This window comes from Candidatus Nitronereus thalassa, assembly GCF_032191465.1.
GTDB classification, from domain to species: Bacteria; Nitrospirota; Nitrospiria; order Nitrospirales; family UBA8639; genus Nitronereus; species Nitronereus thalassa.
Genome location: NZ_JAQOUE010000001.1, coordinates 2,010,447 through 2,125,789 on the forward strand (window position 1 = coordinate 2,010,447; position 115,343 = coordinate 2,125,789).

The window sequence follows — 115,343 nt, forward strand, 5'->3', positions numbered from 1 at the left end:
CGAGCAATACCTTAACGTGGGATGAACCCATGTATGCCCTTTATGGAATCCAAGGCCACCATTTTGCAGGCACTTACGACGCGTGGATCCAGACCCTTCATGTCGCCGATCAGAGTCGTGTCCAGGAAGAGCTGCAAAAGACCTTGAACGGCCAGGAAGAATTTCATACAGAATTTCGCGTCGTTTGGCCTGATCACTCGATTCATTGGCTGGAAGGCCATGCCATGGTGGAGCGAAGTTCTACAGACGATGTCATTCGCATGATCGGCATCAATGTGGAGATCACCCGGCGCAAACGGGCCGAAAAGGAACTCCAAGAACGGAATGCCCTGGTGTCGTATGAAGCCAAGATCATTAAAATTTTGAATGAGATCCATAGTGTCCGACCCATGCTGCAAGCCTGTACTGACGTCATGGTTGAACATCTGCAAGTCGCCTTTGCCAGAATTTGGACACTCCAACCAAACGGACAGATCCTTGAGCTTCAGGCCAGCTCAGGATTATACACCCACCTCGATGGTGCCCATGGGAGTATCCGCATGGGCCAATTCAAAATTGGGAAGATCGCCTCTGAGCGAAAACCCCATCTCACAAACCAAGTCATCGGCGACCCGCAAGTCCCACAACAAGAATGGGCAAAGGAAAAGGGCATGGTGGCGTTTGCTGGGTATCCTCTTGTCATTGAAGATGAGGTCCTTGGGGTCATGGGCGCGTTTTCCCAACAGGCCCTCTCCCCCCAAATACTCCACATGATGGAGTTGGTTGCTGCCAGGATTGCCCAAAGTCTGGCACACAAAAGGCATGAAAAGGAAATTCATGAATTGGCAGCGCGTAATGCCTTACTCTTAACCTCAGCGGGGGAAGGCATTTACGGAGTCGATACCGAGGGGCTCACGACCTTTGTAAATCCTGCTGCTGCCAACATGCTTGGCTATCGAGCAGAGGAACTCATTGGTCAACCCATGCATAAGACTGTGCACCATTCCAAACCGGATGGGATACACTATCCCCAAGAAGAATGCCCCATGTACGCCGCATTCAATGACGGAAAAGTGCATATCGTCGACGACGAAGTGCTTTGGCGAAAAGATGGCACAAGCATTCCGGTCCATTATTCGAGCACACCCGTGCGAGATGCGGCAGGAAACATCATCGGGGCTGTGGTGACCTTTTCCGATATGACCGAACGGAAACAAGCCGAAGAGGCCCTCCTTCAATGGACTCAGGCCTTGGAACATAGCAATAAGGAGTTAGACGATTTTGCCTATATTGCTTCACACGATCTCAAGGAACCCCTGCGAGGCATTCACAACTATTCCCGGTTCCTGGTGGAAGACTATGCCGCATTGCTCGGTGAAGCGGGCAGTGAACAATGCCAAACCATCATGCGGTTGTCGCAACGCATGGAAGAACTCATTAATACCCTCCTGTACTATTCCCGTCTCGGGCGGACCGACCTCGCTATCCGCGAGGTGGATTTAGATCGCGTAGTCCTGGATGTTCTCGATACTCTCAAGCCTCGACTCGAAGAAGAGGGCATTACCATTCAGTATCCCAACCCCTTGCCGGTCCTGCGCTGCGATGAAGCCCGTGTTGGGGAAATCTTTCGCAACCTCCTGACCAATGCCATGAAATACAATGACAAGACGGACAAATGGATTGAAATCGGGTGCGTGAATACAGACCGCAGTAAAGCGCAAGAGAGGGGGAAGAACTCGGCTCTATCTTCAAACAAGATACGAGATGCAAAAGACGGAATACGGCAGTTTTACGTGCGCGACAATGGCATCGGCATTCCGGAAAAACACTTTGGGGACATGTTTCGAATTTTCAAGCGCCTCCAAGGGCGGGATAAGTTTGGTGGGGGCACTGGAGCGGGATTGACAATCACTCAAAAAATTGTCCACCGCCACGGAGGGAGGATCTGGGTGGAATCAACGGTAGGGGAAGGCACCACTTTTTGGTTTACCCTGGAGCCGCAATCTCAGCAGGAGAAGCGATTTCCCATTGAAGATAAGGGATCTTATGATATGAACAAGTAGGTCTCTGCTCTGAACAAGTCGTGATTGTTTAGTTTTAAAAAAATTTTACTAGGAATTATCCTAGGTGGTGGTCGACTAACCAGCAGGCCCCGAAAGCCATGGGGACCATAGGGTTTGGAGGTGCACTATGATTAATCAAATATACGGGTCGACGTCATTCGATCAATTCATGCCGCATGGTGGTTGCTATCTCTGGCAATCCGATCTGTTGTGGCTACATGTCGTTTTCGATGGAATCATAGGGTTGTCCTATTTTTCCATTCCCCTCACCTTGTACTATTTCGCGCGTAAAGGCGGAGCTCTCCCGTTTAAAAGTGCACTCTATTTGTTTGTCGCCTTTGTGTTTGCCTGTGGGCTGACCCATCTCATGAATATCTGGAACGTGTGGAACCCAGATTATTATATAGCAGGTTTCCTGAAAGCCATTACCGGAATAATTTCTTTGGCCACGGCGATCATTCTCTGGCCCCTAGCCTCCAAAGCCGTTCAACTTCCGAATCTGTTTAGTTTGCAAGAGGCCAATCAGGTCTTAACAAAAGAAATTTCCCGTCGAGAAGTGTTCGAACGGGAACTCCAAGCCAAGGCCCAATTGCTTTCAGAGTCTAATGCTCAACTCACTCAACTGAACAGGATGATGTTGGGAAGGGAAACGAAAATGATCCAACTAAAACAAGAAATCAATGAATTATCGGAATCCCTCGGACGCCCCTGTCCCTACTTGGTTGAAGGAAGGTAAATGATATTCACATTGGCTCGAAAATCCATGCAACGGGATTTAAAACTGTAAAGGCCGACTATGGAATCTTACAATCCCCAACTCAGACTCCCCATGTTGGTACGGTTCGGGATCATAGCGCTCATTGGGGGAGTTTTTCTCCTGGATATTTTCATCCCATTAGGAATGTCCCTCGGAACACTTTATCTCCTTGGAGTATTATTTACCCTTCCGCTAAAACAGCGTTCGTTTACGGTGACCGTGGCGGCCATCTCCGCTTTAGGTATTGTAATAGGGTGGGTGTTTTCGCCTCCTGGAATGGAATTTTTATCTCCCGCCATCAACCGGCTCATTTCTCTCGGGACCCTTGGCTTGGTCACATTTATGGTATTGCGGCAAATTAATACGACCGTTGAATTGCAAGATTTACAGGACTCACTTCAGGAAAAAATTCGAGATAAAACCTCCGATCTAGAGCAACAACGACTCGCCACAATGAATCTTTTGGAAGACATCGATCAGGCCAGATGGGAAGTCGAGCAGAAAGAAGAATTATTAACGAACCTTTTAAATCATGCCGAAGCGGCGATTTATGTTAAAAACCTCTCTCATCGTTACCTGTTAGTGAATTCAAATTTTGCCACACATTTTCACCTCTCCCCAGAATCGTTTATTGGAAAAACCGATGAGGAACTTTTTTCTACGTCGGTCGCCTCTCTCATTGGTCAAAGGGAAGGTGAGGTGCTGCAAGGCAAAAAACCCCTGAAATTTGAACAGCGTATTGTCTTCCCAGACGGTCTGAAAACGTGGCTCACGATTAAATTTCCCTTGCTAGACTCTTTCGATCAGCCCTATGCCCTTTGCAGTATGTCCACTGATGTCACCGACCTTGAACAGGCCCAGAAGCTCTTTCACAAAATTGTGGAAGCCGCCCCCACCGGCATGATTATGGTCAACCAGGAGGGTCGCATTGTGTTGGCCAATGCCCTCACCTGCTCGCAATTCGGATACACCCGAGAAGAATTATTACAACAACCTGTAGAGCTGCTGGTACCGCTCCGCTTCAGGGCCACTCACCCCGACAAACGCACGGGTTTTATGTCTCACCCCGAACCTCGGAGCATGGGAAGTGGACGTGACCTTTATGGCTTGCGGAAGGACGGGACAGAATTCCCCCTTGAAATTGGTCTCAATCCCCTTTCCACCCCCGAAGGTTCTTTTGTCCTCGCTTCCGTCGTGGACATCACGAAACGAATCGAAGGGGAAAAATCTTTTGCCCAATTGTACCGTCACCATCAATTGCTGTTGAACTCGGCCGGAGAAGGCATTTATGGCATCGATTGCAACGGCATCACGACCTTCATCAACCCCGCGGCCGCTAAAATGCTAGGGTACATTCCCGAAGAATTGATTGGAGTACCTATGCATTCCACGGCCCACCATACCAAGCCCGATGGATCGGCCTATCCTCGCACGGAATGTCCCATGTACCAAGCTTTTCAGGACGGAGCAGTCCATACCGTCGAGGATGAAGTTCTTTGGAGAAAAGACGGAAGCTGTTTTCCGGTTGAGTACACCACGACCCCGATCTCCGATGAAGAGGGGTGCTTCGTTGGCGCAGTGGTCACCTTTAAAGATATTACAGAGCGGAAACGCACAGAAGCCATGCTTCGGCAATGGACCCAGGCCTTGGAACACAGCAATAAGGAGTTAGACGATTTTGCCTATATTGCTGCGCACGATCTCAAGGAACCCCTGCGAGGCATTCACAACTATTCCCGGTTCCTGGTGGAAGACTATGCCGCATTGCTCGGTGAAGCGGGCAGTGAACAATGCCAAACCATCATGCGGTTGTCGCAACGCATGGAAGAACTCATTAATACCCTCCTGTACTATTCCCGCCTCGGGCGGACCGACCTCGCCATCCGCGAGGTGTATTTAGATCGCGTAGTCCTGGATGTTCTCGATACTCTCAAGCCTCGACTCAAAGAGGAGGGCATTACCATTCGGTATCCCAACCCCTTACCGGTCCTGCGCTGCGATGAAGCCCGCGTTGGGGAAATCTTTCGCAACCTCCTGACCAATGCCATGAAATACAATGACAAGACGGACAAATGGATTGAAATCGGGTGTGTGGCCGCAGAGACCGGGGAAGCGTTACCCGTGAAGCAAACACCGAAACAGCGCGCGCAGGGTTCGGTTCTTTCTTCAAACGAGATACGAGATACGAAAGACGAGATACGCCATTTTTATGTGCGCGACAATGGCATCGGCATTCCGGAAAAACACTTTGGGGACATATTTCGGATTTTTAAGCGTCTCCAAGGGCGGGATAAGTTTGGTGGGGGCACCGGTGCGGGTTTAACGATCATTGAGAAAATTGTCCACCGCCATGGCGGGAGGATCTGGGTGGAATCAATGGTAGGGGAAGGCACCACTTTCTGGTTTACCTTGGAATCCTCTTCCAAATCTTCCACTCACAATCAAATTTCTCCTTCGACCATGCCCAATTCCGTCCTATAACATGGAGTCTCGAGTCATGACTGTCCGAATTTTTACTGGCCTTTGTGCACTGACCATATTGTTCCCCATCTCCGTCATAATACGCCTAAATATTATTGACATCTTGGTGACAAAGGAATACACCCCTAGAGAATTCTTAACCTATCAGGAATGTTTTCATCTCAAGGCAGGCGTTAAACTATGAAAGTACTGTCTCAAACTTGCCCGATCCTCTTGGTGGATGACAATCCTCATGATTATGAAGCCACCAAACGTTGTTTCAAACAAATCGGAATAACAAATCCTTTGATGTATTGTGCGGATGGGGACGAAGCCCTTGACCTCCTCCAGGGACAATCAACACAAACTCAATACGCCCGCCCCCCTCGACCCAGCCTCATTCTTTTAGATTTAAACTTACCTGGAACCGACGGAAGGGAAGTCCTCAATCAACTGAAACAGAGTAAGCGTTTGAAATCAATTCCCGTGGTGGTACTGACAACGTCGTCCGACCCTAACGACATACACGCGTGTTATGACAAGGGGGCCAATAGCTACGTCGTCAAACCCGTGGATTATGATGGTTTACTGGAAGCCATGCGGTCTCTGTGTCAATTTTGGTTGGAGGTGGCAGAAGTGCCATCGATGGCCTAGATTCAATCTTTTCAGAGATCGAGGAACCTATAAACTCATGCCAATAATTTCTTAATTTCTTTTGCTTCTATCCCTAGAGGAAGGATGCAGAATCTTACGCCTCAACAGCGAATTCTTCTCGTCGAAGATAGTCCCGAAGATGTCGTGACGGCAAAACGAAATCTTCTACAGAGCAGATTGCGAAACCCGGTTGAGGTTTGCGAGACCGGCCAACTCGCGTTGGATTATATATTTCAGCGACAATCGTTTTCAGACCCTAGCCTTGCCCCCGTTCCCGGCGTGATCCTGCTGGACCTGAACTTACCCGATATGAGTGGCTTGGAAATTTTAACCATTCTAAAACAACACCCCGTTCACCAATTAATTCCCGTGATTGTCATGACCTCTTCCCTGGATGAACGTGATTTTGAAGAGAGTCGACAAGCTGGAGCGGCTACTTATCTCTCGAAGCCGGTGGATTTCCAGAATTTTTTTCAGGCCATCCAACAACTCCAGGGATTCTGTTTCGAGCTGATGATTTTTCCTGAGCCCTAAGAATTTAGGAAAAAGCTTTTTTCATGGACCGATTTCTAACTTCCTTGCCAGTTCTCATGACTTGGCAATTTTGGTAAAAGAATCGAATCTTGAGCGAGGAATTCCTATGACACCTATCACGGCTCAACAAACTATCCTGTTAGTGGATGACAGTAACGAAGACTTTGAAGTAACAAAACGGGCCTTCCTTCGCGCGCGGATGGCGAATCCTATTCACCGCTGTGTCGATGGAGAAGACGCCTTAGACTATTTACTCCGCCGAGGGGAGTATGCTGATCCCAGCTCCTCACCCCGTCCCGGAATTATCATGCTGGATTTGAATATGCCGGGGACCGATGGACGAGAAGTCCTTAAGGTAATAAAAACAGATATGCTCCTAAAAAAAATTCCCGTCATTGTCCTGACCACCTCTTCGGCGGATCGGGATATCGAGGAATGCTACAATGACGGCGCCAATAGTTACATTGTAAAACCCGTGGATATTGATGGGTTCATGGACGCGATTCGACGATTGCGTGACTATTGGTTTGAAGTCGTCGTGGTACCTGAGGTAAGTTCGTAGCCATCAAGCACGACTACTCTCTAAACATTCCAGTAACCTTCGTCCTCTGACTCTTAAACCGTTTTTCCAAAAGATCATAATTTCTTACCCCTCGAACCCATTTTGGAGTTATCGGAAACTCCTTCCTCGTTTATTGGTATTGATTTATCTTGGCAAGGTCCTTGGTGAACATCCGAGAATACCAATAACGTATCCTCATGGTTCATTTTCTCCGAGGTAACTGGACATGGCAAACGGGGAACACCTTTCTCTGTTAAAGCACGGCGTTTCTTCCTGGAATACCTGGCGAATTAATCACCCAGAGGAACCCGTTGACCTCAGTCATGCATCTCTGAAAGGAATGAGACTCGTCGGCATAAACCTTCAAGGAGCATCACTCCTTCAGGCTGACCTGCGGGGGGCCGACCTCAGTCACGCCAATTTGGCACAAGCCAACCTGACGAGAGTGAATTTCTCAGAAGCACAGTGCCGCGCGATCAACCTCGACCAGGCCATCCTTGTCGGGGCGAATCTTCGACATACCCATTTAGATGATGCCCAGCTCTGGCTTGGGCAATTGGCTTTTGCCAATTTACAAGAGGCGTCGCTCGTCGGAGCCAAAATGGCCAATGTCACTTTGGCGAAAGCCAACCTGACAAACGCAAGTCTCAATGCCGCTGATTTGAGTTTTGCCTTGCTAGGAGAAGCCATTCTGACTGACGCCAATTTAGCCCGCACCAATCTCTGGAAAGCCGATTTAAAAGGGGCACATTTAGAACGTGCCAATTTCCGTTGCGCCAATCTTGAAAAGGCCAATCTCTCACATTGCGTGTTACAAGGCACCAATCTCGCGCGAGCCAACCTGGCCCATGCAAGCTTCTTTCAAGCGTATTTGGTGGCGGCAGATGTGGCGAAAACCAATTTTCACCAAGCGATTCTCGTCGATACCGATTTACGAGGAGTCAATCTTCAAAAAGTGACGGGCGTAAGCGCCGAACAACTTCGGACCGCTCTCACCGATAAATCCACTCACCCACCAAGCCAATGGGCTATCACCGAAAAAGAATGGGACAGGGGGATTGAAGAATCAGCTTGGACGGTGCCCCAACCGATTGGATAAGGCTCACCACTCGTCTCATTCGGGCGGCACGCAATATTGTTTCCCTTTGGCCATGCAGAGGCGATACGCAAAACGCTCGGCCCAAAATTTGAAAGACGGTTCCACATCATCCCAGGAATTCAAAGAACCTTAAAGAGGTTTCCCACTAACGTTAAATTTTCATCCCCACCCTAGAATATAGACTCATTTCGCATCATGAAAGATGATTCCTAAAGCATACCGTTGACCGGAAGTCACAGGGCTCACGCCATGGCGCAGTGATGCACGAAGCATCCCGCGTTTGCCTTGAACCGGACGATCTGAGACGGGAAAGATAATGAGATCGCCAATATGAGGTTTGAGGACAGTTCCACGAGCTTGCTGCCGTGGCCGATTTTCGACGAGTAAAAATTCGCCTCCCTCAAACTCCTGACCGGGTTGACTCAACATCACCATCGCTTGCAAGGGAAACAACGTCGGTCCATAGATATCCCGATGCAGGCAATTAAATCCATTCATTTCATAACGAAGGAGCAATGGTGTTGGCTTCGTCTGCCCCTGACGATGGCATTCTTTTCGGAAGGCACCATGTGTGCGAGGATACCGTTGGGGCTGATTCATCAATTCCATCATGTGATTCGCAATTGGAGCCAGGCGGGTATATAAGTGAGTCCGAAGATGAGCCACGACCGACGGCAACGGATCGGCAAAATAGGCATAGGTCCCTTGGCCAAAGTGATAGCGTGCCATGTCAATTCGCGATCGAAAATATCGATCCTGATCGTACAATTTTGTCAGAGATTGGCAGACTGACGCATGAACAAGATGAGGCACCTGGGCCCACCCGTGAGTATAAAGCGATAGGGATATCGAGGACCAATCTAATCTGGAAAGATCCGGCATTTGATGATGAGTCATGGTCAATTCCGTAAAATCTTGGAGAATCTCCACTAGGGTCAACGAGTCGGTCCAATCTTCCGAGATAGTTGGGAGTCTATCTTCATGATCGATGTTTGCCCCCACTCCGTAACATTTCTGTGATTTTCGTGAACATGTCGTCTAAACCCATATGGCGCAAAGTGTTGTGGTGGTTGGGCATTGCCATATCATTTAACCTCGCCCTCTTTTTGTTCCTTCCCAAAATCGCCTCCTTTTTTGTGGAACGACAATTTGAAGCGTTCGGGCTTAAGAATGTCAACGTCGAGTTGGAATATCCAGGCGTGCGAGAAACGATGATTCCCTTGATCTCTTTCCAAAAGGATATGGGATCTGAAACCGCTTCACTCATAGTGCGCGACCTGACCCTGAAATATGATCTCAGGCAATTATTGCTGGGATTCATCAAGGAAGTTCGAATCGAAAAGCTACGTCTCGATATCACCGGAGTACCAACACAGCCCCCTGCAGCTCCCACAACAAAGAATTCCGTCCAATCAACGACTGCACCTTTGGCTTTATTGTCCACCCCCCTACCCAATCTGCCGTTCGAAATATTTTCCCTCAACCACGCGACCATCTTTCGCGAACAGGCTACTGGGCCGCTTAGGCGAGTCACAATATCCGGTCTTCTGCGGAACGACCAAGGCACCCTCCATGGCACCGTCACATTTCAAGGAACTCAAGGTGACGCCTATACTTTGCAAGCCCATATCAATCCCTTGGGCAAAATAAAGGTCGACCTAAGTACCGGACCGGATAACACGACTCCTCTCTTTGATATGGAATCGTTGATGAATGTACAGAATCCCTCCGGCCTCGAATGGCAAGGCCGAATGACGGCAAATCTGAAACGGGCCTCGCCGTTCCTTGCCCTCCTCATGCCAATAGGACCGGATCTCGAACGGGTCAATGGGTCGATAGAGGTTCAATGGGATGGCTCGACGAATCAGATGGCCTCATTACAGGAGATGCTGCATGACGCCTCCACACGACTTCACAGTACGATCCATGCCCACGTTGAATTACCCGCTTGGGGCACAGTGAGTGAGGATATTTTGCTGAATTTTTCTGGGGAGCTGCATGCCCAATCTACGGAAGTAACATTGGATATTGCCCCAACCTCTTTTATGAAGGCCTTCCTACATACGGATGGATTTCCCTGGCCAGATGCTCTTCCCATTGCCAATTTCAAGGACAGGGAGCCCATACGCCTTCAGTTCCTCGATATCGTTCACGCCCGAATGGTTCTGGATAAGGGAGAGTCCCGGTGGAGCATCGACGGCCCCCTTCAAATCCAATACGGCGGGGAGCCGGCCCCCATCGGGGGAGAAGTCATACTCACCAACGCTTCTGGTCTGTTGTTCGATCCCTTATCGACCGAAGCCAATGCGACCTTTTCACTGTGGGGTTCCCTTCCCAACCTGGAACATCAAACTTCACGAGTACGAGACATTAATTGGATGATGAAAGGACAAACGGCGTTCGCCAATCAGGAGATCCGTGTCACCATAGCCGAGGATTCGTTGGTGAATACAGGAGTGATTCACCTCGCTGAAGGACAAGCCGAGCGAATGGGGTTTCGCCTCGCTCAGCCGACACTCATTCACTATGATTGGCCTTTGCGGCAATGGAAGGTGGAACCCACAACAGCACAGATCATACTTCCTAAAATACAGTGGCGCGATCAATTGATTTCCATTGCCAAGATCTCCCTGGATCTGAAAGAAGCCATAGGAGAAGGCCAGACATGGAACACCACAGGGACGGCGAAACTTCTAGGCGTCAACACGAAGATGAAGAACTTCAGCCCTCCTTCCCTTAATCTCGCCATTGGGTTTGATAGCAGTCCTGAAGAACTCAACGCGGGGCTGGTCGCCGAAACCACGGATAAAACCCTTCGCGCGAAGGGACGCATCGAACACCATCTGCAAACCCACCAAGGCACACTTCAAGCCACGTTCACTCCTGAAACTTTTTCGCCCAACTCAACTACCTTGGCCCATTGGTTTCAACCTTGGCCTCATCCGTTTAATATCACTTCAGGGCAACTTGGCATCTCGATCGCCTGCGGATGGAAACCTTCTTCCCCCGGAGACATTCAAAGCCTAGGCATTACCCGAGGCGACGTGACCCTTGCCCTCAAACACATCGGGGGATTCTATGAAAAGATACTCATTGACAACGTCAACACCACCATCAAAATCATTGGCAACGACTTGAACAACTTCGCTACGCTTTCACCGGCGCATGTAACGATAGGAAGTGTCAATTCAGGGATTAAAGTCACCAACATGGATTTTGGCCTAAATCTCCGATTAGGACAGGGTGATACCGTGCCCATTATCGACGTTGAGAAATTTTCCGCTGAGGCCCTGGGTGGGTACTTATCCAGTACCAGCGTCTATATAGATTGGGCTAGAGGTCCGTCGCTCTTTACCCTCAAACTCGAGAGAATTCATGTGGATCGGCTCTTGCAACTCGAACAACAAAAGGGGCTGGAGGGGACGGGAATTCTTGACGGCGTGGTCCCCATCACCTTGGCTCCTGATTCCATTGAAATACACGACGGCCGAATTGAAGCCCGTGCGCCCGGCGGCGTCATTCACTTCCAACCTTTGGAAGACACGGCGCAGAGCCTCATCAACGCCACCCCGCAAATGGAGATTGTTTTGCAGTCTTTAAAGAATTTCCATTATGATGTTCTCAAGGCTAATGTGAACTATGAAGCTGACGGCACCCTGACTCTGGCCACCAAACTAGAGGGCCGGAATCCCGATCTCAAACAAGGACGACCTATTCATTTTAATTTGAATATCGAAGAAAATATTCCAGCGCTCCTGAAAAGCTTGCGAGTCCTTAAAGGGATTGAAGATAAGATCGAAAAACTTTTCCAAGGACCATTGTTTTAATGCCGACCTACCCTCTTTCGTCGACACAGATTCAAGAGGGAAACCATTCACCCATGAGGATACCCTGCCCATGCACTACATTCTGAGGATAAGCGCGCTGATGGCCTTCGCTATCGTTTGGGCCTGTACCCCACGAGTAGAAGTCGCGCCTCCTGAGAAACCCATCACGATCAACCTCAATGTCAAAATTGATCACGAGGTTCGAGTCAAGGTTGAAAAAGATTTACAGGCGGTGTTTTCGGAAGACAGCAAATTGTTCTAAAGATCAGGCCTAAGGGAGTGAAGTCATGTATCGAAATACCCAACAATGGACAATTCAATGCTTGCTGATCGTGTTCATGGTGATAGGTGCTGGAACAAACACTTGGGCTCTCTCCCTTGATGAGGCCAAAGACCAAGGATTGGTCGGCGAGCGGGCCAATGGTTACCTCGGAGCTGTCAAAAGCTCTCCATCTTCTGATGTTCAAGCTCTCATCAGGTCAATTAATAGCCAGCGCAAACAACGTTACCAAGAAATCGCCGCCAGCAATAACACCGACCTGGAAGCCGTAGAAATCCTCGCGGGCAAGACCGCTATCAATAAAACCAAACCTGGTCATTATATTCAATTACCTTCCGATGGATGGACGAAAAAATAGTTTGAGACGAGATAACACTTTTCAGCCTCTCTTCCATGTCCCTAACCCCTATCCTTTCGTCGTCGCTAATGGCCCCTGCGGCAGTTCCCCTAAAAGGTTTGCGCTTAGGAAAAAATGACTTACAATTGATGTAACTTGGCCGGGACAATGGCTCTGGTCCCGGCCTCGCACGGTGCTTACTTACTCAGAAAGAGGAATCCCCTTTACATGGAATCATTTCAAGCCTTCGGAGAAGAATTCGGTATCGTTTGGAATACGGGCGTGTTTGGAGTCAGTGTGGGAGAGGTGGTTACCGCTCTGCTCATATTCCTCTTGTTTTTAGCCATTCGTCGAGTATTTTTTCGATTGATTGTCACATCCCTCAAGGGGCTCACCCGTCGGACGAAAACCGACATAGACGATCAGCTCCTCGATGCCATCGAAAAACCCCTCGAGCTCGGATTCGTCATTGTCGGCCTGTATGTTGGCGGCCAAGTCTTACCACTATCCCCCGATGCCGAAAATATCTTTGAAAAATTGATTCGGTCGTTTATTGCCTTGACGTTGTTTTGGGGCATCTTTCGAGCAATCGATCCCCTCTCGTCACTCATGGATCGCGGCATTGAAATGATGGGCAGCCTCAGCATGCGTGATACGATGAAGGGCTTCTTTGTAAAACTCGCAAAGTTCATTGTTGTAGCCCTAGGGATCGCGGCCGTGTTCCAAGAATGGGGTTTCAATGTGGCGGCCGTCCTCGGCAGTTTAGGGTTGGTGGGTATGGCCGTAGCCCTTGGCGCCAAGGATTTTATCGCCAATCTATTTGCAGGACTCACCATTTTTCTCGATCGCATGTTTGAAAAAGGCAATTGGATTCAAACGCCGGATGTGGATGGCACGGTGGAAGACATCGGTTTCCGGGCCACCAAAATCCGCAGGTTCGACAAAGCGCTTGTCACCATTCCCAACGCGCGATTGGCTGGCGAGGCCCTCATCAATTTTTCACGCATGACCAATCGCCGAATCTATTGGAAAATCGGCGTCGAATACCGCACGACAAAAGAGCAGCTTCACCACATCATTCAAGATATCCTTGCCTATGTTAAATCCTGCGAAGATTTTGAAACCAATCCGGAACGAACCAAAACCTTCGTGTTCATGGATTCATTTGGCGCCTCAAGTATCGACATCATGCTCTATTGCTTTACCGTCACCACGGAATGGGGGGAATGGCTCGCCTGTAAGGAACGCCTGGCTTATAAAGTCAAAGACATTGTCGAAGGTCATGGCGCGGCGTTTGCGTTTCCTTCCACCTCATTGTATGTGGAAACGTTGCCCTTCGGCACACCGGAGCCGTTTCCGATCCCTGCACAACCGGCATCCCCTCGCTCCTCAGCCTCCTAAACATTCTCTCCGTTTCCAGCAGCTCCTTCGATCAACTTGGGATTTGCACCTGAGAATTTGTACAATATCAAAATCCCAAGAAGCCCATTGATGACTCGACTACTGGAAGGAGGCCCCTATGTCTGTGATGGAAATCGGGAAAGACATTGTCGCACTCTGTCAACAGGGCAAAAACCTCGAAGCCATTGAGAAACACTATAGCCCGAACATTGTCAGTGTCGAAGCCTTCGCCATGCCCGGGATGGACCAAACCCAACAAGGCATTGAATCCATCAAAGGGAAAAATAAATGGTGGAGCGAAAATCACGAAGTTCACGGTTGTGAGGTACGCGGACCATTCCCCCATGGCGACCGATTTGCCATTTTGTTCAAATACGAAGTGACTCCCAAACATACCGGCCGGCGGATGACTATGGAAGAAATCGGATTGTTTACTGTGGAAAATGGCAAAGTCGCGAAGGAAGAATTTTTCTACACCATGCCAGGGTCTTAACCCGATGATCTTGAGTGTCACAGAAACATGATAATTTCACGAAGGCCCAGTCTGTACCAAACAACTGCTCCCACTAAGACGGTGGGGGATTCCTCGATGTTTTCGCCAGCCAAACTCACCGCACTGGCAGCCATTGTCCGTGAAGCACAAGCCAAATGTCTCACACATAGTGTGGGCTGTAAGGCGGTCAAGCCGGTTGGATTGTCGGTGCTCTTTTCCGGCCTTAACAGTAAGGGCAAAATTCAGGCAGCCAAATGGTTGGCCAAAGAATTGCGCACGGCACTCCTCACGAAAAATCTCCGAACATTACAATCACGCTACATCGGAGAGACGGAAAAGAACTTGGCAAGAATATTCGATGCGGGAGCGAAAAATGGTTCGATCTTGTTCTTCGATGAAGCGGACGCTTTGTTTGGCAAACGTACGACAGTCAAAGACAGTCATGACCGTTATGCTAATCAGGAAGTGAGTTACTTACTTCAACGAATGAAGTCCTATAAGGGGTTGACCATTCTGAGTGTCAACAGTAGAAGTTCGTTGAGCGATGCCATCAAGCGTCGAATGAAACACAAGGTCCTATTTCCGAAACCCTCCTGACCAATCAGTAGAAATCTTCACCGTTTTCAAATGTTTGAGTAAGAGAATGGCCTGGGGGAAGCAGGTCATTTATTTTGAAGGAATCGTCTTGGCTGGAAGTGGGGTTTCGACATTTTCTTTTGGACATGGATACCGTTCGATAAGCCCAAGCAACCCTGAAACGGCAATCGTGAGATCCTCTTGCGGCCCTTGCAAATCCTCCGCTGCAAACTCCAATAAGTCTCGTCCAAGGATGACGACTTTTTCAGGAATACAATAGAGCGGTGACTGACCTTGGCGCTGAAGTTTGGCGTTCAGAATTTGAAAGCCGTCGGCTAACCCATCGAGATATACCCGCTGCTGTTCTTGAGTCATGCCTTGGATCGACAACGCAGGCTGCACTAATTCTTTAGCCTGAACCCAGCCCCCTATCCCCAATATTATTAGAAGAGTGAACCCCAAACTTTTCAATTCCTTGGTCCCAGAGAACAAGGAGCCCAGGAAGAGGGAGATTTCTTTTTTTAAAATGTTGAAATATGTCATATGTTTCGCTTTATCATTCTTCAATTTATTTGTCGATTGGATTAACGGCAGGCTCTGTAACAGGGGTAACTTCGTTTTCTGATGAACTACCCTCATCCACTTGTTGAGCGAATGACAAGGGTTCTGGGATGACCGGAGGCAGCAATCGATCCCGCTTTTTTTCAAAAATCATGACACCTTTCGTCTCTAATTCACGATGGGTACGGGGGGTGATCCGCCCAGAGGCCCACAACTCCACACGCCGAACAGGATGTCGATCTGAAGACCACGTGACCACCTGTTTAGACGCTTCGGCCAATTCTTGCGTCCATGCGATGTGGGACAGCGGCAACGCCACCATGAGGGCTTTGTCCGTGGTATAGCCCACCAGCAGGCGATCATCAATGAGAATAAACTCTCTTATCGGCACTACGGTTTGATGATAACTTGCAAACATTTCTACCAGACGTTGAACAAACAAGGCCTCTTCTTCCGACTCGGCCTTAATCGCCAATTGGAGCACGAGGCTACGGTCGCTCACCCCCTTCATTTCGTCGAGCGCTTGAACCAAAATGGTTTCATGCCTGGGGGAATACCATGGATGCGTCAGAAAGGTTTCACGAACCTCTTTTCGCACCCCGATACGTTCCAGCGTCTCGCGATTAATCCGGCGTAAATCCTCAGGAGCATGTTCTAGTAACATTTCATTCATGGCTCGACTGAATGAGGTTGTCGAGAGCGCCAGACCAAGAGGTCCAGCGACGGGAATCAATGCAATGCGAGAACCCACTCCACCGGAATACCCTGCGGCCGCAATACGATCAAGTTGGTCCTGCAACACGGTGTTGGAAGAATAGACATTCACACCTGCGGCTGCCGCGACAGTTCGCTTGACCCCTCCGAACCCCGCCAACTCTTGGCCCGCGCCATCTTCAAGTTTCCCACGCTTCCCTGTCACCATTTCGCTGATGCGCGAGCCCACGCGCTTCATGCCTTTGGGCACTCCAGTCAAGGTTTCTCTTGGGTCAGTCATCAGCCCCCACAGAAATTTAAAGGGACTCATGACGGTATCCAAGACGCCATAGCCAAAAGCCGCAGGTTGACTCATCTCTTGTTCCATTTTGGCCAATGCCTGCACTTCATGTACTCGAATGCGCAACATATCTTCACCCTTCGCCTCAAAGACGCCGAAGGGCGAGTTCACCGTATACCGATACCACCACCCATCAGGAACTGCCTCACTTCCAATTTCATGATGATCGCTTTTCAGAAGGTCAGCAGGCAAGAGATCAATGGTCGGTGCAGGCTCATGAGTCTCAAATTTTTCGTCGGCTTGAGGTTGGGAAGCACCTGCTGGAGGGGGCACCCCAACTTCGGACTTTGCATACACCGAAGAATGGCCTATTAAGAAGTATATGACCACAAGGCAGAGGAAACCAAAAAATCCTAGCCTCAGGCTCTCTTGCCTCGATCGGTTCATGATCTCCGTGCTTCACGCCATTGAGTGAATTTCACTTTTTTGAATACCCTACTCAGAATAGCCATTGGGTCAAGAGGTTCTTTGGGCTGGGCCATTCTTCTCTACCGAAGGGTCCCACTCAGGAACTTCACCTCTTCCAGGAAACAACACACTGGCACCCGACTGAGTGAGAGTCAAGAAGGAGGAGCACGGTTATTCGACTAACGAGCACTTGGTGATATGAGGGCCATCAATTCACGCCCCAAGGCCTCTTAGTGGACAGGGAAATCAAAATAATTTCGCTCACCGGATTCCTTGTTCCTGGTAGCATTCAAGCGCTTGCAGAAACCCACGGTTGGCCAGGTTCGAGGCTTTGGCCATGTAATAACGCTCCAGCGTCTCGCAATAGCCCCCGACCTCACCGCGCCGACAGGGGTTGAACGGCCCATCCGTGGTCTTCGTTATATCGCGAAGAATAAATTCCGCGCTTTTTTCCACACGAACCTGATGTTGGATTTCTTTTCGTAGAGATTCAATCTCGGCATTGAGGCCATCGATTTGACCGACAGCGTCTGGAATCGAAGCGGTTAACGCACGGCGAATAGTTTCTCGAAATTCACTGACATGAATGGATTTCAGGAGCACTTCCATTTCCTCTTGAAGATGGGACAAATCCTTAAAACATTCAGTGGCCGAACTCACTTGATTCGTCTTCAGCACGGGGCCAGAAGCCCCAGCCACTGGAACACTCAGCCAAACAATCAAAAAGAAAATGACCACCAGGGCCAATCGTTTTCTTTGTTTCATGTCCTACCCCCTGATACCTCTCATTTCTACACTCTAATTATGTTACTCTCTCGTTAAAGCATAAGATACCCGTAGCCAAGAAAATCATAATTAAGAATCAGAGGCACACGATGTCGAATATTCGGCTCAGTATTTCCACTATCTTCATGACCATGCTCATCCTCTTGTTCAGTCAGTCCACCCTTTTCGCCCAAAAGACCAGCCTCGTGAATCTTCTCACACAACAATTAGGAGTCACGGAAACACAAGCCCAAGGCGGAGCAGGATCGATCTTCAATCTCGCCAAAGAGAAACTCAGTCCCCAAGAGTTTTCACAAGTAGCGAACTCGGTCCCAAACATGAATGATTTAATCGATGCTGCACCCAAGAAGGAAAGCGGCATGGGCGGAATGTTTGGTGGTGCAACCTCGATGTTCGGAGACAGTGGCAGTAGTCTTGAAGGATTGGCTGGCCTGGCCGGTTCATTCTCCAAACTCGGGCTCTCACCCGACATGGTGAATCAATTCGTGCCTATTATTCTGAACTATGTGAAATCGAGCGGAGGCGAAACAGTCAGTAATCTCCTTGCCGCCGTATTACAATAAATATCCACGGGGACAGGCTCTTCAAAACCCCCACACTACCGACCAATCATGAAAGTCCAAGAGATTCCCTGCCGAACCATCCTCAATCCCACGGGCGGATTTCTCGGCAAAGGGTTCACCCATTCTATCAATCTGTACCGTGGATGTGCGCTCGGGAATACCCTGTGCGGAATGTATTGCTATGCGCAATGGAATTCCTTTCATCTACAAGGACGTCGGTGGGGAAGTTTTCTGGATGTGAAAGAAGGATTCCTCGACGCCTATCATTCGCAATACGATCGATTGAAACGGCCAAAATCTGGCGAAGCCAAACCCATTCACATTTTTATGTCGAGCGTCACGGAACCCTATCCGCCACAGGAACGGACTACGCGTCGCACGCGTCGCCTATTGGAAACCATGCTCACGCGGCCACCAGACTCGTTAGTCATTCAAACCCACACCCCACTGGTCGTCAACGACCTTCCGGTGCTACTGAAACTCCGTAAACTCTGCCGACTGCATATCAACATTACCGTGGAAACGGACTTTCCGGCCTTACCGAAACCCTTTCAACCGCATGCGCATTCCCCGGAGTCCCGGATCCAGGCTCTTCGAACCTTACGAGCCTCTGGACTACACACCGTCGCGACGGTAAGCCCTCTGCTGCCGCTGCGTGATCCCTGGCAATTTGCCAAAGATTTAGAATCCAGTTGCGACCGCGTCATCCTTGATCATTACCTCCTTGGCGATGGAAGCCCTGAAGGGGCACGCACCAAACAGACGGTGTTTCCACAACTATTAATAGATGCAGGCTTTGAAGAATGGACCACTTTGGACAAATTTCATGAGATCGTAGGTATCTTTAAAGAGGCATTTTGTGATGCCAATCGAGTCGGAGTCAGCCAAGAAGGATTTAATTCTGAGTGCTGAGCAAAAAGACCCGGGACACCCCATTGAAACCTTTCACACCCACTTCATTTTGAGCCCTATTGTTCCTCAATGTGTTTGTGATTTGAGCACATGAAGGCCACCGGATTTTCCGGAATATTCTCTGATTAATCTCAAGCCAACTTGTGTAGACATGCACTGATAGGATTTTGGTTGTACAACATAATATCTCGTCCCATAATGGGAACATTTTGAACATGTAGGTTACTTAAAGGACTCTGTCATTTCCCCCAAGGGGTATCACACCATGAATCCATTATCCAGGCTGGAAAAAGCATTTTCATTTACCATTGGGCAACGTCTTATCACCATGGTGGTGATATTCATTCTAGCTCTGGTATCCATACTCACCTTCACCCTAAACATTGTGAAAACTCTCGAGCTTGACGGGGTAATTGTGGATATCGCAGGACGCCAACGAATGATGATTCAACAGTATTTTAGTGAAATGATGTTGGCGTCTCATGGAAATCAGCCGGACCATCAAAAAACACAAGATATATTGTTGGGCTCTCTCGATGCTTTGAAAAATGGGGGAACCGTCATTGCGAACCTTTACACCGGCGAAAGGCTTTTGATCCCCCAGGCCCCAACAGACCAAATTCGCATTCTCTTGGATCAACAGCGCTCCCTTCTCGAAGATTATTTCACAAAAACCAAATCTTTGATTTTCCAAGCCCCAGGCCACTCTCCCAGGCCTGAATCATTTTTGTTACTCAATCGCATCCAGGGAAACCTCGAAAAGAATGCGGATGAGGTTGTCAAATTACTGAACGCTCACTCCAGAGAAAAAACACTGAATTTATTGAGAGTGGTTCCACTCATCGGACTTCTGGTCATTATCCTGAGTGCCATACTGGCTCGCCAAGTGGCATTCGCAAACCGTAGACTCGAAAAAGAAATTGAACAACGCCAAAAAGCCGAGGATGAACGCAATCGCTTCTTTGCGCTTTCGCCTGATTTGTTTTGCATTACGGGATTTGATGGAAAGTTCAAAGTGTTAAATCCCGCCTGGGAACATGAGCTTGGCTATTCCACTGAAGATCTTCTGGGAGAAACTTTTATGCAATTTGTTCATCCAGAAGATAAAATGTCTACTTTCGATGAGCTAGAGGGATTACGAAAAGGCAAACCAACCATTCAATTTGAGAATCGATACGTCAGCAAAGATGGTTCCCACAAATGGCTGCTGTGGAATGCGGCCCCAAGCTTAACCGATAACTCTATTTATGCCACAGCGAGAAATATTACCAACCGCAAATTGTATGAAACAGAGCTGGCACTTCGTGATCGTTCAATTAATTCTGCCACCAACGGAATTCTTATTGCCGATGCTCGCAAGCCAGATATGCCTACGATCTATTGTAATTCCGCTTTTGAAAAAATTACGGGGTTTACAAGAGAAGAGGTTATTGGCCAAAACTGTCGTTTTCTCCAGGGGAATGATCATGCTCAACCGGGACTAGACGCCATTCGTCAGGCTATACGCGAGGGCAAGGAAGGGAAAGCCGAGCTGAGAAATTATAAAAAGGATGGGACGTTATTTTGGAATGAATTTTATGTTGCCCCTGTGAGGGATACTTACGGAAATCTCACTCACTTCATTGGGGTACAAACAGACATCACTCAACGTAAACGACAAGAAGCCGAGCTGGCGAAAAAGACCGCGGACCTTGCTCGATCCAACGACGAGCTTCAACAATTTGCTTATGTGGCATCGCACGATCTTCAAGAGCCACTTCGCATGGTTGCCAGTTATACCCAGTTACTCAGAAAACGCTATAAGGGAAAGTTAGATGATGATGCCGATGAATTTATTGAGTTCGCGGTGGATGGCGCCAATAGAATGCAACATCTTATTCGTGATCTTCTGGAATACTCACGAGTAGGAGCTGAAACCAAACCCTTTGAAAAAACCGACTGCGAACTTGTGTTTCAAAACGTCATAAAAAATCTCACGGCTTCGGTACAAGAACATCATGCCGACATTACGCATGATGCGCTTCCGTGTATTCAAGCGAATCCAACGCTCTTGACTCAAGTCTTTCAAAACTTGATTGGAAATGCCCTAAAATTTAAAGGAAGCGCTGCACCCAAAATACACGTAGGAGCAAAGGCCCTTGTAGATGGCTGGGAATTTTCTGTCAGTGATAATGGGATAGGCATCCCCCAAGAGCAACTCGGTCGGATATTTTTAATTTTTCAACGACTCCATAGTCGAGAAGAATATCCCGGAACCGGAATTGGGTTGGCCACGTGCAAGAGAATCGTGGATAAACATGGTGGGACCATTTGGGTGGAATCGGAGCAAGGAAGAGGATCGACATTTTATTTCACGATCAAATCACCAGTTGCAGATTAATCGATTCCGGAGAAAACCTCTCTCTTATAAGAACTGCCATATGCTAAGATCCCTATGTAAAGAAGTAGGTAGAGCCCAACCTTCAACAAATTGGACTCCATGAAAATCCTTTTGCTCGAAGACAATCCCGGAGATGCCCGCCTGATTCGGGAGCTCTTTCGTGAAATACAAAACCATTCCGTGGAAATTATCAATGCGGAATCTCTGGGCCAAGCCTTTGACCACCTCAAAAAAAGCCCTTTTGATGTCGCACTGGTAGACCTCTCCTTACCCGATAGCCACGGGCTGGGGACCTTCCGAAAACTCGCCGAAGCCTATCCCTCGCTTCCACTCGTATTACTCACAGGCCTTAACGACCAAGAAATCGCAATACAGGCTGTTCGAGAAGGCGCGCAGGACTATCTCAATAAGGGAGAGGTGGATGGTCAAATCCTCGTTCGGTCCATTGACTATGCCATTGAAAGGAAACGCATCCAGGCTGAGTTGGAAAGGGTAAATGCCCAAGTCAAAAAAAACGCGGACGATCTCCATTCGATTTTAAATCAACTGCATATCGGCACGATTTTGACCAACCCCGAAGGCCGAATTCTCCACATGAGCATTTCCGCCCTCCGTTTATTGGGCAAAATGGATAACGGCCTCGAAGGTCAACTCTGGCAACATGCCTTGGGATTAACCGACGATGACATTCAGATCCTGGACCATCTCATGACTCAGCCGATCGAAGAACGAAAAAAAGTCCTAGTCCATTTCACGCCTCCAGGAAACTCCCCACATTGGCTTGAGATCGACATTCAAGATGACCCCCGTGATCCTCAAGCAAAAATGTTCTTTCTCTATGATGTCACCGAAGTGCACAAGCTTCGACAGCAGCTCGATGAAAAGTCCCAGTTTCACGATATGATCGGGAAGTGCAAACCCATGCAGGAAGTGTACCGGCAAATTCAAAACCTCTCCCAGGTTGAAACGACTGTGTTAATCGAAGGGGAAACGGGAACGGGGAAAGAACTGGTGGCGCGGGCTCTTCACTATTCAAGCCCCAGAAAGGATAAACCCTTCCTCGCGGTGAACTGTGCGGGGCTGACGGAATCGTTGCTAGGCAGCCAATTGTTTGGTCATAAAAAAGGCGCGTTCACCGGAGCAAGCACCGACCACCGGGGATTTTTTGAGTCGGCTCAGGGTGGAACTCTCTTTCTTGATGAAATCGGCGATATGCCTCCTTCGGTCCAAACAAATTTACTGCGAGTCCTCCAAGAAAAAGAAATCACTCGACTGGGGGAATCGCAACCGAGAAAAGTCGATGTTCGTATTATCTGTGCCACGCATCAAAACTTAAACGAACAAGTGGCAAACAATCAGTTTCGAGCCGATCTGTTATATCGGATTCGTGTCGGTCGAATTCGCCTGCCGGCGCTTCGGGAACGAAAAGAAGACATTCCGCTCTTAGTCTCGGCCACTCTGAGTCAATGCCGTCAAGCAATGGGTAAGTTAATTGTCCAAGATATCAGCCCCTCTGCCCTACATTTGCTTTCGGATTATGCATGGCCAGGTAATGTGCGAGAATTTAAAAGCGTTATTGAATATGCCGTTCTCCAATGCGAGGGCTCAACCATTTTACCCCAGCATTTTCCACCTGAGCTCCTTGAGCAACCCAACCACACAGCCCACCAAGAAAACCTGGAATTACCCACTGCTCTACCAGAGAAAAATAGAGAACAGATCCTGTCCGCGCTCCAACAAACCAAAGGCAATCGAGCTAAGGCCGCCAAACTTATGGGCATCAGCCGCGCTACTTTTTACCGGTGGCTGGATGATTTAAACATTTCCACACAAGACCTTTCTTAACTTTCCCCACCATGCGAGACACTATGAGACGAATATACGTCTCAAACATGTCTTACATTAAACCTCTCTCTTTTCTTGCAATTTACAACATGCTGTTTTTAAATAAAATTTCTCCTAAATCATGTTGGCACAAACATTGTATTGATTGGATATCATGATCGATAAATGGGCCGATGCTTTCTAGACATGTGCATTAGAAATTTAAAATCTTGGTTAAATAACAAACGGTGTGATTGGTGCAGGACAAACTTACAATTATCATTATAGAAGATAACCGAGCGGATGTACGGCTTCTCAAAGAAGCCTTAAGGGAATCTTTCCTTGATCCCACGTTATACATTTTAAATGATGGATCCTCAGCCATTCGCTTTTTTGACGAAATCAAACAGGGAAATTCCCAGGAGCTTCCCCATCTCATCTTGCTGGATCTCAACCTTCCTCAGATAAATGGCCTTGAGGTCCTTCAACACATTAAGGGTGATGACACTCTTAAGCGAATCCCCGTCATTGTTCTCAGCTCTTCCCAAAACCCAGATGATATTGCCAAAGCTTATGATCTACATGCGAATTGTTACCTCACCAAGCCTGTGGATCTTGAACCGTTTTTCGAAATTGTCAAAGCCGTGGAGTATTTCTGGTTCCAATTAGCCAGGCTTCCCTTTTCCTCCAAACGGTAGAATTACCACTCACTCATTTTTTACCCAATACCATCCTTACCTTCAGTACTTTTTTGAGTTTTGAAAATCATTTTTGGGGTTTCGTCTCCCTGCATATCCACCCATCCAACTCACCGAAGAATGTGTCTCATCACAATATGAGACATTTTAATAAGACATACCTCTGTCTCGTCTTTCAGAGCTTCTCAATAGAAATATTATTTATTTATTCATAACATATTGTTTTTAATATAATTTTATGTTTTTAAAATTTTGGCACGAGAATTGACATAAATAACCAACAAGAAGGAAATTAAAACTACAAACTGTCTCATTGAAAGAAAGGACAAAGTCATGGCGACCTACCAAGCAGGCAACATTTTTCCCATGGGGTCGGATGGGAAGAACCAATTGGAGCACACCTCGCACCCCTGCACGCGGTGCGGTGGCTTGTTCATCGGGGAAAGCCTTTTTGATCTCTACGACGAAACGGGGCAAATGCGACGGTGGGCGCTTCGGTGCGTGCAATGTGGGGACGTCGTGGATTCCCTCATTCTCAAGAATCGAACATGTTCAGAACTTCCAAATCCCATGCAACAGCACCGTCGACGGTGGGCAAGGATGCAATCAGTCAACAGTTAAAGATGTGAACAAGGAAAACCCAAACCAATTATTTTCAACAAGGAGACGAATCATGAACACACTCTTCACATCCACAAAAGCAATGGTATTAACGTTGTCATTAACAATGGCTCCCTGGGCCACAGCACTGGGTTCAGACACCACCGACATGGTCCTCATTTCCAAGGGAGAGTTCATCATGGGAAGCCAGGACCACAGCGACGAGACCCCGCACCAAGTCGTCCTTGACGGGTACTACATTGATAAGTACGAGGTTTCCAACGAGAAGTATAAAAAATTCATGAGGTCCACTCAGCACCCTGCTCCAGCCTATTGGGATGACCCTCGCTTGAATGGTGCAGATCAACCAGTGGTCGGTGTTAATTGGTATGACGCCAACGCCTTTTGCGAATGGGAAGGTAAGCGGCTCCCGACCGAGGCGGAATGGGAACGTGCGGCCAAAGGCCCTGATGGGCATCACTATCCATGGGGCCACAAGATTGATCCTACAAAGGCGAATTATGGACAAAATGTGGGAAAGACCAAGCCCGTAAATTCATATCCCGAAGGTATCAGTGGCTATGGCGTGTATAATATGGCTGGTAATGTCTTTGAGTGGGTCAGTGACTGGTATGATCCCAACTATTTCAAAGTAAGCGCCGCGCTTAACCCTCAAGGCCCGTCCGGTGGCTACAACTTTGCCAACCAAGGTCCGGTGAAAGTGCTGAAGGGTGGCTCATGGCTGGCCCCTCAGACGTCACTTCACACCAGCCATCGATTCTGGAATCAACCGGAGAATAATTCATATGGGGTGGGACTGGGTTTCCGCTGCGCGACATCTGCCGCTGACGACAGTATGGAGTCAGTACGGTATCACTTCATGCATTCCCTCATCAGCATGGGCAAAGAAAAATGGAGCGATGCCCTGACTTCGATAGACAAGGCTCTGAAGCAAGATCCAGAAAACCTTGAATACCAAGAAACTCGCAAAATGATTTTGAAAGAAATCAAAAACTAATGAGAATTGTATCCTGGGAGGATGAGACTCATCCTCCCAGGATTTCACTTCCTACATGCCTCAGAGAGGAATGGACATGACTGAGAATTACTTCCATAAAAATGTGATTTCAAAAACGTTGTGGGTTCTTATGATCACGGTGGGGCTTACATTCCATGCCATCGAACCAGCCTCTTCGAAATCTCTCAACGTGGTTCCGGAGGACATGGCTTACATTCCCTTCGGGCTGGCAATCATGGGAATCGATAAAGACATTAAACAAAGAACCTCCGTTCAAAGTGAGACTCCCTCCCTTTATGAACGTAGAATGTCGATGCCCTGGTCCAAAGCAGCGTTTCAGGATGAAGGGCCTGCCCATTGGGTCCTCCTCAGCTCCTATCTCATAGACAAGTTTGAGGTGTCGAATCAAAAGTATGGGAAATTCATGAAGGCGACGGGACATGCAGCTCCGGCGTATTGGGATGACCCTCGCTTAAACGGCGACACGCAGCCGGTAGTGGGCGTGAACTGGTTTGATGCGAAGGCCTTTTGTGAATGGGAAGGCAAACGCCTCCCCACGGAAGCCGAATGGGAGAACGCGGCCCGAGGCCCAGAAGGACTGATCTACCCCTGGGGAAACGCTTTTGACGCGGGCAAAGTCAACAATGGCAAACGAAATGCGTCTACGATGCCCATTGACTCTCTTGAAGAGTCTGTTAGCCCCTATGGGCTTTATCACATGGCGGGCAATGTCTTTGAATGGGTGAACGATTGGTACGATCCAAACTATTATTCCAAAGGCCCCTTTCAACCCAATCCAGCAGGACCACCCAAAGGGGTTTGGTTGGGTGGCACAGGAACGTATGTTGATCGGCTAACAGTCGGGGAGAAAAAAGTTATCCGAGGTGGATCCTGGATTGCCGGCAATCATACCGTGACAACCACTCATCGATTTTGGAATCACCCAATGAATAACAGCTATGGTGTGGGACTAGGATTCAGATGTGCACAGACAACCACCCAAGAAGTTGAAGATGCATTTCGAGTGTACGCCATCAAGGCAATGAAGGAAGTGGGAATGGAGCGGTACAAGCAAGCCGGAGATTATATTGAAGAAGCCCTTAAGGTTGATCCACGGAATGAAAGTTTGTTGCGACTTAGGGACATTGTCCAAAAGGGTCAGAATCAATCTTGAATTTTACATCGGCGAACAACAATTCACCTCGGTGAATTAAATAAAATGGGGTATGGCCAATAAACAGAGGTGAACCATGAAAAAACAAAATTTTATAAAACTCACCATGATCGCTTGGAGCATAACCTGGGGCATGGGGTTGGCATGGGCCGGCCCTGCCGGAAGTCAATTCATCCCGCAAAATCCCGTCCAAGAGTCGCTTTACCTCGCTGGAAAAAATGTAGAGGAAGCATGGGAAGCATTTCATCATGCCGCACTCGGAGGGACTCTGGCATCACCAGATATGCAGACAAAGATAGAAGAGGCTCTCCATACATCTCGCCTTCTACTAGTCGATGCTCGGAATGCTGCAAGGGACAACGACACCAAAACCGTGTTCAAAATAACCAATCGAATTGAAAAAATTTCTGATCAAATTAAGGAAGATAGTCAAAGGCCAAAACAATGAATACGAAATTGATCACCAGACTGCTCCTTGGCCTGATCTTTTGCCATCTCCCTGCATGGGCCAACCATCCGGAGGTAGAACGGGATGATGTATCCATGGTGAACATACCGGCAGGAAACTTTATCCGAGGGAGTAGCACGGGAATGGGTCGATCGGACGAAATGCCAAGAGAAAAAATATACATCGATGCTTTTTCCATTGATAAATTCGAAGTGACCAATAAACGGTATCTGGCCTTCATTGCGGCAACGGGCCATAAAGAGCCCTATAATGTTTATGAAGAAGGTTCATTATTTAAAGTGACAGACATTCATGATCTCCCGGTCGTCCAAGTCACATGGCATGATGCCGCGGATTACTGCCAGTGGGTGGGAAAACGTCTCCCCACGGAGGCCGAATGGGAAAAAGCGGCCAGAGGCACGGATGGGAGGATGTTTCCCTGGGGCGACGAGAAGCCATCGTCACTCCATGCCAATTACGATCGTGATTGGGCTGACAAGGCAACCCTCAAACCAGTGGGATCTTTGCCACAAGGCGCGTCCCCTTACGGGGTGCATGACATGTCTGGAAATGCCAGAGAATGGGTCCAGGATTGGTATGACAAGGATTATTATGCCCAGGCTCCCAAGCGCAATCCTAGGGGACCCGACAAGAGCCTTCTCAAGGTGATCCGAGGAGGGTCATGGCGTAGCTTCGACTCAGACATCAGAGCGGCGGCACGAGGCAAGGGGGGATTTGCCCTCAAAACTCACGGAACCGGGTTCCGGTGCGCTAGAGATATGTCGACAGAACACAAGATCAGGCTGCAAGGTCCAGAATGATGACAATACAAGAATCCAGGAATATGGAAGTTGTTCAGAAAAAGTCTCAAATAAATGGATCTATGACAAGTCTTGTACAATGAAGGAAACGGACAAATTATGAAAGTCGCCCGTCGATTTCAAATCCTATCAATCGCAGTAGCCATTGTCCTGATAGGATTCAATGTTTCCTGGCCTCATGAATATTCCGGAGACCTCAAGGGTATAGATCCCATGATCGTGGCGGAATACATCCATGCGGTGATCGAATCGGACCGAACTCTCTATGCGATTCATGTGGTCGAGAGAATGCAAGACACCGGCACTGCCATTGCTTCAGAGAGATGGGAGGCCATGAACGCCCTACCACTACCAGCCCAAATGCTTCTACTCTCCGGAAAGCGGGTTCAGAAAATGGGAGTGGGACTCCACTATAGATTGGCAAGTCTATGGCCAATTTACGCCAAAAACGGTCCTAAAACCGACTTCGAACAGCAAGGGCTTGAGGCGGTAGTGAAAGATGGAAGCCAGCCCTACACGGATATCATTGAAGAAGGTAACACCAAATTTTTTGTGGCGATTTATGCCGATCGTGCCGTCTCAAGTGCGTGCGTTAATTGTCACAACACTCACATCCTCAGTCCGAAACGAGATCAAAAATTAGGCGATGTGATGGGGGGACTGATCATTTCTTTCCCCGTTCAGTAGAACAAAATTTAGTTTTGTCATCAAATGCTATTCGATCTTTAAAATACGAGAACACATGTTGAAACTTTTCACCAAGGAAATCCAAATCAGATTAGGGATATTTCTTTTTCCCATGATCTTTACAACCATGGACTTGGTCACAGGCCCCTACCCAGCCCTCAGTTACGAAGAAAGGACAGATTTTCAGGGAGGGCGTTTGACTGGCACGGTCGTTCTGAATGGTACTTTGCCTCAACCCAAACGATACAATCTGGTCTTGTTCCCTGATCCTTACTACTGTGGCCGAATATCAGATGGGAAAGGGTGGCGCATGTCTCCATTCATGCAATTGAGATCAAGGGATACCATTCCTGGAGTTCTTGTGTTCCTCAACAATATCGAATGGGGAAAACCTCTTCGGCTGCAACGACCCGTCGTACAAGCCAAAAACTGTGAGTTTGCCCCTTATATTACAAAGATATCTCACGGGAATACGCTCGCTTTTGAAAACTTAGACCCCGTCCCTCACGACATTGAGGTCTTCGAATATTCAGAAAAGGGAGGGAAATTTATTTTTCGCGAGCCCCTTGTAAGGAATCCCCAACTTCAGAAAAGTGATTTCCTGACTGAAAACGGGCAAGCGAAACATCTGCCAGGTCCCAAAGTGACCCACCGGGCCTTCTCAAAAGGACCAATGGTTTTTCGATGCAGCTTTCATGAATACATGGAGGCATGGGGATTTGTCTTGAGTCATCCCTATTACTCTATCACGGGAACCTCGGGTGAATTTACGATCACTGATATTCCGCCTGGAAAGTATCAGCTTGTGGTTTGGCATCCTCTTGGCCGGCTGGAGCAGTATATCGAGATCACCGCCTCTCACACATTGAGTCTCGACCTCGAATTTAAACCGACCGCCCCCATCACATATGCGGAAGATAAACCTCAGCCCAACCCGTTTGGCATTGATCTGTTAGGCGATAGTCAAATCGTTCCCACGGTGGAACTGCAGAAATGGGAGGACTAGCCATTGCATCCCAACAAGACATTGGCCATCAGGGCAACAGCCATGAGCCAGAAATTCCTTGTTGCGAAGCAACTCTCAAGGAGGTATGACCCATGAACATTATCATTGCAGGAGGAACCGGGTTTATTGGGAAGCACCTTTGTCAAGAATTAAGTGAACGTGAACACAAGGTGACAGTTCTCACACGGAACGCCTCCAAAGCGCGAAATGTCCTTCCCACACAAATTCATCTCAGCGAGTGGGACTGTTTAAACTGGGGTTCTCTGGAAAGCACGCTCTCCGGGTCGGATGCCGTCATCAATCTGGCCGGGGAACCGATTGCTGAGGGCCGATGGACTCCATCGCGCAAAGAACAGCTTCGCTCCAGCCGGATCGATACGACTCGCATGATTGTGAACGCGATGTCCAATCTTCCTCTGACCGTTCGCCCCAGAGTGCTTATCAATGCTTCGGGCATCGGGTATTACGGTCTTGATGAAACTAAGACCGTCGATGAATTATCAAAAGCAGGAAATGGTTTTTTGGCCGCTTTGTGTGTGGAATGGGAAGCCGAAGCCTTGAGGGCCACTGACTATGGCCTTCGAACAGTATGCCTGAGAACCGGAATGGTCTTGGGCCAAGACGGAGGTGCTCTCCCTAAGATGCTCCTCCCTTTTCGCCTTTTTCTGGGAGGGCCAATTGGTGATGGCCAGCAACCAATTAGCTGGATTCACGTGAAAGATCACGTCCAACTCATTCAGGCTATTCTTGAACATGATTCCTATCGGGGCCCGATTAATGCTGTGTCCCCTCATCCAGTAACTATGAAAGAGTTTTGCATTCAATTAGGCAAGGTATTAGGGAGACCCTCTTGGCTTCCAGTCCCAAGATTTGCTCTGAAGCTTGGATTGGGTGAATTATCCACGCTCATGACACATGGACAACGGGTCGACCCTTTGATGGCACAAAAACTGGGGTTCACTTTTCAATACCCCAAGCTCCCGTCTGCACTTTCGGAAATACTAGAAAAATGATCGGAAGGACGGTGTTTCTGACATAGTTGAAAGGAAAATTTTATGATCACTCATTGTTCATTCAAAGGCCTATTGATAAAAACGTTCGGATCGAGCCTCATATGCCTCTATTCCCTCATGCTGTTCAGTGTTACTGGATGGTCCATGACGGTCAACATATCCCGAGGGCAGCCAATTCCCGACGCCACACTTCTTGGTGCAGACAATACCCGTATACAAATGAACGAACTCAAGGGTCGCGTAAAAATTTTGAGCGTGGTTCCACAACTCAATACTCCTGTCTGCGATGAACAGACGCATCGATTTAGTGAAAAGAATGAGGGGTTGGATCAACACCTTCAAATTGTCACGATCAGCACGAATACCTATGAGGATCAAGCGGTCTTCGCAGAAAAAGCCCGAATTGGAAATATCACCTTTCTCTCTGACTCTCCCGATTTTGATTTTGGCCGAAAGACAGGTTTCTTGCATCCCATGCATCAAATTTTGCAACGCGCAGTGATGGTGCTGGATGAGGAAAATGTCGTGCGGTATATTGAAATTGTACCCATGAGCCAGCTCCCTAATTTCCCGGCAGCATTAGAGGCGGCTCGGCGTGTGCTTGGTCCTCGTCCCTAAGAGGTGTCATGATGGTAGAAACTCTGGCCTATCTCCATATCCTCGCGATTGCCGTGCTCGTAGGAAAGGTCGTTTTTTTATCCTTCGTGACCGCCCCCGTGCTCGCACGAACTCTGGACCCTGATTCGTTTGCGAAGGTCGTGCGCCAACTCTTTCCCCAGTACTATGCGCTGGGAATGGTGGCGGCCACCATAGGATGGGCCACGATCACAAGCATCGGTCTTTTAAAAGGGTTCGGCCCCATTGATCTGATTTCTTCCACCCTGTGGCTTGGCATCTTGACCATTGAAAATTACTGTCGATCGCCTCTGACACCAAGAATTAATGCTTTGAGTGATCGATTGAAGGAGGCAGACCAACGAGGACTAAACATCCTTTCCGTTAAAAAAGATCGAGATGATCTCCATCGCCTGTCTGTACAACTCAATAGCCTGGTGCTGATCATTGGATTGTGCTTGATAGGATTGATCTAAGCCTACGACCCAACAAGGAGAATAAAATGAAAACATCGGCACAAACCTCATTTCTTCAGTATTCCCTTTATTCCGAGCGTTGGATTCTGCTGACTAGTTTCCTCGGAATCCTGCTCCTGTTCCCAATCAAGGGCCATAGTCAGGAGAGCTATCCAATCCAAAGCAACCCTCATGGGGACATGGAACAACCCATGCTGCCACCACCAGGAATTATCGGAGTGGCCTTGCATCTCACCGCAGAGCGTATCGGGGACCCTGCGGGATTATTTATCAGGGCCACTCATCCTGCGGGGCCAGGAGCCAGAGCAGGACTCGCCCATGGACAAGAAATCTTGGCCGTGGATGGTCAACCAGTCAAAGGCAAAACCTATCGTGAAGTCGTCGCGATTATACGGGGAGAAATCGGGAAATCCGTGACACTTACTGTGAGAACGTTTTCAAATGTTAAAGAAGTGAAAATAATTCGTGTGAGTGAAGACATGTTATCGGAAGAGAAACACACCTGATCAAGAGGTATGGATAACCAAGTCTCGTCTTCACGGACTTAAGACAATTATTATGAAAACCACCCCCTCCACCGCAAAACCGCATGAAGATAAAAAGGAACCCCTTCCTTCAACACTACGCATAGGGATCAGTCACTGCCTGCTAGGTGAAGAAGTGAGGTTTGATGGTGGGCATAAACGTGATGGTTTCTTAGCCGACACCTTTAGTCAATTTGTCGAATGGGTCCCCGTCTGCCCGGAATACGAGGCGGGGTTGGGCATTCCCCGTGAGGCCATGCGCTTGGTGGGAAATTCGGACAATCCGACCCTTATTACGATTAAAACAAAAAAAGACCACACAGCCCTTCTGAAAAATTATTCTCAGAAAAAGGTCAAAGAACTCGAAACCATGAATTTAGATGGCTTTGTCTTTAAGAAGGATTCCCCAAGCTGCGGAGTTCATCGGGTCCGAATTTATAATGACCATGGAATGCCCAACCCACATGGCAGAGGACTCTTTGCCCAAAGATATATTGAAAGCAATCCTCTGATTCCCGTGGAAGAAGAGGGGCGGCTCAATGATCCGGTATTAAGGGAAAACTTTGTCGAACGTGTGTTCTGCTACCAACGATGGCGGCTCCTGAATCGCGCTCGGGTCAACCGCAGGGCACTTGTCGAGTTTCATACAAAACACAAGTTTCTGTTGTTAGCCCATGGTCGGACCCATTATCAAAAACTTGGTCGCCTCGTGGCGGATAGTAAAAAGTATTCTCCAAGTGAATTGACGACCGAGTATGGAAATCTGTTCATGGAAGCCCTCAAAACGAAGGCAACTACGCGAAAACACATGGATGTACTCCAACATCTCGCCGGATTTCTTAAAAAACAATTGTCTCGTAATGAACGCCAGGAATTAGTCGAAGTCATAGAAGACTATCACCGTGGCTTGACCCCTCTCATCGTTCCTCTCACCTTGATTATTCATTACGTCAAGATCCATCAGATTAGTTATCTGCTCGATCAGGTCTATCTGACGCCTCATCCCAAAGAACTGATGTTACGCAACCATGTCTAAATTTCAGTGTAACCCATCAGGATTCGGCATCAAGCATCTGTCGGAGATCACAGGGTTAAGTGCCCATGTCATAAGAAAGTGGGACCAACGGTACAATTTCCTATCGCCTTATCGTGCTGAAAATGGTTACCGTCTGTTTACTCCGATAGATCTTCAATTATTGATCTTTATTAAATCTCAGGTCGCCCTGGGTAACACTATTGGACAACTCGCCCTTCGAGGCCGGGAGGCGCTCATCGCCGAAATGAATTCCGGTCCCCTAGACCTGAGTGTATTTCCCGTGGAAGTTCAATCCCAGGTTGCTGAGATACTGGACGCAGCAAGGAAGGGAAACCAGGCAGCCGTCGAATACACCCTATATCTTTTCGTTCAGCACTATGGCATTGACCGAGCGTTGATCGACATATTTTTTCCAATCCTTCGGACCATTGGCGATCTTTGGCATCAAGGGCGTATTGGCATTCCAGGAGAGCAATCAGTTTCTCAAACCATTCGTAGAGTGCTTGCTGAAGATATTTTACTTCAAAAGGGAGCAGAGAAGCCGCAGGCATTGATCGCCTGCATGCCCAATGATTACCATGAAATCGGCGCAATGGCAGCGTTGCGGCTTCTTCAAAAGTGCGGCTGGAAAGCCCTTTACCTTGGTGCGGATTCGAGTATTGAAATTGTTCGACTGGCTTGCACCCGGAGGCAGGCACAACTGGTTCTATTTTCCTGCGTCGTTGAGCGCTCCCCTGAAGAAATGAAAGCCCTCATTGACAATATCGTGAAACATTTACTGCCTATCACCAACGTAGTCATAGGAGGTCAAGGAGGTTTGTTATATATTGACTGGCTTGAACGAAAGGGTATCCGGTATATTGGAAAATTGGAAGCCGTAAAGGAACTCCATCCCCGATCATTGGAACATTCACGGATAGCCTAAAAAAGTTATTAGCAATGTGACGAATATGAAAAAGGAGTGGCAAACATGAGTGATGAAACAAAAGGGGTCATACTCGTTGGCCATGGCGGAATCCCCAAGGGATTTCCCGGTGACCTTGTGACAAAATTAAAACGACTCGAAGCCCAACGGAGGGCAGCGGGGAAACCCATGTCCGAAGAAGAATATGAACTTGACCAAAAAATTCGGCTCTGGCCACGAACGCCAGAAACTGATCCTTACCAAGCCGGGCTTGAACGGTTGGCCACACAATTAAAACCTCTCACCGATGGCGGGCATTTTTCAATCGCATATAACGAATTCTGCACCCCCACTTTGGAGGAGGCCATTGAAAAACAAATTGCTGAGGGGGCCAAGGACATCACGGTGGTATCTACCATGTTCACCCCTGGAGGCTCCCATTCGGAATATGAAATTCCTGAGGAAATGGCTGAGCTGCGAAAGAAGCATCCGGGAGTCACGCTGACTTACGCCTGGCCTTTTGATCTTGGCAAAGTTGCTGAAATGCTAGCGGAACATATCCAACGATTCCAAGCGCAACCCGCGGGAAAGAGTTGAGAAACGAATCCACGCCTGCCTTGCCCCTCCTAGTGTAGTGAGGGTGAAGTCAGAAACTACCAGGACTAATTTGTGCAAAATTTCTCCGCAAGCCAGCATCTTTGACACCAAACTAGAAAAATCGCCCATTGTGGACTGGTTCAGTTAATTAGGATTTCTAGCTTTCACTTTTTCGAATTCATTGAGTTAAACATACGACATCCCCCTCGCTCTCCCCGATTTTGTCTAAGGTTTTTACAGATTTTTTGGTAAGGCTATGTCTCCATCCCTTAACATAAGTTGTAGGGTTTCAAAAAAACCATAGGGGAGGAAAACGTATGTCCGAAAAGTTAAAGATTGGCAACAAACGAGCGATGTTCGCGGTTGTCTTCGCAATGGTTACAGGTTCCCTTCTGAGCTTAGGAAACATTCCTTTAGCCGTAAGTCAGCCAGTCACGATTCCGGTGACAAAGATTGCAGGTGACATTCCCATGGATGCCGCCGCCCCCATTTGGGAAACGGTGCCTGGCGTGATAGTACCCCTCAGCGGCCAAACCATCACCACGCCCATGCACCCCAATATTTCCGTCAAGACGGTGATGGTTAAAATGGCTACTAATGGACGCGACATTGGGGTGTGGGCGAATTGGGGAGATCAAACCCTCAATGAAACGGTGATCGGACCACAGGATTTCCGTGACCAGATGGCCGTTCAATTTCCAGTACAAACATCCGGGGCACCCCCCTTTCAATGCATGGGGCAATCGGGTGGCACCGTTAACATTTGGCGATGGAATGCTGAATGGCAAAAGGATCTCGGAACTGGTGTCGCAGGAATGTGGGACGTGGATCAGCAATATCCTTCCCTAGCCTGGGATTATTACTATGAAGAACCGGCAGGTGGAGTGACTTACATGGACCGCAACGGACGATCCTCTGGTCCATTCAATGAAGGGATCTGGTCCGGGAATATCCTGTCTGATCCCAACCTTCGAAAAAGTTCCGTGGAGGATTTAAATGCCAACGGGTTTAGTACGTTGACCACACAAACGAATCAAAATGTTCTCGGAAACGGATTATGGGAACCCTATGGCGCGCTCAAGGGCGGATGTTGTAACGGCCCCACATGGCGAGTGGTGATGAAGAGAACCCTCAAAACCGGCGATAAGAACGACGTACAATTTCTCTCAGGCATGACTGTCCCTGTGGCATTTGCAGTCTGGGATGGGTCAAACGTTGAACGCAATGGGATGAAAGGAATTTCCACCTGGTTCAGCGCAAAGATGCCAGACAATCTGTAGAGTTGGTGTCGATGAATCCTAAGGCCGAACCTTCTGGGAAATATTCCTGGATCCTCAACGTGTTGTTGGGTATGGTGCTCACAGCATTGGTATTGACCTTGGGAGTGATCATTTGGGCGAGCATTGCGATCCTTTTCTAGGGGAGCCGATTTCAAGGCTCCCCTTTCACTTCTCCAACAACCTCACGACCTTGCGCAAATGGCTAAATCAGCGTCATTGACTGACGAGAGACCACCAGCGCCTCATCGATCAAATTCTCTTCTGTCCCGTGGAACGGATATCAAAATTTTGGGAATTCTGTTTGTTCTCTCCGGGGGAATAGATTTTTTCTGGATTCTTTCTTACCCGGATTACGCATTGAAGGTCTTTGGCACCACGTTTGACGGATGGGCTGGTGCGCTGGTGAAATACCAACATCCCGTTATTCACTGGGTCATTGGTTATGGGTTTTGGAACCTCAGACGTTGGTCCTTTTGGGGGTATTTGGCATATCTCGGATTGGCCTGCGTAAGTGAAACGATCAATCAAGTCGTATTGGGATTCAATACGACACGGACCTCAATGATTATTATCAGCCTTCTTTTCGGCACCTACATCATGGCACGCCGACATGTCTTTCATGCCAAGTCCACAATCGAACAATCTTCCCCAATCGCATAAGCTCACGCTCACGTATCATTGTTCTTCCGTGCTTATTGCCGTCCTTTGTCTCGTGCTACTGAGCGGCTGCAGCATGCTCTCCCTGGCCTATGATTATGCCGATTGGATTTTGCTTTGGCGCATCGATCATTATTTCAACACCTCTCCTCAACAAGAGGAACGATTAGAACCACACGTCAAAGAACTTCATCGCTGGCATCGAATCCAGGAATTGCCCTTATATGCGCGGTTCCTTCGAGACGTCCAGGACCAGGTGAAAACAGGCTTGTCCTCTGAAAGCCTTGATAACCTATTGCTCAATTATCAAGAGCTTCGCGGTCACCTCGCCAGACAAATTGCCTTCCATGGCGCCTCGTTTTTGCTTAATCTCCAACCCGAGCAACAAACCTATTTCCAATCTGTCCTCAAACAAGAAAACCAAGAGCTTCAAGAGGACTTCGGAGAAACACCAGAAAAGCGTGTAGCCAAACGTATGGAATCCGTTTTGAGCATTTTGGAGTTCTGGGTTGGTCATGTCTCGCAGGAGCAGACGAAAACCATCCGCACATTCATTCAAGGTTTCCCAGACACGACGGAGGCATATCTCAACTATCGTGAATTCCGCCAGCGACAGCTGCTCGATGTGCTCATGGAATCAAGAGATGCGACCATCGTGGAGAACAGGGTCGCGGAATGGATTAATTCAAACGGGCAGGACGTCCCTCCAGAGTATTATTCTGGAGTGCAACAATGGCAGGAGGCTGTAAAAACAATCATATTGAACATAGATCAAATCCTATCGCCAACCCAGAGGCATCACATGATCTCAAAACTGCAAAAATTCATTGATGAGCTTGAAAGGCTTTCTCTGGCTTAGACATTCTGAAATTTGGCCGTGCCCGCTGAGCCAATAAATTTCTCTCACCTTGTCTCTGAAATCTCTCCATACTATTATGACCTCGTGCTGAAGTCCTTTCTCAGGTGAAAAGTTTGACTTCAGTATCACGTAGACTGAAAAAAGGATCAAACGCAAACGAGTTTCAAGATCACCCAGCTAAGGAAGTGGTAATGTCCAAACGTCATAAGCGTGAAAAAGCCTCTCGTGAAGCTTCAAAAGATTCCAGTCTCCCACCTGTCCAGGAATTCAAGCGTACGTCTCCAATTGATCTGGTTGTTCTCGTCCTGGCAATAGCGGGAATCCTAGTGACCGCATACCTCACGTTTACGGCCTCATTTGAAGAGCACCCGGCATTCTGTAGCGAAGGCTCGGGATGCGACATCGTGCAGAGTAGTCGTTGGGCGACATTCCTTGCCGTACCCATGGCTCTTTGGGGTTGCCTTACCTATATCGTCATAGCCGGACTTTCCTGGCGCGCGCGAACCAAGCTTGGAAGCTGGACACCGTTAATTTTCATGGCATTTTGTGGCTTTGCCATCAGTGCCTACCTGACCATCGTCTCCGTCGTAGAAATCGAAGCGACATGCCCGTATTGTCTCGCCTCATTCGCGATCATCACGACAATTATGATTCTGACCTTGGTGCGGCAACCGCCTGGATGGCTGACCTCGGTCAAGGAAGCCGCCGTGGTCGCGGTACTCATCGTGGGTGCGCTACACCTGCACTATAGTGGAGTCTTCGACGCCTCGGCCGGACCAGAAGACCCTCAACTTCAAGCACTCGCCACCCATCTAGAAAAAACTGGTGTCAAATTCTATGGAGCCTACTGGTGCCCTCGCTGCCAAGAACAGAAGGCTGTCTTTGGGTCATCGGCGAAACGACTCCCATATGTCGAATGTAGTTCAGGCGGACGTGGAAGTGCTCTCACTGCTCCATGCGTCAAGAACGACATCAAAAGTTACCCCACCTGGATCATCGGGGAACAGCGACTCACCGGCTTGGTCAAGCCTCGAGAACTAGCCAACGCCTCGGGTTTTGATTGGAAAGAGTAAAAACAATTCTTCCTAATGTCATCTGCTGCGTCTGCTCGTTCAACAACCCGAGCCGACACAGCCCGTTTTCTTCCACCCCACCTGTCCAATGAATACACCATCCCGCAAGCCCTCCTTTTCCCGTCGCATCGCTCTCCAATACTACCCAGACATGCATGACTCTTGGGGTTTCCTGGAAGCATAGAAAAAACCTTGGTCATATACGAAAGCTGTCGAGAAAGTTTACTGTGTACGATAAATTGCGTATGCGGCGATAGATATTGAGGATTCGGTCGTTTGTCTCATGTTGAGAGGTGAAAGGTGTCAGGTAAGTTGGCGGTTTTCGTCCTTCCGCTGACTCGCAAGTGCTCAGGGTTTCCCCGGTGGCAGTCCCACGATTCTACGTATATTAGACAAGCTGTATACATTCCTATTGGTTCCGTCATGTTGTTGGTCGAAATCTTTTTCTTGGCATGCTTCCTGCTAAGTAAGCTCCTTGAGTGTCGCGCCAGGCACTTAGAGGAACAGCACCATCACAACAACTAAGGAGGAATGCCATGAAAAGCTTTACATTTTCAAATCGATTCACAACAGCCTTATGGTCGTCATTGCTGTGTGCCAGTATTCTTTGCGGTAGTTCAGCGTTTGCGGCGAGTTTTGATTTCGCCTCACGGACCGACACGTTGCCGCCAGGTGGTACCGGAGAGTCGGCCTGGGATACCTTTACTCCCTATACATGGACGGTGGATGGTATTACCGTGACGGCCACCGCGCGCAATCTTGCAAATTCGCAAAGTCGTTTTGTCTATGCAGATGCCAACAATGCGGGGTTAGGAGTTTGTACCACTCTGAGTGGTGGAGCTTCCACCGGTGCGCGGTCCAGCTTTTCAAATATTTGCAATCCAAGTAATGACGACAATATCACCAAAAACGATGTCCTTGATTTGGTGTTTAGCGAAGTCGTCACGATTGACGTACTGACCTTAGTCAACGGCAGTCATGGCACCAGCTTTACCGGCGACTTTGGCGTGGCCGTGGATTTTCTTGGAACTCCAACGAGCATTCTGGATTACACCCACCTTCTGGCCCAACACAATGTGGTCAATCCCGGTCTGTTAACTGGCACAACCTTCAGCTTTATTGCCAACGCCACCATTTCTGGAACAGAAAGCAATAGCCGGCAATTGTACGTCAATGCGATTACGGCCAACGCTCCCGTCCCTGAGCCCAGCACGATGATACTACTCGGTTCTGGCTTAGTCGGCCTCATTGGCTACCGGATGAAAACAACCAAGGCGTAATCGGTTAGTCGATCATCTTGTCACACGATAAAGCCTCATCGTTTCGGCGGTGGGGCTTTTTCTATGAACATACAATCCTCAAGAATTTGGACTTCTGTATACCCCTCAACCAATCACCTCAATCAATGGGCTTTTGTCTTATGTTTTTGAAAAAAAATTTGCTCAAGAAGATTTATTCCAGTTCAATATAGGAAACGAAACTGCAAAGGATCTGTGAGATTTTTATGATGGAGGAAATTCCCGAATGGGTAAAAGCGGCGCAGGCCAAATGGAAATACCGAGGTCTCAGAAGGCCCTCCTTTGCCATAGAACCTCAATCGGGGCAAGAGTCGGTATGGGATTACCCGCGGCCTCCACGAATCGTCCGCGACCAACGGCATGTAATTGTCCGAGCCAATGGTCGAATCATCGCGGATTCGCAATCGACCTATCGAGTTCTGGAAACGGCAAGTCCCCCGACGTTCTACATTCCCCCAAGTGATGTTGGCAACAGTGTGTTGCTACCAAGAGCCAAATCTTCCTTGTGCGAATGGAAAGGCAGGGCTCAATACTGGAGCATGAAGATGGATGGGCTGGTCTTAGAGGATGTGGCTTGGTCGTACATGAATCCCTTTCCTGGGTTCGAGGTAATCGCCGGGTATATAGCCTTTTATCCCAATCGAGTGGACTGTTACGTCAATGAAGAACTTGCACAACCACAACCCGGAGGACTCTACGGAGGCTGGGTCACTCAGGATATCGTCGGTCCGTACAAAGGTGAGCCAGGCACAGGGAGTTGGTAAGGCCAAAGCTGGTTATCTTGATGCGAATTCTTCAGGAAGGATTTTCAGAACAGAGACTTTCAGCACCCTAGGAATAAAGAACCATCACTCCTTATCTTTGCTCCACCAGGGTTTCCCCAAGGTCCAGCCCAGTCCCGCCAAGATCAAGACGATGAGAACCACAAATACCATAGCAATAACAAAAATTAATTTTTGAATCATACCTTCATTTAACACCCCATCGAACCATCTTCCATAGTCCCCTACCCTTATTATATGCCGTTTTGATGGGTTTTTGTCTAAGGTTTCATTAGATCGTCATTGCCTAAGGCTCCCAGTGACTGCAGAATATGAATGAATGAGTCCATTACACGCGCGACGGACATGCGGGTGTTTCATTTGGAAGACATAGGACCGCATTACGTCACAACGTTGCGAGCCTGGCGGGACAATTTATTCAAAAACAAAAACAATATTCACGCGCTGGGATATTCTGAGGAATTTTTCCGCATGTGGGAATTCTATTTTTGTTATTGCGAAGGGGGATTTACCGAGCGAGCCATCAGTGACGTGCATATGTTGCTGACTAAACCTGAGAACCGACGGGACCCAATCATCAACAGTTGGGCAGCATGAAAGGAGAGTTAGGCGACTGGTTTACCAAAAACCGATAGTGGCTCACTGAAAAAACAAGGTAATTTTCCATCAACTTCTCTTAAACCAACTTCATCAAACGCGCCAGCCCCTTTCCCCCTCAACCTTCATTTTCCTCCTAGCTTCTCTTTTATGATATTGTTTTGGTGAGTTCGTTTTTTCCTGACCACCCATTCAAATGTCTTGGTGAATTAAAATTTCATGCCCAACATGCTCTCGGTTACATTTCCTCCTCAGGGAAAGGCCTTCTTTTCCTATGGTTTTCGTCCGTTCTTTCTTGGTGCCTCGCTGTTTGCCGGATTCGCTGTTCCGGTGTGGATTTTGGTTTTTGCCGGATTCGTTGAAATGGATTTTCCCTATCCTTCGCGTGAGTGGCATGTCCATGAAATGGTGTTTGGTTTTCTGCCTTGCGTGATTACGGGATTTATTCTGACAGCCATTCCCAACTGGACCGACCGCCCTCCTGTCAGTGGGTGGCCGTTAATGCTCTTGTTTATCTTATGGGTGGCCGGTCGTCTGAGTCTCGCTTGTCCATGGGTCCCTGGCGTCGCGGCGGCCATAATTGATAGTTCGTTTTTCCTCGCCGTCGCCGGGGTGGTTTGGAGGGAAATTATTGCAGGGCAAGTGTGGGATCGTTCGCCGATAGGAATCCTGATCAGTCTGTATGGCATCGCCAATATTCTGTTTCACGTCTTGGCTTTAGGCAATCAGGAAACAAATCTTGCCACGCGAATGGCGCTGGGATTGCTCATGGTCTTGCTGGCCCTCATTGGAGGACGCATTACACCAGGTTTTACCGAGGACTTTTTGGCGGAAGCCAATATCGCGAAACCGCCTGCGGCCTTTTCTCCTTTTGATGGAATCTCCATTCTTCTTATCGCCGCCGGAGCCGTAGCCTGGATCATTCAACCACAACATGTGGCGACAGGTTGGATCTTCATCGTGGCAGGGTTGGCAAACATAATCCGACTGAGTCGGTGGCATGGTTGGGTCACCTGGCGAGAGCCACTCGTGTTGATCCTTCATGTGGGGTATGGTTGGTTAGCGCTATCGTTGCTTATCCTGGGAGGATCGATACTTGGATTCGGGCTCCAACCGGAGGATGCTGTTCATGCACTCACTACCGGGGCCGTGGGATCGATGACGTTGGCCGTCATGACACGCGCGACGCTCGGCCATACAGGGCGACCGAAGAAGGCGAACCAGGTAACGATCGTGATGTATCTCTTGGTCACTCTCGGAACCCTACTCCGGGTATTTGGGCCACTGACCGAAATTTCAACCACACTCATTCTCAGCCTGGCTGGCATAGCATGGAGTGGTGCATATCTCTTGTTTGCCACAGTCTACGGCCCTTTCCTGCTTCAGCCGAGCCTCGACGACGAATAAGACATTTCTCACCAGCACACCTCCCGACATTCGTGGCCAGCCTTCCGACTCTGCTATAGTCCTCAGGAACGCCGTCTATTCATTCGAGTTCAAAGGATAGGTGAAAGTGAATACCCGACTCATCAATATCTGGTACGCGATTCGTTCCAGTTTATGGTTTCTCCCAGCCATACTGACCCTGCTTGCCGGGGCCTTGGCCATGGCGACCCTTATGGCTGATCAGACTTTCAGGGATACAATCACTCGAATCCTTGGACCCTTTGGGACCATGGGACCCGATGGCGCGCGGGCCTTGTTGAGTACCGTGGCTGGATCAGTCATCACCATTGCCGGTGTCGCCTTTTCCATTACGATCGTCGCACTCACCCTCGCGTCTTCACAATTTGGCCCTCGACTCCTGCGAACCTTCATGAAGGATAAAGGCAATCAACTCGTTCTCGGAATTTTTATCGCCACCTTTGTCTATTCACTGTTGGTGATGGGAGCCATTCGAGATGCGGAACACCAGTTGTTTGTTCCGATCATCTCAGTCTTTTCCAGCTTGATGTTTGCATTAGTCAGCCTGGGCGCCTTTATCTATTTCATTCATAATGTGTCCACATCCATTCATGCGGATAATGTGGTGTTTGCCATTAGTCAAGATCTCAATCGTGCGGTTGGCCGCATGGTCGCCAAGGGGGCCAATCGTCAAACTCATGAAGCAGAGTCTACGGCAAAGGCGTGGACACAAGAAAACGAGGAAAACTCAATCCTCATTGTGTCTTCCGAAAATGGATACCTCCAGGCCATCGATTTTCCCAACCTGGTCAAACTGGCTAAGGAACAAGACATCAGATTCAAGCTCCTCCATCGTCCGGGTGATTTCGTGATGAAGAGCCACAGCCTGGTTCGATTGTGGCCGAAAAAAGAAATCCCCGATGAAGTTCACCGGATCGTCAACCAAGCGTTTATTTTGGGATCACAACGAACAGACGAGCAGGATATTGAGTATGCCATTCATCAAATGGTGGAATTAGCGCTCCGGGCGCTTTCGCCAGGAATCAACGACCCATTCACCGCGATGAGCTGCATCGACTGGCTGGGAGCCGCCATCAACCAATTAGCGGAACAGGGACTTCCCACGCCGTATTACCACGATGACCAGGACGAACTTCGCGTCATCGCCGATGTGCCGGAAATGGCCGGGATCTTCGATGCGGCCTTCAGTCAGATCCGGCAGCATGGGTGTAACAATGTGGCGGTCACACTGCGCTTATTGGAAACGTTTAAGGGAATTGCCGTGTGTACTGAAAATCAAGAAGTCCGCACGGCCATCAGTCGGCATGCGGAAATGGTCCATGGAGCAAGCCAGCCCCATGTGGTGGCAAAGAGTGACAAGGACGACGTGGAGGACCGCTACAAAGCAGTATTCGAAACCCTGAACACCCCATGTCCGGAATCGCTTTCGAGTTGAGAAATACACGAACCTGGACAGGGGAAAAACCCCAAATCAATAAATGCTTCACCAGATGTATGAAAGTATGAGTCCCGTCGCCCGAAGGTGGGGTAAACCTTCGGACGACATAGCCAGTCACCTTCCTGGTGACTGACTATATCCTGTCGGAGGAGTGCAATGACAGGATAGTACCATTCTACTCCCTCAGCCATAGTTTGGGAAAATTCCTCAGTTTCAACCCCACCCACACCACCTTTGTCATTGAACTTTCTCTGAGTAATGTAACAACCAAAATTTTTCTGACCCACCGTAGCAACAGATCACGTGGTATAATAAAGAAAGGAAAAAAATGAAAAAGGGAGGAAATCATGGGAACTATCGAAATGTACGGAATTCTGTCGATCGTGTTGGGTGTGATCGGAATGATTGTAATGCTGAAGGGTAAACGACCCACCTACCCTTCTTCCAAAGAATTAGCCCATAACCAACCTCAGATATTAGGAAGCTAGACCTTTTAATATTTTCGCCACCGTAAGGTCGGGATGGGCAACCAGGGGGTACCCCAATGAAAAACAGCATCGTGTTTGTCATATTTCTGCACTGCTGGCTGCTCGTCACCCCCAGCCACCTGCCCGCCGACCAGGTCCACAAAAGTTCAGTCATTCTGAAGGAAGTGCGGGACATCAACAACGCAGAAGGCATCCTCATTGCCAAAGAATCAATCTACGGTGGCGGAATTAGTCAAAACCCATCGGCCCACACTCCACGTGATCAAAATCATGGTGTGGTGCTCAGAGAATTTCGTTCTCCCACAGAAAGGTTCACCGTCAAGAGTGGGGAAACGACCATCACGTCCCAAGTCATACCCCTGGTCACAGAAAACAACCAACCTGGACTGTGGAATCCGGCCAACGGCGAGTGGGTATTTAAAAATAGTGAGACCAATAGTTATGAAAGTGTGATTCACGTCAAAAAGGGCGGGGACTTGGATATTGTCTACCAAAGCACAGGAATGCGCCGGGGAGGCGAACGCCATGTCCTGCATTATGGCCTGAATGGAAATCCGCATGCCGTGAGTCTATCCAGGACACGCCTCAAAAAGGCCTTTGCCTCCCAGCCCTCTCCTTCCAACACCACACCTGTCCTGAACTACCAACCAGCGGATGACATCATTCTGGTGGAAATGGCATTTACGCAGGATGGCTTCGTGTTCCAGCCCATCTTTGATTACCAAGTCATAAAGCAGTAACCTATCACCAATAATAATTATATTGGGCAACCAGTTTTAACTTGTGCAATGGATAAAGAAGGAGCTTCTTCACTTCCCCTCCTTTGTAAGGAGGGGCCAGGGGAGGTAGAAACACAGAAATGGCTAGCACAAATATGACAAGACAGAATACATGACAACAAACAACTCCCCCATCGTCGTCTGGTTTCGTCAGGATTTGCGCATCAGGGACAACCCGGCACTATTTGCCGCGCATCAAACCGGACACCCAATTATTCCGGGATTTATTCTGGACGATGAATCGAGCGGAGAATGGAAGTTAGGCGCAGCCAGCCGCTGGTGGTTGCATGAAAGTCTTGCCGCGCTGAACGACTCCCTCAATAAAAAACTCTGCCTTCGGGCAGGGCCAGCCCAAAAGGTATTGAAAGACATCGTTAAAGAATCGAAAGCAGAATCGGTGTACTGGAATCGATGTTACGAGCCCTGGCGAATCAAACGAGATGCAAGCCTTCAAAAATCCTTGACCGAACAAGGGATTGAAGTTCACACCTTTAACGGCTCTCTTCTGTTTGAACCTCAGGCGACACACAAAAGCGACGGCACGCCGTATAAGGTATTTACACCCTTCTATAAAAATAAATTTCTGGGGAAGGAGAACGAACCCAGAAAACCACAGAAAGCGCCGAAAAATTTATCGCTAACGAAACACAAAGGTGTGTCGCTTAAGGATCTGGAACTCTTACCAACCATCCCCTGGCACAAGAAACTGGCGAAACATTGGCAACCCGGGGAAGATGGAGCACGGGCGCGGCTGAAGGCGTTTCTAAAAAACGGAATCAAAGGCTACAAGGAAGGCCGCAACTATCCGGACAGAAACAATGTCTCACGCCTCTCACCACATCTGCACTTTGGAGAAATTTCACCGAACGAAGTATGGCATGCGGCTAAACTCAAAATGAAACCGGGGGGCCTGAGGACAGACGGAGACACCTTTCTCAGTGAACTGGGCTGGCGGGAATTTTCCAATAATCTGCTGTTTCATTTTCCCGATCTGCCCCGCGTGAATCTTCAAAAGAAATTCAATGCCTTCCCCTGGCGAAAAGATGTCAACGCGCTCAAACGTTGGCAACAAGGTCAAACAGGGTATCCCATCGTCGATGCCGGCATGCGTGAGCTCTGGGAAACCGGTTACATGCACAACCGGGTGCGCATGATCGTCGGATCGTTTCTCGTCAAAAACCTGTTGTTGCACTGGCACCATGGAGAAGAATGGTTCTGGGATACGTTGGTCGATGCCGACCTCGCCAACAACAGCGCCAGCTGGCAATGGATCGCAGGGTGCGGCGCCGATGCCGCGCCCTACTTCAGAGTTTTCAACCCCGTGACCCAAGGCCAAAAGTTTGATCCAGAAGGGAACTATGTTCGACGATTCATCCCGGAGTTAAAAAAGATGCCTGTGAAATATCTACATAACCCCTGGGATGCACCAGAAAAAGTATTAGTGGAGTCAGGAGTAAAACTCGGAAAAGATTACCCTCGTCCAATCGTCAAACTCAGTGATTCCCGGGACCGAGCCCTGGAAGCATTTTCTGCACTTCGCTAGTTTCAAAATGGGAATGTTGCACGTTCAGCATAAGGTTGCGTGATCATTTATACTCAATTATTATCGATTTCATATATAAATATGTATAAATTGGTATAAATAGACTATGGACCCTATAAAAAACCCGTTTTCCCCCGGTGCGGGGTCTCCACCGCCGGAACTTGTGGGACGCGACCCAATTTTAGAGCAGGCCAGGATTCTTCTCGGACGGGTGCGGCAACGGCGTCCCGAAAAAAGCATGTTGCTCACGGGCCTTCGTGGAGTAGGCAAAACGGTTCTGCTCAATGAGATCAAACGAATGGCGGATGATGATGGCTACCGCACCATCTTTATCGAGGCCCATGAAGGCAAAGCCTTAGGTCCGTTGATTGCCCCCTACTTGCGGACCCTACTCTATGACCTAAATCGAATGGCGGGGACCGGAGACAAGGTCAAACGCGGATTGGCTGTTCTTCGGAGTTTTATCGGCGCTCTCAAACTTACGATGGGTGATATCACTATCGGATTGGATATCGAACCAGAAAAAGGTGCTGCAGATAGTGGTGACTTGGAAGTTGATCTGCCTAACCTCTTCATTGCCATAGGTGAAGCTGCCGAGGATCGAAAAATCCCCGTGGCCATCTTCATTGATGAAATTCAATATTTCAACAAAAAAGAATTGGGTGCATTGATAATGGGGATGCACAAAATTCAACAGCATCAACTCCCATTGGTGTTACTGGGGGCGGGCTTACCTATTCTTCCTGGATTGGCCGGTGAGTCGAAATCCTATGCCGAAAGGCTATTTAGCTTTCCCAATATTGGGGCATTATCGATAGACGATACGGCCAAGGCATTACAAGATCCTGCGCAAGAAGCCGGGATAGCCTTTGACCCTTCCGCGTTAACCGAGGTGTATCGCTTGACGAAGGGTTATCCGTATTTTCTTCAGGAATGGGGATATGTTGCTTGGAATATTGCAACTTCCAGCCCCATTACCTTGCAGGTGATTCAAGATGCCACATTAACGGTCATCCCACGCCTCGACGAAAATTTTTTTCGTGTTCGTTATGAGCGCCTCACCCCAAGTGAAAAAAACTTTCTGAGGGCCATGGCTGAACTTGGACAAGATGCCCATCGCACGGGAGATATCGCGGATATCTTGGGCGTAAAGGTTACCAGTCTCGGTCCCGTTCGAGCCAAACTGATTAATAAAGGAATGATCTATAGTCCTGCACATGGTGATCTGGCATTTACCGTGCCGCTATTTAGTGACTTCATGATTCGGACGATCCCTAAATTTCAAGGGTAGTGGGGAAGATGAACTTCCGGGCGAATCCTCCTAGCGGGTTACACCATTAAGAGAACGGAACATGGCAAAGAAACCATCCGTATCATCGGTACGAGGCAGACCAGCCGCAAAGAACGCGCGGCCTACTCCAGACCACAAGCTTGATTTTTCAGATATTCCGGAATCCACGGATGACGAACTCAAAAAAGCACGTCGTGTGGGACGACCCAAGAGTAAAACGGGGAAACAACTCATTGCCATTCGCTTGTCGCCAAAACTATTAGAGACTATCCGACGAATGGCGGCCAAGCAAAAGAAACCCTACCAGACGTTGATCCATGAATTATTGGGAAAGGCAGCCTCACGCGCTGCTTGAGGCTAAGGCCAAAAATTTGATGCGGACGGAGAATACGTTCGACGGTTTGTCCCCGAATTAAAAAAGATGCCCAAGAAATACCTGCACAACCCTTGGGAAGCGCCGGAAAAGGACTTAGCTGAAGCGGGTGTGAAACTGGGGAAAGATTATCCCCTACCAATCGTCAAACTCGGTGAATCGCGAGAACGAGCTTTAGAAGCCTTTGCTAGCCTTCGCTAGCACTAAAATAAATGTCGCTCGCTAAGTTGGCAGAGCAGCTAACTCTTCATCAGCGGGCCACAGGTTCGATCCCTGTACGACCCACCATCTTTTTCAAGCACTTACGCACACCATAGATTGACCCCACCAGAAGAAAAAACAGATTTAGACCTGTTTCTGGGATTTGGGCTTGCCTTTGTCCTATAAATTATCCTGAAATTAAGTTCCTATAAGCACCTCACAAGGTTAATAAATCGCTGCTCTTGTAAACTTGCCCTCATCTTAATCCGTTTCCTTCCCCTACTGTCCCTTCTGGCAATTCATCCCAGTTGAAAACTTGAGTTTTTTGCCGATAGGGTTACGATTCATCCACACCAGACGACAAGAAATTGTATGGTAAAGTCGTGAGATGAAAAATTAGGATTCGCAAGGTAAGGTAGTCACCCAACAACATGTTAAAACAAGCCCAGCTTTTCATTCGCCTTACCCCAGGAGTACTTCGACCTCAGTGGGGGCATGGTTATGTAAATGAGTTTCGCGGTGGTCCCGAAACCCTGTTGCGATGGCTCGAAACTCAGTTAGGGCTTCCGGTTCCCTCGGTTCATACTGCGGATCGGATTACCGAGTACGCCGCGGCGCTTGACACCGTCGTAGACTCGGTAATTACTGCCAGTATGAAGACAGATCGTTGGGGGACGGCTTCCGATCTGCTTTCTCGCCGAGATGAACTGCTGCTGGCTGGATGGAATGAGACCAACTCCGATGCCTTGCCCGACTTAGTTCGCGATCTTGCTCAGGCTGCAGAAGGCCGAACGTTTGTGTTTCTCAGCGAAGCGGCGCGCTTGCAACGGGTGCTTGATGCCCTGAGTGTAGGGCAAGTGCTGCCTCCTCATCGTTGTTTCCTGCATGATTCCCTGGATGTGTGGCCGGTAGTTTGGCGCACAGTACTTGGAAAGCTAGATGTTGTTAATCAGCCGGAACACGCGCCTCATGGTCCCCACGCTTCTGCCCTGTACACAGCACAAAACGTTGTACGTGGCGCCGACAGCACAAGTATCGAGCAGGACTCGACCTTTCGCTATGTTCACACACGCAGCGAGTCCGCTGCCCTTGAGTTGGTTGCCGCTATCTTGGCGGGTGTTCCGAACAAGTTGGCAAGCACCGTCATTTGTTGTGAAGACGACGACTTGGCACTGCGTCTTGATGCAAGCCTCAGCCGAATCGGTCTGCCGACTACTGGGGCGTCGGCCTGGTCGCGGGCACACCCGGTGCTACAAATTTTGCCGCTTAGCTTGGCCCTTTGTTGGGAACCGGTTGATCCGCAAGCACTGCTTGATTTTCTGACGCTACCCTTCCTGCCACTTCCCAGAAAGGCCGCATCCCGATTGGCCAATGCACTGGCCCAAGAACCCGGCTTGGGAAGCAGTCAGTGGGATGTAGCCGTAAATGAACTTTGCGGCGAAGAGCATGATCCTGGGGGCAAGGTTCGAGAACGACTCGATTCCTGGCTGCTCTGTGACCGAACCTCAAGAGGAAGCGAAATCTCATCACGCCTCATACGCTCACGCTGTGGAATGGTTGCCCAATGGGCTTCCGGGCAAGCGACATTGTTTGCAAAGGGTGATCAAGCAGATCCCAGATTGATAAACGCATTGCAGATTGCGGCCAGGCAAGCGTCATTGCTAGGTGAGTTGGCCGAAAACCAGGGGATGGCCTTGTCAGAGCCCCAATTGGCACGCTTGCTGGAAGAAGCTCTGGCAAACGGAGTGGAAACGACCTCGTGCATCGAAGCCGAGGATGGCCCCATCCGTGTGCGATCTCTCTCCGAGATTGACGGACCGTGTGATTGGCTCATTTGGCTCGGTCTAGGGACGGCAGATGCAGCCCGATGCCGTTGGTCCTCCGATCAGCTTCGTAAACTTCGTGAAGCAGGGATTGAGGTTGACGATGGAAGCAACAATCTTTCTTCGCTACGTTTCGCTGAAGCTCGCGGTTATGGCTTCGTCAAGGAAGCATTTCTCGCCGTGCTCCTGCCGCAGGATCTGGTGAAACGTTGGCACCCAATCTGGCTCGCGATTCGTGCATGGCTACGAGATAAAGACATTGAGCAGCCGCCCGTCTTTGAAGATCTGGTCGCGGCCGGTGAGGTGACCTCACTCTCCCCATTCATATTTGAGTGTCAGGACGCTGACATTGAGCCTTCCCAGAAACCACGCCCTCTTTGGGCCATCCCGGATAACCTGCTTTGTGATCGCGAAACGGTCTCAGCTACCGAGTTACAGGATCGACTCGGCTGTCCGTTGAAATGGACTTTCAACTACCAAGCGAAAATTCGTCCAAGCCCTAACGCCGAACTACCCAACGATTTCCAGCTCAAAGGAACGTTCTGTCACCGCATTCTTGAGCGCGTGTTCGGTGGGGGTGGTGACTTGCCGACAGTCGACGACGCGGTTGCCCGCGTTATCGCCACCTATGAAGAGCGACTTCCTCTTGATGCCGCTCCGCTTGCTCTACCCGACAAGTACTTCGAACGTCAACGACTTCGCAGTGAACTGGAAAATGCGACGCGTGTGCTCATCGGCACATTGGCCAGTGGCGGGTATCGAATTGTTGGAATCGAAGTAGAGCTCTCAGGAGAGGCATTTGGAAAGTCACTGAAGGGTTTGATTGATTGCGTTACAAAACGAGACAACGGCGATGAGGCGATCATCGATTTCAAGTATAGCGGCCGGTCTAAGTATCATTCACTCATCGAAGATGGGAAGGCGGTCCAGCTTGCCACATATGCCTATGGACGATCGATGGTACACGGCGCATTTCCTGCTGTTGCCTATCTGGTGCTCTCCGACGGTCTAATCTATTCACCATCGGAAAGCCCGCTTAACGGCGATGACAACCGGTCCCTTATCGACGGACCCGCGATTCAAACGGTATGGCAAAAGTTTTCCGCCGCCATCACCAGGGCCGATGACTGGTTGACGTCCGATGCTCCCGTTCCGGCTCGTCCGCTGCAAGATCCCACTCAGTGGCCTGAAGGCATAGACAAACTTGTGCTGGATCCGAGAATCAGGGCGAATACGATACAGGATGTCTGTAGGTACTGCCATTACAAGACTCTTTGCGGGATTCAGGAAACCTCATGATGCACACACTCGAACTGGTTCGCGCAGGTGCAGGATCAGGCAAGACGACAGATCTCTGCCAGACGGTCGTCCATGCTGTCGCAGGCGGATTGGATCCTGCACGTATCCTTGCCACGACCTTCACGAAAAAAGCTGCTGCTGAGCTCAAAGGCCGAATCCAAACACAATTGTTCGGTGCAACCGACGGAAGTGCAACGACACACCGTCATGCCGATCGGCTTGAGTTGGCGGCCATTGGTACCGTGCACAGTGTGGCGCACCAGGTCTTATCCCGCTATGCCATCGAAATGGGATTGTCACCACGTCTCGAAGTCGTCACGGAAACCGCAAGCGAACGAGCGCTTAGCTACCTGCTTGGTGCCATTCCCCTCTCAGCCTGGCAACCGCTTGCCGATTGTGGGGAACGACTGGGGATCAATGACTTGCATCGTCGCATCCTGGCCTTGCTCGCCGCCAAGCGAGGAAACCGCATCAACGACGCCGACTTTACCACCCAAATGGCTTCCAGTGCCGATCGCGTGTGTGAGCTGCTTTCCCCATCCGGTGTGGCCGCAGTCGAGACGCCGATCAGCCAGTTGTATGACCTCGCTGACGATGCACTAACGGACATTGATGCCTTGACCGACGATACACAACTCACAAACAAAGGACGACAAAAACTTCGCCAACTCAAGTCAAAGCAGATTTCGCTCTGGGGCAGCTATCTGCAGGCGATCAGAATAACGGCAGGCAAGAGGTCAGGTGCCGACGGAATGCTCAATGCATTGAGAACCCATGCCTCTCAGGTCCGTCAGAATCCTCGACTCCATGCTGATATTCGACAGTTTTCGTCCCTCTTGACTGCCGAGACGATTCGTCTCGATTCTCAATACAAAGCCTACAAAGCTGAACGTGGATTGGTGGACTTCACCGACCTGGAAATTCTCTTTCTCAAACTTCTTGAGGACGAAAGCCTTTCTGCTCGTTTAGGTGAAGATTTCGATCTTGTCCTGGTTGATGAATTTCAAGATACGAACCCGCTGCAACTCGCTATTTTCCGCAGACTGCAATGTGTCTCACTTCGCAGTCGTTGGGTCGGTGACCCGAAACAGGCCATTTACGGGTTCCGCGACACCGATCCGGCGCTCGTCAATGAAATTTGGCAAAATGCTTCTGAGGCTACCCGCACCGAACTTCCCAACAACCACAGAAGCCAACGCGGACTGGTCCAGTTTGTCGGCCATCTATTCGGTCCCATATTCGGAGATGATGCGAGGCAGACGCCGCAGAAAGCGGCCTTGCCGCGGGGAGTTGAACGATGGGTATTTGACACACAGAACCAAACGGACGATGCGATTGCGCTCGCCTGTGGAATAGCAAACCTGCATGCGGAAGGAATACGATTTGGCGATATCGTAATTCTAGAACGAACAAACCGACTACTCCCGCCCATCGCCACGGCTTTTGACACCTTGGGGATTCCCTATCTGCTCGAAAGTCCCGGTCTGCTGTCCACTCGCGAAGGGGCACTAATTCTGGCGGGTCTGCGGCTGGTTGCTGATCGAAGAGACTCCCTTGCTGCTGCAACGGTGCTTCACCTTCTGAGCGATCCTAAGCAAGACACCCCCGATTGGATCACAGAGCGTCTGCAAGCTCTTCGTGATACGAATGCCGGCGGCGGGTCGGAAACGCCACATGCTTTTCACCTTCCTTGGGAGGGTGACGCGCGTTTTTCACGCATTGAAAACATTAATCGCTTACTCCTGTCACCGACACTTGTTGTTCAACAGGTAATCGAGGCCTTGGATTTACCCACTTACGTTCAAAAATGGGGGGATCCCGCACAGCGTTGCTCGAATCTCGACTCCATTTTGCGACATGCTCGTGAATATGAGGAGATCGCATTCGACAGCGGCCAAGCAGCGACGCTTAGGGGTTTCATTCTCTACCTCGAAGAACTTGCAGGCGATAAGCTCGATCTTCGTTACCCCCCGCAAGGGCATGATGCCGTGACGTTGATGACATACCATTCATCCAAAGGGCTGGAATGGCCAGTCGTCGTGCTCAGCGGATTAAACTCCGACCGACCGCCCAACATGTGGTCACCGGTTGTCACCGGTGGTGGGCAAAGCGACGCAGATCCGCTAGAAGGACGAACCTTGGAATCATGGACATGGCCTTTTGGACAGACCGAGGGCCAATTCGGTGGATTGCGCACCGGCAGCGGTCTCGAAGACGATGCGCTCACCTCCCCCGAGGGACAAGCACGCACGTGTCGCGAAACCGAGGAAAATCTGCGATTGCTTTATGTGGGGTGTACGCGTGCCAAACACAAACTCGTGTTTGCGCATCGTGCGGGAACGTATGCGTGGCTAGCACAACTCTCCGCAGTAGATTCGTTGCTCGACTGCAACCTCGGAGAAGGTGAACACGAACTGAATGGAATTGATACGTCATTCGTTTTGCGCCACTTGAACACTAACAGGGTTGATGACTGCCGAATTCCGGCAAGACAAAAAGAACGGTGGCGCTCATTGACTGGAAACCCGAATCCGCCGGGCTTCTCTCCCCGTTTTCACGCTCCCAGTCAAACCTCTGCAGAGCCAGGCGACGTGGCGTTTCACAATGAGGAACTCCCAGGTCCGTCCTATTTCCCATCGGGAGCTGATGAAGATCACTACGCAACAATCGGAGAAGCGGTGCATAGTTATCTTGCAGCTCTTCCGTCGATGCAGTCGCTGAGCGATGTCGAGAAAGAAGGCGTGGCAGAGCGTTGCCTTGCTGCGTTTTCTGTAACCGGCATCCTTTCGCCGTCGATTCTTGTCTCTTCGGGTAACCGTTTCTCTGAATGGGTTGAATCGAAATATCCCGGTGCTCAATGGCTCACAGAGCTTTCTGTGACGGCTCCGCGATCAGCTGGGGGGCAATGGAATGGGGCACTAGATTTGTTACTTGAACTTACCGATGGGAAAGTCGTCATCATTGACCACAAGAGTGCACCGATTCGGCGAGAGCACTGCGCAGCAAAAGCCACAACTTTTTCGGGACAATTGTTGGCGTATAAGGAAATGATCAACAGTACAGAGCAAGTAGTTGATTCTTATTGGATTCATTTTCCTCTTGCGGGAGTCATGGTCAAACTTGTTTAGATCACCTTATACACATTCGTTGTACACTGTTATTTTGTTGTCGAAAGTCCACGAATACGAATTTTAAACGAGCATCTTAGCCAAATAGGGTATTATCCAAGAAGCTGTTCAAAAGCAGATAGTGCAAGCAATGGCCCACACGTGGGAGTTTTCCAAGTATGATACCGGCCTGAGTACTCCCTGTGCCAAGAATGTTGCGAAGGAGTGGTCTGCATTGTAGCGTGTCGGGGGGGAGTATTTGAAGAGAAGTAGAGCGACGTTTGAGGGGTAGCATCGGCGTTAATGGGCCGCCCTCCCAATATTATCCAAGGCTTGAGAAGGAAGGAGAAGGTCCATAAGGCAATTCAAAAAAATCGGATGCCATTCTTGGGCTGCCTCCAACCTCAGGACAGAATCATTTTTAAACCGAGTCTGGAAAATTATCTAAATTCTAATGTACCCCTACTTGTCACAATTTGATTGGTCCATTATTCATTGTTGGAATGATTTAGAGGACAAGATCCGAGTACTTTCAACCGTCCAAGCACGGGGGGAAGCCTTTGAGGAATTTTGTCACGCCTTTTTTACCCATCAAAAAGACTTTTACCAAGCGAGAAATATCTGGCGTTTCAAGGAAATACCTGAAAACATTTTAAACCAAATAGGGTTAAATACCTCTCAAGATCGTGGCATAGATGGGTTGCTACAGCAACATGATGGAACTTTTACAGCTTACCAAGCTAAATTTCGAAGTGATCGAGCAGACACCCCATCACAGCATGAGTTGTCAACATTTTATATGATAAGTGATAGGGTGAATTTCCGTCTTGTTGTCTCTAATGTCCAAAACTTACCTTCAATAGCCACCGAGAGAAAAGATCATGGCCATATTCTTGTAGATACACTGCTTGAACTTTCGCCAGACTTTTTTCAATGCCTCAAAGACCACGTTTGTTCCGATTATTTACACCATGAACCTCCGCCCGTTGCAAAACCTTTTCAAATTGAAGCCCTTGATGCAATTCTTCAGGGGTTTAGGGTGTCTTCCAGAGGCCAAGCGATTTTGGCTTGTGGAGCCGGAAAAACACTTCTTGGGAAATGGGTAGTTGACCGACTCGGCAGTAAACGAATTTTAGTAATGTTTCCGAGTTTGGCCCTAGTTCGTCAAACTATGGGGGAATGGTATAGAGCTCAATCCGGAACTTTTCGCTACATATGCATTTGCAGCGATCCAACAGTCGACGTTTATCGGGAGGAAGATGAGTGGGAAACACAACCCTCTGAACTCGATGTCAGGGTCTCCACCAATGCACAGGACCTTGTGGTTTTTTTTAGTAAAAATGAAACCGTACCTCAAGTGGTCTTTTCGACGTATCAGAGTGGTTCTGTCATTGTAGAAGCTCTAAAAAATCCTGCACTTGAAAATTTCCACTTTGACCTTGTGATTTGTGATGAGGCTCATCGGGTAGCTGGAACGGCTGGGCGAGCTTTTTCATCTGTACTTGATGACAATTTGGTGAGGGCAAAATACCGCCTTTTCATGACTGCTACTCCTAAGATTTTATCTCCACGGCTTTCAGAAAAAGATTCCACGGATAGTAACTTAATTTGTTCCATGGATGACCATGCCATGTTTGGCCCTGTCTTTTATCGGTTTCCCTTTAGCGAGGCAATACATCAAGGAGTTATTTGTGACTATAGGGTAGTGGTTATAGGTGTTAGTGAGGAAGAGATTCTAGATTTAATTCGTGAGGGAGGTACGATTCAGATAGAAGATTCTGAGACATGGAAAGCAGAAGTGTTGGCCCAAAGAATAGCTCTGTGCAAAGCCATTGCTAACTATGGAATTCAAAAAATATTCACTTTTCATAACCGAGTCTCTGCTGCAGCACATTTTGTGAATGTGAACACACCCGATAGTTTCCCTTCTGTGTTGAAAAAATTTAGCCCTAATCTCCAATATATGGCTAGCCACATAGAAGGCAAAATGTCAGCAGGAATACGAAATAATATTCTCCGAACGTTTTCTTTAAGTACGCGGGGTGTAGTTTCTAATGCACGGTGTCTTGGAGAAGGTGTAAATGTTCCCATAGTAGATGGAATATTTTTTGCGGAACCCAGAAAGTCAGTAATTGATATTGTTCAGGCAACGGGGCGTGCGCTTCGCAAGGTTCCTGGCAAGGATCGTGCCTATATCATTATTCCAGTTCTTGTTAAAAAAGGAGAAGAAGTCGACCAAATTTTGGAAGAAAGTAAGTTTGATACCGTCTGGCAAGTGCTTTCGGCTATGACAAGTCAAGATGAACGCTTAGATGCCACTATTAAAGAGGTTCGGATCAAACAAGGAGAAGGGGCCATTCCCAGATTAGGGGATTCAGGGGGATCTTTTCATTCGGAGTTTATTGATACCCAAACAATTCTCATGGGGTTTCCTAAGCATATCCCTTTTTCAGTATACCAAAAGGCTTTTAGCCTTGAAGCGATAGAGAAATTGGGAGAGAGATGGCACCTGCGTTTTGGCGCCCTTAAAGATTATGTGAAACATCATGGTAAAGAACCAAGCAAAGAGGATGAATTTGAAGGTTTTAAAATTGGAGCTTGGCTTCAAGCCCAGCGTACGGCATACAGGAAGAAAAAACTTCCCGAAGATCGGGCTAATCTCCTAAAGGAACTTGATATTGATTTGGCCGCCTCCTATGACCTCCAACAAAGCTGGGAAGAACATTTAGAGGGGTGCAAGAAGTTTTTAAAAGAAGAAGGGCGTCTGCCATCTCAAGGCGAGGAATTTTGGGTGAGTGAAGAAAGAACAGCATTAACAATTAAAGAAAAAATGAAAAACGAGTATTCATCATTGGGGCCAGGATTTTTACCTGGTCAGGTTTGGGAAGGAACAAAACTCCTTAAGGTAGGTAATTGGCTGGGGCATCAACGTCGTTTTTACAGACAAGGCAAGCTCTCCAATGAAAGAATTGAAAAAATGGAAAAGGAATTGAAGCTTGTCTGGGATCCTACGAGAGAAAAATGGGAAAGAAATTTTGCAGCATATAAAGCTTTCGTAGAAAAAACAGGGTTGCAACCAGATAGGCGGACTAAATTTCGAGGAGTTGCAATTGGCAACTGGACCAGTAATAACGTTCGAAAGGCTTACAAGGAAGGTAAATTATCTGACGAGCAAATCAAAAATTTTGAGTCTCTTGGAATGGTTTGGAGCCAAAAAAAGAGCACATCTCCAAAAACCAAAAAGCCAAGATTCCCAGGTCAACACTCTGAAGATATTTTAGACCAAGGGTACAGTTTTCTACAAGATACTAGTTTATGGATAGATCTCTATGCTAAATGCAAAGAATATATAAAAGAATTTAATTCCCCTCCACTGCCTGGCCGTATTTACTTTGGATTTCCAATAGGCTCTTGGTTAGAATCTCAATGTTATTTATATGAATTGGGAAAACTTCCCGATTACGAAAAGGAAAAAATTTCCCTTTTAAAAAATCTTATTAATCTGGAAAAAAGGTAAGCCTAAGAAATAAGCCAATACCCATAACCGACCACAAACTTATCAAATAAAAGAATCAGAAACTGTTGTATCTGAAACTCTGGGGAAAAGGCCAAATTTTCCGCGGTGATTTCACCTCGCTAGTGCAACCGTGGCTTGATTGTAGGTGAATTCAAAAAGAAAATGCGGTTAATTCTATTTATTAATGCATTATGTGACTTTATTCTCATTCCAAGAAATTGGGTTAGATCCTGCGGAACCATATTTTATTGACCACTAAATTAATCTCAACTAGCAACTCAGCAGAAACAGGTTCCGCGACAGGTTTCCTCAAGAACCCACAATCGCAACTCATTAGGAGTTTTGATTTCTTTCTTCGAACTCACTGATTCCGTATTAGCTGGTTTACTCAGCCAGGCTCCCTCTCAACAAATCAGTCACAGTCCCTGCCATAGGCCCCATCCACCGCGATCTGACTTTTTTTGTCTCATGAGACAGGAAAGTGTGTCACGGAATATCTTCTCGTGGGACAGATCCTTCAAAAATCCTTTGTTTTCGGCTCATTTTATTTTTGTTTTTCCCATAATAAAAATTTTTAAATTATAATATTATCAATAGCTTATATAGATATTGACTCGCCACATATTCGCTTTTCTCCTCTTGGCATTATCTATGCATTTATCTTTGGTTGAGGAAGATTTCGAAAAAATATGTCTCATTCTTCTTGATTTTTTAGGGCTGGAAAGGTGCAAACCGCCACTGGAGGAGGACCCGGCCATGGGAACCACTCACCATATCATCCGTACCACGCTCTTAGGAATCGCTCTGGCGATTCTGACCATTCCCTTGTTCCATGCCCCACTCACCATCCCGCACTTTCCGGAAAGTGAATCGTACGGTCCACTGGAGTTTTCCGACGTTCGGATCGTCACTCTGGATCTCTCGGTTCCGTATTCCGATCCCGACCTCATCCACCGGATGACCATCCACGCTGATGATTCTTTCATGTGGTGCTTTCAGGGATCATCGCAAGAACCTTTCTGCCAGGACGAACTCTGGGATGAGAGGCATGCCCAGCTATGGAAACATCTGATGACGCTCCAGGGCATCCCCTCGCTATGACGTGATGGGAGGCACGGTCAATTGATAGATCAATCTCTGGAAACTCAAGTGAAGCCCTTTCCGCTGACGGTGTATTTTGACGGCGAATGCCCCATTTGCCGTCGAGAGATCGATTTGATGAAAATTTTCAATCGACAGGGACGCCTACACTTCATTGATTTTTCGACCTCGTCCTACCGCCAAGACGATCATGGGCTCAGCCCCTGTGACTTGGGAAGTGTGATTCATGCCCGCTGGGCCAATGGAATCATCATCACCGGCGTGGATGTGTTCCGAGCAATGTGGGAGGCCATTGGTTTAGGATTTTTTTCCCGTCTGAGCCGCCGGCCCACGATCAACACTTTGTTGGTCAAGGCCTATCATTGGTTCGCTAAAAACCGATTGTGGCTCACCGGGAAAGCTCGTTAACTGTCAGTATTTTTTTTCTGGGCTTTACTTTATATGTTGACGATTATGAATGAACTAGCGACACATTCTATATTGCATGTTGCCTTTCGGGGGAAATCCATCCCCGTAAAATTTTTTGGTTCGCACGCCTTTTTTCGTGGACTGTTCCATGGAGGGAGAAGATGAGACATTTTTTCACGACATCTTTAAAGGTTTTCCGACATACCTTTTTGTTCACGATGGCCTGGCTGGGATTTCTCGTTCCACCTCTTCACGCCCAAGACAGACCCGTGAAAGAATTTTTTATGACCGTGCAAGAAACGACGATTACGTTGTTGGAGGATCCTAAGAAAGAAGTGACGGTTTGGGCCTATGCGTTGAAAGGTGAACAGCCGTCAGTGCCCGGTCCGGTGATCCGAGTGAACCAGGGGGATTTGGTGAAGGTGCATTTTACCAACACGCATTCCCTTCCCCACACCCTGCACTTTCATGGAGTCCATCCATTTGCCATGGATGGGAACGGGCAACGGTCTATGGGCCGCGAACAACTCCAGATGCCGGGAGAATCTTATACGTATGAATGGGTGGCCGAAGAGGCCGGGTTTTATTGGTATCATTGCCATTTCAATACGGCTCAGCATCTCGATCATGGAATGTATGGGCTGTTTATTGTCGAAGATCCCTACTGGCCCCCGGTCGATCGCGAAATCCTGACGGTGTGGGATGAATGGGACACCGATGGTGATGGACGGTACGACACGCACACGATCAATTCTCGTTCGGCTCCCGACTTTCTTCCGTTGCAGGCGACCACTGGTGAACGGGTACGAATCATTCTGGCGAACATCGGGTTCGAATTTCACACGCCCCACCTGCATGGTCAACGATGGGTGGAGATGAACCCGGGGACCCTGGCTCGGCCCGGGTGGGATAATCCCAATGGCGTGGTGTCCATCGGACCCGCGGAAATCAAAATCGTCGAGTTCGAGGTGAAGCATACGGGCACGTGGTTATTTCACTGTCATGTGGTTCCCCATGTGGCAGATGATGGCAAATACCCACGTGGGATGCTGACCATGTTGAAGGTCACCGATCAAGTCACAATGCTTCACAGTGCCCCCGTTCTGAAAGACAGTGCTGAACGCAGCGAGGCTGCGCCTTCCCCGGAATCTTCTGTGGCCACCATTCCGGACTTCCAGCCTTTCGATTATCCGACGGGGGTGGCGAATCGAGGCTATGACGTCTACAATACCCACTGCAAAGCCTGTCATGGAAATTTGGCCCAAGGTGAATATGGCCCAACACTCCGGCAAAATCAGATTCTTCACGACAACGACAAATTTTGGAAGACCGTGCTCAAAGGGAAAGGGAACATGCCGGCTTGGGAAAGCCGTCTGAGCAAGAATCATATCGCGGATGTCCAGGCTTACCTGAAAACACTTAAGCCTCCCCCACCGCCCTGACCTGTCGGCACAGGGAAGCAAGTGCGGGGACCTTCACTCACCACAGTAACCACTATTTAGAGACAATCACGCATGGAAAAATCCTCCAATACCTCGTTCGATTACGATCTCATTTGCATTGGAAGCGGCCCTGCCGGACAGCGTGCCGCCGTTCAGGCAGCCAAACTCGGGAAGAAGGCCGCCGTGATTGAGAAACGGCGAATGGTGGGAGGAGCTTGCCTTGATACCGGGACCATTCCCAGCAAAACCTTTCGTGAAGCCGTGTTGGCCTTTTCCCATTTGAAAAACAACTTTCATGAACATGGGCGGGGCGCCTCCGGCCGCCCGACCGCCAGCCAACTCCTTTCGGGTGTTCAAGAAGTCATTCGTACCGAGGGTGATGTTCTAGAGGATCAACTGTTCCGAAATGATGTGGCCATGATCAAGGGAGATGCCAGTTTTCAAGATCCTCACACTCTTCAGCTGGTCACGGAGGGGGACACTACGCGCATAAGAGCGGAGAATATTCTCGTGGCCGTCGGCACGATTCCTACCCCTCCCCCGGGAGTTCCGGCGGATGGGAAGATCGTCATCAATAGTGATGGCGTCTTGAGTCTCACCGATTTGCCAAGAACCATGGCCGTGGTCGGCGCGGGGGTAATCGGTCTTGAATATGCGTCGATGTTTGGAGATTTAGGCATTGAAGTCACGGTGGTCGATGGTCGACAGCGCCCGCTCGAATTTCTGGACAGCGAAATCGTGGATGAATTGATTCATCAGATGCGAAACAAGAATGTCTTGTTTCGTCTCAATGAAACCGTCGAGTCTCTTGAAATCTCTTCCGGTCCTCGCACGCGTGCTGTGTTGAATTTGGAATCAGGCAAACGGTTGGTGTCGGATTTGGTGCTCTATTCCGTCGGTCGGTTGGGAGCGACCGAAGCCCTCAATCTGAAAGCCGCGGGGCTGGAGGCGGATTCTCGTGGTCGTTTAACGGTCAATGATCATTTCCAAACGACCGTTCCGCATATTTATGCCGCCGGGGACGTGATCGGGTATCCCAGTCTGGCCGCGACCTCCTCGGAGCAAGGCCGACTCGCCGCCTGTTATGCCTTCAATATCCCCACCGAGCCCATGGTCGACCATTTCCCGATCGGCATTTATTCTATTCCGGAGATTTCTATGGTGGGCAAAACAGAACAAGATTTGACGCGTGAAAAGATTCCGTACGAGTCAGGCATCGCTCGATATAAGGAGATTGCCCGTGGCGGCATCATGGGAGACGATAGCGGATTTTTAAAAATGTTGTTTCATCGGCAGGATCGCCGTTTGTTGGGCGTGCATGCCATCGGCACGGGCGCAACGGAACTTATCCATGTGGGGCAGGCAGTGTTGGGTATGGGTGGTGGGTTGGATTATTTCATTAAGACCGTGTTCAATTATCCTACGCTGGCCGAGTGTTATAAAGTCGCCGCCCTCGATGCCTACAACAAACTCCACGAATGAACCGACAGGTCATAAAATTTTTACGGCCGCTTCCCAAACAGGTCAAAATTCAAAATACTGCAAGGCGATGGTTTCTCCTCACCCCATTCACTTCCACCATTGGCTCTGTGATAGGTCTCTCTTTCAAAACTAAATTTCCCGAAATCCTTTTCGGGGCCAAAAGTGTGGAGGTGAGATAGGTCCTATGGACTAGCCACCTTTAAAGTATTCTCTTTCGAGATGAGTGTTTAACGGAATACCTTCTGCCCCTCATTTTTTTTATTCATATTATGTTACACTTCTGTCTGGTTTTAAAAGACTACGTATAACCTTCCTAGTTTATGTCTGTTCAAAAAGGCACCAAAAACCATTTCTCCCTCGGATCTGGCCCCTTTGATATTCGGTACCCTGCGGCCAACAAGCGACTGAAATCCTGGACCGCGGTCAGGTTCCCGCGACGATTGCGCACATGGACCAGGTTGTCCCTCATGTTGTTTGTGGTGTTTGCCGGCCTCGTCGCTTTTGTTCCTTGGACACAGACCGTCACGGTCAAAGGCCAGCTGTCAGCCTATTCACCTGTTGAACGACCCCAAGAGATTCATGCACAAATTAATGGTGCCATTCGAACATGGCATGTCAATGAAGGGATGACGGTTCGCAAAGGAGACTTGGTGCTGGAGCTCGAGGATGTGAATCCAAAGTTCCTCGCCCCGGATCTCTTGGAGCGCTTGGATCAATCCCGCGAAGCCCTGGCCCAACAACGTCAAGCAGCATTGGATCGCGCGGAAATCCTGGCCAAACGAATTGACGAAATGACCGGCTTGACCCGCGCCGCCACCACCTCAGCCGAAGCCAGGGTGTCGGAAAGTAGCAATAAAGTCCAAAGTATGGAGCAACGTTTGGCCGTTGCAAAAGTCGCTGAAGAAACCGCCGCCTTAAATCTAGAACGTTCACGGGTTCTTGAGGCCGAAGGGTTACTCTCACGACGTGATTTGGAACTCGCCATTCAAGCCGCCACTGCCACACGCGCGGAATTAAAAGCTGCAGAGGCGGCCCTGCGGGAAGCGCAACAAGGCCGGCGGGCCCTAGCCTACAATCGTGAACAGATCGATGCGGAACTTAGTCAACGAGTGCTCGAAACCCGTTCACAACGGGCCTCCGCCCTTGCCGATGCCGCGAAAGCTGCGAAAGAATTAGCGGATTTGGAGTTAACCCGATCTACAGCACTGCAACGGCGTGTGGCTAGTCGCGTGACGGCCCCACTGGATGGCACCGTGGTTCGCTTGACCCGAATCGGACCAGGAGAAATCGTCAAACCCGGCGATCTGTTGTTCACGATCGTTCCAATAAGTGCCACACGCGCGGTGGAGATGTGGGCCGAGTCCATTGATGCACCGCTCCTCACGCCGGGCCGTCCCGTCCGATTGCTTTTGCATGGCGTTCCGGCAATTCCGCTACCCGCCTGGCCGGAGTTAATGGCGGGAACCTATGACGGATCCATTCAGGTGGTGGACCAATCGGCTTCGGCGAATGGTAAATTTCGTTTGTGGGTAGTCCCCGATACGACACGCCGACCGTGGCCCACCCAAGATCAGGTGCGGCAAGGCACGCAGGTGATGGGCTGGGTGATTTTGAATCGAGTACCCCTGTGGTATGAAATGTGGCGTCGGTTTAATTTATTTCCGCCAGATTACGAATCAGGAGAAATCAACTTGTATGATGTCTTTTTGCCGAAAGCCGGACGACCGGGGAAATAAATCACACACCATCGCACAAACCCAATGCCAATACTTGCACAAACTCATAATAGGAGAGGAATCATGTTGACCATAGTCCGAATAATAATTATCGGGTTGTTGATCGGATTGAGTGTCACACCAGTGCAGGCTGAAAATCCCACACGCGAACTTTCTGGGAAACAACCTTCATCCGTCCTCACCTTACAAGAGGTGTTGACGAAGGTTGAACAGGGACACCCGCTTCTCCAAAGTAGTCAAACGCAAAAAACTGTGGCGGCCGGAAAAGTGCTCAAAGCTCTCGGGGCCTTTGAACCGAACCTTGTGAACGATTGGGAATTAGAACGACTGGTGAAGGATGGAAAGACCGTCAGTGTCGGTTTTAATGATACGTTCGTTGAAATGCGGCACCCTTGGGGGATTAAAGGGTTTGCCGGATTTCGTGCGGGTATCGGCGATGTAGAAATCGCGGATTTGGGTATCGAAAACTCAAATCAGCCGCTGTTAGGAATTGTCTTTCCTATGCTTCGTGGATTGATGACGAACCCCGCCCGAGCCGAATTGCAGAAGTCCAACTTGGCCGATAAACAAGCCGACCTTGAGATTCAACAGGCGCGGCAAGACTTATATCTTGGTGCGGCCACACAATATTGGAATTGGGTCGCCGCTGGAAAGTTTGTCGAGGTTCAAGAAAAAGCCGTCTCGGTAGCAGACGCCCGTTCTGCACAAACCATGAAACAGGCGGATGCAGGGGCAAGGGCGCAATTCGATGGCATTGAAGCCAACCAGGAAGTACAACGACGGCGAGATCTGTTGATCAAGGCCAGGCGTAAACTCGAGGAAGAGCAATATCGACTCGCCTTATTTTTGTGGGAAGGCGACAATCCCGTGGTCCCGGCACAGATGATGGCCCCGGAGTTTCCACCTCTTGAGTCCACGCTAGATTCTGACCAATTTAAACACGATCGCCAACAAGCAGCCACCGCTCGGCCTGAAGTCCGACTCGTCAATCTCGAAGCTGAGTTCAACCACATTGATTTGGATGTTGCGGAGAACAATTTTCTTCCCGATTTGACTGCGGAAGCCCAACCCACCAGAAAGCCCGGTGAGTTTGTGTTGGGGTTGGGCTATCGGTTTGGGGTGCAATTAAGTTTTCCGTTTCTTCAGCGCGGAGCACGCGGAGACCAAATGCAAATGGAAGCGAAAGCCCAACGCTTGAAATTATTGCAGCGCTATCGCATGCAGCAAGTGGCACTGGATGTCGACAATGCACAATCCGCCATTTCCCGTGCGCAGGAGCGCATTCAAGTCTCACAACAGGCGTTGCAATTGGCGCAGGAATTGGAAAAAGGCGAACGCACTCGCTTCAAATTGGGAGCAACCAGTTTGGTGTTTGTCAATCTTCGTGAGCGGCATGTGGTCCAAGCGGCTGAAGAATTAATTACTGCCCTAGCGGATTACCAAAAGGCCCTTGCGTTATATCAATGGGCGATCGGCGGGTGGGCCAACGGGCCATTCGCCGCAGAGGTAAACGGATGAAGGGCATACCTTTCGTATGAGTCAACATCTTCCTCTCCTTCGGGAGAATCTCGACCGCCTCGGCCTGTTCCTGAAACAGGAACGCTCCGTGTTATTAGCCATTCTGTCCTATGCCGTGGTCGTCGGGGTCTTTTCTCTGATTATTCCGCTCACGGTCCAAGAATTGGTCAACACCTTCGCGTTTGCCGTTTCGCCCGTCATGGTGGTCACTCTGGTCGGCATCATGGCCGTGATTCTTCTTTTTGTCAGCGTCTTTCGTGTGTTGCAGTTTTACGCAACCGATATTCTCGAGCGTCGAGTCTTTGTTCGAGTCGCGTTGGCTCTCGCCCAAATCTTGCCACGTTTTAAAGAAGATTCCTTTCACACCGACTCCATCAGCCGTTTTTTTGAAACCATTTTTATGCAGCGGGCTCTTGCCAATCTCTTTGTCGATTTTACGAACGTCTTTATTGGTGGATTCATCGGCATGGTCTTGCTGGCCCTCTATCATCCGTATTTCCTCATATTCGATGTCATTTTAATCGGGGCAACGTTTCTCATTTTTGCGTTGGGAAAGGGAGGGCTTCGGACCACGCTGCACATGTCCGATGCGAAATATGATGCCTTCCATTGGTTTCAGGAAGTGGCCGACAATTTGTTGCATTTTAAAACTACTCGTTGTTTGGATTTGGTCGTTGAGAAAGCCGATAACTTAGCCACGGCCTATGTGCAGGCACGCAAAAGTCGATTTCGTGTGTTGCTCCGTCAATACATTGGATCTCTGTCGATTCAGGTCATCCTTCACACCGGGCTATTGGGAACGGCTGGTTGGCTTCTCAGCAAGGGCGAGTTAACGTTGGGACAATTGGTTGCAGCAGAGGTTATTGTGGCCAGTCTCTTGCTCAATCTCGAGTCCGTCGTGAAACGCCTCTATCTCGTGTATTATTTTTTTACAGCCCTCACGGAACTTGACCATTTGTTTTCCCTCCCTCAAGACCGTGCAACGACAGATTCCGCTGATTTTTCAATTCCCCAATCCGGCGCTCAAGGAGTGCATCTGGCGTGTAGTGGTATTCGTCTCACCAGTGCCTGGTGGTCGATCCCCAAGGATGTTAATTTTGAAGCGCTTCCTGGCGAAAAATGCGCGCTGATTTGTGGAACGGAATCAACGCGTCATGGCATATCCTTGGTAATCGCGGGATTACAGCCACCATCAACCGGAGTGGTTCGCTATAACGGCATTGATGTCCGAAATGTCTCTCTTGACGAGGTCAACGAACTTCGAGGTATCGTCTTCGGCCGGGATCTCAGATTGTTTGAAGGCACTATGGCTGACAATATCACCATGGGGCGAAGCGGCATCGAATCTGAAGATCTGTTGTGGGCATTAAACGTGGTGCAGCTGAATCAAGAAATTGATGAGCTACCCGATGGGCTGCAGACGAACATTAAGGAAGGTGGTCGGGATTTCACGCCCAGTCAACAATTGCGGATTTTATTAGCTCGGGCCATTATCACCCGTCCATCGCTTCTGATATTAGACGGCGCCTTGCATGAAATTCCTAGCCATATTCGAGAAACGATTTTTCGCCATCTTTGCTCCAGGGAAGTTCCGTGGACTCTGGTGGTCGTGACCACAGATTCGACCGTCCGCACACTTGTGCATAAGTGCTTTACCCTCTCGTAATTATTGATGTTGAGAAATACAACGGGGAAATGGATGTTGTTGGAGTCAAACAGCATAGGGGAACATGGGCTTTCCTGTCTCAGGTATTCGCATTATTTTTTCCTTTCGCAATCCTCTACGGTAAAATTATTATAATGAGTAATTTACTTGCCGCTCGATCCCTCATGGCCATGTCCCTGGGTTTCCATATTATATTCGCCATCATTGGAATGGCCATGCCACTCATGATGGTGATTGCTGAATGGCGCTGGCTGAAAACCGGGGACGAGGTATACCTCACCATTGCCAAACGTTGGGCCAAAGGCACTGCCATTTTCTTTGCAGTGGGCGCGGTAACGGGAACTGTGTTGTCATTTCAGCTTGGCTTACTATGGCCAAAATTTATGGAATTCGCGGGTCCAATTATTGGGCTCGCTTTTTCCATTGAAGGATTTGCGTTTTTCACAGAAGCCATCTTTCTCGGTATCTATCTTTACGGATGGAGAAAGGTCAGTCCGCATGCGCATCTTGCAGCTGGAGGAGTCGTCGCGCTGAGTGGCATTACATCCGGTGTTGTTGTGGTCCTGGCCAATGGCTGGATGAACACGCCGCGGGGTTTTACGATGATCAATGGCCTTCCCGCGAACATCGACCCCATTGCCGCATTGCTGAATCCTTCAGGGGGCCTTCAGGCCTTGCATATGATTACAGCGGCCTTCGCAGCCACGGGTTTTGCGGTCGCTGGCATTCATGCATTTCTGCTTCTTCGCCATCCTGGTAATGCCTTTCATCAAGGGGCTCTAAAAATCGCGTTGGCCGTGGGCTGTGTTAGCGCATTGTTTCAACCATTGAATGGTGACTTCCTGGCCAAACAAGTGGCTGAATATCAACCCCTAAAACTCGCAGCCTTTGAAGGCCAAGTACACACGCAAAAGGGTGCGCCATTTCGACTCGGCGGGATTTGGAATTCTGAAAAAGAAGCCTTCGACTATATTGTCGAAATTCCATATGCCTTGAGCCTGATGTTACACATGGACCCTCATGGCGAGGTGATAGGGATCAAGGAATTTGCCAAGGAAATCTGGCCTCCCATCGGGGTGGTGCGTACGGCCTTTCAAATTATGGTGGGCATTGGCTTTTTCATGATGGGGATGGCTGTGTGGGCGGCATGGTTGGCCTTCAAAACACGAACTCTATTCCAATCGAAATTATTTTTAAAGGCGTTGGTGTTGTCGATACCGCTTGGCTTTATTGCGACGGAAGTCGGTTGGGTGGCAACAGAGGTGGGACGGCAACCCTGGGTGGTGGTGGGGTATTTAAAGACTGCCCAAGCAGTGACTCCCATGCCAGGGATTTCCGTTTCGCTGATTTTCTTCGCGGGATTGTACGCTTTCCTCGCCGCTATCGTCATCTGGCTAATGTGGCGTCATGTTACGGCCACACCCACCCAATTTGAAATGCAAATGAAGGGAAGCGCGCATGATCGGATATGAAACGATCCTGGGGATCGTCCTACTTCTCGCGCTCACGTTTTATGCTCTCATGGGTGGTGCCGACTTCGGTGCCGGTGTGTGGCACCTCCTCGCGAGGGGAAAAACTCGACGGAATCAACACCAGTTAATCGGCGAGGCCATCGGCCCGATTTGGGAAGCCAATCACGTGTGGTTAATTTTGGTCGTCACGATTTTATTTACGGCCTTTCCCCCAGCCTATGCACAGGTGTCCATTACGCTTCACATCCCGCTGACCCTTCTGGTGATTGGGATTGTTCTTCGAGGGTCAGCCTATGCCTTTCGACATTACGACGTGAAAGATGATGACGTTCATTTACGGTGGGATCAAATTTTCGCGCTCTCCAGCCTGATTAGTCCTCTGCTGCTCGGCATTATTCTCGGCTCAGTGACGGCCGGCAATTTTCCTGTGAAGCCTGAGAGTTTTTTTGAAGGGTTCGTGGCTCCTTGGATCCAGCCGTTTCCACTGGTGATGGGTGTATTCACATTGGTGCTGTTTGCCTATTTGGCGGCCTCTTATCTTCTTTTGGAAACACAGGACCTGGAACTTCAGGAACTTTTTAGAAAACGGGCCATCGCCTCGGTGTTAATAGCCGGCGTCTTAGAAGAGCTGGTCATGCTACTCGGAAAAACTGGAGCCCCCCGTTTGTGGGGAGAATTGACGAACAGCCTATGGGGAGGTTTTCTTCAAATAGGCATGGGAAGTCTGACATTGGTAGCGATCGCGTTGTTAGTCACCCGACGATATTGGTGGGCAAGGACCTGCGCGATTGTTCAAGTTACGATTACAATTTTGGCGTGGGGCATTGCGCAATCTCCCTATTTAGTACCCCCTTATCTTACAATCTTCAATGCCTCATCACCGGAAGTTATGCTACGCCTTATTGTCATCGCGCTATTCACCGGCGCGCTGTTATTATTTCCATCACTGTTGTACCTATTCAAAATATTTAAAGGTGGAACGTTATTTGGAGTTCCGAAGAAATCGGATGGATAAGTGCCCACAAATTAACGCAACACCCCTTTTATTGTATTGATAATGTTGGGATTGACAGATAAATTACCCGTGCTCATATTTTGAGTGCCAAGAATTTGTTTTATAGAGAATGGGAAGTGTTTAATAGATTTCCGAAACTCCCCAAAATGCCAAATTTCGTCAAAAGACTTCTTAGTAAAGGCATTTCGCGAAAAACCAGGAAAACCCGGTCTGCCTTTCTTCAGATTGTTTTCGTCTTGTGTATTCTCCTATTGGCCTTCCCGGCCTTTGCCTCCCCTGCTTTAGAAAAATTGTTTGGTTTTGTCACCATGGCTGGCGAAGCGATGGGCTCCCTAGCGGATGGAATCGAAAAATCTTTTAACACCGGAACTCGCATTTATGACGATTTGTCAATCCGAGAAGAAAAAGAACGACTCTTGGACCTCAGCGCCAATCTGAGTCATTTAGGAATGATTCAGACTGAATTTGTGGGAACCTTAGAGGAATTTAATGCACGACCGGATGTGGAGAAGTGGGAGAAGCTGGCGGAAAACTCACGAATGATTTCGGAAGACGTTCGCAGCCTGATTGCCCATTTAAAAGCCGAACGCAGTCCCTTAGTCACGAAAGGAGAAGCCTATGATGCCCTTCTATTAACTCTGCAACACAGAGGGACCACGATTACCGAATTTCAAAAAATTCAGCTGCCTCTGACCGCTGACGATTTGGATACTTTGAAAAAAATTGAAGCCACCTACTCAGTCCTGCTAACCAATTTATACCGGGCCAAAGAATCCCTTAATACATATATTGAACAGCGGTTTGAAGATTTGAAACCTTAATCCCTTGCGCGTACCTCCCACGCTCGGCACCGCACTTCCCATACGGATTTTCTTTCTCCTTCATTTCTTCCCTACTTGATATAGCCAATATTTGTGATATAACCATGGCATTCAAATCCCATCACCATCTCTCTCCCATCTCAAACCCAAGAATTTTTCTTTTGCATGTTACCACCTAAGACACCTGATTCATAAGGAATCCTTGATGATTACACCGATTCATCAGCGCATTATTATTGGGGTCGAAATCGAAGCCTATAGCATCAACGCGGCAGATCACAAAATTGGTCGGCGATTGTCTAAACCCCGGCCTGGACTCTCGGAGTCCGGGGAAAAATTTTCCCGTGACGCCTCCATTGGCAGTGAATACAACAGTCGTCCGTTTACGACTGTCCGGGAATCGCTGTTTCTTCTCAAAGCTGGACTTCGCAAATATCTTCGAGGATTGTATCGCAGTCGGGAAGAAGACCAAGATTACCGTGTCCCCTTGCTGGTTGGCGGATGGACGAATCGATTTGCAGGAATGCATATGCACATTTCAGTTGCCAATCGGAAAATGACCAAGAAAGAAGCCTGCGCTTTGAGTTGGCACCTTCATGACCAACTGCCTTTTTTCATCGCGATTGGAGCCAATTCTCCTATCTGGAACAAAGTGATCACCGGGAAGGCTTCGAATAGGTTTCTCCGTGGAGATCAAGCCTATTTTACGGTCACCAAACGTGGGCACCTTACCTCGGTAAACACTCGAGAGATGGTGTACAGCCCCGGACGAAAAACCAAACCCCCGACATTGGAAATTCGAGTATTGGATTCAAATCTCCCGGAATTTGTCGTGGCGAACCTATGCCTCCTCAAAGCCGTGTGCCTACGGTGGTTAAAAGGAAAGCGGTCCGCCAACCGGATGAGTCATGCCGATTATTTAGAAGCTCGCCTCGAAGCTGCAACCAAAGGTATGCGTGGCAAACTCCCTTGGCGTAAGGATTGGATAAGTGTCCCCGACTATTTAGATCGATTTCTTTGGGAGCACCGCGAGGAATTCGAGGTCATGGATATTCCAGAAGACATCTTCGAAGTCTTTCGTCTACTCAAGCGTGGGTATAATGGCAGTCGGATTATTCACGATGCCGCGCTTCTCGCACAGCGAGAACATCCCCAAACGTGGCAGCGCCGCTTTGCGAAACGATATCGAACAGGCATGGTGGAATTGCTCAGTGGCAATACGCTCCACGATTTTGCGCGGGAAATTGGGATCTCCCTTCCCAATACAGACCGGGTATGGTTAGGACGAAAGCGAGGCTCCATCGATGAGTAAAAAATCACCAGCCCCCTTAATCGGGATCACCTGCGAGGCCATTTCCCATCGCAAGGATTTCGCGGATTATGATTTATTATGCGATCATCGCTATGCCACGGGAATTGCGGAGGCGGGAGGGCATCCGGTGTTATTGCCCATCGCCCACAATCGAGCGACCTTGGATCGTTACCTGGAGGGGATTGATGGCCTGGTCATCGTTGGTGGAGATGATCTTGATCCATCATGGTATGGAGAATCTCCCAAACGGCGAACCAAGGTCGCCTTTTCAAAACGATCCGAATTCGAGGCCTGGCTCTACAAAGCCGGGGCCCAACGGCGATTACCCATTTTGGGAATCTGCTACGGGATGCAACTCATCAATGTCATTGAGGGCGGCACCCTGTATCAACACATTAAAGCTCGCCCCAATGGCCCCAAGGTTGATCATCAGGGTAAAAAAAACGGAGTCCATCCGGTCAACATCCTTCCTCACACGAAATTGGGTAAAATTCTCGGACCTGGAAAAAAGAAAGTGGCGACGGAACATCACCAAGGAATCCGGAAACTCGCACCGAAATTTATTGCTTCCGCCAAGGCCGCCGACGGAATTATTGAAGCCATGGAACGCCCCAACCGACCGGAAATTTTTGCGGTGCAATGGCACCCGGAACGACGTCTTCAATTCGCCTCGACTCGACGACTATTCAAAGCGTTCGTCAAATCCTGTCGACGCTATCAGAAGAATAAAGACTAGTGACTGATGGGAGTTAACTATCTGCTTGATTACGTAAATTTTTTCCACCGACATTTCCCTTCATCCTTCGGTATTTCTATCCCTAAAGGTTCTCTAAATGCGGAGTTCGGACCTGCCACGCCCAATGCTCTGAAAAAACACGAGCATTTGGATTCCTTAACACTTAGCAAAAGATAGACCCCTTCCCCACGATTCCATAAAACAAACGAGCCCCACCACTAGCATGGTGGGGCTCGATGTTCGGGAATCCTTTTAGCGACTAAGTGCCTAGACCCAGGCTTTTTTGATCCGATAACCAATGAGGCCAACTAGGCCTGAACCAAGTAGCAACATTGTGCTTGGCTCGGGGACCTGTCCTCCGGTGCCAGGGGCAGTATAAATGGCGACATGTGAAAATGAACCCTGGTTGGGCCAGAGGTCTTCCAAATTAATTTGCATTTTTCCATCCCATCCAATGCCCGACACGCCCACATTGAATAATTGTTGTTGTGGGCTATGATTTCCATTCTTTGCAAGAATGACGCATTCCAAAACCGCGCATTCCAGAAAACCTGGACCATTCCAGGTAATTTGAGCATCTTCGGCTCCATTGGGGAAAGTAGTGGTGTAGTGACTCGCGGACGACCCTGATTCACTTCCACCTTGGTTTTGTTTATACACTTGGGTTAAGTTCAAAATACCGGTAATGCCAGAAATTTCTGCGTCCGTGTGGGTACTGGTTTGAGAGGAAGTCCAATCTACATCAGAAGTCCCCAAGTTTATTGGCGTCGCGTGAGCGGGATTCACAGAAGAGAATCCTACAAATGCCATCATCGTCAGCACGCTGAGGACAAAAAATGATCGAGATTTCATTCCGATAGAGTGATTCATGGCGAAAACCTCCTTTTAAAGACTATAGAAAATTGTTTATAGGTCAGAATTTTCTGAACTATCGGCGCAAGCATACCTTTCGCAAGCCCCATGCCATTTATTAAAAGAGCTCAAAAATATAAACAGACCGTTACCATCGACCAACATATTCTTGAAACATCTCCATTAATCTCTGGTAATGGTTTCGTTTCAAAAGCTATACGGAGTGGCTGCATACCTCCATTTTGTAAACGGAGCTGACGGCAAGATAAACCACTGAAGCCAGCATCCTCACAAACAATAATACTTTTCGGCACATACGCCATTTAGCGTAGTACGTAAACATTTTCGACAGGTTATGTGGGTTACAAAGTCAAAGGTGATACTTTGGCCCTGCGACATCTGAATTCCTGCGGTTATTAAAAAGGAGAAACACTAGGGGAAATATCGGTGTGGCAATTCAGGATGAAATTGAATAAACCTCGAATATTTTCAAGTAATAAGCACTTGAAGCTTTCTTTTAATCGCCTCCAGCGATTATCAAAAATTTCTAAATATTTAACGGCATTCGCAGATGTTTTTCCTGAGGAATGGAATCCGTTGGGGGGAGGGGTAGTTTTTCTTATTCCTTTGCCGAGCAGGGGGTGACAAAAGGCATTCGATCAAGATTGTGGTTTCTGGTCAACTTTTTCTACCGACAGGACCCCCCCCTAAGCCGATACAGCCCTAAACAATAGGTTTCACACCAATGCTTACTACCCAAAGGATTAAATTTTGAACATTTCGCTAAAGGTTGTACCGACTGCTTCTAATCTGGCCTTCAGAGGAAAACCGAAAGTTTAACCGTCTTGGCCTCGAGGGCGGGCACGGCCGAATTTTTGTCGGTTTTCTTGTTCGATTTGTTGCTGGCAGGCTTCGCAGATTTCGCCGTATTCTTCGGTCATGTAGGTTTCACCAATTTCTCCGCAGCGGTCACAGATCATTGCGCACCTCTTGGTTGACGTAAGATTTACGGAAGGTTTTCTTGTGGCAGAGTTCCGGCCGGTGGGTCTTCTTTCTTTTTGTCCAATGCGAAAATGATCAGGAGAGAGACGACACCGACACTAATAGCGCTATCGGCAACATTGAAAGCAGGCCAGTGGTAGCCCTTGATATGAAAATCGAGAAAATCGATGACTTCTCCGAATCGCAGGCGGTCAATGAGATTGCCGATCGCTCCCCCAAAAATACTGGATACGGTAAGCTGCCCCCATACGTCATCGGGATGGAGCCGATAGAAAATCGTGCCGAGTAACCCTAATGCGAAAATGGAGGTTCCCACGAAAAAGATTAACCGAAAGGCGCTATTGGATTGCGCAAAGATACCAAAGGCCGCACCGGGATTTCGAATGTAGGTCAGATTGAAAAAATCTGGAATGACCGGAATCGACTCATGCAAATGCATGGTATGCATGACAAACATTTTGGTGACCTGGTCCAAGGCAATCAGGACAAAACTCACCCCGACTAGCAACAAATACCGGCGTCCCCCATCATTCACGAGACCGCCTCGACGCACCGCTCGCATAGCGTCGGATGTGCGGCTTGCGTTCCAACCGTTGGCCGATAATTCCAACACCGCTCGCATTTTTCGCCTCCTGCTTTTTCTACCAGGAGAAGGATACCTAGAGATTTATTTGGCTCTTTAAGCGCATCTGACCCCCAACCCTCATCCAACCTAATTTCCACCTGAGAAACAATGAAAAGCTCCGGCAAATTTTTTTCATAGGAATGAAGAATATCGAACCGCCTTTTCTGCGGAACTGTTAAAATAACCTTGGCCTCCAAAGAAGAACCTATGAGTTTGTCCCGTCGTCGCTGCTCAAGTATCCCTAAGACTAAAGACCGAACTTCCAATAACTCTTTCCAACGATTTTCCAAGATTTCCTGGTTCTCTAAAATAATAGGCTCAGGAAATGTCGAAAGATGTACCGAGTCATACGCTGATGGGGATTTGTTTTTTTCTGGCAACACATCCCAGACATCTTCCGCGGTAAAACTTAAAATTGGGGCCATGAGTCTGGCTAAACTCGTGACAATATGATGCAGGACCATCTGGGAACCGCGGCGCAGAGGTGAGTCTTTGCGAAAGGTGTAGAGACGATCCTTTAGTATATCGAGGTACGTGGCGCTCATATCCACCGAACAAAAATAATCCAACTCGTGCACGATTTGGCGAAAATTGAATTCTTCATACCCTTTCCGCACGTTGTGATTGAGCTTGTTGAGTCGCATCAACGCCCACCGATCTAATTCCGGTAATTGTTCAATCGCGACTTGGTGGCTCGGATCGGACGGAACGTAATCATAAATATTGCTCAACAGATACCGGCACGTGTTTCGAATCTTCCGATATTGCTCAGCCAATTGTTTCAAGATGGGCTCGGAGATCCGCAGGTCTTCCTGATAATCTTGCGCTGCCACCCACAGGCGAAGAATTTCCGCCCCGTATTGTTTGATGACATCTTGCGGGGCCACCACGTTGCCCGCGGACTTGGACATTTTTTTGCCTTGTCCATCCACCACAAACCCATGCGTGAGCACGGCACGGTACGGAGCCGACCCATCCGTGGTCACCGAAGACAACAAGGCGCTATGAAACCATCCCCGATGTTGATCCGACCCTTCAAGATATAAACTTGCAGGCCACCATCCCTCCCCCTGCTTCTTGACCACGGCGGCATGGCTCACGCCGGACTCAAACCACACATCCAAAATATCTTGTTCCTTTTTGAACTCGCGGCCACCGCATTCAGAACAGGAAGTGCCCGAAGGAAGAAGTTCAGTCGCCGATCGTTCAAACCACACATCCGCGCCACGCTCACTTACGAGGTCGGCAATGTGCGCGATGATTTTCGGGTCCGCCACCGTGGCCGAACATTTGGTGCAGGTAAAACCTGGAATCGGCGTTCCCCAGATCCGTTGACGAGACAAACACCAATCCGGACGATTGGAAATCATGCCAAAAATACGATCGCGGCCTCGCTCCGGAATCCATTGCACGTGGTCGATTTCTTTCAACGCCCGCTCTCGCAATTGTCCTTTTTCCATGGACACGAACCATTGCTGCGTCGCGCGAAAGATCACTGGCTTCTTACAGCGCCAACAATGGGGATACGAGTGATCGAGTGTGCCCTGACCAAGAAGCATGCCGAGTTCTTGAAGCTTTTTGACAATCTCTGGATTGGCCTTCAACACATGTTCGCCTTCAAAAGCCTGAAACTCATTTGTAAAACATCCTCGATCATCAACCGGGACCATGACTTGAAGGGGTTCGGTGAGAATCTGGCTTTGGGCTTTGGCATTATATTTCAGCGCGAGGATATAGTCTTCCATACCGTGGCCCGGGGCGATATGCACACAACCCGTGCCCTGCTCCAACGTCACGAAGTCTCCAAGCAAAATCGGCGAGAGCCCTTCGGTTAATGGACGCCCACACACCAGTCCTTCAAATCCATCTTTCCCTTTTTTCACGGCAAGAATTTTTGGTTCCGGCAACTCGCAGGCTTTGGCCATTGCATCGACTAACTTTTCCGCGATGACGAGGACTTCATCGTCAACCTGGACAAAGGCGTAGTCAATGTCTGGATGCAGAGCAATCGCCTGATTCGCAGGTAAAGTCCAAGGTGTCGTGGTCCAGATCACCACTGAAACCTTTTCCACAGCATCCAGGCCAGCAATACCAAACTGTTTGTGTGGATTCACTTGAAAGGGAAACTTCACGTAAATCGAAGGCGAGACGTGGTCTTCGTATTCGACCTCGGCTTCCGCCAACGCGGTTTGGTCTTGGGTGCACCACAACACTGGCTTGAGACCTTTGTACACGCCACCCTTTTCCACGAACTTTCCAAACTCGCGCACAATGGTCGCTTCATACTCGTGGTTCATCGTGAGGTAGGGATGCGCCCAATCCCCCAACACGCCTAGCCGCTGAAATTCATCCCGCTGAATGGAGTAGAATTTTTCCGCATATTCCCGGCACAACTGTCGAAGCTGCGTGGAGGTGAGTTCCTTCTTCTTGGCCCCAAGCTGTTTCGTCACCTGATGCTCGATAGGGAGGCCATGGCAATCCCACCCTGGAATATATGGGGCTCGAAAGCCTTCCATGGTTCGGGACTTCACAATGATATCTTTGAGGATTTTGTTCAGCGCATGGCCGATGTGAATGTGCCCATTGGCATATGGCGGACCATCGTGAAGGATGTACAACGGTTTGTCCGCGCGCGATTCCTGTATTTGTTGATACAACTGTTGCTCGGCCCATCGCGCGAGAAACTCCGGTTCGCGTTGAGGCAAATTTCCCTTCATCGGGAAATCGGTTTTTGGCAAATTGAGGGTTGCTTTATAATCCATGGTTAACTCAGTCAGGATACGAACAAAGGTGGGAACTAAATGCGATGAGATGGCTTCATAGTGTTTAGCTGACCGCCATCATGCGATCCAGTGCCAACTTGGCGAGGACTTTTTCATCTTCTGGAACGGAAATTTGGTTCACCACGATGCCTTGCGCCAGATTCTCCATGCACCAGCACAAATGCGCCCCATCAATTCTATACATGGTGGCACATCGGCATACGGTGGGGGATAGGAAAAAGACCTGCTTATCGATCTCTTCGTTTTTGAGCCGATTCACAAGATTCAACTCCGTGCCTACGACCCAGGACGTTCCAGGTTCTGCCTGTTTCACCGTTCGAATAATAAACTCGGTCGACCCTACAAGATCGGCCTGATTGACCACATTTTCATGACATTCCGGGTGCACAATGACTTTGATCCCTGGATAGGTCTTCTTAAAATATGCCACATGCTCAGGCTGAAACATTTGGTGTACACTGCAATGGCCTTTCCATAAAATCAGTCGAGCCTTCCGAATCGCGTCCTTCGTATTGCCGCCATAGGGCATAAAGGGATCCCACACAATCATCTCTTCCCGTGGCATGCCCATCTTATTGGCCACATTCCGCCCGAGGTGCTCATCAGGAAAAAAGAGAATCTTTTCCCTTCGGGCCCAGCACCATTCCATGACGGCCTTAGCATTGGAGGAAGTACAGGTAATGCCACCATGCTCGCCACAAAATGCCTTGAGCACGGCGGCCGAATTGACATAGACCGCCGGCATCACCTCATTTTCAACATCAAGCACCCGCCCTAATTCTTCCCAGCATTGATCCACCTGTTCGATCGCCGCCATATCGGCCATGGAACAACCTGCCGCCATATCCGGCAAAATGACCGTTTGCTTGGTACGGCTTAAAATATCCGCAGTTTCCGCCATAAAATGCACTCCGCAAAATACGACGTAGGGATGCTGAGAGCGTTCTGCCGCTAATTTTGACAACAACAGGGAGTCGCCCCGAAGATCAGCATGGACGATGACCTCATCCCGCTGATAATTATGCCCCAGCATCAGCACCTGATCGCCCAACGCCTTCTTGGCTGCAACCGTGCGCTCAAACAATTCCTCTGGGGAAAGGTCTTGATAGTCAGAAACGGGAAGCTCAATCGCTTGAACTACATTCACAAAGCACCCTTTCGTGAACCATTTTATTGTGAGTGGGAGACCGGAGGTGCCGGACACCCATCAACCTGTACCACCCCCCGAACGGTCGAGGGAATCAAAAGATAAAGTTTCTAATTGTAGCAAATTTCTTCATATTTCCAAAGCCATAGGATGCATGATCGGGTTTTAGGGGCACAAGTCTTAATCCCCCACCTTGTCCATCAGTGATTCTAAGGCGTATAGTTTCCTCATAACCACAGTATTTCCTTACAAGGCTTCAGATTGACAGGGACCTAGGCAACGAGTACCATTTGAGCGTGAAAGAATAGCTAGGGGAGCCGCACGGCTGAGAGTCTTTGGGAAAAAAGACAACCCTTACCACCTGATCTGGTTAGTACCAGCGTAGGGAAGCGGTGTTGAATAGAGAAGTCTTCTACCAAGCCGCTCCCTCCAGGGCGGCTTTTTTTTGGCCATGTTGACCTCACCTTTATATCTGGCAGGGCCGTGTTGCCTGCTTGAGTTCGCAGAAAGGATTTCATGATGAACCCAGAACTCCCAACGGTCAATTCTTCGAATGGCCATGGTTCCAATGGTCAGGCACATTCCACCCTCACCACCACTCCTCTGCCGGCATCGAAAAAAGTCTATATCAAAGGCAGCCAACCAGGTGTGGACGTTCCCATGCGAGAGATTGCTCTATCGGCGTCCCCTCATGCCAATGGGACCAATGGAAATGGGGCATCGAAACCCTCGTCTCGTTCTATTGTTGTGTATGATACCTCAGGCCCCTATACCGACCCTTCGACCACAATCGATATTCGACAAGGGCTTGCTCCCTTACGAAGAGATTGGATTCTCGCCCGCCAAGATGTCGAAGAATTGCCTGATGTCTCCTCGAACTATGGGCGTCAACGGGCAAACGATCCCAGCCTGAAAGATCTCCGATTCAGCCATATCCGCAAGCCCCTGAAAGCCAAGCCTGGGAAGAATGTCTCGCAAATGCATTATGCCCGCCAGGGAATGATCACCCCGGAAATGGAGTATATCGCCATTCGAGAGACACAATTGCGCCTCGACGCTGAGGCGGAGGGAATATCAGGGGGTGTAGCTCAACACCCTGGCAATTCTTGGGGAGCCAACATACCGAAAACCATCACACCGGAATTCGTCCGAGATGAAGTGGCTCGAGGGCGCGCGATTATCCCTAGCAATATCAATCATCCTGAAATCGAGCCCATGATCATTGGCCGGAACTTCCTGGTTAAGATCAACGCCAATATTGGTAATTCAGCCGTGGCTTCATCCATTGAAGAAGAAGTGGAAAAAATGATCTGGTCCATCCGATGGGGATCGGACACCGTCATGGATCTGTCAACGGGCAAGAATATTCACGAAACTCGTGAATGGATTATTCGAAACTCCCCCGTCCCCATTGGCACCGTGCCCATTTACCAAGCACTGGAGAAGGTCAACGGCAAGGCCGAAGATCTAACCTGGGACATCTTTCGTGACACATTAATTGAGCAAGCTGAGCAAGGGGTGGACTATTTCACTATTCATGCGGGTGTGAAACTTGCGTATGTCCCACTGACGGCGAAACGCATGACCGGGATTGTCTCACGCGGAGGGTCGATCCATGCCAAATGGTGTTTGGCCCATCACCAAGAAAATTTCGCCTATACCCACTTCGAGGAAATTTGCGAAATCATGAAAGCCTATGACGTCTCCTTTAGTTTAGGAGATGGATTACGGCCAGGATCCATTGCCGATGCAAACGACGAAGCCCAGTTCGCGGAGCTCGAAACTCTTGGCGAACTGACTAAGATCGCCTGGGACCATGATGTCCAAGTGATGATCGAGGGCCCGGGGCATGTCCCCATGCACATGATTAAAGAAAATATGGAACGACAATTGGAAGCCTGTCACGAAGCACCCTTTTATACCTTAGGTCCACTTACCACTGATATTGCCCCCGGCTATGATCACATCACCTCCGGTATTGGGGCTGCCATGATCGGGTGGTACGGCTGCGCCATGTTGTGTTATGTCACGCCGAAGGAACACCTCGGCTTACCCAACAAAGAAGACGTGAAAGATGGCGTCATCGCCTACAAGATTGCCGCGCATGCGGCAGATTTGGCCAAAGGGCATCCAGGGGCGCAACGCCGGGACAATGCACTATCACAAGCCCGGTTTGAATTTCGATGGGAAGATCAATTTAATCTCTCGCTCGATCCCGACACGGCTCGGGACTATCATGATGCCACGCTTCCTGACCAAGCCGCCAAAGGCGCGCACTTCTGCTCCATGTGCGGCCCACATTTTTGCTCGATGAAAATCACGCAAGACGTGCGCGATTATGCCGCGCAAAAAGAAATGGACGAAAAACTCGCCCTTCAGGCTGGTCTCAAGGAAAAGTCAGAGGAATTTCGAAAAACCGGTGGCGAAATATATTTATAGAGGGACATGATGGACAATCTCAATCCAGCGCCGCTTCGTGAACGAGACGTCACTCGTCAGATTGCGCGCGAATTTTATAAAGAATTTGACTCACTGATTGAAAGCGATGTGATTATTGTTGGCGGTGGACCGTCGGGCCTTTTATGCGCCCATGATCTAGCCGCCAAGGGCATTCGCACGCTCTTGATCGAACAAAGCCTCGCCCTCGGTGGAGGATTTTGGTCTGGCGGTTATTTGATGAACAAAGCCACCTTATGCGAACCCGCCAATGAAATATTAGAAAGCATGGGTGTCCCGTGCAAACCCATTAAGGAATGCGCAGGAATGACTATCGTTGATCCACCCCATGCCACGGCCCGGTTGATTGCTTCGGCTTATGAAGCGGGCGCTAAGATCATGAACCTTACCATGGTCGTCGACTTGATTCTGCGAGGCGAAGGCGTACTTGAAGGAGTCGTGGTCAATAACTCCACGGCTGAATGGGTCGGTCATGACCGGATTCATGTTGACCCCATTGCCTTGGAATCTAAAATCGTGGTGGATGCCACAGGCCATGATGCCATCATCGTTGAACTACTGAATAAGCGGGGACTCTATCAGTCAGTTCCCGGAAATGGAGGCATGTGGGTTGCACGTTCGGAGGCGATGGTTGTAGAAAATACACGAGAGGTTTTCCCCAATTGTTTTGTTACGGGGCTCGCAGTTGCCGCCGTCGATGGTTCTCCACGCATGGGACCTGCGTTTGGATCCATGCTCTTATCCGGTCGACGTGCTGCCGAATTGGTCTATCGGAAATTGAAAGGGGAATAAGCACTACCCTCATTAGTCTTCAGAGGAATAATGAATATCCAAGATTTTGTTCAACAGGGGGAAGGACTCCAAGAAGATAAAATGACCGCATGGGATTTATTCCAGCAAGCCTATGATCATCAGATGAAAGGGAAGCTGGATGAGGCAATCAAGTTATATCAACGGTCCATCGACACCTTCCCCACAGCAGAGGCGCATACGTTTCTAGGGTGGACCTATAGTTTCATGGGGCAACTTCATGAAGCCATAGAGGAATGTCATCGCGCCATTGCCACAGATCCGGACTTCGGCAATCCCTATAATGATATTGGCGCCTACCTCATTGAACTGGATCAACTTGACGAAGCCATCCCCTGGTTGGAAAAGGCTACTAAAGCCAAACGCTATGAAAGCCCGGCCTTCCCGCATATGAACCTCGGCCGAATCTACGAAAAACAAGGAGACTGGGATCACGCGATTGACTGCTATAAAACGGCCGTCACTTTGAATCCCAAGTATGAATCAGCCAAGCGGGCGATGATGCGGCTCATTACATTGATGAACTGAACTCCCGCGATATCCACCATTTTTTCCCAAACAGGACTCATGACATATGGATTCTCCCAAAACCGTTCTCGTGGCCGTGAGTGATGTATTTTTTTATACAAAAATTCGCGATGCCTTTAAACCAGCTGGCTTTACCCTGCAACGCATAAAATCAGAGACAGATGTCGAAGCAAAAGCCATAGAGCTTCATCCTGTCGCAATCGTGTTGGATATGAATGATCCGAGACTCAACGGCAAGCAAGCCTTACAAACACTAAAAGGGCACCCAGAGCTCAAACATATTCCGGTGCTAGCATTTGCCAATCACGAAGAAGTGGATACTTGGCGGGCGGCAAAAGAATTGGGAATCGACAAGATCGTCTCACGGAACGAATTTTCTTCCCGAACCTTGGCGCTTCTCGAAGAAGTCACCAAGCAAGTGTCGTCATGAAGCACTCACCCCTCCATTCACAGCATCAATCGTTAGGGGCCCAGATTGAACCCGTTGGGGAATGGGAAATGTCGGCCCATTACGGAAACCCCATCGCAGAACACCTCGCGGTACGAAAAGACGTGGGTCTGGCTGACCTTTCCCATCGGGGCTTACTCCAAGTCACAGGGAACGATCGAGTTTCCTGGCTCCAAAGCATCATCAGCAACGACATTCTTCCCTTACAGACTGGGCAATGGCTCTATTCTAGCTTTATGTCCCATAAGGGAAAGATATTGAGTTATTTCCGCGTATACTGTCTTGAAGAATTTCTCTTGGTGGAAGACACAGGAGAAGTCGGGGATACTACGTTTCAAACCTTCAGAAAGTTTTTGCTGTATGGCACCAAAGCCAAAATGAAAAGTTGTAGCGAAACGTGGGGCCTATTGTTAGTGAGTGGCCCCAAAGCGCCTCAGTTGATTAGCCGTGCATTTGGCATAGACGCCTCAAACCTCAAGATCCACTCTTTTCTCAAACATGACTTTAATGGCCAACAACTGCTTATCGCCAAAACAGAAGAAACTGGCGAACACGATTTCGAATTATTTGCTCCCTTCGATGTCCTCCCTGCCGTATGGGAACAAGTCTGGGCTTCTGGGACACCTCTCGGCCTTCACGCCTTTGGCACTCAGACAAGAGAAACCCTCCGCATCGAAGCAGGCATTCCCAAACTTGGACCGGATTTGAATGAACAGATTGTTCCACCTGAAGCCAACTTGGAAGGCAAGGCCTTTAGCTTGACCAAAGGTTGCTATCCCGGGCAAGAAGTCGTAGCCCGCATGGACACCTATGGTTCCGTGAAGCGGCGGCTGGTCGGATTAGTCATTGAAACTCCCGTGAATCAAGTTCCCTCTCCTGGAACAAAAATTTACAAAGGAGATCGTGAAGTCGGCTGGATCAGCAGCGCCACATATTCTCCTTCCCTTCAAAAAACCATTGCCTTGGCTTTCCCATTACGGGATTTCACCATTCCCAAAACGGAATTATCCATCGCCCATGATCAACACCATTATCCAGCCTTCGTTCAGCCACTTCCCTTTTATCCAGCTCGCTAAATTTCGAACTTTTTTTCTTTAGCAGTAAGCAAAAAAAAATCCCCTCCTGAGTTTCCAGGAGGGGATTTTTTTGACCGCTTCTCAGACCAAAGCTAATTATTCTGGGTGACGCGCCGCCGAGATAGCCCCAACGATTTCCAGCAAAGCGCCTTCTCGTTCTGGATCGTCTAATGACACCAGAAGATGCGATTCTTCTCCATGCGTGATTGTTAGAGAAACAAACGGCTTTTCTTGGGCTTTTAATTTATCCCCACTCACCCCTACACCACCTTCATCTTTCCAGACACCATACTGGATTTGGATTTTCTCCAAGTCCTTGAGGGAAAAAATGTCGTATCGAAAATAATCATCACCAATCACCATATCGAAGGCGACATTTCCCGAAGTCAGGGCCACCGCATTAAACCGTCCCTGATCTTCATATCCATGCGGAAGACCAGCATTTATGTAGAGATGGGCGACCTTTCGTCCACCAAGGGCCAAATTTACTTTTTTCTTCATGGCCTGATAGTCAATTTGTAATGGCCGCTCATCCTCGTCTGTGGAAGCCAGCGCGGCAGCCTGTAATTTTTCGAACACTTCATCGGCTGTTAACATGCAAACTGCTCCTTTCCCAATCTTTAACTTTTCTGGACTCACTCAACTCGCTGAGTACGATAGCGGGTCGCCAAGCGGAAACGCAAGTATCCAGATTCCGTTAAACCTAAGCCCTCCACAACGGTCATCTTGGGTATTCGTATGAATATTGGACTCTATAAATAAGGAAAAATTTTCAAACGGGCACCATAGCCAACCGTGCCTCAACGCGTAATTTGCAAACACTGTAGACGGTTCGGCATACTGGAATTTGGTAGATATTATTATTGAGGGAGTCGATCCATGAGTGACCAGCTTTGTATGATTGATGGTTGCACCAATCGAGCCTATGCCCCCTCGGGTACAGGGCAATTGTGCAAAGACCACTTTACCAACTTCGTCCGATGGCGACGAAAAAAAGGCGGGATGGGAATGTTCCGGAAGTATAACAGCATGACCATGGAAGAACGGGATAACATTGTTCTGGAATGGGGCAAAACCCTATCGGTCGGATAAATCAACTCTGGAGGGGAATGGCCCTCGTCTTCACCAGCATTACTCCATCAACGGCGAGCCATGGTGATGGATCATCTTCCAGCCTTCGTCAAACCGTTCGAATAAATTTGTCGCCACCACCCGACTATTTTGCGTATCGTCTCCATGGCGGCTCGTGATATTTTCAGTACAAATCACCCAAGCTAAATCCCCCGCCACTTGGACCTGAAGCTCCGTGAGTGAGAATGCCATCGAAAACACATTATTAAAGATCACCACCCAAGAATCTCGAACTAGCGGCCATCCCACGCGAATACTCCAACCCGGATGAATACAGGTCACGTATTCCTGATGCGCCCAAATTCCATCCATTTTCATAATATCCAAACATTCAAACGCTCCATAGAAATCTTCATTGGCGCGCGTGACTTCTTCAATCCGCTCTTTCAACATTAATCGATATCCTTTCTACAAACACCTTATCGTCGAATCGATGGGGATAGACTCAACCTTTTCTTCTTAGATCATCATCCCATCCTGGTTTCCTTTGGGCAACCCCTGGAGCCATGTTGCTGGTTGCTCGTCGCTAGTGGCTGGTGACAAATAAAAAGGGGCCCAATACTTATCGCAGTTTAAAGTTTCATTTATTCTCGCAAAATTGTCCTGGGCTTGGTAAATGAGTAGCTGCGGAATCTAATTCCTCCCCTCCTTTTGTTTCGCAGATCAGTAGGAAGACCGGGGGAGGGCACGATAAGATCTTTTAGCTACCAAAGGGAATACGCTCACGAAGTTGAGGATCTCGTGACCAGCCACACACCACTGAGGACCAGGATAATACCGATTATTTTCACGACATCGAAGGATTCCCCTAAAATAATGAGGGACAACAGAAGCGATGACACCGGAATCAAATTTATAAACACCCCTGCCCTTGAGGGACCAATTCCCGACACTCCATACAACCAAGCCTGTTGCCCCAGGGCCGTGGCAAATACCACGACATACACCAAGGCCATCCAACCAGAAGCCGAGACACTCGCAAGGCCAACATCCAAGACTTTATGATCGGTCCAAAGAAGAGGAATTTGGATCAGGATTGAAATGAGCAGCGTTGTCCAGTTAACCGTAAGAGGCGTCATCCGCTCCATGACGTGCCGGCTGCCTATGGTATAAAGGGCCCAGCTGACCAAAGCGAGAACCACCAAAATACCACCCAGCAATGGCTTGTCCCCTGGATCCCCGGACGCATTTCCTCCGGAAACTATGGCCACCCCTACGAACGAAATCGCACATCCTACCCAAACCCGACTAAACGGTACGTCCTTGAGAAATAATGAGGACAATACGGCGGTAATGGTGGGGCTTGCTCCAATAATGACACCAGCAGCGCCAGCATCGATAAACTGCAACCCATACAATATCAGTAAATGATTCCCTAGGACCCCCATACCCAACGCCGACAAGATCCCAATATCCTTAAAGGCCCATTTCGTGGAAGCCTGGTCTTTCCACCACCATAATGGAATGAGGATACCTAACGCCCCAATGCCTCTGAAGACTGAAACTTCCACGGCCGAAAAGGCACCTAAGGCCACTTTTTGCGCCACAATCGATCCCCCCCAAACCACGGCAGCGGTAATTAAGGCCGCATAGGCCGCTGATTCGCGTGGACCAGACATACTGTAATCCTTTGAAAGAGATTTATCAGGATTCTACCTGATGTGATAGGCTGGAAAAGTCAGACCAGATTTGCCATGCTATGCCAATGAAAGGGTCCTGAGGCAACTTCTATTTTGCACTCTCAAACTTCTCACCAAACTCAACCCTGGATGGACCCTCCCACACCCTTGACTCTTCCACAAGGGGAAGTTCATGTGTGGCGCGGAATTGTAGACCTTCCTCCTTCCCGCCTTCAAGTTTACCAAGAGAGCCTGAGCAGGGAAGAACAGGAACGAGCTCAGCGGTTTCGTTTTCTCCAACATCAAACTCGGTTCATTTCGACACGGGGAGTGTTGAGATCCCTACTCGGGCACTATCTCACTTTGGCTCCGCAGGAAATCGAATTAGATTCAAGTCCTCAGGGCAAACCCTTTGTGGCAAACCCTGGTTCCCGCCCCCTCTATTTTAATGTCAGCCATTCCCAAAAAATCGCGCTATTTTCTTTCAGCCATGATTCAGAAGTTGGAATTGATGTGGAAGGCACCAGACCTGGGCTGGATTATCACTCTATAGGCCAACGAATCATGAGTGCACAAGAACTGCAGTGGCTCGAGAGTCTTCCGGTTTCCAAGCAAAAAGCCGCTTTTTTGACATGCTGGACACGGAAAGAAGCCTTTGTGAAGGCACATGGCTCAGGACTGAACTTTCCCATGAAGGACCTCACCTTGACATTCTTGCCTCATCAACCGGCCACTATTGTCCACATTGCCGACACCGATTTGGCAAGCCGTCCCTGGGCTATCTATCCGGTCTATCCTCGAATCCGTTATGCGGCGGCCTTGGTCGTGGCTGGTAGACCCCATACCGTCCAATTTTGGAATGCCGATGGGTGGAAGTAAAATCACAGACTCACCAAAATCTTTGATTCCAGCAACAGCTTCTTGCCTTATCACGATCATGGGACTAGAACGCTTTTTCTGGTCCAAGAGGCCCTTACGGCCCTAAAGGCTTAGACGCATAGGCCTTCTGTCCGGTTGACGTGACTCGCCCCCAAGAATAAAATGAGATCCTATTGTCCCGAGAGGGTCATTGGAACAAATTTTTTTTGAAAACCAAATTTTGGCACGATAAGTTTAAGAAGGAGGGATTATGTCTTTATTGATTACTGAAGAATGTATTAATTGTGGGGCGTGCTTACCCGAATGCCCAAACGAGGCCATCTTTGAAACCCGTAGCGCTGCTGAAGAAAAGGGAAACAAAGTCGGTGAAGGGCAAGGAGAAGGTGACACCGTCTATGTCATTACCTACGAGCGGTGTACCGAATGCGTCGGTCACTTTGACGAACCTCAATGCGCGGCGGTGTGTCCGGTGGATGATTGTTGTATTTCCGACCCAGAAATCCCTGAAACCACCGAAGTCTTGTTAGAAAAGGCGAAAACACTTAACCCCGACAAAGAAATCGATCCCGCCAAAGTATGGAGCGGCGTTCGAAACTAAATTACGCGGTCATTGCCAGCGATAAAAAAGCCCGCTCTCTTATCGAGAGCGGGCTTTTTTATTTTCGATCTTTATCAAACTACCTCGGGATAAACCCAAAACCGATCGGAACCAGCCTTTTTCTTAACTAGTAGGAAAATCTAGGCATTTTGCAAATCTCCGATTCGTACGGATACAAACTTGGACACCCCAGGCTCCTCCATGGTCACCCCAAATAATGAGTCGGCAATTTCCATGGTACGTTTATTGTGGGTAATCACCAAAAATTGTGAAAGATCAGTCAATTGAGTCAAGAATCTCGCAAAGCGAATCACGTTGGGTTCATCCAACGGCGCATCCACCTCGTCAAGGATACAAAAGGGTGATGGTTTGATAAGAAAACTGGCGAATAACAACGCGAGCACGGTAAGGGCTTTCTCTCCCCCCGATAACATGGAGAGATTCTTGAGCCGTTTTCCAGGAGGCTGGGCCACAATATCCACACCAGCATCCAAGTAATTACCTTCCCCGTCCTCCTCTGATTCCGGCAGAGCCAAGACTAACTCTGCATGTCCTCCGGCAAACAGCGCAGAAAATACCTCCCCGAATTTTTCCTGCACCGCCTTAAATGTTTCCTCAAACATTTGATTCGTGGTTTGGCTCAAGCGGTCGATAATTTCTTGCAATGATTGGATCGACTCGGATAAATCTGCTTCCTGTTTGGTCAGAAATTGGAAACGCTCTTCCAGCTCACGATGTTCCTCAATCGCCGCCAAATTGATAGGACCCATTCGTTCCAATCGCCCTCGGATCGTGCCGACCCGCTCCCGCCAGGCGGTTGGGCCTTCCGCGGTATGTTCAGAACCATCAGAGTCTTCAGAAAACGATATTGGCTCCGAAAGATCTTCAACAGACTGCCCATAGGTGCCGGTTAAAGTATCGACGACAGTCTGCCACCGTGTTCGCACTTCGGCTAACTGCACCTCAAGGGCGGCTCGCTTATCTCGGGTGGAGGTAAATTGTTTCCGGATATCGGCCAACCGCTGTTCAAACTCCCGGACCCGACTCATGCCAGCATGGTGGCGCTCCTCCAAGGTTTGCAATTCTCCTCGGAGCGTGTCTTTCTGTTGCTCGAGATTCTTGAATAATATCTCGGCGCGATTCTGTTCAGCCTGGCTTTCCTGAGCTTTTATTTCCAGGGTTTGAACTTTTTCCGCCAATAGACGTATCCGTGATTGTCGAGCCTCTTCTTCCTGCTGAATCCGATCCGAATCAGCCTGCGTGCGCTCTCGTCGCTCATGTAAAGTCGTGCGGGTCAGTCGGGCACCGGTCAATTGTTCATATAAACGGGAGGTCTCAGCTTCAACCTCCTGAAGCTGGGCCACTAACCTGTCCAAATCCGACTGTTGGGTCGTCTGCTCCTGCGCCAATTGTCCGAGGCGATCACGACAGGTTTGGCTTTGTTCTTTCAGGCGAACGAGACCGGCCTGGTTGGAGGCTAATTCCTGAGTTACCGATTGCACCTGCTCTTCAACATCCGCAATCTGCTGTTCAAAATTACTGACCTCATTTTCTGCCATGAGGACATTCCGTTCGGACTCCTTCAGCAACTCATCTAGCGTCCGTAATTGTTCCTTGGCTGCTTCGTGCTCTTGCCGTAATTCTTTATGCCGACGTTCCGTCGCTTCAAGACGTTGTCCAATATCCGCAATGTGGCTTTCTAAGGTTCGTACTTCGCGTCTTCGCTGAAGGACGCCACTCGAATCTCCGGTTGATCCTCCACTCACCAACCCTGATGTTTCGACAATCTCTCCAGAAAGCGTCGCGAAAAGAGGGGCTGTGGGTCCAACCCATCGACGCTGACGAACTAAGGCCAAGGCTTGATCAAGATTTTGAATAACCACCACGCGCTGCAAGAGAGAATGAACCACAGCCTTCAATTCCTCAGGAACACCTACCATTTCTGCGGCGCGCCCCATTACGCCTTCCTGTAATTGCAGCTCAGACCACCAATCCGGCACTTGCCCTTGAGTAATGTCATAGGGTTGTGAGGGAATGAATGTACCTCGACCTAAGTCATGCTCTTTCATGAATTGTAGCGCTTGAAGAATATCGCTCTCTCCATCAACTACCCAGGCACGAATATGTTCGCCCAAGGCCGCTTCAACCGCTTGCTCAATTTGCTGAGGAACGTCAAGACACTCACCTACGGCTTCTTTCACCCCCTGGTACGTCTGGCGGATGGATGAACTTTCTGCTCCACCTTCGTACCCAAATTCTTCCTGGAGCACGGCTTGAAGAGCTGCCAGACGGGACTCTGCCGCAGCTTGCTCGGTTTTCCCGTTAACCCGTTGCTGTTCCACATCACGAATTTGCTGATCGAGTTGGGAAAGCTGTAACAATATCTCTTCACGATGAGCACGTGTCGATTGAACTTGTGTGGTCAGCTGCCCAAGCTTTTCACGGGCATCAACCAACTTATCTCGAATGTCTGTAAGGTCGGTTTCACCAAGTGATTGATCCTCCTGAAGTTGCCGAATTTCACGGCTAAGATCCTCCTGACGTGCATCTAAGTTTTGAAGCCGGGTCTCTGATTGAGTTCGTTCAACTGTTCCCTCTAAAATTTGTTTCCGTAAACTTTCGGCCTGGGCTTGCAAGGATGACCGAGTGTCCACCAGCGCTTGTTCTTCAGCTTCCAGTCGGGCTAGGGTCTGTTCCGCCTGTTGGGCGTCCTCCCTGGCCTGGGTTAACTGCTGTTGCAGCGAGTCAATGGCACCGACCGCATTCGCGGATTCCCGCCCGAGACGATCTTGTTCTTCTACTCCTTGAGCCTGTTGTTCGGTATAGAGTTGGATTCGATGACGTTCCACTTCCAGGACCGTGAGGGTTTGCCCCATTTCATGTTCCAGCTTGCGTAGCTCTTCTTGGGTTTTCCCCACGACTTCCCCATCCCGGAGCTGCTCTTCTTTGAGCTGTTCATGCGTCGCGGTCACCGTCGCTTCTTCAGCCATATGCTCAGCCTCCTGGGCTTCCAGGGCGGAGATTTGATTTTCAAAGTCGGCGCGGTCACGCCCTAATTCTTGGTAATCCCAGCGCAAGACATTCAGCTCGAGAGCCCGACATTCTTCTTGGAGCTTTCCATATTGCTCAGCTTGACGGGCTTGACGCTCGAGTGTCCGAAGCTGTTTTTGGACTTCCCCGATGACATCCCGGACCCGAACCAAATTTTGTTCCGTGGAATTGAGCTTTCGAAGTGCTTCGTTTTTTTGTTTTTTAAACCGTCCGATGCCCGCCGTTTCTTCAATAAAATTCCGACGGTCCTGTGGTGACCCGGACAAAATCTGATCAATATTGCCCTGCTCAATCACCGTATGTCCTTTGGTCCCAGCCCGCGCTTCTAAAAACAGGCTGCGCACATCCTTTAACCGACAGGGAATTTTATTGATGTAATACTCACTGTCTCCATCCCGGTACAACCGCCGAGTGACCATGATTTCTTTATTTCCGGGAAGCTCATCAAACACCCCGGCCACAGATTCCAATTCCTGACTGGTCACATCAGTAACGATCAAGGACACTTCGGCCATGCCCAAAGGCTTTCGGGATTCCGTGCCATTGAAAATCACATCTTCCATTTTCTCGCTTCGGAGAGCCTTGGTACTTTGTTCTCCCAAGACCCACAATATGGAATCCACCACATTGCTTTTGCCAGCTCCATTTGGGCCCACAATAGCGGTAATCCCTTTGGGGAAATCGATTTTGGCTTCGTGGAAGGACTTAAACCCGGAAACGATCATCGACTTGAGTTGCATAAAATCCGTCAGCCTTGTTGGAATGGTGAATACAGGAAATTTATCCGGGGTGATCTAACACAGGTATAGCAAAAAATCAAAGGCAGAGCACTAAATGTCGTGGGTTACCATATATAATACTTCCAAGTATTGTGGTTTTACTGATTTTTATCCACTTCAGGACAACTGCAATATAGCAGACCTTTTTCATTTGCGACCAGGCATGACTAATTCCTTGGGAAGGAGAAATTCCACATCCTCTTCGACGACAGTCAGCTCTTCGACTTCCGTTGCACCCAACCCTTTGAGGTAGGAAACCACTTCTGTGACGAGGACCTCTGGGGCCGAAGCCCCTGCAGTAATCCCAATTGATTCGACCCCCTTGAGCCAATCGCTTTGGATATCTTTATAAGAATCAATGAGATAGCTAGGAATAGCAAAGCGCTCCGCCAATTCACGAAGTCGGTTGGAATTTGAACTGTTGGGCGAACCAATCACAAGAATCAGCTCTACAAACTTGGCTAATTCTTTGACGGCATTTTGGCGATTTTGGGTAGCATAGCAGATATCTTCTTGGTGAGGTCCTTTAATGCCTGGAAACCGCTGATGTAGGGCTTCCACGACTTCGCGGCACTCATCCACACTCAGGGTCGTTTGGGTCACATAGGATAAATGGTCGGTATTTTCCACTTGTAGGTTTTCCACGTCCTCGACAGAGGACACCAAATGAAACTTATCCGGAATTTGCCCCAAAGTCCCAACCACTTCGGGATGCCCAGCATGGCCGATTAATATGAGTTCATAATTATTCGTGTAGTCCCGGTTGACCTCATTGTGGACTTTGATGACAAGCGGACAGGTAGCATCGATCGCTTTTAAGTTTCTCCGCCTCGCATCCTCCCACACACTTTTCGCGACGCCATGGGCGCTAAAAATCACCAAGGCTCCATCGGGCACTTCATCCAATTCCTCGACAAAGACGGCACCGCGTTCACGTAGCGAATTGACGACATGCCGGCTATGCACAATTTCGTGCCGCACATAAATCGGAGCACCGTACCGCTTGAGCGACAGTTCAACAATTTCAATGGCCCGATCAACGCCAGCACAAAATCCTCGCGGATTGGCTAAATATATTTTCTTCACGGAAGCCTCCTTACATTTGCCGGAAATGGGATTCGCCTTGGAAAGTTCAGCAAGGGGAAAAACATAGGTAAAAGTCGAGCCACCTTAGGCTAGGTTTCGCTATTTCGTCAACTTATTTTAAGAGATACGTCGCCCGTAAACAAAGAGAGACGAAATGCGAGCGACAGGAGACGAATTACACCCATCGCCACGCAAAAAGTCCCACAAAGACGGGCCTATTTACCACCGGATGAGAGCGGTTCCCCACGTTAACCCACCACCAAAGGCACCAAGAAGTATAAGGTCGCCTTCGGCAAACTTGTGTTGCCCTTGGGCTGCATCCAAGGCTATGGGCAGGGAAGCCGACGAGGTATTGCCTACCTGCTCAATCATCGAAAACATTTGGGTCGGAGCCAGACGGGCACGGTTGGCAATGGCTCGAAGCATTCGAGCATTCGCTTGATGCGCAATCACCTGAGTAATATCACTAACCTTGAGGTCGAACTCCCGAAGTATGTCTGCGAAAGCCACACTCAACCGCTTAACGCCCGTGCGAAATACTTGGCTGCCTTTCAGCTCAATGGCATGAAGATGATTTTCAACTGTTTCGGCACTGCCTGGAAGTTTCGATCCTCCCGCAGGCACAGTAATAAGGTTACGATATGCCCCATCAGAATATAAACGAATTCCTAAAATTCCTGGCGCCTTGTTCGAGTCCGCTGCCGCTATCCCTTCATCTCTTACCATCACCGCGGCTCCGGCTCCATCGCCAAACAACATGGCACTGGACTTCCGCGTACCATCCAGATATCGGGATTTCACTTCCGCCGCCACGACAAGACAACACCGATATTGCCCGGATCGGATAAAGGAGTCGGCCATCGACAACCCATATAAAAACCCTGTACAAGACGCGGCTAAATCAAATGCAGCCACAGGTCGGGCCTTCAATTTTTGTTGGAGATAACACGCGGTTGACGGGAAAATGGTGTCGGGAGAGGTCGTCGACACCAAAATGGCATCGACCGCTTCAATGGAGAGATCCGCAGCACTCAATGCCCGACGGGCAGCCTCTGCTGCTAAGTCCGAACACGTTTGCTCTGGATGGCACCAATGCCGTGCTTTAATACCCGTCACTCGAAAGACATCTTCATCCGGCAAACCCAACAATGAAGCCACTTCGTCATTGCTGACCACACGCTCGGGCAAATAGGTACCAGTACCTTTGATTCGGCTGAATACTCGGTTTTTCATGAAGTTTGTTTTAGAGTGGGCTTCGCCCAATCTCCGTTTTTACTCCTGCATTCGATAACCACTAATTTTCGAAGGCCCAACTTGCGTGAAAGTACGTACCATGGTAATGTTAGAAGCTTAACATCTGCTATCAATTTTGTTAATCAATTAACTTATAATGAAACCAAGAAAAATTTACTTCAGAGTCGTCGGAACTATCCTATTGGCTGGTCTACTGGCAGGCGGTTGTTCAAGCACGCCAGAAAAGGAAACCGTCTCTCAAGACGTTCCTCTCAGTGGAACCGATGAACAGATCTTTGTTGGGGATACCATTGAAATGAACTACGACCCCAATGTCATCATGAAACGAGCCGAATCATTTCACGATAAAGAAGGCTATGCCGAAGCCATCGTCGAATACCAACACTTTTTAGATCTTCATGGCAACCACGTGCTCGCACCTTACGCCCAGTACCGACTCGCACTCAGCCACTTCAAAATGATCCAAACGATTGACCGCGATATCAGCCCCATTGAAAAAGCCCGTAATGAGTTTATTGAACTGATGCAAAAGCATCCAGCTAGCCAATACGAAGCCGAAGCCCGAATTAAGATCGGCGAATGCGAAGACCTCTTGGCCCAACACCATTTATTTGTCGCGGAATTTTATTATAAAAAAGAAGCCTATCTCGCAGCCGCCCAGCGTTATAAAATGATCATTGACTCCTATCCTCATTTGGACGCGGCGGCAGAAGCTAAATACGAATTGGCTAAAACCTACAATGATTTAGGTGTGCCAGATTGGTCTCGGGACTGGCTGGTCGCTTTAGTTCGAGAACATCCCCAACACAAATTACGCAATGATGGCTTAAAAATGTTAGCCAGCATTCAAAAAGAACACCCCAATCTTGTCGTCGCGCAAAACCTGGGAACGTTGGACACCAACCTTCTCACGACCAGTTTTCTTCCCTTGAACCAATCAGCCCCGATTGTCCCTTCTGCAAAAAATTCCCATCAGGGAACAACCGCCCAACACAAACCCTCGCACACCGAATGTGCCATAGGATCTTGGTGTGAAACCTCTGGCTCGATCGATTCGAGTTCTATTTCCGCAAACCATTCCTCGACTCCAGCACCTATAACCTGCCAAACAGGAACCTGGTGCGAATAAGCGACTAGTTTTCTTGCCTCTCGAATTCTCTTTTCTTACCCTCCCCAATACGGGCATGTAAGTTGTCATGGAATACTTTTTAATGAAGACATACCTCACATGAGGTATCGACAGGATTCAGATTTCATGAGAGAGTCAAACCATGGCGCATCCTCCTGTGTGAAGGCCCACATGGCATTAAGCCGGTGGGCCTTTTCTTTTTTCAAATACTGTCATACCACCCCCTGAACTTGCCTCCGCCATGACAGCCCGATGTTGGTGTTGGCCTAGAAAAATATGTAAGACAGGTGCCTAGAAGGAGGGAAAATTAATTACTGTCCGATATACCAACCGATGCCATTCCGCTCAAGAAAGCTGGTAATTCGGGTGAGGGAGTCGCCATAAATGAGTACTCCAGCCAAAATCAAAAAGGATCCACCGACCACCGAAACTCCTCGAAGATACAAGCGGGCCTTTTTAAAATAGTTCAAAAAACTATCCACGCTAAACGCCGTAATGAAGAGTGGTAAGCCAAGGCCTAAAGAATAGGAAGCCAACAACATAATGCCATCTTGCATGGATTCGGTAGTGCTGGCGTAAGCCAGAATAGCACCAAGGATGGGCCCCACACAGGGAGTCCAGGCCGCCGCAAAGGCCGTGCCTATTAAAAACGATCCCACATATCCCACGGGGCGCTTGTCAAATTGGACCAAGTGATGTTCGGTCATCAGAAAGTTCAATTTCAACAGACCAACCATATACAGCCCAAAAATAATAATGAACACGGCCCCGATTTTTCGAATGATATCTTGGTATTCGTACATAACTTGACCAATGAAACTCGCGGAGGCTCCAAACGCAATAAAGACCGTTGAAAATCCCGCGATAAACAGCAAGGAGTTCACCATAATAGATTTTCGCAATCGATGGCGTTCCGCAGCGTCGGTTAATTGTTCAAGGGATAGACCAGTGATATAGGACACGTAAGACGGAACAAGCGGCAACACGCAGGGGGAAACGAACGACAATAGCCCCGCACTAAATGCTGCAAACAGCGAAACCTGATTGAGTGAATCGATCATGGGTTACGACGCATCCAACAAATTTTGAATTAATTCCCGAGCTTCTGGACTATTCCAATCACGTGCGCCAAACACACGGTGACGAAGAGTGCCTTGACGATCAATCAAATAACTCATAGGCAAGGTGCGAATGCCATACGCGCCACTCACACGATAGTCCGCATCGTGGAGAATGGGAAAGGTAAGCGCCTTGGCTTCCACAAATGGTCGCGTAATCACGCTGCCTTGATGATCTGAGGAAATCGCTAAAATTTCGAAACCTTGGTCCTTCAAATCCTTGTACACAATCTCCATGCTAGGCATTTCCACCCGGCAGGGACCACACCAGGTCGCCCAAAAATTCAGAAGGACGACTTTGCCCTTATAATCCGCAAGGGATAGCCACTTTCCTTCAAGGTCAATCAGCGTGAACTCTTCCGCAGGCGCTCCAATAGTGGGACGAGATTTTTGAAACGCTACAGTCTGGCCCGCTTCTGGATCGGGAGGACTTTCCGTCAACCCAGAATCACACCCGACTCCCAAGACCATTGCGAACAATAAAAGAACCCATGAATGCCTCATCAATGTAGAATACCATCCCTTGGTCTTTGTGGGTAGCGAACACAGGATGAGCCGGTCATGATATTCATACCATCTGGGAGGCGTCAATTAAGCCTGTCATGAAAAAGGCTGACCTAGACATGCAGCCTTCCCATCAATTATACTACGTAGTCATTTCGGCAGACCCAGGCATTGAACCTGTTTTCATGGATCACCTTGATTAAAATAAATAAAAATACCTAGGTATTTATAATTACAAAACAGATTCCCTCTGCCAATAGCCTCATCCCACGTTCTCAAAAAAGAAAGCTTACAACTTCCAATATCATGACCGCCATCTCATGCCATAACATCAGTAAATTCTATGGGCATTATGAGGTGCTTCACAATCTTTGCCTCACGATTCAGGAAGGCGAGTGCTTTTCCCTATTCGGCCCAAATGGCGCTGGTAAAACAACGTTGCTCAAAATCCTGGCAACCCTTCAACGCCCCAGTGACGGAAAGTATCAAATTCTAGGCCTGGATGGGCTAAAGGAAAAAGAAGCTATTCGATTCCATATGATGTTTTTAGCTCATGGAGCACACCTCTACGAGGATTTGGATGCGCGCGAGAATTTACAATTCTCTCTTGCCTTGCGTGGACAATGCCCAGGCGAACGCGAGATGAAGCTGGCATTGGATCGTGTGGGAATAGGAGCGTTTGCCGAGATGAAAGTGCGAAATTATTCGGCAGGCATGAAAAAACGGTTGGCGCTAGCCAAAGCGATGTTAGCCAAACCCAAAGTCTTACTGCTGGATGAACCCTTTACCGCCCTCGACACCACGGGCACGGAAATCATGCGCGAGTATATTCGGGAACGGTTATCCGACAATGCCGCGGTTCTGATGTCCACCCATGACCATGATAAAGCCCGTCCCATTACCAGCCGCGCTGGCATGCTTCGCCAAGGGACCCTTCAGGAAATTTCAATCGAGGCGCTCAAATCCGATGACCTTTTTTAACGTCATCCGCTGGATTGTGTGGAAGGACCTGGTCACCGAGCTGCGAAGCCGAGAGACCATTTCATCAATGGTATTCTTCGCGCTGATCGTAATCCTCATTTTTAGTTTTAGCTTTTCCATGGACCAGCAGGCCGCCCGTGAGGTCATTGCAGGTATTATCTGGGTAGCCTTCGCCTTCACTGGCATTATCGGTTTGGGCAAATCATTTTCCGCCGAATTGCAAAATGACTGCTTGGAAGCCCTGCAAATGGTGCCTGAATCCAAAGGGGCCATTTACCTGGGCAAGGTCGCCGCGAATTTCCTGTTTATGTTTGTAGTGGAAATCCTTTTGTTTCCAATGTTTGTGATCTTTTTCAATTTGGACGTCGTTGAAGAGATTTCGCTCCTTCTGTTAATATTTTTCTTAGCCACAGTGGGTCTTAGCGCCGTTGGGACGCTGTTCTCGGCCTTGACGGTTCAAATTCGGGCTCGTGAAGTGATGCTTCCGATTTTACTCCTTCCCCTGGTGGTCCCGGTGATGATCGCCGCGGTTGAGGCCACGAAGGGCGCCCTCAATGGCTCCCCCCTGCCCATATACAGTCAATGGCTTGAGCTACTCGCCATTTTTGATGTGATTTTTACGGTCGTGTCCTTTTGGATGTTTGAATTTGTGATGGATAATTAATAGCCCAGATGCGAAGGTAAGAGTAACGAGATAGGAATGATCATTCATCGAGTCATACGAAAAGTTCAACGCTTCCAGGGCTGGTTCGGTGGGAGCGCGGCCCTGTGTATTATGGCGGGGCTCTACCTAGGACTCATTGGTTCTCCGCCTGATTACTATCAGGGCGAGATTGTTCGGATAATGTATGTGCATGTGCCCTTGGCCCATACCTCGCTTTTTGCGTATATCGTCTTATCAATCGGTAGCATCTGGTATTTATGGAAACGTGACCCCATCGTCGACAACATGTGTCACGCGGTGGCCGCCCTCGGTGCAATGTTTACCACGTTGGCCCTGGCCACAGGGATGATTTGGGGAAAACCCACCTGGAATACCTGGTGGACCTGGGATGCGCGCCTCACATCGTACACCGTCATGTTGCTGATTTTGATTGGGTATTTAATGCTTCGCACGTTTATCGACGATTCTGAAAAGGAAGCGCGGTATGCGGCGGTGTTGGCCATTCTTGGATTGGTGGATTTGCCGATCATTCACTATTCCGTGGAATGGTGGCGGACGTTGCATCAACCGCAATCGATTTCCATGCGAGGTGTGAGCATTTCATCGGGAATTTTGATTCCGCTCCTTTTTATGAGCATTGGAATGTCTCTTTTGTTTTCGTACATGTTGATGGTCCGGACACAATTATTGTATTTGGACCGCCTGTTGCACGCCAAAAAGGGGCGGCTCATGAGCCAGTTTCACATGTCGAAAACCGACTCATGACCAGTTTGTATGTTCGTTGGATCGTTGTATTGATTGTGGCTGTCGTATTAAGCATTTTAACTTTCAGTCACTATCAAAAACATTTGGCGACTTTGTCGCCTTCGCAAGTCAAGACGCAAGGCTTAACCCAAGAGGTTCGGGTTTTGGGTATGGTGCGCGGCGGAACCTTGGCCGGAAAGGTCGATGCTGGAGACGCGACGTTTGAATTGGTTGAAGACGAAGTGACTATTCCCGTTCACTATTTGGGGCCGCCCCCGGATAATCTCAGAGAGCTGAAGACGCTTATCTTGATTGGAAAATGGAATCCTTCTGATAACATTTTTGAAGCTCGCGATATCGGGTTAGTGACGAATTATGGATTTGTGATAGGAGCGTACTTGATCGGGCTCATTCCTCTGGCGCTGTTTCTGTTTGTCATGAGTCGACGTGTAGGCCTGTTATATGAAGAAATTAAAGCATCCAAACTTTATCAGGAAGAATAAGGCATGGGATCGAAAAATAAAAAAATCGGGATCATTGTCAGCCTCCTACTAGTTGGCGGGGCTTTAGCCTATCTCGCCCTTGGAAACTTCGGGGAAAATCTGGTGTATTTTTTTACGCCCTCCGAAGTCAAAGCCTTTTCGGCGGATTACTATCAGAAAAAAGTCCGCGTGGGGGGCATGGTTGTGGAAGGCAGCATGAAAGCCTATGCTGACCGCCTAGGTCTGACCTTTGAGCTCACCGATGGTGAAGCCACGATTCCTGTAACCTTTGAGGGCATTCCGCCAGATCTCTTTAAGGAAGGCCAGGGCGCAGTGGTCGAAGGGTACTGGACTGGACAACATCAATTTCAATCCAATCTTATCATGGCGAAACATTCCGAAGATTACATGCCTATTGAGTTAAAACGCGCCGGCGTGGAACTGCCTCGCAAGGATTTCATGAAATCCCTGGTTCAATAGAACCGAGAACTCCTCTCACCCATGATCATCGAAATCGGACATTTTTCCGTTGTCATTGCTCTTGTGCTCTCCGCGTTTGGAATTGTCTCGTCATTTCTGGCACTCCAAACACGCAATGTGGATTGGGTACGTGTGGGCCGCATATCCCTCACGCTGATCTTTATCCTCCTGTCCATTGGCATGGCCTCGTTGATTTATTCCTTCTTGGTTCGTGATTTTTCGGTCCACTACGTTGCTGCGACGTCAAACTCAAAACTTCCCTTGTTTTACACCGTCGCTGCCGTCTGGGGTGGTCATGAGGGCTCATTACTCTTGTGGGTCTTTATTTTGTCTGCGTTTAGTACGATCGCCGTTTGGCTCCATTGGCGCACCCAACCAGCCATCATGCCCTATCTGATTGGAATGGAATGTTTGGTAATCATGGGCTTCCTGCTCTTGATTCTCTTTCTCTCAAGTCCATTTGACCGGCTCATCCCGACTCCCGCAGATGGCAAAGACTTAAACCCCTTGCTCCAAGACCCTGCCATGGTCATGCATCCACCGATGCTGTACATGGGCTACGTGGGCTTCTCGATTCCCTTTTCCTTTGCCATGGCCGCCTTGTTCTCTGGTCGGCTGGGAGAAGAATGGATCAAAGTCACTCAACGCTGGACGATCTTTGCGTGGTTGTGTCTTACCACCGGAATTTTAATGGGCGGCTATTGGGCCTATTATGAATTAGGATGGGGCGGCTATTGGGGATGGGACCCTGTTGAGAATGCCTCATTTATGCCATGGCTCGTGGGGACGGCATTCCTGCATTCCGTGATGGTTCAAGAAAAGCGGAAGATGTTTAAGGTGTGGAATCTCTTCCTCATCATCGTCACCTTTTCGCTCTCGTTGATTGGAACGTTCTTGGTACGCAGCGGTGTTCTCACGTCGGTTCATACCTTCGCCACTGACCCTGAGCGCGGATTGTATATTTTAATTTTTGTGGCCACCGTGATTGGCATTGCTTTTGGTGCGCTAATCCTGCGTGCTCACAAACTAAAGAGTCAGGTCGAAATGGACTCCATGGTGTCACGGGAGTCGGTATTTCTTTTCAATAATTTATTTTTCTTAGTTGCAGCGGCCACGGTCTTTTTGGGCACTCTCTATCCACTCATGGTTGAGACCTGGCAAGGATCAAAAGTTACGGTTGGGCCTCCGTATTACAACACGGTATTTATGCCTGTGGCCCTTGGACTCTTGTTTATGATGGGAGTCGGCCCCTATATTCCTTGGCGAAAGGCCTCACAAGCCAGCTTAAAGAAAAACTTTCTGATACCACTAGGCCTTGGATTAGTCTCCACCATTGTGCTGTTCTCTTTAGGTATTCGAAGCGTTTTTGCGTTGGCGGGCACGTTTGTCGTGGGTTTTGCCGGGGCTGCCATTGCCATCGACTTTGGAAAAATTTCGACACTGTATTCGCGACGAGAATCTGTCAGCCTCTTGAAGGGGGCGTTGTCGGCATTTACATCCAATCAACGCCGATACTCTGGACTCCTGACCCATGTCGGCGTACTCGTACTGGTCGTAGGCATTATTGCGTCAACCGTTTATCAAACAGAAAAAGTGGTTTCCCTCAAAGTCGGTGATGAGTTCGTCATCGATGATTATCGAATGAAGCTCGAACGCATCCACGAAGTGCGAGGAAAAAACTGGAGTGCCCAAGAAGGCGTGTTTGAAGTGTACGAAGGCAATAACTTACTCACGAAGTTACGGCCCCAGAAACGCGTGTACGATGCGTCCCAAACCCCTACCACCGAATCGGCCATCTACGCCAAAAACATGGGACATATTTTTCTTACCATGCCGGATGTTTCTCCCGATGGCGTGGCTGTGGCTCGAGGCGTGATTAATCCCTTAATCCTTTGGGTATGGGGCGGCGGGGGCATCATGGGTTTGGGTGTGCTTTTAAACATTTTTCGTCCACGAAAACGTGACGAATAACAGATCGCAATGACGCGCACGACACAAATCACCATCCTCGTGGTTCTCCTAGGCCTCCTGTCATTGTTTTATCAAGGGCTGTGGGGCGATCCACGACATATTCCTCCAGTACTCGTGGGCACACAAGCTCCGGTATTTGAAGGGCCCGATGTTGAATCTGACCAACACCTTTCTTCAGAGCAATTCAAAGGCAAAGTGATTCTCGTGAACTTCTGGGCTTCCTGGTGCCAAGAATGCAAAGTCGAACATGAAAATTTGTTGAGACTTTACGAGGAATTTAAAGATCATCCTGAGTTTGTCATGCTCGGCATTAACTACCAGGACGAATTACCCAAAGCCCGCGCTTATTTGAAACAACACGGGTCGAGCTTCCCCCATGTGCGTGATGTGAAAGGCGCTTTAGCCATCGACTTCGGTGTGTACGGAGTGCCGGAAACGTTCGTCATCGACCAACAGGGCGTGATTCGCCATAAATGGATTGGCCCAATCGTGGGCGACGTCTATACCAATCTGACGAAAAACATTTTGACGCCATTATTGAATGGGCCAAACCCTACGATCTAAATGTCTCGCTTACTGCCCATCATCATCCTGCTGTGCATCACCTTCCCTATTCAGGGCATGGCGGAAATCGTGGAAGAATCAGAGATCGATGAAAAGGTTCGAGAGATTGCGAAGAACCTGCGTTGTACCGTGTGTCAAACCGAAAACATTTGGGAATCCGGCGCCCCCTTGGCTCACCAAATGCGGGAAGCGGTCCGGGAACGAGTGATCCAAGGCCAATCGGCTGAAGAAATTCTTAAATACTTTCACAGCCGCTACGGCGACTACATCATGATGGAACCGCCCAAACATGGATACAATTGGCTGATCTGGTTGGCCCCATTTCTTTTGCTCCTTGGCGGTGGAATCTTATTGGCAAAAGAAATCAAAAGTTGGGTCACCCGAACCCCGGCACCGCCAACCGAAATCCCTCCACCTCTTGATGAAAAATCCCGACGCCGCATTGAACAAGAACTACAACCGTAAGTCAGTCTAACCGATCCCCATGTCGATTATTTTTGTCATTGCCTGTGTCACGATTCTTATCGGGGTCATCCTTGCGGTGTCTTCCCCGTTTTGGACGAAAGACCCCAACACGCCAGACCTGATTAGCCAGGAAGCTGCCGAAGATCAAGAACGAGCCGACCTTGCCGTGGAACGGGAAGTCCTGCGCCAATCACTCCAAGAACTCGATGTGGAACTCGCACAAGGCCGATTGGAACCAGAAGATTATGAGCGGCTAAAAGCCACGGACGAACGGCGCTTAATTGGGGTGCTGGACCGGCTCGAGGCCTTAGCGACATCGAGCGCACAAGTGTCACCAAGTGATGAAGCCACGACACGCGGGAACGCATGGGGGCCAGCTATTGCGGCCAGCCTCATAGTGCTGGTTTTATCAGTTGGGATTTATAGCTTCCTACAATGGCGCACCATCAATCGGCTGGTCGAGGTACAAGCTGAGATGATGGCAGGCCAACAACCAGCCCCAGACCCACGGGAAATGGTGGCCCGATTGGAAGCCCGGCTCAAAGAAAACCCAGACGATGTGCAAGGCCAAATGATGGCCGGTCGATCCTACATGGCCTTGGACCGTATCGACGATGCCACCAAAGCTTATAAAAAAGTCTTAGAGTTGGATGCGCGAAATCATGAGGCACATTACAACTTGGGTGTGATCATGATCGAAGAACGCAAGTTTGACGATCCCAAAATTTTTAAAGCCGCGCTCAAACATTTCGACACCGTATTAGTCGACTTGCCTAATCAACCCGGTGTGAACTGGTACAAAGGCTTGGCCCTGTGGTACTTGAAACGCTATCGCGAAACCGAAGAATACTGGGCCACCGCCCATAAAAATCTCCAACCCGGCAGCCAAGACGCCGAGTATGTCAAACAAGCCCTCGCCAAACTCCGCCAAGGCGAAACGCCGTTTTAAATATACCTTCCGTTACAATGAGTTCGGCAACAGCAGACTAACCTTCGCGGAGTATCCCCCCTATACATTTGTGACCAATTAGGTATAATTCCGTCCAGGGTTTATGCCGTTTTTGCATTATTGAATTTACTCAAAAGGAGGTTGTTGTATGACAAAAGCAAGGATTGCTTTGTGTGTTGGATTATTAACGATCCTGGGCCAAGCAGGATTGGTGATGGCAGCAAATCCAGATTCTGGGCCTGGCTGTGGATTAGGGAAATTGGCTTGGTCAGACTACCCCAATCAAAAGAACATCGCACCACAGGTCATGATGGCCACGACCAATGGCACGTTTGGCAGCCAGACCTTTGGGATTAGCTCTGGGACATCTGGTTGTACCAATGACGGACAGATCATGGCCGAACACAAAGTTAATGTATTCGCCGCCTCAAATTACGAAAATTTATCCCAAGAAATGGCTCAAGGTCAGGGTGAGCATCTGGCCTCGTTAGCCACGTTGATGGGTGTCCCTGCCGAAGATCAACCAGCATTTTTTGCCATGGCACAGGATCGCTACACCAATATGGCACAAACTGGCAATCCCGAGCCTGAGGCTATTGTTGCCGCACTTCATCAAGGGTTGAATCAAAATTCAATCTCGGCTCAATCTTCTCTTCATCGTTAATCTCATTGGGGCTCCAGTCTTTCAAAACGCTGGAGCCCCCGTTTTTCTCCCTCCTGCATTTTTTTCTCTTTATTTCATTGGTATTCCCAATTTTTAGTTGGGAAACAAATGCCTCCGCTTCAGATTCGTTCCATACCTCATATGTCGATACTTTAATTCAACAAGCCAAGAAAGACAGGCTGGCTGAACATCGCTATTGGCATCTTTTGATGCATTACCGAATAACGCTGGCTGGAGAAGTGGAAAGCGAAGTTGATGATCCGGGATTTTTCTTGGCTCCGCATGGGAAGTCTTACCCGGAATCCGAGCTTGAAGCGACTCTTCGATTCTTTTTTCGGGATGACTTAGTCGGTCGATCCCAACAACCCGCTCGTTGCGCCTTTGTAGCTCGTTATGAATGGCTTAAACGTCAATTGGAATTCGATGAGACTCAGTTCCCCATACATTCTTGCGATCGATTTGAACAATGGTTCACGGAATTCCACGCGCAATCGGTCACGCTCATCTTCGCCTCGGCGTTTATGAATAACCCTTCGTCCATGTTTGGTCATACCTTTCTGCGGATCGATCAGGAGGGACAAACCCCTGAAACTCGGATTCTCGCATATACCATCAATTACTCAGCCGATGTCCCCCCTGATGCGGGAATTGCCTTTGCCTATAAAGGTATCACCGGCATGTATCGGGGGTATTTTTCCACTATCCCGTATTACCTCAAGGTCAAGGAATACCGTGATTTCGAAAATCGCGATCTTTGGGAGTACCAGTTAAATCTTTCCGAGGAACAAATCACCAACTTGTTACGCCATGCGTGGGAACTCGGCAATGCCTACTTTGACTACTATTTTTTTAAAGAAAATTGCGCCTACCATCTATTATCATTACTGGAAATTGCCAATCCCGCATTACGCCTGACCGAAGAGTTTTCCGGGTGGACGATTCCGGCAGACACGGTTCGATTACTCACGAGTCAACCTGGACTTGTTGGAGACATCATTTATCGTCCATCTCGTAGCACCCAGATTCTTCGGCAGCGTGAACTGTTTTCTCAGGATGACAATCAATGGCTATTGCAAATTGTCGAAAACCCAGCGGAGATTCAGGTACGATCCTTTCAGTCTCAACCCATTTCTACGAAAATAAAAATTCTCGATCTTGCCTCGGACTATTTACGATATAAGACTGTAGACGTTCCGGACGAGGCGTCCCTCTACCGAGAATTGACCCGTGAAGTATTGCTGGCTCGAAGCCAACTGAAACAACCGAGCCTTCCTCCCTTTATTGAACCCTTTACCTTGCAGCCGGAAAGTGGCCATGACACCTCAAGAGTTTCCGTTGGTGTGGGTTGGCGTGAAGATGAGACCTTTGAAGAACTCGCCATACGAGGCGCGTACCATGATCTGCTTGATCCAGAAACCGGCTACACCCCCGGGGCACAGATTGAAATCTTCGGGCTCCATATGCGGCATTATGCACGACGCAATCAATTACGCGTCGAACGGTTTACTCTGCTCGACATTCTTTCCCTTTCCCCGATCGACCGGCTATTTCGAGCACCTTCATGGAAAATCAAAATTGGCCACGAAAGTCTTCGTCATGGTACATGCCGTTATTGCAGTAGCGGAAATTTGAATGGCGGGGCAGGAGCCGCAGTACAATGGTCAGGGATCGGAACACCAACATTCTTTGGATTTGGCGAAATCGATGCAAACGTCTCCACAGGATTTCAACGTAATCATCGCATTGGAGGAGGCAGTACCATCGGCATGCTCGCCAACCCTCACCCACGTTGGGGCGTACTCATCACCGCGACGTATCTCCATTTCCCGATTGGCGAACGGTCTGACGACACCAGAATCTTTTTTGGCCAACGCCTGACCATCTCTCAAAACCTAACTGCCCGGCTGGAATATCGCCACCGGAGGGATGATAATGACGTAGTTTTTTCTGTTCAGGCGTTTTTTTAGTTGGCGAGAGAGAACATCCTGGAAGAAAGACGCTTCAGTATATTCTCAAAAAATACCCGATTACTCTTGGGCTTCTGATGAAGATTCTTGGGAGCTTTTTTCTGTTTGCTCAATAGGATGACGGGAAAGACCCTTTTGAGCAGCAATAGCTTCCTGCAACGCGGGGCTCGGCTTGGGAGGAGTGTACCCTTCAATCGAAACCACACGATCATTCTGATCATAAACAATGTAGGTGAGTTCCTCCTCACCCATCACCCCTTCAATGACCGTGCCTGGAATTTCCCAAATCCCAAAGGTGGCAAAATCCATATATAAATTCCACAAGGCTCGATGCCCATTGGGAGAATTGCCCATTTCAAATTGATAGGCATCACGGTGCCTACCTCCCTCAAGCGGTTCAGATGAAACGGGTGTCCCCAATTGAAGTTCAACCATTTGCCGTTTTGACCCAACCTCAAAAGCCTCAAAATTTGGCTGGGGCTTTCCGTTTAAAGCCATGGCAACAGAACAACCAGAGCTAAAAAGTAAAACAAGAATTAATGGAAATGCATTTCTCATGGTAGGGATTCTTTTTTTTATTCTTGAGAAAATTTAGTGAGTGTTAAAATCTGTTTTCTTAGGGTTATAGCACATATGGTTTATTATCACCTTGAAGATCACAACAAAGCCTACAACAAAGTTTTAGAACTCGATACATGCAAGCATGAAGGGCATTACAACTTGAGTATGATCACGATCGAGGAACGCAAGTTTGACGATCCTAAAATCTTTGAAGCCGCGCTCAAACATTTTGACACCGTATTAGTCGACCTGCCCAATCAACCCGACGTGAAATGGGACAAAGGCTTGGCCTTGTGGTCCCTGAAGCACTACCGCAAAACCGAAGAATTCTGGGCCACCATCCACAAAAACCTCTAACCCGACAGCAAAGCCTCCGCGTACGTCAAACAAGCCCTCGCCAAACTCTGCCAAGGCAAAACGCCGTTTTAATTATCCCTCTACTGGCGTCCCAAGCAACTATCTGGGCCCCTGCCTCTTTTCTACCCCACTGTTACTGAAAAAAATCATTAGGCCACTTTCAATTAAATAAAATCCTCACTGGCTTTATTTTCAATCAAAAGAGATGCTTGGAAGGGCAAATATTGGCGAAGAAGGAAATACCTATGGGGGATGAAGTTGAAACTTCACTAAAAACAATTTCGGTAATTTTTTGTTATGGCCCAAGAACTAAAGGGGCAATAACTTCTTTAGAAGTTTTCCTAGACAAAGTAGTAGGGAAAAGTCGAGATTTCAAGGTTAAAAATATACCCCTAATCAATATTTTTTCTTACAAAAATGGCCTTCTCAATTTTCTCAAAAACCTCTTGATATAATTTAGGCTCTTCAATTGGAGTATCTACTCTTTGTGTTTGCCCATAACCACTTGAGGCTATAATATTGTCAACAAAGTTTATTCGAATTCTTGTCATGTTTTTTCTTATTGTCTCCACAAATCCGGTAGCTTTTCGGTATTCTTGGGTGGCCCCGCCTAATACAAATCCCCTATTAGTGGGACTCTTACCAGTTATTAAACCTGATTCTAAGTCACCGGATTCTATAATGTAGCCAAGGTCTTGAAATACTGATAACGTTGAAGCAAACGCAACTGCTTTCGAAGTATCGAATTCTTTTGTTTGAAATGCTTGAAGTTCAAGGCTTGTTTTAGTTGGTGTATAATTTTGTGGCAAACAGCCATTCACGCTGAGAATAACAGCCAGTAAAAATAAGAAATATCCTTTAGCTAACAATTTTTCAAAAAAAAGATTGGAGATGCGGGAGTACATTTTTGAGCGGCCTAGAAACGAGACGTCCGATAGGAAAAATCTCTAACTTTCTTATCTTTATCAAATTTAATTATCACAGTAAGAGTTCTTTGGGTTGTTGACCTTGCTCCAGAGCTTCCCGACATTCCAAGAAGTATAAGGGTTCCATAACCGCTATTTTCCGACACCGCCACGTCTGACGAAAATTTGTCATATATCCAGACTTCTCGCCGCTCCTCATCCGTGGTCACGATATTCGGAGAACCCAAAACCTCAGCAACTTGGGCAGAGGACATTCCTACCTTTATTTCCCTCTGAACTGACCCTACTGTTACACGGTCGCCGGAATCATTTTGAACTGCCGAACGGTGGTCACCAGCACTCATGCAACCTGATACGGTCATAGAAAAAATGAAAATTAAAATTGTAGTCTTCAAAGTATCGGTTCCAGTTGATAGAGAAATATGAACCCAAGTATACTTTAATTGTCGGATCAAAAAAAGGATTTTATTGTGGAAAGGATACTGTTTGTCGAGCTAATCCCCGTATCGAATTAAAGGGAAGGTTTATTTCGGGTGGGAAGGCTTTAACAACGGTTATCCAAAAAAACTTGTGCCGAAGCCGGGACTTGAACCCGGACGGGTTTCCCCACACGCCCCTCAAACGTGCGCGTCTGCCATTTGGACTTTCAGATCCCAAGTTTTATGCCTGAAAAGATACGGCTGGAATTTCCACTACTCGTTCAGGGATTTGGTGACGGTCAAAGATATCGTGATACACCTGATCCATTTTTTTAAGAATGCCTGGCTTAAAATATTTTTCTCCGCATTGCCGGCAAACGCCGGCTGGGACATTACTGACAATCAACAAATGTGATTGACGACGATAATCGTATTCAATACTTTTTTCTTCTACCTCTCCTCCACAAAAGGAACAGTCTCCATAGATATTCATGATGTTTTTCCTCCTCTTCGCCTGGGGTCTTCCCACTTTGGTGCCTGGGGAATATACACCGTGATGATTCTCAGGGTTTTTTCGCCATTGGATTGACCATATGCCCAGCCCATGACCAGATGAACAGGTATGGGCCCCACATATCCTAAAACCAGACAACTTTCCCCTCTTGGATCGTCGGGGTAATTTTCTATGACTTCCCCGCCCATAATAGCCGTTTCGATCTCAGTGATATCAAGATCGTCCTCTAGCCTTTCCTGTTGAGCGTGAATACTGAATTCGTAGTTTCCTTCCATGATTCGTTGTTTGATCGCATCAATATCCATTCCCGCCTTCCTAGGTATTCAGGGTGGAAACACCCTACTATATCAAATTCAAAAGCAGAGGAAATGCTTGGGCATTATGAAAAGATTGTACAGATTGTCAGTTTTGACAGAAACCCTGGCAAACACATGGGTGGGGCGATTATTGGGAAGAGAAATGGAAATTGGTGCCGAAGCCGGGACTTGAACCCGGACGGGTTTCCCCACACGCCCCTCAAACGTGCGCGTCTGCCATTCCGCCACTTCGGCAAGGTGGGGGATTATAGGTAGGGGTGAAAACGGTTGTCAATCAAGTGGTGCTCCGGTACAATCTTCTCATTAAAACTTTTCTCATCAGAGAATCTCAATCTTCATGTCCGACTCCATTCAGCCTTCTTCCTCCCCACCTTCGCCGCCTAGCGCCATTGGTGCGTTTTTTGATGTTGATAATACCTTGATTCCCGGACAATCCATTGAAATTCGCTTTGTGCGGTATTTGTGGAAAAGCGGTTTTTTATCCAAACGAGTGCTCGTCGATAGTGCGCTCTACTTGTTGTTTAATATCCTTGAGTTTTCCCTTTCCCCTCTTCGCGAACGAAAAATTTATTTACTGGACAAACGCCCGGAGGGGATTGAGCCACTGGCCAAATGGTTTGTGCGATCGGAGATCTGTCCCCGGTTATCCCTCAAAGGCACCACGGCCCTGGCCCAACATAAACTCGCCGGTCATCACGTCGCCCTCATTAGCGGCACTCCAGAATTTCTGGTGAAACCCCTGGCGCATTTCTTGGATGTCCCGAATGTCCTGGCGGCCAAGTTGGAAACCAACCAAGATGGCTATACCGGTCGGGTGCATTCCCCCTATCCTTATGGAGAAGGCAAGCGCCGTCTGCTCCAAACTTTTTCAGAAACCCATGGCGTAGATTTGGCTCAAAGCTATGCCTATGGTGATAGCCCTGGGGATATCCAGGCGCTGGAATCCGTGGGGCATCCCTTGGTCGTCAATCCCATTCGCGGAATGGCACGCATTGCTCGACGACACCGGTGGCCCATTGCGCTCTGGGCATAGCAGGACATTTAATCACCTGCATGCCGATGAACAGCCCGAAGTCACTTCCACTACAATCTTCTTCCTCTCCAGATTCCACACTCCGGATCACAGAAATTTTTCATAGCATTCAAGGTGAGTCGACCTTTGCCGGGGAACCCTGCGTGTTTGTTCGGTTGACCGGATGCCCTCTTCGATGCACCTGGTGCGATACGGCCTATGCCTTTCATGGCGGCACCGACATGAGCTTGGCGACCGTACTCGATCAGGTGAAAAGCTATGGATGTCGGCTCGTTGAAGTCACTGGCGGAGAACCACTTTCTCAAGCTGCCGCATTTCCTCTGATTGCCGGGTTATGCGATGAAGGACTCGAAGTGCTCATCGAAACGAGTGGAGCCATGGACATTTCCACGGTCGATCCCCGGGCAAAGATAATTTTGGACATTAAATGTCCTGGCAGTGATATGGAGGACCGAACGCGCTGGGATAATCTCCAGCACATCACTCAAAAAGATCAGATTAAATTTGTCATAAGCGACCGTCGGGATTACGATTGGGCTGTGGACGTGGTCCACCGGCATCACCTGGCTGACCGCTGTCCCGTATTATTTAGCCCGGTGTTTGGTGGACAAGAATTGCGTCCCATGGCAGAGTGGATTCTTCAAGACCGGTTGCCCGTCCGATTTCAAGTGCAATTGCATAAATTTATTTGGAACCCCGAAACGCGCGGCGTGTAGGGGGTCCCTTCTCAGTTCAATTACCATCAATAGAAACAGGAGATTCTATGAATTGTCAGGTCAAGCAAGGTGATATTAATAAAGAAGCCACGGAGGTTTTGGTCTTAGGTGGCTTTGAAGACGAGAAAACCCTCCCCAAAGACTATCAGAGTTTGGATAAAGCTCTCGGCGGCCAACTCCAAGAGCTACGAAAAAGTGGAGAATTCACAGGCAAAAACCAACAGGCCGTGTTAATTCACACGCGAAAAGCCCTTCCGGCTAAGCGCATTCTGTTCATGGGATTAGGGAAGAAAAAAGAGGTGACTCTGGATCGTGTGCGACAAGCCATGGGCACCGCCTGTAAACAGGTGAAAAAAACAGGGGCCCAAACCTTTTCAGCCCCGTTATTAGGAACGGAAGCTTTACATGTGTCTCCATCGGATCTTGCTCAGGCCATGGTCGAAGGGGCCATTCTGGGAGGATACCAATTCAACCAATATCGCTCCGACAACGGAAATGGGGCCAAAGAGGTTCGGTCGATCACGCTGCTTGCCCATACGGCCAATCAACTCAGTGCCATGAAAACCGGTGCTAAGCGTGGAGAAGCCAGTGCTCAGGCCACCTCGTTGGCACGAGATCTCAGCAACCACCCAGCCAATGTCATGACACCAACCCGCGTGGCACAAGAGGCGAAGAAAATTACCAAAGAGGGCAAAGTGAAGCTCACAGTCCTCGAACGCAAGGACCAGGAAAAATTAGGCATGGGCGGTATGATCGGCGTCTCGCAAGGAAGCCAGGAACCCCCGAAATTCATTATCTTGGAATATTCCGGCGGCAAGAAAAATGACGCACCTATCGTCCTCGTGGGTAAAACTGTCACCTTCGATTCCGGTGGAATTTCTTTGAAGCCTTCGGAAAACATGGAGCAAATGAAAGCCGACATGACTGGAGGCGCCGAAGTCTTGGGTGCTGTGAGGGCGGCGGCACGCCTCAAGTTACCGATCAACCTGGTGGGAATTCTTCCCACAGTCGAAAATATGCCAGGGGGACGAGCGACCAAACCTGGTGATATTCTGAATATGCTCAATGGCAAAACCGTTGAGGTTCAAAATACCGATGCGGAGGGTCGCCTCATTTTAGCTGATGGTCTGTCTTATGCCACCCGGCTCAAACCCAAATGCGTAGTCGATGTGGCCACCCTTACCGGGGCTTGTGTCGTCGCCTTGGGTCAGTTTGCCATTGGCATGTTAGGGAACGATGACCGATTGAAAGCCGAACTCAAAAAAGCCGGCGAGCAGGCAGGCGAACGTGTGTGGGAAATGCCGCTATGGGATGAATATTTCGAGCAACTCAAAAGCGATGTGGCTGACATGCGGAATATCGGTGGCCGCGGGGGAGGCATGATCACCGCAGGAATGTTCTTAAGTAAGTTTGTCGGTGATTACCCCTGGGTGCATCTCGACATTGCAAGCACCGACTGGAGTGTCTCCGAGCGCCCCTATGTCTGCAAGGGCCCGACGGCCATTGGCACACGTCTCTTGGTGCAATTTTTGATCAATCGTGCCGGACATTCATGACCAAACACAGCCGTTGTGCCTCCATGGTCATCCCCGACATGTGTTATCGGGGATCCATCCGGAAAGGGAAAACAACACACCTGGATTCCCGATTAAAGATGTCGGGAATGACAATGCTGGATTTAGGATGAAGGACTATTCCTCATGACCGTTCGCGATACCATCGGCCAACTTTTGATGGTGGGGTTCCAAGGCACGGAACTTTCTCCCGAATTTATCGAGTGGCTTCAGGAGTATCGCCCCGGTGGGGTTATTCTATTTTCGCGCAACTTGGTCGATGCCGAGCAGGTTGCGCGACTTACCAATTCTCTTCAAGAACATGCACCCAACCCTCCGTTATTGATTGCCATTGATCAAGAAGGCGGCCGTGTCTCGCGCTTGCCTCAAGGGTTTACGATTTTCCCGTCTGCGGCGTCCGTCGCCGCGTGTCAATCTCCGGATGTGGCGTATGGCGTCGCTGAGATTACAGCG

The 115,343-nt window shown here is 48.8% G+C and carries 108 protein-coding genes, 1 tRNA gene, 1 pseudogene and 1 riboswitch (2 of these 111 cut by a window edge); of the genes and pseudogenes, 87 read left to right on the top strand and 23 right to left on the bottom strand.

Features of this window, described 5'->3' with window-relative positions; genetic code table 11:
* The 7 genes from PPG34_RS08985 to PPG34_RS09015 form a co-directional block, all read left to right on the top strand.
* A protein-coding gene (locus PPG34_RS08985; RefSeq protein ID WP_313832896.1) for a PAS domain S-box protein crosses the window boundary here: on the top strand, positions 1 to 2,042 show its 3' portion. Its footprint begins 1,162 nt before the window's first position; 2,042 of the gene's 3,204 nt are visible here — the last part of the coding sequence; its start codon lies beyond the left edge, outside the window; the stop codon is at positions 2,040 to 2,042.
* Between the two features lie 127 nt (positions 2,043 to 2,169).
* Positions 2,170 to 2,778: a hypothetical protein gene (locus tag PPG34_RS08990; RefSeq protein ID WP_313832897.1), complete on the top strand. Its 609-nt coding sequence runs from the start codon at positions 2,170 to 2,172 to the stop codon at positions 2,776 to 2,778.
* A 60-nt stretch (positions 2,779 to 2,838) separates the two neighbouring features.
* The gene (locus PPG34_RS08995) at positions 2,839 to 5,280 is read left to right on the top strand and encodes a PAS domain S-box protein (protein ID WP_313832898.1); all 2,442 of its coding nucleotides are present in this window, start codon (positions 2,839 to 2,841) and stop codon (positions 5,278 to 5,280) included.
* Positions 5,281 to 5,460: 180 nt separating this feature from the next.
* On the top strand, positions 5,461 to 5,913 hold the full coding sequence (locus PPG34_RS09000) for a response regulator (protein ID WP_313832899.1): 453 nt from the start codon (positions 5,461 to 5,463) through the stop codon (positions 5,911 to 5,913).
* An 84-nt stretch (positions 5,914 to 5,997) separates the two neighbouring features.
* Entirely contained in the window at positions 5,998 to 6,447 is a 450-nt protein-coding gene (locus PPG34_RS09005; protein ID WP_313832900.1) for a response regulator, read from the top strand.
* Between the two features lie 106 nt (positions 6,448 to 6,553).
* A complete protein-coding gene (locus PPG34_RS09010; RefSeq protein WP_313832901.1) occupies positions 6,554 to 7,009 on the top strand; it encodes a response regulator in 456 nt (151 codons plus the stop codon).
* A 226-nt stretch (positions 7,010 to 7,235) separates the two neighbouring features.
* Complete coding sequence (locus PPG34_RS09015; protein WP_313832903.1) at positions 7,236 to 8,108, top strand: pentapeptide repeat-containing protein; 873 nt, start codon at positions 7,236 to 7,238, stop codon at positions 8,106 to 8,108.
* A 183-nt stretch (positions 8,109 to 8,291) separates the two neighbouring features.
* Here the strand turns inward: PPG34_RS09015 and PPG34_RS09020 are convergent, their stop codons facing one another.
* A complete protein-coding gene (locus PPG34_RS09020; RefSeq protein ID WP_313832904.1) occupies positions 8,292 to 9,110 on the bottom strand; it encodes a 2OG-Fe(II) oxygenase in 819 nt (272 codons plus the stop codon).
* Positions 9,111 to 9,139: 29 nt separating this feature from the next.
* On the opposite strand from PPG34_RS09020, the gene PPG34_RS09025 reads away from it, so the two are divergent.
* The 6 genes from PPG34_RS09025 to PPG34_RS09050 all read left to right on the top strand — a co-directional run bounded on the left by PPG34_RS09025 (position 9,140) and on the right by PPG34_RS09050 (position 15,043).
* On the top strand, positions 9,140 to 11,935 hold the full coding sequence (locus PPG34_RS09025; RefSeq protein ID WP_313832905.1) for an intermembrane phospholipid transport YdbH family protein: 2,796 nt from the start codon (positions 9,140 to 9,142) through the stop codon (positions 11,933 to 11,935).
* A 70-nt stretch (positions 11,936 to 12,005) separates the two neighbouring features.
* The gene (locus PPG34_RS09030; RefSeq protein ID WP_313832907.1) at positions 12,006 to 12,197 is read left to right on the top strand and encodes a YnbE family lipoprotein; all 192 of its coding nucleotides are present in this window, start codon (positions 12,006 to 12,008) and stop codon (positions 12,195 to 12,197) included.
* A 25-nt stretch (positions 12,198 to 12,222) separates the two neighbouring features.
* Entirely contained in the window at positions 12,223 to 12,573 is a 351-nt protein-coding gene (locus PPG34_RS09035) for a YdbL family probable chaperone protein (protein WP_313832908.1), read from the top strand.
* 207 nt (positions 12,574 to 12,780) lie between these two features.
* Entirely contained in the window at positions 12,781 to 13,953 is a 1,173-nt protein-coding gene (locus tag PPG34_RS09040) for a mechanosensitive ion channel family protein (RefSeq protein WP_313832909.1), read from the top strand.
* 118 nt (positions 13,954 to 14,071) lie between these two features.
* Positions 14,072 to 14,446 (top strand): SnoaL-like domain-containing protein, encoded by a 375-nt coding sequence (locus PPG34_RS09045; RefSeq protein WP_313832910.1) that lies wholly within the window; start codon positions 14,072 to 14,074, stop codon positions 14,444 to 14,446.
* 96 nt (positions 14,447 to 14,542) lie between these two features.
* Positions 14,543 to 15,043, top strand: a complete 501-nt coding sequence (locus PPG34_RS09050; RefSeq protein ID WP_313832912.1) for an ATP-binding protein — start codon at positions 14,543 to 14,545, stop codon at positions 15,041 to 15,043.
* Positions 15,044 to 15,112: 69 nt separating this feature from the next.
* Here the strand turns inward: PPG34_RS09050 and PPG34_RS09055 are convergent, their stop codons facing one another.
* The 3 genes from PPG34_RS09055 to PPG34_RS09065 all read right to left on the bottom strand — a co-directional run bounded on the left by PPG34_RS09055 (position 15,113) and on the right by PPG34_RS09065 (position 17,810).
* The gene (locus PPG34_RS09055; RefSeq protein ID WP_313832913.1) at positions 15,113 to 15,565 is read right to left on the bottom strand and encodes a hypothetical protein; all 453 of its coding nucleotides are present in this window, start codon (positions 15,563 to 15,565) and stop codon (positions 15,113 to 15,115) included.
* 25 nt (positions 15,566 to 15,590) lie between these two features.
* Entirely contained in the window at positions 15,591 to 16,934 is a 1,344-nt protein-coding gene (locus PPG34_RS09060; protein WP_313832914.1) for a hypothetical protein, read from the bottom strand.
* A 372-nt stretch (positions 16,935 to 17,306) separates the two neighbouring features.
* Positions 17,307 to 17,810 (bottom strand): hypothetical protein, encoded by a 504-nt coding sequence (locus PPG34_RS09065; RefSeq protein ID WP_313832915.1) that lies wholly within the window; start codon positions 17,808 to 17,810, stop codon positions 17,307 to 17,309.
* A 110-nt stretch (positions 17,811 to 17,920) separates the two neighbouring features.
* Between PPG34_RS09065 and PPG34_RS09070 the strand changes: the two genes are divergently transcribed.
* The 49 genes and pseudogenes from PPG34_RS09070 to PPG34_RS09310 all read left to right on the top strand — a co-directional run bounded on the left by PPG34_RS09070 (position 17,921) and on the right by PPG34_RS09310 (position 73,666).
* Positions 17,921 to 18,394 carry a DUF2780 domain-containing protein gene (locus PPG34_RS09070; protein WP_313832916.1) on the top strand — a complete coding sequence of 158 codons (474 nt, stop codon included), beginning with the start codon at positions 17,921 to 17,923 and terminating at the stop codon, positions 18,392 to 18,394.
* Between the two features lie 48 nt (positions 18,395 to 18,442).
* Positions 18,443 to 19,306, top strand: a complete 864-nt coding sequence (locus tag PPG34_RS09075) for a radical SAM family protein (RefSeq protein ID WP_313832917.1) — start codon at positions 18,443 to 18,445, stop codon at positions 19,304 to 19,306.
* Positions 19,307 to 19,571: 265 nt separating this feature from the next.
* Positions 19,572 to 21,686, top strand: a complete 2,115-nt coding sequence (locus PPG34_RS09080; RefSeq protein ID WP_313832918.1) for a PAS domain-containing sensor histidine kinase — start codon at positions 19,572 to 19,574, stop codon at positions 21,684 to 21,686.
* Positions 21,687 to 21,785: 99 nt separating this feature from the next.
* A complete protein-coding gene (locus PPG34_RS09085; RefSeq protein ID WP_313832919.1) occupies positions 21,786 to 23,531 on the top strand; it encodes a sigma 54-interacting transcriptional regulator in 1,746 nt (581 codons plus the stop codon).
* A gap of 236 nt (positions 23,532 to 23,767) precedes the next feature.
* On the top strand, positions 23,768 to 24,208 hold the full coding sequence (locus tag PPG34_RS09090) for a response regulator (protein WP_313832920.1): 441 nt from the start codon (positions 23,768 to 23,770) through the stop codon (positions 24,206 to 24,208).
* 333 nt (positions 24,209 to 24,541) lie between these two features.
* Positions 24,542 to 24,829 (top strand): hypothetical protein, encoded by a 288-nt coding sequence (locus PPG34_RS09095; RefSeq protein ID WP_313832921.1) that lies wholly within the window; start codon positions 24,542 to 24,544, stop codon positions 24,827 to 24,829.
* A 52-nt stretch (positions 24,830 to 24,881) separates the two neighbouring features.
* Positions 24,882 to 25,826, top strand: a complete 945-nt coding sequence (locus PPG34_RS09100) for a formylglycine-generating enzyme family protein (protein WP_313832922.1) — start codon at positions 24,882 to 24,884, stop codon at positions 25,824 to 25,826.
* Between the two features lie 76 nt (positions 25,827 to 25,902).
* The gene (locus PPG34_RS09105; protein WP_313832923.1) at positions 25,903 to 27,000 is read left to right on the top strand and encodes a formylglycine-generating enzyme family protein; all 1,098 of its coding nucleotides are present in this window, start codon (positions 25,903 to 25,905) and stop codon (positions 26,998 to 27,000) included.
* A 76-nt stretch (positions 27,001 to 27,076) separates the two neighbouring features.
* A complete protein-coding gene (locus PPG34_RS09110; protein ID WP_313832924.1) occupies positions 27,077 to 27,448 on the top strand; it encodes a hypothetical protein in 372 nt (123 codons plus the stop codon).
* Positions 27,445 to 28,269, top strand: coding sequence for a formylglycine-generating enzyme family protein (locus tag PPG34_RS09115; RefSeq protein ID WP_313832925.1), 825 nt, complete (start codon positions 27,445 to 27,447; stop codon positions 28,267 to 28,269). Before PPG34_RS09110 ends, PPG34_RS09115 begins: the two co-directional genes overlap by 4 nt.
* Before the next feature lie 99 nt (positions 28,270 to 28,368).
* Positions 28,369 to 28,956 (top strand): Tll0287-like domain-containing protein, encoded by a 588-nt coding sequence (locus PPG34_RS09120; protein WP_313832926.1) that lies wholly within the window; start codon positions 28,369 to 28,371, stop codon positions 28,954 to 28,956.
* A 55-nt stretch (positions 28,957 to 29,011) separates the two neighbouring features.
* On the top strand, positions 29,012 to 29,962 hold the full coding sequence (locus PPG34_RS09125; RefSeq protein ID WP_313832927.1) for a carboxypeptidase-like regulatory domain-containing protein: 951 nt from the start codon (positions 29,012 to 29,014) through the stop codon (positions 29,960 to 29,962).
* A gap of 92 nt (positions 29,963 to 30,054) precedes the next feature.
* Entirely contained in the window at positions 30,055 to 30,975 is a 921-nt protein-coding gene (locus PPG34_RS09130; protein ID WP_313832928.1) for a TIGR01777 family oxidoreductase, read from the top strand.
* Between the two features lie 144 nt (positions 30,976 to 31,119).
* Positions 31,120 to 31,593: a redoxin family protein gene (locus PPG34_RS09135; RefSeq protein WP_313832929.1), complete on the top strand. Its 474-nt coding sequence runs from the start codon at positions 31,120 to 31,122 to the stop codon at positions 31,591 to 31,593.
* A gap of 8 nt (positions 31,594 to 31,601) precedes the next feature.
* Positions 31,602 to 32,066, top strand: a complete 465-nt coding sequence (locus tag PPG34_RS09140; RefSeq protein ID WP_313832930.1) for a DUF4149 domain-containing protein — start codon at positions 31,602 to 31,604, stop codon at positions 32,064 to 32,066.
* A 26-nt stretch (positions 32,067 to 32,092) separates the two neighbouring features.
* Positions 32,093 to 32,572, top strand: a complete 480-nt coding sequence (locus tag PPG34_RS09145) for a PDZ domain-containing protein (protein WP_313832931.1) — start codon at positions 32,093 to 32,095, stop codon at positions 32,570 to 32,572.
* A 52-nt stretch (positions 32,573 to 32,624) separates the two neighbouring features.
* Complete coding sequence (locus PPG34_RS09150) at positions 32,625 to 33,626, top strand: YbgA family protein (RefSeq protein WP_313832932.1); 1,002 nt, start codon at positions 32,625 to 32,627, stop codon at positions 33,624 to 33,626.
* Entirely contained in the window at positions 33,619 to 34,551 is a 933-nt protein-coding gene (locus PPG34_RS09155; protein WP_313832933.1) for a MerR family transcriptional regulator, read from the top strand. The genes PPG34_RS09150 and PPG34_RS09155 overlap by 8 nt, the downstream gene beginning before the upstream one ends.
* A gap of 45 nt (positions 34,552 to 34,596) precedes the next feature.
* Complete coding sequence (locus tag PPG34_RS09160; protein ID WP_313832934.1) at positions 34,597 to 35,127, top strand: sirohydrochlorin chelatase; 531 nt, start codon at positions 34,597 to 34,599, stop codon at positions 35,125 to 35,127.
* A 317-nt stretch (positions 35,128 to 35,444) separates the two neighbouring features.
* Positions 35,445 to 36,407: an ethylbenzene dehydrogenase-related protein gene (locus PPG34_RS09165; RefSeq protein WP_313832936.1), complete on the top strand. Its 963-nt coding sequence runs from the start codon at positions 35,445 to 35,447 to the stop codon at positions 36,405 to 36,407.
* A 198-nt stretch (positions 36,408 to 36,605) separates the two neighbouring features.
* The gene (locus PPG34_RS09170) at positions 36,606 to 37,067 is read left to right on the top strand and encodes a hypothetical protein (protein ID WP_313832937.1); all 462 of its coding nucleotides are present in this window, start codon (positions 36,606 to 36,608) and stop codon (positions 37,065 to 37,067) included.
* A complete protein-coding gene (locus tag PPG34_RS09175) occupies positions 37,027 to 37,923 on the top strand; it encodes a DUF6279 family lipoprotein (protein WP_313832938.1) in 897 nt (298 codons plus the stop codon). Before PPG34_RS09170 ends, PPG34_RS09175 begins: the two co-directional genes overlap by 41 nt.
* 191 nt (positions 37,924 to 38,114) lie before the next feature.
* Positions 38,115 to 38,996, top strand: coding sequence for a vitamin K epoxide reductase family protein (locus PPG34_RS09180; RefSeq protein WP_313832939.1), 882 nt, complete (start codon positions 38,115 to 38,117; stop codon positions 38,994 to 38,996).
* A 536-nt stretch (positions 38,997 to 39,532) separates the two neighbouring features.
* Entirely contained in the window at positions 39,533 to 40,276 is a 744-nt protein-coding gene (locus tag PPG34_RS09185) for a PEP-CTERM sorting domain-containing protein (protein WP_313832941.1), read from the top strand.
* 224 nt (positions 40,277 to 40,500) lie between these two features.
* Entirely contained in the window at positions 40,501 to 41,058 is a 558-nt protein-coding gene (locus tag PPG34_RS09190; RefSeq protein ID WP_313832943.1) for a DUF427 domain-containing protein, read from the top strand.
* Between the two features lie 333 nt (positions 41,059 to 41,391).
* A complete protein-coding gene (locus PPG34_RS09195; RefSeq protein WP_313832945.1) occupies positions 41,392 to 41,673 on the top strand; it encodes a class I SAM-dependent methyltransferase in 282 nt (93 codons plus the stop codon).
* 219 nt (positions 41,674 to 41,892) lie between these two features.
* Positions 41,893 to 43,080, top strand: a complete 1,188-nt coding sequence (locus PPG34_RS09200; RefSeq protein ID WP_313832947.1) for an NnrS family protein — start codon at positions 41,893 to 41,895, stop codon at positions 43,078 to 43,080.
* A 106-nt stretch (positions 43,081 to 43,186) separates the two neighbouring features.
* On the top strand, positions 43,187 to 44,533 hold the full coding sequence (locus PPG34_RS09205; RefSeq protein ID WP_313832949.1) for a DUF2254 domain-containing protein: 1,347 nt from the start codon (positions 43,187 to 43,189) through the stop codon (positions 44,531 to 44,533).
* A 350-nt stretch (positions 44,534 to 44,883) separates the two neighbouring features.
* A complete protein-coding gene (locus tag PPG34_RS09210) occupies positions 44,884 to 45,024 on the top strand; it encodes a hypothetical protein (RefSeq protein ID WP_313832950.1) in 141 nt (46 codons plus the stop codon).
* A gap of 56 nt (positions 45,025 to 45,080) precedes the next feature.
* Positions 45,081 to 45,764, top strand: a complete 684-nt coding sequence (locus tag PPG34_RS09215; RefSeq protein ID WP_313832951.1) for a hypothetical protein — start codon at positions 45,081 to 45,083, stop codon at positions 45,762 to 45,764.
* A 151-nt stretch (positions 45,765 to 45,915) separates the two neighbouring features.
* Complete coding sequence (locus PPG34_RS09220; RefSeq protein WP_313832952.1) at positions 45,916 to 47,346, top strand: cryptochrome/photolyase family protein; 1,431 nt, start codon at positions 45,916 to 45,918, stop codon at positions 47,344 to 47,346.
* A gap of 106 nt (positions 47,347 to 47,452) precedes the next feature.
* Entirely contained in the window at positions 47,453 to 48,637 is a 1,185-nt protein-coding gene (locus PPG34_RS09225; RefSeq protein WP_313832953.1) for an AAA family ATPase, read from the top strand.
* A 61-nt stretch (positions 48,638 to 48,698) separates the two neighbouring features.
* The gene (locus tag PPG34_RS09230; RefSeq protein WP_313832954.1) at positions 48,699 to 48,992 is read left to right on the top strand and encodes a BrnA antitoxin family protein; all 294 of its coding nucleotides are present in this window, start codon (positions 48,699 to 48,701) and stop codon (positions 48,990 to 48,992) included.
* 18 nt (positions 48,993 to 49,010) lie between these two features.
* A pseudogene (locus PPG34_RS09235) lies at positions 49,011 to 49,211 on the top strand (FAD-binding domain-containing protein); the annotation flags it as partial.
* 431 nt (positions 49,212 to 49,642) lie between these two features.
* Complete coding sequence (locus tag PPG34_RS09240; RefSeq protein WP_313832955.1) at positions 49,643 to 52,333, top strand: PD-(D/E)XK nuclease family protein; 2,691 nt, start codon at positions 49,643 to 49,645, stop codon at positions 52,331 to 52,333.
* Positions 52,330 to 55,461 (top strand): UvrD-helicase domain-containing protein, encoded by a 3,132-nt coding sequence (locus tag PPG34_RS09245; protein WP_313832956.1) that lies wholly within the window; start codon positions 52,330 to 52,332, stop codon positions 55,459 to 55,461. The genes PPG34_RS09240 and PPG34_RS09245 overlap by 4 nt, the downstream gene beginning before the upstream one ends.
* 445 nt (positions 55,462 to 55,906) lie before the next feature.
* Complete coding sequence (locus PPG34_RS09250) at positions 55,907 to 58,957, top strand: DEAD/DEAH box helicase (RefSeq protein ID WP_313832957.1); 3,051 nt, start codon at positions 55,907 to 55,909, stop codon at positions 58,955 to 58,957.
* A gap of 756 nt (positions 58,958 to 59,713) precedes the next feature.
* The gene (locus tag PPG34_RS09255) at positions 59,714 to 60,058 is read left to right on the top strand and encodes a hypothetical protein (protein WP_313832958.1); all 345 of its coding nucleotides are present in this window, start codon (positions 59,714 to 59,716) and stop codon (positions 60,056 to 60,058) included.
* A 21-nt stretch (positions 60,059 to 60,079) separates the two neighbouring features.
* Positions 60,080 to 60,466 carry a thiol-disulfide oxidoreductase DCC family protein gene (locus PPG34_RS09260; protein WP_313832959.1) on the top strand — a complete coding sequence of 129 codons (387 nt, stop codon included), beginning with the start codon at positions 60,080 to 60,082 and terminating at the stop codon, positions 60,464 to 60,466.
* 161 nt (positions 60,467 to 60,627) lie between these two features.
* Positions 60,628 to 61,908 (top strand): multicopper oxidase domain-containing protein, encoded by a 1,281-nt coding sequence (locus PPG34_RS09265; protein ID WP_313832961.1) that lies wholly within the window; start codon positions 60,628 to 60,630, stop codon positions 61,906 to 61,908.
* Positions 61,909 to 61,980: 72 nt separating this feature from the next.
* On the top strand, positions 61,981 to 63,390 hold the full coding sequence (gene sthA / locus PPG34_RS09270) for a Si-specific NAD(P)(+) transhydrogenase (protein WP_313832963.1): 1,410 nt from the start codon (positions 61,981 to 61,983) through the stop codon (positions 63,388 to 63,390).
* Positions 63,391 to 63,710: 320 nt separating this feature from the next.
* Positions 63,711 to 65,126: an HlyD family secretion protein gene (locus tag PPG34_RS09275; RefSeq protein ID WP_313832964.1), complete on the top strand. Its 1,416-nt coding sequence runs from the start codon at positions 63,711 to 63,713 to the stop codon at positions 65,124 to 65,126.
* Between the two features lie 63 nt (positions 65,127 to 65,189).
* Positions 65,190 to 66,644 (top strand): TolC family protein, encoded by a 1,455-nt coding sequence (locus PPG34_RS09280; protein ID WP_313832965.1) that lies wholly within the window; start codon positions 65,190 to 65,192, stop codon positions 66,642 to 66,644.
* Between the two features lie 16 nt (positions 66,645 to 66,660).
* Entirely contained in the window at positions 66,661 to 68,310 is a 1,650-nt protein-coding gene (locus tag PPG34_RS09285) for an ATP-binding cassette domain-containing protein (RefSeq protein ID WP_313832967.1), read from the top strand.
* A 134-nt stretch (positions 68,311 to 68,444) separates the two neighbouring features.
* Entirely contained in the window at positions 68,445 to 69,782 is a 1,338-nt protein-coding gene (locus PPG34_RS09290; protein WP_313832968.1) for a cytochrome ubiquinol oxidase subunit I, read from the top strand.
* On the top strand, positions 69,769 to 70,797 hold the full coding sequence (locus tag PPG34_RS09295) for a cytochrome d ubiquinol oxidase subunit II (protein WP_313832969.1): 1,029 nt from the start codon (positions 69,769 to 69,771) through the stop codon (positions 70,795 to 70,797). Before PPG34_RS09290 ends, PPG34_RS09295 begins: the two co-directional genes overlap by 14 nt.
* 236 nt (positions 70,798 to 71,033) lie before the next feature.
* Positions 71,034 to 71,618, top strand: a complete 585-nt coding sequence (locus PPG34_RS09300) for a hypothetical protein (RefSeq protein ID WP_313832971.1) — start codon at positions 71,034 to 71,036, stop codon at positions 71,616 to 71,618.
* A 205-nt stretch (positions 71,619 to 71,823) separates the two neighbouring features.
* On the top strand, positions 71,824 to 72,930 hold the full coding sequence (locus PPG34_RS09305; protein ID WP_313832972.1) for a glutamate-cysteine ligase family protein: 1,107 nt from the start codon (positions 71,824 to 71,826) through the stop codon (positions 72,928 to 72,930).
* A complete protein-coding gene (locus PPG34_RS09310; protein ID WP_313832973.1) occupies positions 72,923 to 73,666 on the top strand; it encodes a gamma-glutamyl-gamma-aminobutyrate hydrolase family protein in 744 nt (247 codons plus the stop codon). Before PPG34_RS09305 ends, PPG34_RS09310 begins: the two co-directional genes overlap by 8 nt.
* Before the next feature lie 267 nt (positions 73,667 to 73,933).
* Here PPG34_RS09310 and PPG34_RS09315 read toward each other — a convergent pair whose 3' ends face one another.
* The 5 genes from PPG34_RS09315 to nadA form a co-directional block, all read right to left on the bottom strand.
* Positions 73,934 to 74,536, bottom strand: coding sequence for a PEP-CTERM sorting domain-containing protein (locus PPG34_RS09315; protein ID WP_313832974.1), 603 nt, complete (start codon positions 74,534 to 74,536; stop codon positions 73,934 to 73,936).
* An 818-nt stretch (positions 74,537 to 75,354) separates the two neighbouring features.
* Positions 75,355 to 75,498, bottom strand: a complete 144-nt coding sequence (locus tag PPG34_RS09320; RefSeq protein ID WP_313832975.1) for a hypothetical protein — start codon at positions 75,496 to 75,498, stop codon at positions 75,355 to 75,357.
* Positions 75,499 to 75,524: 26 nt separating this feature from the next.
* The gene (gene lspA / locus PPG34_RS09325) at positions 75,525 to 76,142 is read right to left on the bottom strand and encodes a signal peptidase II (RefSeq protein WP_313832976.1); all 618 of its coding nucleotides are present in this window, start codon (positions 76,140 to 76,142) and stop codon (positions 75,525 to 75,527) included.
* Entirely contained in the window at positions 76,052 to 78,907 is a 2,856-nt protein-coding gene (gene ileS / locus PPG34_RS09330; protein WP_313832978.1) for an isoleucine--tRNA ligase, read from the bottom strand. Before ileS ends, lspA begins: the two co-directional genes overlap by 91 nt.
* Before the next feature lie 64 nt (positions 78,908 to 78,971).
* Positions 78,972 to 80,075 carry a quinolinate synthase NadA gene (nadA, locus tag PPG34_RS09335; protein ID WP_313832979.1) on the bottom strand — a complete coding sequence of 368 codons (1,104 nt, stop codon included), beginning with the start codon at positions 80,073 to 80,075 and terminating at the stop codon, positions 78,972 to 78,974.
* A 300-nt stretch (positions 80,076 to 80,375) separates the two neighbouring features.
* Positions 80,376 to 80,480, top strand: a riboswitch (TPP riboswitch).
* 111 nt (positions 80,481 to 80,591) lie between these two features.
* On the opposite strand from nadA, the gene thiC reads away from it, so the two are divergent.
* From thiC to ygfZ, 5 genes are read left to right on the top strand one after another with little or no spacing between them, the layout of a single operon-like run.
* Complete coding sequence (gene thiC, locus PPG34_RS09340) at positions 80,592 to 82,514, top strand: phosphomethylpyrimidine synthase ThiC (RefSeq protein WP_313832980.1); 1,923 nt, start codon at positions 80,592 to 80,594, stop codon at positions 82,512 to 82,514.
* A gap of 6 nt (positions 82,515 to 82,520) precedes the next feature.
* On the top strand, positions 82,521 to 83,324 hold the full coding sequence (locus PPG34_RS09345; protein ID WP_313832981.1) for a sulfide-dependent adenosine diphosphate thiazole synthase: 804 nt from the start codon (positions 82,521 to 82,523) through the stop codon (positions 83,322 to 83,324).
* A 30-nt stretch (positions 83,325 to 83,354) separates the two neighbouring features.
* On the top strand, positions 83,355 to 83,870 hold the full coding sequence (locus tag PPG34_RS09350) for a tetratricopeptide repeat protein (RefSeq protein ID WP_313832983.1): 516 nt from the start codon (positions 83,355 to 83,357) through the stop codon (positions 83,868 to 83,870).
* 46 nt (positions 83,871 to 83,916) lie between these two features.
* Complete coding sequence (locus PPG34_RS09355; RefSeq protein ID WP_313832984.1) at positions 83,917 to 84,300, top strand: response regulator; 384 nt, start codon at positions 83,917 to 83,919, stop codon at positions 84,298 to 84,300.
* Complete coding sequence (gene ygfZ, locus PPG34_RS09360; protein ID WP_313832986.1) at positions 84,297 to 85,394, top strand: CAF17-like 4Fe-4S cluster assembly/insertion protein YgfZ; 1,098 nt, start codon at positions 84,297 to 84,299, stop codon at positions 85,392 to 85,394. Before PPG34_RS09355 ends, ygfZ begins: the two co-directional genes overlap by 4 nt.
* Positions 85,395 to 85,490: 96 nt before the next feature.
* Here ygfZ and PPG34_RS09365 read toward each other — a convergent pair whose 3' ends face one another.
* Positions 85,491 to 85,991, bottom strand: coding sequence for a hypothetical protein (locus tag PPG34_RS09365; RefSeq protein WP_313832987.1), 501 nt, complete (start codon positions 85,989 to 85,991; stop codon positions 85,491 to 85,493).
* 282 nt (positions 85,992 to 86,273) lie between these two features.
* Between PPG34_RS09365 and PPG34_RS09370 the strand changes: the two genes are divergently transcribed.
* Positions 86,274 to 86,486: a hypothetical protein gene (locus PPG34_RS09370; RefSeq protein WP_313832988.1), complete on the top strand. Its 213-nt coding sequence runs from the start codon at positions 86,274 to 86,276 to the stop codon at positions 86,484 to 86,486.
* A 39-nt stretch (positions 86,487 to 86,525) separates the two neighbouring features.
* On the opposite strand, the gene PPG34_RS09375 is transcribed toward PPG34_RS09370, so the two are convergent.
* Together PPG34_RS09375 and PPG34_RS09380 are read right to left on the bottom strand one after the other, a co-directional pair.
* Positions 86,526 to 86,918: a nuclear transport factor 2 family protein gene (locus tag PPG34_RS09375; RefSeq protein ID WP_313832990.1), complete on the bottom strand. Its 393-nt coding sequence runs from the start codon at positions 86,916 to 86,918 to the stop codon at positions 86,526 to 86,528.
* Between the two features lie 329 nt (positions 86,919 to 87,247).
* Positions 87,248 to 88,144 (bottom strand): DMT family transporter, encoded by an 897-nt coding sequence (locus PPG34_RS09380; protein WP_313832991.1) that lies wholly within the window; start codon positions 88,142 to 88,144, stop codon positions 87,248 to 87,250.
* Between the two features lie 195 nt (positions 88,145 to 88,339).
* Here PPG34_RS09380 and PPG34_RS09385 point away from each other — a divergent pair, with 195 nt between their 5' ends.
* Both PPG34_RS09385 and PPG34_RS09390 read left to right on the top strand, forming a co-directional pair.
* Positions 88,340 to 89,023, top strand: coding sequence for a 4'-phosphopantetheinyl transferase family protein (locus PPG34_RS09385; protein WP_313832992.1), 684 nt, complete (start codon positions 88,340 to 88,342; stop codon positions 89,021 to 89,023).
* 250 nt (positions 89,024 to 89,273) lie between these two features.
* Positions 89,274 to 89,621, top strand: coding sequence for a 4Fe-4S dicluster domain-containing protein (locus PPG34_RS09390; RefSeq protein ID WP_313832994.1), 348 nt, complete (start codon positions 89,274 to 89,276; stop codon positions 89,619 to 89,621).
* 140 nt (positions 89,622 to 89,761) lie between these two features.
* Here PPG34_RS09390 and smc read toward each other — a convergent pair whose 3' ends face one another.
* The 3 genes from smc to PPG34_RS09405 all read right to left on the bottom strand — a co-directional run bounded on the left by smc (position 89,762) and on the right by PPG34_RS09405 (position 95,770).
* Positions 89,762 to 93,412, bottom strand: coding sequence for a chromosome segregation protein SMC (gene smc / locus PPG34_RS09395; protein ID WP_313832995.1), 3,651 nt, complete (start codon positions 93,410 to 93,412; stop codon positions 89,762 to 89,764).
* A gap of 186 nt (positions 93,413 to 93,598) precedes the next feature.
* Entirely contained in the window at positions 93,599 to 94,537 is a 939-nt protein-coding gene (gene ispH / locus PPG34_RS09400; protein WP_313832996.1) for a 4-hydroxy-3-methylbut-2-enyl diphosphate reductase, read from the bottom strand.
* Positions 94,538 to 94,756: 219 nt separating this feature from the next.
* Entirely contained in the window at positions 94,757 to 95,770 is a 1,014-nt protein-coding gene (locus tag PPG34_RS09405) for a 3-oxoacyl-ACP synthase III family protein (RefSeq protein ID WP_313832997.1), read from the bottom strand.
* A 157-nt stretch (positions 95,771 to 95,927) separates the two neighbouring features.
* Between PPG34_RS09405 and PPG34_RS09410 the strand changes: the two genes are divergently transcribed.
* Positions 95,928 to 96,920: an outer membrane protein assembly factor BamD gene (locus PPG34_RS09410; RefSeq protein ID WP_313832998.1), complete on the top strand. Its 993-nt coding sequence runs from the start codon at positions 95,928 to 95,930 to the stop codon at positions 96,918 to 96,920.
* A gap of 311 nt (positions 96,921 to 97,231) precedes the next feature.
* Here the strand turns inward: PPG34_RS09410 and PPG34_RS09415 are convergent, their stop codons facing one another.
* The gene (locus tag PPG34_RS09415; RefSeq protein WP_313833000.1) at positions 97,232 to 97,981 is read right to left on the bottom strand and encodes a cytochrome c biogenesis CcdA family protein; all 750 of its coding nucleotides are present in this window, start codon (positions 97,979 to 97,981) and stop codon (positions 97,232 to 97,234) included.
* A gap of 3 nt (positions 97,982 to 97,984) precedes the next feature.
* Positions 97,985 to 98,542 (bottom strand): peroxiredoxin family protein, encoded by a 558-nt coding sequence (locus tag PPG34_RS09420; protein WP_313833001.1) that lies wholly within the window; start codon positions 98,540 to 98,542, stop codon positions 97,985 to 97,987.
* Between the two features lie 306 nt (positions 98,543 to 98,848).
* Between PPG34_RS09420 and ccmA the strand changes: the two genes are divergently transcribed.
* From ccmA to PPG34_RS09475, 11 genes are all read left to right on the top strand, one after another.
* Complete coding sequence (gene ccmA, locus PPG34_RS09425) at positions 98,849 to 99,523, top strand: heme ABC exporter ATP-binding protein CcmA (protein ID WP_313833003.1); 675 nt, start codon at positions 98,849 to 98,851, stop codon at positions 99,521 to 99,523.
* Positions 99,510 to 100,187 (top strand): heme exporter protein CcmB, encoded by a 678-nt coding sequence (locus PPG34_RS09430; protein WP_313833004.1) that lies wholly within the window; start codon positions 99,510 to 99,512, stop codon positions 100,185 to 100,187. Before ccmA ends, PPG34_RS09430 begins: the two co-directional genes overlap by 14 nt.
* A 36-nt stretch (positions 100,188 to 100,223) precedes the next feature.
* Positions 100,224 to 100,952 carry a heme ABC transporter permease CcmC gene (ccmC, locus tag PPG34_RS09435; protein ID WP_313833005.1) on the top strand — a complete coding sequence of 243 codons (729 nt, stop codon included), beginning with the start codon at positions 100,224 to 100,226 and terminating at the stop codon, positions 100,950 to 100,952.
* Positions 100,949 to 101,434: a cytochrome c maturation protein CcmE domain-containing protein gene (locus PPG34_RS09440; RefSeq protein ID WP_313833007.1), complete on the top strand. Its 486-nt coding sequence runs from the start codon at positions 100,949 to 100,951 to the stop codon at positions 101,432 to 101,434. The genes ccmC and PPG34_RS09440 overlap by 4 nt, the downstream gene beginning before the upstream one ends.
* Before the next feature lie 3 nt (positions 101,435 to 101,437).
* A complete protein-coding gene (gene ccmE, locus PPG34_RS09445) occupies positions 101,438 to 101,893 on the top strand; it encodes a cytochrome c maturation protein CcmE (RefSeq protein ID WP_313833008.1) in 456 nt (151 codons plus the stop codon).
* 21 nt (positions 101,894 to 101,914) lie between these two features.
* Complete coding sequence (locus PPG34_RS09450) at positions 101,915 to 103,864, top strand: heme lyase CcmF/NrfE family subunit (RefSeq protein WP_313833009.1); 1,950 nt, start codon at positions 101,915 to 101,917, stop codon at positions 103,862 to 103,864.
* Between the two features lie 9 nt (positions 103,865 to 103,873).
* Positions 103,874 to 104,428, top strand: a complete 555-nt coding sequence (locus PPG34_RS09455; protein ID WP_313833010.1) for a TlpA family protein disulfide reductase — start codon at positions 103,874 to 103,876, stop codon at positions 104,426 to 104,428.
* Positions 104,429 to 104,893 carry a cytochrome c-type biogenesis protein gene (locus PPG34_RS09460; RefSeq protein ID WP_313833011.1) on the top strand — a complete coding sequence of 155 codons (465 nt, stop codon included), beginning with the start codon at positions 104,429 to 104,431 and terminating at the stop codon, positions 104,891 to 104,893. It begins immediately after the preceding gene.
* A gap of 19 nt (positions 104,894 to 104,912) precedes the next feature.
* Positions 104,913 to 105,842, top strand: coding sequence for a c-type cytochrome biogenesis protein CcmI (ccmI, locus tag PPG34_RS09465; protein ID WP_313833012.1), 930 nt, complete (start codon positions 104,913 to 104,915; stop codon positions 105,840 to 105,842).
* 148 nt (positions 105,843 to 105,990) lie between these two features.
* Entirely contained in the window at positions 105,991 to 106,506 is a 516-nt protein-coding gene (locus PPG34_RS09470; RefSeq protein WP_313833013.1) for a DUF3015 domain-containing protein, read from the top strand.
* Positions 106,507 to 106,583: 77 nt separating this feature from the next.
* Positions 106,584 to 108,473: an Lnb N-terminal periplasmic domain-containing protein gene (locus PPG34_RS09475; RefSeq protein ID WP_478219263.1), complete on the top strand. Its 1,890-nt coding sequence runs from the start codon at positions 106,584 to 106,586 to the stop codon at positions 108,471 to 108,473.
* A gap of 60 nt (positions 108,474 to 108,533) precedes the next feature.
* Here PPG34_RS09475 and PPG34_RS09480 read toward each other — a convergent pair whose 3' ends face one another.
* A complete protein-coding gene (locus PPG34_RS09480; protein WP_313833015.1) occupies positions 108,534 to 109,031 on the bottom strand; it encodes a hypothetical protein in 498 nt (165 codons plus the stop codon).
* A gap of 75 nt (positions 109,032 to 109,106) precedes the next feature.
* Between PPG34_RS09480 and PPG34_RS09485 the strand changes: the two genes are divergently transcribed.
* Positions 109,107 to 109,391 carry a tetratricopeptide repeat protein gene (locus tag PPG34_RS09485; RefSeq protein WP_313833016.1) on the top strand — a complete coding sequence of 95 codons (285 nt, stop codon included), beginning with the start codon at positions 109,107 to 109,109 and terminating at the stop codon, positions 109,389 to 109,391.
* Positions 109,392 to 109,783: 392 nt separating this feature from the next.
* Here the strand turns inward: PPG34_RS09485 and PPG34_RS09490 are convergent, their stop codons facing one another.
* The 5 genes from PPG34_RS09490 to PPG34_RS09510 form a co-directional block, all read right to left on the bottom strand.
* Positions 109,784 to 110,296: a hypothetical protein gene (locus tag PPG34_RS09490; protein WP_313833017.1), complete on the bottom strand. Its 513-nt coding sequence runs from the start codon at positions 110,294 to 110,296 to the stop codon at positions 109,784 to 109,786.
* Positions 110,297 to 110,307: 11 nt separating this feature from the next.
* Positions 110,308 to 110,679: an outer membrane protein assembly factor BamE domain-containing protein gene (bamE, locus tag PPG34_RS09495; RefSeq protein ID WP_313834279.1), complete on the bottom strand. Its 372-nt coding sequence runs from the start codon at positions 110,677 to 110,679 to the stop codon at positions 110,308 to 110,310.
* Positions 110,680 to 110,977: 298 nt separating this feature from the next.
* The gene (locus PPG34_RS09500; RefSeq protein ID WP_313833018.1) at positions 110,978 to 111,229 is read right to left on the bottom strand and encodes a type II toxin-antitoxin system MqsA family antitoxin; all 252 of its coding nucleotides are present in this window, start codon (positions 111,227 to 111,229) and stop codon (positions 110,978 to 110,980) included.
* On the bottom strand, positions 111,226 to 111,555 hold the full coding sequence (locus PPG34_RS09505; protein WP_313833019.1) for a DUF4258 domain-containing protein: 330 nt from the start codon (positions 111,553 to 111,555) through the stop codon (positions 111,226 to 111,228). The genes PPG34_RS09500 and PPG34_RS09505 overlap by 4 nt, the downstream gene beginning before the upstream one ends.
* Positions 111,556 to 111,717: 162 nt before the next feature.
* Positions 111,718 to 111,801 (bottom strand) — tRNA-Leu (locus PPG34_RS09510).
* A 103-nt stretch (positions 111,802 to 111,904) separates the two neighbouring features.
* On the opposite strand from PPG34_RS09510, the gene PPG34_RS09515 reads away from it, so the two are divergent.
* The 4 genes from PPG34_RS09515 to nagZ all read left to right on the top strand — a co-directional run.
* Positions 111,905 to 112,600 carry an HAD family hydrolase gene (locus PPG34_RS09515; protein ID WP_313833021.1) on the top strand — a complete coding sequence of 232 codons (696 nt, stop codon included), beginning with the start codon at positions 111,905 to 111,907 and terminating at the stop codon, positions 112,598 to 112,600.
* A gap of 11 nt (positions 112,601 to 112,611) precedes the next feature.
* Positions 112,612 to 113,316: a 7-carboxy-7-deazaguanine synthase QueE gene (queE, locus tag PPG34_RS09520; RefSeq protein ID WP_420888095.1), complete on the top strand. Its 705-nt coding sequence runs from the start codon at positions 112,612 to 112,614 to the stop codon at positions 113,314 to 113,316.
* A gap of 47 nt (positions 113,317 to 113,363) precedes the next feature.
* Complete coding sequence (locus PPG34_RS09525; RefSeq protein WP_313833023.1) at positions 113,364 to 114,872, top strand: leucyl aminopeptidase; 1,509 nt, start codon at positions 113,364 to 113,366, stop codon at positions 114,870 to 114,872.
* 144 nt (positions 114,873 to 115,016) lie between these two features.
* Positions 115,017 to 115,343: the 5' portion of a beta-N-acetylhexosaminidase gene (nagZ, locus tag PPG34_RS09530; protein ID WP_313833024.1), read on the top strand. 759 nt of this gene lie beyond the right edge of the window; the window shows 327 of its 1,086 coding nt (coding positions 1-327); it begins with the start codon at positions 115,017 to 115,019; its stop codon lies beyond the right edge, outside the window.

What these genes read in the sequence shown, in the direction of transcription:
- PPG34_RS09345 (WP_313832981.1), top strand. Translation starts at nt 82,521, where the DNA reads ATGATGGACAATCTCAATCCAGCGCCGCTTCGTGAACGAGACGTCACT.
- PPG34_RS09450 (WP_313833009.1), top strand. Translation starts at nt 101,915, where the DNA reads ATGATCATCGAAATCGGACATTTTTCCGTTGTCATTGCTCTTGTGCTC.
- PPG34_RS09265 (WP_313832961.1), top strand. Translation starts at nt 60,628, where the DNA reads ATGAGACATTTTTTCACGACATCTTTAAAGGTTTTCCGACATACCTTT.
- PPG34_RS09455 (WP_313833010.1), top strand. Translation starts at nt 103,874, where the DNA reads ATGACGCGCACGACACAAATCACCATCCTCGTGGTTCTCCTAGGCCTC.
- PPG34_RS09255 (WP_313832958.1), top strand. Translation starts at nt 59,714, where the DNA reads ATGGGAACCACTCACCATATCATCCGTACCACGCTCTTAGGAATCGCT.
- PPG34_RS09420 (WP_313833001.1), bottom strand. Translation starts at nt 98,542, where the DNA reads ATGAGGCATTCATGGGTTCTTTTATTGTTCGCAATGGTCTTGGGAGTC.
- PPG34_RS09405 (WP_313832997.1), bottom strand. Translation starts at nt 95,770, where the DNA reads ATGAAAAACCGAGTATTCAGCCGAATCAAAGGTACTGGTACCTATTTG.
- PPG34_RS09390 (WP_313832994.1), top strand. Translation starts at nt 89,274, where the DNA reads ATGTCTTTATTGATTACTGAAGAATGTATTAATTGTGGGGCGTGCTTA.
- PPG34_RS09480 (WP_313833015.1), bottom strand. Translation starts at nt 109,031, where the DNA reads ATGAGAAATGCATTTCCATTAATTCTTGTTTTACTTTTTAGCTCTGGT.
- PPG34_RS09290 (WP_313832968.1), top strand. Translation starts at nt 68,445, where the DNA reads ATGAGTAATTTACTTGCCGCTCGATCCCTCATGGCCATGTCCCTGGGT.
- PPG34_RS09070 (WP_313832916.1), top strand. Translation starts at nt 17,921, where the DNA reads ATGTCGAATATTCGGCTCAGTATTTCCACTATCTTCATGACCATGCTC.
- PPG34_RS09085 (WP_313832919.1), top strand. Translation starts at nt 21,786, where the DNA reads ATGAAAATCCTTTTGCTCGAAGACAATCCCGGAGATGCCCGCCTGATT.
- PPG34_RS09310 (WP_313832973.1), top strand. Translation starts at nt 72,923, where the DNA reads ATGAGTAAAAAATCACCAGCCCCCTTAATCGGGATCACCTGCGAGGCC.
- bamE (WP_313834279.1), bottom strand. Translation starts at nt 110,679, where the DNA reads ATGACCGTATCAGGTTGCATGAGTGCTGGTGACCACCGTTCGGCAGTT.
- PPG34_RS09470 (WP_313833013.1), top strand. Translation starts at nt 105,991, where the DNA reads ATGACAAAAGCAAGGATTGCTTTGTGTGTTGGATTATTAACGATCCTG.
- PPG34_RS09430 (WP_313833004.1), top strand. Translation starts at nt 99,510, where the DNA reads ATGACCTTTTTTAACGTCATCCGCTGGATTGTGTGGAAGGACCTGGTC.
- PPG34_RS09005 (WP_313832900.1), top strand. Translation starts at nt 5,998, where the DNA reads ATGCAGAATCTTACGCCTCAACAGCGAATTCTTCTCGTCGAAGATAGT.
- PPG34_RS09230 (WP_313832954.1), top strand. Translation starts at nt 48,699, where the DNA reads ATGGCAAAGAAACCATCCGTATCATCGGTACGAGGCAGACCAGCCGCA.
- PPG34_RS09355 (WP_313832984.1), top strand. Translation starts at nt 83,917, where the DNA reads ATGGATTCTCCCAAAACCGTTCTCGTGGCCGTGAGTGATGTATTTTTT.
- PPG34_RS09140 (WP_313832930.1), top strand. Translation starts at nt 31,602, where the DNA reads ATGATGGTAGAAACTCTGGCCTATCTCCATATCCTCGCGATTGCCGTG.
- PPG34_RS09145 (WP_313832931.1), top strand. Translation starts at nt 32,093, where the DNA reads ATGAAAACATCGGCACAAACCTCATTTCTTCAGTATTCCCTTTATTCC.
- PPG34_RS09155 (WP_313832933.1), top strand. Translation starts at nt 33,619, where the DNA reads ATGTCTAAATTTCAGTGTAACCCATCAGGATTCGGCATCAAGCATCTG.
- PPG34_RS09050 (WP_313832912.1), top strand. Translation starts at nt 14,543, where the DNA reads ATGTTTTCGCCAGCCAAACTCACCGCACTGGCAGCCATTGTCCGTGAA.
- PPG34_RS09370 (WP_313832988.1), top strand. Translation starts at nt 86,274, where the DNA reads ATGAGTGACCAGCTTTGTATGATTGATGGTTGCACCAATCGAGCCTAT.
- ccmC (WP_313833005.1), top strand. Translation starts at nt 100,224, where the DNA reads ATGATCATTCATCGAGTCATACGAAAAGTTCAACGCTTCCAGGGCTGG.
- PPG34_RS09170 (WP_313832937.1), top strand. Translation starts at nt 36,606, where the DNA reads ATGGCTAAATCAGCGTCATTGACTGACGAGAGACCACCAGCGCCTCAT.
- PPG34_RS09105 (WP_313832923.1), top strand. Translation starts at nt 25,903, where the DNA reads ATGACTGAGAATTACTTCCATAAAAATGTGATTTCAAAAACGTTGTGG.
- PPG34_RS09040 (WP_313832909.1), top strand. Translation starts at nt 12,781, where the DNA reads ATGGAATCATTTCAAGCCTTCGGAGAAGAATTCGGTATCGTTTGGAAT.
- PPG34_RS09175 (WP_313832938.1), top strand. Translation starts at nt 37,027, where the DNA reads ATGCCAAGTCCACAATCGAACAATCTTCCCCAATCGCATAAGCTCACG.
- PPG34_RS09500 (WP_313833018.1), bottom strand. Translation starts at nt 111,229, where the DNA reads ATGAATATCTATGGAGACTGTTCCTTTTGTGGAGGAGAGGTAGAAGAA.
- PPG34_RS09110 (WP_313832924.1), top strand. Translation starts at nt 27,077, where the DNA reads ATGAAAAAACAAAATTTTATAAAACTCACCATGATCGCTTGGAGCATA.
- PPG34_RS09035 (WP_313832908.1), top strand. Translation starts at nt 12,223, where the DNA reads ATGTATCGAAATACCCAACAATGGACAATTCAATGCTTGCTGATCGTG.
- PPG34_RS09280 (WP_313832965.1), top strand. Translation starts at nt 65,190, where the DNA reads ATGTTGACCATAGTCCGAATAATAATTATCGGGTTGTTGATCGGATTG.
- PPG34_RS09410 (WP_313832998.1), top strand. Translation starts at nt 95,928, where the DNA reads ATGAAACCAAGAAAAATTTACTTCAGAGTCGTCGGAACTATCCTATTG.
- PPG34_RS09525 (WP_313833023.1), top strand. Translation starts at nt 113,364, where the DNA reads ATGAATTGTCAGGTCAAGCAAGGTGATATTAATAAAGAAGCCACGGAG.
- PPG34_RS09000 (WP_313832899.1), top strand. Translation starts at nt 5,461, where the DNA reads ATGAAAGTACTGTCTCAAACTTGCCCGATCCTCTTGGTGGATGACAAT.
- PPG34_RS09505 (WP_313833019.1), bottom strand. Translation starts at nt 111,555, where the DNA reads ATGGATATTGATGCGATCAAACAACGAATCATGGAAGGAAACTACGAA.
- PPG34_RS09180 (WP_313832939.1), top strand. Translation starts at nt 38,115, where the DNA reads ATGTCCAAACGTCATAAGCGTGAAAAAGCCTCTCGTGAAGCTTCAAAA.
- PPG34_RS09305 (WP_313832972.1), top strand. Translation starts at nt 71,824, where the DNA reads ATGATTACACCGATTCATCAGCGCATTATTATTGGGGTCGAAATCGAA.
- PPG34_RS09225 (WP_313832953.1), top strand. Translation starts at nt 47,453, where the DNA reads ATGGACCCTATAAAAAACCCGTTTTCCCCCGGTGCGGGGTCTCCACCG.
- PPG34_RS09195 (WP_313832945.1), top strand. Translation starts at nt 41,392, where the DNA reads ATGAATGAGTCCATTACACGCGCGACGGACATGCGGGTGTTTCATTTG.
- PPG34_RS09080 (WP_313832918.1), top strand. Translation starts at nt 19,572, where the DNA reads ATGAATCCATTATCCAGGCTGGAAAAAGCATTTTCATTTACCATTGGG.
- PPG34_RS09485 (WP_313833016.1), top strand. Translation starts at nt 109,107, where the DNA reads ATGGTTTATTATCACCTTGAAGATCACAACAAAGCCTACAACAAAGTT.
- PPG34_RS09515 (WP_313833021.1), top strand. Translation starts at nt 111,905, where the DNA reads ATGTCCGACTCCATTCAGCCTTCTTCCTCCCCACCTTCGCCGCCTAGC.
- PPG34_RS09150 (WP_313832932.1), top strand. Translation starts at nt 32,625, where the DNA reads ATGAAAACCACCCCCTCCACCGCAAAACCGCATGAAGATAAAAAGGAA.
- sthA (WP_313832963.1), top strand. Translation starts at nt 61,981, where the DNA reads ATGGAAAAATCCTCCAATACCTCGTTCGATTACGATCTCATTTGCATT.
- PPG34_RS09055 (WP_313832913.1), bottom strand. Translation starts at nt 15,565, where the DNA reads ATGACATATTTCAACATTTTAAAAAAAGAAATCTCCCTCTTCCTGGGC.
- PPG34_RS09045 (WP_313832910.1), top strand. Translation starts at nt 14,072, where the DNA reads ATGTCTGTGATGGAAATCGGGAAAGACATTGTCGCACTCTGTCAACAG.
- PPG34_RS09415 (WP_313833000.1), bottom strand. Translation starts at nt 97,981, where the DNA reads ATGATCGATTCACTCAATCAGGTTTCGCTGTTTGCAGCATTTAGTGCG.
- ccmA (WP_313833003.1), top strand. Translation starts at nt 98,849, where the DNA reads ATGACCGCCATCTCATGCCATAACATCAGTAAATTCTATGGGCATTAT.
- PPG34_RS09295 (WP_313832969.1), top strand. Translation starts at nt 69,769, where the DNA reads ATGATCGGATATGAAACGATCCTGGGGATCGTCCTACTTCTCGCGCTC.
- PPG34_RS09375 (WP_313832990.1), bottom strand. Translation starts at nt 86,918, where the DNA reads ATGTTGAAAGAGCGGATTGAAGAAGTCACGCGCGCCAATGAAGATTTC.
- PPG34_RS09185 (WP_313832941.1), top strand. Translation starts at nt 39,533, where the DNA reads ATGAAAAGCTTTACATTTTCAAATCGATTCACAACAGCCTTATGGTCG.
- PPG34_RS08995 (WP_313832898.1), top strand. Translation starts at nt 2,839, where the DNA reads ATGGAATCTTACAATCCCCAACTCAGACTCCCCATGTTGGTACGGTTC.
- PPG34_RS09165 (WP_313832936.1), top strand. Translation starts at nt 35,445, where the DNA reads ATGTCCGAAAAGTTAAAGATTGGCAACAAACGAGCGATGTTCGCGGTT.
- ygfZ (WP_313832986.1), top strand. Translation starts at nt 84,297, where the DNA reads ATGAAGCACTCACCCCTCCATTCACAGCATCAATCGTTAGGGGCCCAG.
- PPG34_RS09315 (WP_313832974.1), bottom strand. Translation starts at nt 74,536, where the DNA reads ATGAATCACTCTATCGGAATGAAATCTCGATCATTTTTTGTCCTCAGC.
- PPG34_RS09365 (WP_313832987.1), bottom strand. Translation starts at nt 85,991, where the DNA reads ATGTTAACAGCCGATGAAGTGTTCGAAAAATTACAGGCTGCCGCGCTG.
- PPG34_RS08990 (WP_313832897.1), top strand. Translation starts at nt 2,170, where the DNA reads ATGATTAATCAAATATACGGGTCGACGTCATTCGATCAATTCATGCCG.
- PPG34_RS09210 (WP_313832950.1), top strand. Translation starts at nt 44,884, where the DNA reads ATGGGAACTATCGAAATGTACGGAATTCTGTCGATCGTGTTGGGTGTG.
- PPG34_RS09275 (WP_313832964.1), top strand. Translation starts at nt 63,711, where the DNA reads ATGTCTGTTCAAAAAGGCACCAAAAACCATTTCTCCCTCGGATCTGGC.
- PPG34_RS09130 (WP_313832928.1), top strand. Translation starts at nt 30,055, where the DNA reads ATGAACATTATCATTGCAGGAGGAACCGGGTTTATTGGGAAGCACCTT.
- PPG34_RS09380 (WP_313832991.1), bottom strand. Translation starts at nt 88,144, where the DNA reads ATGTCTGGTCCACGCGAATCAGCGGCCTATGCGGCCTTAATTACCGCT.
- ccmI (WP_313833012.1), top strand. Translation starts at nt 104,913, where the DNA reads ATGTCGATTATTTTTGTCATTGCCTGTGTCACGATTCTTATCGGGGTC.
- PPG34_RS09075 (WP_313832917.1), top strand. Translation starts at nt 18,443, where the DNA reads ATGAAAGTCCAAGAGATTCCCTGCCGAACCATCCTCAATCCCACGGGC.
- PPG34_RS09030 (WP_313832907.1), top strand. Translation starts at nt 12,006, where the DNA reads ATGCACTACATTCTGAGGATAAGCGCGCTGATGGCCTTCGCTATCGTT.
- PPG34_RS09285 (WP_313832967.1), top strand. Translation starts at nt 66,661, where the DNA reads ATGAGTCAACATCTTCCTCTCCTTCGGGAGAATCTCGACCGCCTCGGC.
- PPG34_RS09100 (WP_313832922.1), top strand. Translation starts at nt 24,882, where the DNA reads ATGAACACACTCTTCACATCCACAAAAGCAATGGTATTAACGTTGTCA.
- PPG34_RS09115 (WP_313832925.1), top strand. Translation starts at nt 27,445, where the DNA reads ATGAATACGAAATTGATCACCAGACTGCTCCTTGGCCTGATCTTTTGC.
- PPG34_RS09350 (WP_313832983.1), top strand. Translation starts at nt 83,355, where the DNA reads ATGAATATCCAAGATTTTGTTCAACAGGGGGAAGGACTCCAAGAAGAT.
- PPG34_RS09135 (WP_313832929.1), top strand. Translation starts at nt 31,120, where the DNA reads ATGACGGTCAACATATCCCGAGGGCAGCCAATTCCCGACGCCACACTT.
- PPG34_RS09120 (WP_313832926.1), top strand. Translation starts at nt 28,369, where the DNA reads ATGAAAGTCGCCCGTCGATTTCAAATCCTATCAATCGCAGTAGCCATT.
- PPG34_RS09215 (WP_313832951.1), top strand. Translation starts at nt 45,081, where the DNA reads ATGAAAAACAGCATCGTGTTTGTCATATTTCTGCACTGCTGGCTGCTC.
- PPG34_RS09010 (WP_313832901.1), top strand. Translation starts at nt 6,554, where the DNA reads ATGACACCTATCACGGCTCAACAAACTATCCTGTTAGTGGATGACAGT.
- PPG34_RS09220 (WP_313832952.1), top strand. Translation starts at nt 45,916, where the DNA reads ATGACAACAAACAACTCCCCCATCGTCGTCTGGTTTCGTCAGGATTTG.
- smc (WP_313832995.1), bottom strand. Translation starts at nt 93,412, where the DNA reads ATGCAACTCAAGTCGATGATCGTTTCCGGGTTTAAGTCCTTCCACGAA.
- thiC (WP_313832980.1), top strand. Translation starts at nt 80,592, where the DNA reads ATGATGAACCCAGAACTCCCAACGGTCAATTCTTCGAATGGCCATGGT.
- PPG34_RS09065 (WP_313832915.1), bottom strand. Translation starts at nt 17,810, where the DNA reads ATGAAACAAAGAAAACGATTGGCCCTGGTGGTCATTTTCTTTTTGATT.
- ccmE (WP_313833008.1), top strand. Translation starts at nt 101,438, where the DNA reads ATGGGATCGAAAAATAAAAAAATCGGGATCATTGTCAGCCTCCTACTA.
- PPG34_RS09015 (WP_313832903.1), top strand. Translation starts at nt 7,236, where the DNA reads ATGGCAAACGGGGAACACCTTTCTCTGTTAAAGCACGGCGTTTCTTCC.
- PPG34_RS09440 (WP_313833007.1), top strand. Translation starts at nt 100,949, where the DNA reads ATGACCAGTTTGTATGTTCGTTGGATCGTTGTATTGATTGTGGCTGTC.
- PPG34_RS09460 (WP_313833011.1), top strand. Translation starts at nt 104,429, where the DNA reads ATGTCTCGCTTACTGCCCATCATCATCCTGCTGTGCATCACCTTCCCT.
- ileS (WP_313832978.1), bottom strand. Translation starts at nt 78,907, where the DNA reads ATGGATTATAAAGCAACCCTCAATTTGCCAAAAACCGATTTCCCGATG.
- PPG34_RS09245 (WP_313832956.1), top strand. Translation starts at nt 52,330, where the DNA reads ATGATGCACACACTCGAACTGGTTCGCGCAGGTGCAGGATCAGGCAAG.
- PPG34_RS09160 (WP_313832934.1), top strand. Translation starts at nt 34,597, where the DNA reads ATGAGTGATGAAACAAAAGGGGTCATACTCGTTGGCCATGGCGGAATC.
- PPG34_RS09125 (WP_313832927.1), top strand. Translation starts at nt 29,012, where the DNA reads ATGTTGAAACTTTTCACCAAGGAAATCCAAATCAGATTAGGGATATTT.
- lspA (WP_313832976.1), bottom strand. Translation starts at nt 76,142, where the DNA reads ATGCGAGCGGTGTTGGAATTATCGGCCAACGGTTGGAACGCAAGCCGC.
- PPG34_RS09190 (WP_313832943.1), top strand. Translation starts at nt 40,501, where the DNA reads ATGATGGAGGAAATTCCCGAATGGGTAAAAGCGGCGCAGGCCAAATGG.
- PPG34_RS09095 (WP_313832921.1), top strand. Translation starts at nt 24,542, where the DNA reads ATGGCGACCTACCAAGCAGGCAACATTTTTCCCATGGGGTCGGATGGG.
- PPG34_RS09490 (WP_313833017.1), bottom strand. Translation starts at nt 110,296, where the DNA reads ATGTACTCCCGCATCTCCAATCTTTTTTTTGAAAAATTGTTAGCTAAA.
- PPG34_RS09240 (WP_313832955.1), top strand. Translation starts at nt 49,643, where the DNA reads ATGTTAAAACAAGCCCAGCTTTTCATTCGCCTTACCCCAGGAGTACTT.
- PPG34_RS09200 (WP_313832947.1), top strand. Translation starts at nt 41,893, where the DNA reads ATGCCCAACATGCTCTCGGTTACATTTCCTCCTCAGGGAAAGGCCTTC.
- PPG34_RS09320 (WP_313832975.1), bottom strand. Translation starts at nt 75,498, where the DNA reads ATGATCTGTGACCGCTGCGGAGAAATTGGTGAAACCTACATGACCGAA.
- PPG34_RS09025 (WP_313832905.1), top strand. Translation starts at nt 9,140, where the DNA reads ATGTCGTCTAAACCCATATGGCGCAAAGTGTTGTGGTGGTTGGGCATT.